Source organism: Neobacillus cucumis (assembly GCF_002860255.1).
In the GTDB taxonomy this organism is placed as follows: Bacteria; Bacillota; Bacilli; order Bacillales; family Cytobacillaceae; genus Neobacillus; species Neobacillus cucumis_A.
Map to the genome: position 1 here is coordinate 1 of NZ_PGVE01000102.1, position 115343 is coordinate 115343.

Genomic DNA, 115343 nt, shown 5'->3' on the forward strand with positions numbered 1-115343 from the left:
AGCCCCGACAAGCATAAGACGAGTCGACCGAAAGGTTGCACTTTAACCTTTTGGACGGCTTGTCTGTAGACCATCGATGGGCTAGGCGCTGGAGCTGGATAATTCTCAAAGTCGAAAATTTTTTATACTTTCTTATCACGAAGCAAAGAACCGTGTCATTTTTGACCGGTTCTTTGCTTTTTATTAATTTTATACAAACTGAAAAGGATCTGTATTTACTTCCGATGGAAAAATGTCTACTTGGTAACCTGAATCTTGACACAACCTTTGCAAGACTTTAGTAACCCCTTTTTTCATCACTTTTTCAACATTATGTCCTGGGTCAATCATATTTAACCCCTGCATCATCGCATCATGGGCTGTGTGATAATAGATATCCCCTGTAACATACACGTCTGCACCTTTAAACTTAGCATTCATGAAGTATTTATTTCCGTCTCCGCCCAATACTGCAACCTTTTTAACCATAGAGGTTAAATCCCCTATAACCCGAACATTAGACACCTCTAATGAAGTTTTCACTTTCTCCGCAAATTCGGCTAATGTCATTTCATTGACTTTCCCGATTCGTCCAAGGCCAAGAATGTCACTTTTATTCTCTACAGGATACACATCATAGGCAACCTCTTCATATGGATGTGCTTTTATCATTGCTGTAATGGTTTTCTTTAGAATAGGTTCGGGGACAATGGTTTCCACTCTTACTTCGTCGACCTCTTCTAGCTTACCTGGCTTTCCAATATACGGAGTAGAATGTTCTCCCGGTAAAAACCTTCCCGTCCCATTGGAAGAAAAAGAACAATGACTATATTCACCAATAGATCCGGCCCCAGCATTACCCAATGCTTGTCTCATTTCCTCTGCATGGCTAGAAGGAACATAGACAACTAATTTTTTAAGCTTTATATCGTATGTAGGAACCAATATTTCTGCATCCTCAAGGCCTAATGCCTCCGCCAAAAGATCATTTACCCCGCCTTTGGCTACATCTAAATTTGTATGGGCTGCATAAACAGCAATATCGTGTTTTAATAATTTTTCAATCATTTTCCCTTGAGTAGTATCGGTTAACAAGTTTTTTAGAGGACGATAGATCATTGGATGATGCGCAATAATAAGCTGTACATCTTTTTCTATCGCCTCATCAATGACATTCTCAAGAACATCAAGAGCAATCATTACCCGTTCAACCCTTTTGTTTAATCGCCCGATTTGTAAGCCAATTTTATCCCCCTCCATGGCCAATCCCTTTGGAGAAAATTGTTCGAAAAGTTGGATGATTTCATGACCGTTCGGTTTCTTCACTATTCAGGACCTCCCCTACTTGTCTTATTTTATCGAGCAGCTCTTTCCTTTTTTCAATTGTTTCAGCCGTCTCGGAGGCTCCTTCAAGAGCCTGGTAAATCCGCTGCCAGTTTTTCTTTTCCAATGTCCACTTCTTTTTAAAAGTTTCATTCTTTTGCTTCAGAAGAAATGGTCCTAATAAAAGCCCCTCTTCTTTCTTTTCCATGTACGGCTTAGCAGGGTCTCCCTTTTCTGCTACTAAAATCTCGTAGATCTTTGAGTCTTCCTCAATAATTTCTTCTGCAATTAACTCCCAGTTGTTTGCTAAAAGCCATGTTCGAATCGAGATTGCACTAATATTGGGTTGTAATACTAGCCGCTTAACTGAATCCAGCTTATCTCTGCCACTGTCCAAGATACTGGAGATAAGGGCTCCACCCATTCCAGCAATCGTAATACAATCGACCTCACCAGGCTGAATAACCTCCAGCCCATCGCCCATACGAACAACAATTTTATCAGACAGTCCTTCTGCCAATACATTTTTCTCTGCGGATTGAAATGGTCCTTGAGCAACTTCCCCTGCGATTGCAAATGAAATTTTTAAATTTTTTGCTAAATAACAAGGTAAATACGCATGATCTGACCCAATATCCGCCATTCTTGCCCCTTCTGGCACATAGTTTGCAACTTTTGTTAAACGGACTGATAACTTATCTGTATTCAAAATTCCACCACATTTATTTATGTATTTTTAATTTAGTATAAAAAAAGTCCTTCACTGATGCAAAGGACCTTTTTTATTATTTGATTTTAGATACCCATTCTGCCATTGCTTCTGCTTGTTCTTGAGGAACAAGACCAGATGGCATGTTGCCTTTTCCTTTTGTGATGATGTTGACAATTTCTTCTTTAGAATACTTTTTGCCAACACCCTTTAATGTAGGACCTACTACCCCTTGATACTGATCCCCGTGACAGGCCACACAAGTTTGCTTATAAATATCCTCTGGCTTTGTTGCTGCAACCTCTGTTGTCTCGCTGCCTTTTCCTTCCCCATTATCCTTGGCCATTTCTTTCATGTCTCCCAGGCCTTTGAAGGAAAGAATAAACACTAATACAATCCCAAAAACCATGACAAGAATGTAAGGAATTACCGGATTCCGTTTCATGATCTTACCTCCCTTATGTACGAACGCTTGTTAAAAATAAATAGTCTACAAACAACTACTATTTTACTTGAAAAATAACAGAAGGAAAAGCCCTAAACTTATTTTATCACTATAATCTATATAAAATAGAAAAAACAGGCAGAAAAAAATAAATAATTATTTTTTCTGCCTCTTGAGCATTCTGTATTCATAATTAACAGCCAATGAGGCGAGAGATAACTATTCTTTGTACTTCCGATGTCCCTTCTCCAATTTCGAGCAGCTTGGCATCACGCATCATTCTTTCCACCTGATATTCCTTCATATAACCATATCCCCCATGTATTTGAACGGCTTGATCGGTGACTTCCATGCAGATTTCAGATGCGTATAACTTACACATTGCTGCTTCTTTTGAAAACGGCCTGCCTTGGTCTTTCAACCATGCAGCTTTATAAACCATGTTTCGTGCTAACTCAATTTTCATCGCCATATCGGCAAGCTTAAATTGAACAGCTTGAAAAGAAGAAATAGATTTACCAAATTGCTTTCTTTCCTTGGCATATGCTAAAGCCCTCTCGTATGCACCCTGAGCGATACCTACAGCCATTGCACCAATTCCGATACGTCCACCATCTAAAGTGATTAAAAACTGTCTAAAGCCCTCTCCACGCTTCCCTAGAAGATTATCAACAGGAACTTTTACATCCTCTAACACCAACTCCGTTGTATTGGAGGCATTCAATCCCATCTTTTCATAATTATCAATAACGGTAAAACCCTCCGCCCTTGTGGGAACAATAATCGCACTAATCTCCTTTATTCCATCCTTTCCACCTGTCACAGCGGTTAATGCTAAATGTTGTGCATAACTGGCATTCGTAATGAAACACTTATTTCCATTTATAATAAAATGACCATTTTCCTCTTTGGCAAAGGTTTTTGTGCCTCCAGCATCCGATCCGGCATTAGGTTCAGTTAAACCAAAAGCTCCTAATGATTCTCCGGTACAAATCGGAGTTAAATAATTATGCTTTTGCTCCTCAGTACCAAACATATTAAGTGGTGCACCGCCTAAGGAAATATGTGCAGAGTAGGTTATTCCTGTAGAACCACAGCCCCTGCTTAGTTCTTCGACGACGATGGCAAAACTAATTGTATCTGCTCCGCCGCCGCCATATTCTTCAGGAAAAGGAAGACCCATCATCCCCATATCACTTAGCTTTTTAAAAATCTCTATAGGAAACCGTTTTGTTCGATCACGATCTACAGCACCTGGTGCCACTTCTTCCTCTACAAATTGCCGCATCGTTTGTTTGATCATTTGTTGTTCAGATGTTAAGTCAAAATTCATCTCCATCCCCCTAAAACAACATTGTATACGCTTTCTTTTTTATTATATGGTATTTTTGAATAATTCCCAACAATTTAAAAATAAAAAATATATTATGTTATCCAAATATAAGTGTCAATTCCATGAACAAGGATGGGAAAGAAATTTTTTTCCGATATAAAGTACGGTTAAACTATTGGCAGTGCCCCTTTTTTCTTTTGTAAAAAAGTAAAATAGTCAAAAATTCAGGAAAGATTCACAAAAGCCTATTTGCAAAATGAGAGACAATTCAGTAAAATAACAAATACAGAAAGTGCTTTCATTGGAAAATGGTTTCCGTTTTTATCAAAAAAAATAGTTCACTTCAATTAAGAAGTAAACTATAAGTATGCACAACATTCAGTTATTCTAAGAAATCCTTTAAACGTTTGCTCCGGCTTGGATGGCGTAACTTCCGCAATGCTTTGGCTTCAATTTGGCGGATACGTTCACGAGTAACACCAAAGACTTTCCCAACCTCTTCAAGAGTACGAGTTCGTCCATCATCCAATCCAAAACGAAGTCTAAGAACATTTTCTTCTCGATCTGTTAAAGTATCAAGAACATCTTCTAATTGTTCTTTTAATAATTCATATGCTGCATGCTCAGAAGGTGATGTCGCATCTTGGTCTTCAATAAAATCACCTAAGTGTGAATCGTCTTCTTCACCAATAGGTGTTTCAAGTGAGACTGGTTCTTGGGCGATTTTCAAGATTTCACGAACTTTATCAGGAGTTAAATCCATATCTTCACCAATTTCTTCAGGTGTTGGTTCGCGGCCAAGATCCTGAAGTAGCTGACGTTGAACTCGGATTAGCTTATTGATTGTTTCCACCATATGAACAGGAATACGAATCGTTCTTGCTTGGTCAGCAATTGCGCGCGTAATCGCTTGTCGAATCCACCAAGTAGCATAAGTACTAAATTTAAAGCCTTTACGATAATCAAATTTCTCAACGGCTTTAATTAGACCCATATTTCCTTCCTGGATTAAATCAAGGAACAACATTCCTCGGCCAACATACCGTTTTGCAATACTTACAACAAGTCTTAGGTTCGCTTCGGCAAGACGACGTTTTGCTTCTTCGTCTCCTTCCTCAATTCGGTTTGCAAGCTTTATTTCTTCTTCGGCAGAAAGCAGATCAACACGGCCAATTTCTTTTAAATACATACGTACAGGGTCGTTAATTTTAACTCCCGGAGGAACGCTAAGATCATTTAGATCGAATTCTTCATCGTCTTCTTTAGCCAATTTCTTAATATCTGGATCTTCTTCATCACTTTCGCCTACTAATTCAATTCCTTGCTCAGTTAAGGATTCATAAAATTCATCCATTTGGTCAGAATCTAAATCAAAATTAGCCATCTTTTCAGCAATATCATCATAGGCAAGGACACCGATTTTTTTACCCAGCTCAGTTAACTGGTCTTTTACTTGTTCAAGGGTTAATTCATTTTCAACCTCTTTTGAACGGGCTGATTTTTCTGCAGCCATATGTCCCCCTCCTTCCAAAATCAAAGACAATAAAATGAGATTTATAACAATTTACGCAAGTGATTAATCTCTAGGGCAATCTCTGCGGCCTTACTAAAGTTTTTTTCTCGTTCTGCTTCTTTTAGCTCTACTTCTTTTTCTTTTATCTTTAACATTTTTTGATAATTCAACACCTGTTTGATATAATCAGTTAATTCTTGATTTGTCAGCTCATCATTTATTGACATCATTTCGATGTCAGCAACTGATCTTCTAAGATTATCATCTTGAATATAGGTCAAAAATGCGCTGGTATTAGGTTCTAAGTGATCTTCAAAAAATGCTAACAGATATGTTATTATTGCCTGATGTTCATCTTTATTAAACGTCTGTCCTGCAAGTAATTCCTGAACCTTATACGCTACATCACGATTTTTTAGCATATGGGCTATTAAACGCCTCTCAGCCGTTATATATGCCGGTTTCAGTTCTTCAGCAGGCTTTACAATTAACAAAGGCTTAGCAGGTACTTCTTTGTTACCATTTGTTTTTCTTTTTTCGGCAAAATAGATTTGTTTTTGTTGTTGTTTTAATGCCTCCAAAGAAAGAGAAAACTCTGCAGCCAACTGCCTTAGGTAATGATCCCGTTCAACAGCATTATCAAGTTTGCTGATTTCCTTTATAATCTGTTCGATGTAAGCGAGCTGTTCTCCTTCAAGCTGAAGGTTTTTTCCACGGCGGAAGTAGAGAAATTTAAAGGCCATCCAGGTTAAACTCGCGCCAATTACTTCATTGCGGAACTTATCTTCACCATTCTTTTGAATATATTCATCAGGATCCAGCCCATCTGTCATCATGGCTACTTTTATTTGAAAACCAGCTTCGTGAAGATGGTTTCCTGCCCGGTAAGCAGCCTCGATACCCGCTTTATCGGAATCATAACAAATAGTAATTGTTTGAACATTTTGCCTAAGTAGAGTGATATGCTCATCTGTTAAAGCTGTGCCCATCGTGGCAATACCATTTTCTACGCCAGCCCGGTCTGCAGCAATTACATCGGCAAATCCCTCAAATAAGACAGCATACTGCATTTTTTTTATACTTGGCTTAGCCAAGTGATAATTATATAAAATTTTACTTTTATTAAAGATTGCTGTCTCGGGACTATTTAGATATTTTGGCTCATCGGCCCCAAGTGATCTCCCTGAAAAAGCAATCGTATTACCGTGACGGTCAAAAATGGGAAACATGATCCGATCTCTAAACCGATCAAAATATGTCCCATCTCGTTCTCGTTTGATAATTAAACCGGCCTTTTCCATCCATTCAGGTAAAAAATCCCTTTTTGTAAGAAATTTATAAACAAAGTCCCATGAATTTAATGAATACCCGATTTGAAACTTATCAATCGATTCTTGAGTAAAACCTCTGTTCAATAAATACTCCAAGGCATGCTGACCTTCTTTTGTATTTACCAAGAGATGGTGGTAAAATTTCCTTAATAGCTCATGGGCGTCCATCATCGCTTGAAGCTCTTTGGAAACTTTCTTGCCGCCTCTTTCTTGCGGCATGTTAATTCCTAAATCAATATTTACCTTCGCTGCTAGTTTAATGGCTGCCTCTTGAAATGATACTCCTTCCAGCTCCATTAAAAAAGAGAATGCATTTCCTCCCGCTCCACAACCAAAACAATGGAAGATTTGTTTGTCAGGTGATACTGAAAATGATGGGGTGCTCTCTCCATGGAATGGACATAATCCGAAGTAATTTCGCCCCTGTTTTTTCAGTTGAACATAGTCGCTGATTATCTCGACAATATCAACAGACTGACGAATTTGGTCAATCTTTTCTTCGGCAATAAGGTCTGCCATGAAAACAACTCCATTTGTACTACAGGTATTCGGCAGGCAATTGTTAAATTCCTGCAAATTTCGACAAAATTTTTGTTAATTTCATCACAAATCTTGCTCGATCCTCAGATTGATAAGGTTTTGATCCTTTTCCAGATTCTCCTCTTCTAATAACCTGCATGGTTAAACATATACAGGCCGCAGCTTCCTTACCTGAATCAATATAATTGCAGGTGGCATATGTAATTTTTTTCTCTCACATGATGATCAAAGGAAGCAACAAAATAAACGTCTACGGAAAATTCGGATGCGATTTCGACAATTTCCTCTTTGACCGGGCAAGAATCTGCATCGACAAAATAGCCGGTTTGCCTTTTCCATAAGTATAAATTCTACATCACTCCGCATATTCCTTCTTAAAGAGATAACTTTTATAAAAAGGATTTATGTCGAATTTTTTTTAGGAAGCTGCCTTGACATCTAACAATAAATAGTTTATTCGTTCCAATGCAACTCTAAACCTAAAAAGATATATTTTTATCACAATTTTTTATTATAGTATATTCATTATCATTTTACCATAACTTTTTTTCATTTTTTCTTCTTGAAAAAACACATAATCGATTGATTATGTGTTAAGATCTCCCCTTTTGAATATAATTTAAAATGACATTAGCGGTCTCTTCCACCGCCTTATTCGTCACATCAATCACTGGGCACTTAATTTTCTTAACGATTTTCTCAAAAAAAGTTAATTCTTCTTTTATACGTTCGATATTAGCATAGCTCGCTTGATCGTTTAATCCAAGTGAAAGCAATCGTTCTCTTCTAATATTATTTAATTTTTCTGGGCTGATTTTCAATCCAAAGCATCGATCGATTGGAACCTTATATAATTCTTCCGGCGGATCGACTTCCGGAACCAATGGAACATTTGCCACCTTTAACCGTTTATGCGCCAAATACTGAGATAACGGTGTTTTGGAGGTTCTAGATACCCCAATCAAAACGATATCTGCCTTTAGAAGCCCTCTAGGGTCTCGTCCATCATCATATTTTACTGCGAATTCGATAGCTTCTACCTTTTTAAAATAGTCCTCATCTAGTTTCCTTACCAAACCAGGCTCACATAAAGGCTTTTTGCCGCTAAAAATTTGTATTTGATCAATGATAGGACCGATTAAATCAACTGCTTGTATCCCCTCTTCATCGGCCCGTTCCCTCAAATATGTACGCATATCGGGTTTAACAAGTGTGTAGGCAACCATGCCCTTATCATGGGAAACCAGTGATAATACCTCATCTATATGTTCTTTATCCTCAACATAGGGAAATCTTTTTAATGTCAAACCAGAACCATTGAACTGGCTAATCGCAGCTTTCGTAACTAATTCAGCTGTCTCTCCAACTGAATCAGAAACCACATAAATGATTGGAGTACTCATTCTCTCTTGTCAGCTCCATTTCCTATTATCTTTCCTCATCACCTAACGCCAAAAAGGCTTTTGTAATATTCGTTTTTGTCACTCTGCCTATAACCTCATAACCCTTATCAGATTTTTTAACCACAGGCAAAGCATCAATTTGTTTTTCGATTAGTTTCCTTGCAACATCGATTAATAAATCCTCACGTTCACACATGGTTATATTTGGCATCCTTGTCATAATAATATTAACAGGGATACTTGTAAGTTCTTGTTTCCCAATGCTTGCCCTCAGAAGATCTTTCCTTGATAGCACACCTACTAAGCTGGAATTTTGATCTACTACAAATAAAGTGCCAACATCTTCAAGGAACATAGTACAGATTGCATCGTAAACTGAAACACTTTCACTTATTACGACAGGAATCGATTGGTAATCAGATACAAAGATTTTCTGAAGGTTCTCTGTCAATAACTGAGCCCCTGACTTGCCTGTATAAAAATAGCCAACTCTCGGGCGCGCATCTAAATATCCTGCCATGGTTAGAATGGCCAAATCCGGCCTTAATGTGGCACGGGTCAAACTCAATTGGTCAGCAATTTGTTCACCAGTAATAGGGCCATTATCTTTAACGATTTGTAATATATGCTCCTGGCGTTTAGTCAGTTCGATTGTCCTCACCACCTAAAAAGATACAATAACTTTTTGCCACATATTTATTAAGAAATATTATATACTACATACTCTGAATTTTAAATAATTATGAGACTATAGATAAAAGGTGCGGAGATCCGCACCTTTATTCTAGAAAACCATCTTTTCTTGTAAAAAGCCTGCCAATTCTGAGATAGGAAGTCTTGTTTGTTCCATTGTATCCCTGTCACGAACTGTAACCATGTTGTCTTCTTTTGAGTCAAAGTCATAGGTAATGCAGAATGGCGTTCCAATTTCATCATGACGACGGTAACGTTTACCGATAGAACCAGCTTCATCATAATCCACCGTAAAGTGTTTTGATAATTCAGCAAATACCTCTCTAGCTTCTTCTGAAAGTTTTTTCGATAACGGCAGGACTGCTGCTTTATACGGTGCTAAGGCAGGGTGAAAATGCATCACTGTTCTAGAAGTACCGTCTTCAAGCTGTTCCTCCTCATAGGCATCGATTAAGAAAGCAAGAGTTACCCTGTCGGCTCCAAGGGATGGCTCAATACAATACGGTACATATTTTTCATTCGTTTCAGGATCGAGATAATGGAAGTCTTCACCTGAGAACTCCATATGCTGCTTTAAATCATAATCTGTTCTTGATGCAACGCCCCATAATTCTCCCCAGCCAAACGGGAACTTAAATTCAAAATCTGTAGTTGCATTACTGTAATGAGAAAGTTCATCCTCTGAATGATCACGAAGTCTGATATTTTCCTTTGTAAGCCCCAAAGATAATAACCAGTTTTCCGCAAAATTCTTCCAATAGTTAAACCATTTAAGCTCCTCACCAGGTTGACAGAAAAATTCAAGCTCCATTTGTTCAAACTCTCTAGTACGGAATGTAAAATTACCTGGGGTAATTTCATTACGGAAGCTTTTTCCAATTTGAGCTATACCAAACGGTATTTTCTTTCTCATTGTACGTTGTACATTTTTAAAATTAACAAAAATACCCTGAGCGGTTTCTGGACGTAAAAATATTTCATTTGAACTAGTTTCTGTTACGCCTTGGAATGTTTTAAACATTAAATTAAACTGCCTGATACCTGTAAAATCATGACTGCCGCAGTCAGGACACGCAATATTATGTTCCTTAATCAATTCTTCCATTTTTTCAAATGGAAGACCGTCAACCACTAATTCAATTCCTTTTTCATCAAGTGCATTTTCAATTAGTTTATCCGCACGGTGGCGGGCTTTACAGTTTTTACAGTCAATCATAGGGTCATTAAAGTTTCCAATATGACCAGATGCTTCCCAAGTTCTTGGATTCATCAGAATACTTGCATCTAAACCGACATTATAGGCAGACTCTTGAACAAATTTTTTCCACCAAGCCTGTTTAATATTATTTTTAAATTCAACACCTAATGGACCATAATCCCAAGTATTAGCTAGACCTCCATAAATTTCTGAGCCTGGAAAAATAAATCCTCTGTGTTTCGCGTGTGAAACGATTTGTTCCATTGTTACACCCATTGTTAATCTCTCCTTCTAAAAAGAATTAAAAGTGGAAGTTTGAAGGCTAAAATAAAAAACTCCCGTCTCTATGCTTTTACTAAGCATAGGGACGAGAGTTACCCGCGGTTCCACCCTATTTGCTGCTGATGAGCAGCCTCCTTGTTTACGATTGCTCAGGAACGCCTTCATTAGTGCTCTATACCCTAGCTCACACCGCCCTAGGTTCGCTTTTATAGAGAGATCTAATTACTACTTTCCGTCACAGCAAATATTTTATTATAGAAATAGTATCGAAAACTTTTAACATTGTCAACAAGGCAATTATAACAGATTGCGAAAATGATCCATCGAATTAAGAAACTTTTTAGATTTGAGATGAAGACCAGAATACTCATCATAGTAAGCAGTAATAATTTTTTTTAATTCAGCCTTTGTTTCTTCTTTAACTGAAATATTTCCTAATCTTGAAAGATCAAAATAATAAAATAGACGTAATAATTTAACAGTTGCTGGCAATAATGGAAAATGGTATGGATCTTTTCCAAGACAGCGATGACAGATAAAACCGCCTTCCCTAATCGAAAATGAAAAATGTCCATCCGTGCTTCCGCAAACAGAGCATTTATCTAGGATTGGGTATAGCCCCAATACATTTAACATTTTCATCTCGTATATATTCATAAGAATATCAGGGTCAAAGCCTTCATTCATATAATTTAAAGTCTGATAAAGCAACTCAAAATGAAAAGGGTTTGTTTTTTTATCTTCCGTACATCTATCTGTCAGTTCAACAATATAACTGGCATAGGCTGTTAAAAAGATATCTTCTGCTATGGAGCGGAAAGAAGTATTGATTTCTCCTTGCTGGAGGCTCCCTAAACCAGAACCTGTTTGCAAGAGAAAATACCCATGAGTAAACAGCTGAGAAATAGAGGAAAGGCGGCTATTTGGCTTTTTGGCTCCTCTAGCCATAACACCAATCTTACCACCTTCCCTAGTATATATCGTTACTATTTTATTGGTTTCACCATAATCTGTCGTTCTAATGACAATGCCTTCATATTTCTTAAGCATTTTTGTCACCTTCTAACATACAAGCGAAAACAAACTTATGAAACGGGAAAATCAATTTGTGCTAGATCTTCATTCTGATTTCCGGGTATTTCTTGGTTTTCCTTCTCAAGTTCCTTGAAGAGAAGATATGTGTCAATATTACCTGTCTGTAGGAATACTTTCCACGTAAAATCCATCATCGAAAACCCCACCTTTCATTATTTAGACTAGCTTAATGTTAAATCCCAAACCTTATAATTATCATAGCCTGCCTTTGCCAAAATATAAGACGAAATAATTGTTAATGTTGTCCATGCATAATCTTGATTAAAAGTTAATATTTTAATTAGGGTTTAGATTAGTATTCATCTTCATTGAAGCCATAATCACGGAGTTGGGACATTCTATTTCGCCAATCTTTTTGAACTTTTACCCAAAGCTCCAAAAATACTTTGGAGCCAAGGAGATTTTCAATATCGACACGAGCGCGTTTTCCTATTTCCTTAAGCATGCTCCCTTGTTTACCGATAATTATTCCCTTTTGGGAATCTCGTTCAACAATGACTGTTGCCATGACATGTATAATATCCTTATTTGGCTGCCGTTCCATTTTATCAAGGACAACTGCTAAAGAATGGGGAATTTCTTCCCGAGTTAAATGCAGCGCTTTTTCCCTTATTAGCTCTGTAATAATAAATCTCTCCGGATGATCGGTTACTTGATCAGCTGGATAATATTGCGGGCCTTCTGGTAGGAATACTTTGATTTGATCTAATAATCTTTCGACATTGTTTCCTTCCAATGCGGAAATAGGAACAATTTCTTTAAAGTCGTATTTTTCTTTATATGATTCAATAATAGGCAGCAATTCATCAGGATGAATTTGGTCAATTTTATTAATTACGAGAAAGATAGGGGTATTTACAGATTGGAATTTTTCCAATATAAACTCTTCCCCACGTCCAAATCCTTCTTCGGCATTTACCATAAATAAAATTAAATCAACTTCTTTTAGCGTATTTTGTGCTACTTTCATCATAAAGTCGCCCAATTTGTGTTTTGGTTTATGGATACCTGGAGTATCAATAAATATCATTTGGGCATCAGGAAGAGACAATACACCTTGTATTTTGTTTCTCGTGGTTTGCGGTTTATCACTCATAATAGCAATTTTTTGACCAATAACCCGATTTAGGAAGGTCGATTTCCCCACATTCGGCCGACCAATAATTGATATAAAACCTGATTTGTATCCGTTTTCATTCCCTTTATTTTGCATGTAAATCCTCCGGAGAAAAGGCACCCGGCAGCAATTCAGCTACTGTGATCTCTTGAACATCGCCTTTTAGGTTAGTTAAAATTACCTTCATGTCACTTGGGCATAGTTCAGATATTACCTGCCTGCATGCACCACATGGTGAACAAGGGCGCTCTGTATCAGCAACAACGGCCATCATTTGAAAATCTCTGTCACCTTCAGAATAAGCTTTAAAAAGGGCTGTACGTTCTGCGCAATTGCACATACTGTATGCGGCATTTTCTATATTACAGCCATGATATACTTTTCCATCTGTTGTTAATAATGCTGCTCCCACTCCAAACTTTGAGTAGGGAACATAAGCTTTCTCTCTTGCTTTTTTTGCTTCTTCCATTAGTTGTTCAATGTTCACAAAAAACGTCTTCCCTTCCAGCAAGTTTCTGCTGTTTCTTTATTTTACCTCAAAAAGATGAGAAAATCATTACTTGTAGCGAAAAAGTAATATAAAATTTTAAAAAATTTGAATTTTCTCATAATGTAACTTGTCTGCTCAAAACAAATTATTTTAGTTATTTTACCGAAAATAATTTCTCTTTTCAAATTTATTAAAGTAAGATAACTTTTTCTTTATTGGAACGGCTTTAATACATAAGGCATAAAGATTAAAATGCCCGCAATGGCAGATAGTATTGCATAAATGAAAACTGCTCCAGCAGCAATATCTTTCGCTTGTTTAGCAAAAGGATGATACTCCGTTGTTACTAGATCAACTACCCTTTCAATGGCTGTATTAATTAATTCCAAAGCAAACATTCCCCCGATCGCAAATAGTATAAAGAGCCACTCGATTTTGGTAATTGAAAAATAAATGGACAAACCTATTGCGATAAGGGAACTTATCAGATGGAATCGCATATTTCTTTCTGCTTTAATAGCCGTCAAGATTCCAATAACAGCATACGAAAAGGAACTCAATATTGGATTCTTTTTACCTTTATCGAGTGAGTCCATATTCGTTTAAAATTTCCTTTTGCAATGTAAACATTTCCTTTTCATCCTCTTCTGTCATGTGGTCAAAACCTAAGAGATGAAGGAAACCATGAACAGCTAAAAAACCCAATTCACGTTCAAATGAATGGCCGTATTCCTCAGCCTGCTCTTTTGCTCTCGGAATAGATATAATAATATCGCCTAAAACACGAGGCATATCAACCTCCCCAGTTAATTCTACCTCTCCCTCTCCAAGCTCTTCCATTGCAAAAGAAATAACGTCAGTGGCGGTGTCTTTATCGCGATACTCGCGGTTAATTTCTTGAATCTTTTCATTCGAAACAAAAGTTACCGATACCTCACTATGTTCTTCAATCCCCTGTTTTTTGGCAGCAAAATTTATTAATCTTTCAATATCGAGCATTTGCTGCTCTGTTAATTCATTCGTTTCATCCACACTATCTATAAGTAATGTCATGCTTGCTTCACCTGCTTTGTTTTTGTTAATTCTGGATACTCTATCCTTGAATGAAAAATCCCTTTTAAAGTCTCACATAATGTATGGGAGACAATTTCAATTTCTTTCATGGTGATATCACATTCATTTAATTGCCCATCCTCAAGACGGTCAGCCACGATTTTCTTAACGAGAGACTCAATTAATTCTGGGGTAGGCTGGGATAAGGAACGTACAGCAGCCTCAACGCTGTCAGCAATTCCCACAATTGCTGACTCCTTAGTCTGTGCTTTCGGGCCCGGATAGCGAAAGTCCGTTTCTTTACTATCCGAGTCATCTTGAAGTGCTTTATGATAAAAGAACTTTAGCAAAGTTGTCCCATGGTGCTGCTCTGCAATGTCAATTATTTCTTTCGGCATATGGTATTTCCTTAAAATGGCCGCACCATCTACTACATGCGCAATGATAATAGGGGCACTTTTTTCAGGAGGCAGCCTGTCATGAGGATTATCATGATGTATTTGATTTTCAATAAAGAAGTTCGGTCTTTTGGTTTTCCCAATATCATGGTAATAACTTCCCACCCTTGCCAAAAGTCCATTTGCCCCAATCGCTTCACAGGCAGATTCAGCTAAATTAGCGACCATCACGCTATGATGATAGGTTCCCGGAGCCTCCATTAAAATTTTTCTAAGAAGTGGATGGTTCGGGTTCGACAGCTCAATCAGTCTAATGGATGAAAGGATTCCAAAGCTTGCTTCAAAGAAAGGTAATAATCCAAGAGTTAAGACAGCAGAACTAATTCCAGACACAAGAGCAGTAATAAGATAATAGCCGTACTCAATCCCAGAGTACTGTCCATTAGGCAGCATCATGAAAGCACCAATCGTCAACACATTGATAATGGCGGCAAAAGTACCGGCTTGAAGAATTTTTGATCGGCGATTCTGACTGTTTAAGAACAGAATTGCTGAAATGCTGCTGAAAAGAATATAAATACCTATTGAAAAATTTAGTGTTCCTGTAATTCCTTCATTAAAAAGAATACTTCCACAAACGGCCATAAGGATGGACATGAAAATAGCAAGCTTTTCATCGATAAGTATTTTAATTAGCATTCCCCCCAATGCAGCGGGGAAAATATAGCCGATTCCTTCAAAATTAAAAACTTGCAGCAGACTAATAATTTTCATAATAAAAGTGGAGAGCATGAAAATAAGCCCGAACAATAATAGGTAGGTTTGCCGCTTTTCAGGAAGTGATTTCATTTGATAAAAATAGTAATAGATGCCTGAAAGTATGATAGTGATAAGAACTACCAAACCAATAAACGGCTTATAGGAATGATCATTGTTTATAAGACCGACTAACTTTAATTGTCGATAGATATCCTGATTAATTAATTCCCCTTCTTCCGCAATGATTTGCCCCTGCAGGATTTTTACAGGCTCAACACTTTCTGCTGCCTGCTGTCTAAGTTCTTCGGTTGCATTTGGATCATAGAACTCATTTTGGATAACAGCATATCGGCCTAAGTCAATTGCAGCTAATTTTAAATCATCATGTAAGGTAGTATACTTTAATTCTTCCTCTACCCTTTTCTTAGCATTTTCTACTTCATCTGCAGAAATTCTTTTGGTCATGACATTATTTATGGCCGTAACCGTTAAATCTTTCGCAATGGCCAAATCATCATTGTTAGCATGAATTAAGGCTGTAAAAACTTGATTAGAAAGTTCTTTTGAAACACTAGGGGTTAGTTTAGCTTTTAATTGTGACTCTTTTTCTGAATCACTTGGTTCATCTGAAGTTGTATTTTCCTTTCCTGCTTCTTCTTGTTTTTTTACCTCTTCTTTAATTTCATTATTGAGCTCTATAGCTGCTTGAAATATGGATGTAATTAAATCCACTCGATTTTGGGTATATTCATTTTTCAAAGAATATACAGGCTGCACCTGGTTAATGGCATCTCTACGTTTATTTTCGGTACTTTCCTTATCCTCTACTGTTGCGGGTGAACGTATTGTTTTTTCAGCTACTGAGAACAAGCTTAACTCAAGTTTTTCAGGTTTCACATTGTTGTACATTGCACCAACCAATACAATTCCTAGTACGATAAAAAATAAAACACGAAAAAAAGTTATATCAAGTAATTTACGTATCCGTATGAAGTTCTGCTGTATTTTATCCAACGAAATCCCCCCAAACACGGCCCATCCAACATTGTTATAGGAAAAGAATAACATAATACGACCTTTAAATGCACTTTATGTAAAATCATATCAGTTTATAAGAAAAATTTCACGCTCTTAAAAAGAAGTTTTTGTTTAATTATGGAAAAAGGGATAAACCGATAAGGTTTACCCCCATTTTCTAATTTTGATTTCCCTTTTTTTCGTAGGCTTCAATAATTCTGCCGACGAGCGGATGTCGAACCACATCACCTTGTTCTAAAAAGATAAATGAAATCCCTCGTACATGCTGCAAAATTTCTTCTGCAACAATTAATCCTGATTTAGCACCTTTTGGTAAATCAATTTGTGTTTGGTCACCTGTAATGACCATTTTCGAACCAAATCCGAGCCTAGTTAAGAACATTTTCATTTGTGCATGAGTAGTATTTTGTGCTTCATCTAAAATAACAAAGGCATCATCCAATGTACGGCCCCTCATATAGGCAAGGGGAGCGATTTCGATGGTACCACGTTCAATTAATCTTTGAGTATGCTCTGCCCCTAAAACATCATTTAAAGCATCATAAAGGGGTCTTAAATATGGGTCAACCTTTTCTTTCAAGTCCCCTGGTAAAAAACCGAGGCTTTCACCAGCTTCTACTGCGGGTCTGGTTAATATAATTCTATTCACTTGTCCTGTTTTTAGAGCGTTAACAGCCATGACGACTGCAAGATAGGTTTTACCTGTGCCGGCTGGCCCAATTCCAAAAACAAGATCATTTTTCTTAATCGCAGTCACATAGTGCCTCTGCCCAAGCGTCTTAATTCGAATAGTTTTACCCTTAACATTCTTGCCGATTTCTTCATCATATAAATTCACAAAATAATCAAGAGTGCCTTTTTGAGCCATTTGAATGGCATAAAGTACGTCCCGTTGACTTATATTTATGCCTTTTCGTATTACAAAGATTAATCTGTCTATTATTTCTCCTGCCATAATAACTTTATCTTCATCACCAGATAAGCTGACAGATTCTCCTCTGGTTATAATTGAGACTTTAAGTTCTTCTTCAATTATTTTTAGGTTCTGATCAGAATTTCCCAGCAGCGTAATAGCTTCGGCTGGATTTTCTAACTGTACATTAATCGTTGTTAATTTCTCTGTCATCAGGTATCTCCTTGGAAATCGGTTGTCCGACTGCAATGTTTTCAATTATCTTAAAATGGATATCCAGTTTAACTTTACCATTTTCCATTGCCTTGTGTAAAATTTTTTCATCTTTTATCATAGCATCTTCATCTAAGGTGCTTTTTATTTGTTTTTTTGCAAGTTCTAATGCCATTTTTTCAGCTTCACTATTTGAATAAGTCCGTTGGTACACTTCCCTTTCACGTATCGTTTTATTTATATAAGAAATAGGCAAATCCCATTTTAAAAATCGAACTTTATGCACATTCTTCTCAATCTCATAATGCTTAAATTCGGGTTTACCAAAGCCCCATATAGGCACCTCCAGGTTTCCTATTAAGAGCGAATGTTTTTGCTCCTCCTTGCCATTATACACGTTAAATTTGGTCACCAATGGAAGCTCAACATGGCTTTTATACCAAGTTTCTCCCCATACTTCACCTTTAGCAGCGGTTACTTCGGGATTTTCTTCTTGACCAAACGCTCCTGAAACCAGTAATTGTCCTTTTTCAACATGGTCATTAATATCAACAACCTTTTGACCGCTTTCCACAAACATTTTTACAATGATCGCCTTCTTTTTAGCAATGAGATTCTGCGGTGATAAATGTTCCGGTTTTTTTGGCTCATTTTTTTCAACCACTTGCAGGTGGTAGGTTGTCCCCTTTAACTCCACACCAACCCAGGTTAATGCCCCAATATTATTGGTCAATTGTCTTTGAATGCCTTCAACGTTTTCAACAAAGAATTGCACTTTTCCGATTTTCACTCCCATCTTGTCCAATTCTTTGCGAATTTGATACTCAGTGGCTGGTTTAGCCCCCTTAATTTCTATCCCCCAAACCATGTTAGACAGGAGCAGAATAATAAATAAAAAGGCGGCGGCTCCTAGCATAAAGCCGCTGTTTTTCCACAACCTTTTTAACAAAAATGGCAACCCGCTCCTCTGTAAGAAAGAGATTTTGCAATCACTCTTTCTGGCAAATCTTCTTATTTTGAGGGCATCCTGGACACGCATTTTAAAAGTGATCGTCTCAGTCCCATGGCGTTTAACATTCCAAATATGTAAACCGTTCTTTGTTAAAGCATTTAAAAACCGTTCAAGACCTTTGCCGGATACTCTAACTGTAACTCTGCCATATAGGAATTCAATCCACTGGTTCTTCATTTTGTTCCTCCTACATCATTTATATAAATGACCTGATCTATTTTTCCTTCCAATAAAATTTCTTCGGGTAAGATGGTCTTAATTACAAAACCCTTACCTTTAATTAATAATTGGCCCTGTTTTAACAACAAACGGAGTTCTTTATCAGTAAATGAAAGCAGGCCGCGGTGATTTTCCACATAAATATGGATTTGTCCAATCATTGTTATTCGAGGAAGATCCATCATGACATCTTGAGGAAGATCCATTTTATTAGCCATCCAATTTCGAACACGCTGGCCCCATTTTTTTGCCATAAAAAAGAACCCCCTTTCATCTCATATTTATGAGATGAAAGGGGGTTCTAGCACATCTTTTTCTACTCGTTTTCAATTCAATTAGATCGCTTTTTCACCCTATAAGACTTTTTTGCACGGGGTTCGCCTAGTATTTCTGACCAGATTACTCCATTAATAACTGTTTGAGCTTCTAGAGTGTCCGTTATATATGGTTTGTTTTCTTCCTGATTTGGAATGGCTTCCCTTCGTTCCGTTTGTTTTCTCGCTGCTGCCATTCCCATCCTGCCCGTTTCCGACTCTTGCCTTACTTGAAGATATTCCGTTTCAAGCTTATTCATGTTACTCGTCTTTTCCTCTGCAGTAAATAGAGTAGTATCTTTCGAAAGACTGTCAGAGAAATCCTTAAACCTAGTTTGTATCTGTTCCAGGCGGCGTGGAAAAGGATTCCTTCCTTGGTACCCCTGATTATTTTTTGTTTTGCCAAATATCATGGAGATAACTCCAACAACAATCATGATTAAAATGGTTTCCAAACCCTTAACCCTCCTTTATTCACAAAGTGGGTTTTACTGATCATTCTTCTTCTCACCCGTCATCTTTCCAATTGAGCCTCTCATATCCGTATCAGCGGATATATTTTTAAAATTCATATAGTCCATAACACCAATATTACCTGATTTAAGAGCTTCAGCCATGGCTAGCGGTACTTCTGCTTCCGCTTCCACCACTTTCGCTCTCATTTCCTGTACTTTCGCCTTCATTTCCTGCTCTTGAGCAACAGCCATTGCCCTGCGTTCCTCCGCTTTTGCTTGAGCGATTTTCTTATCTGCTTCTGCTTGTTCTGTCTGTAATTCCGCACCGATATTTTTACCAATATCCACATCTGCAATATCAATCGAAAGAATTTCAAAGGCAGTACCAGCGTCTAAGCCCTTTGACAAAACGGTTTGAGAAATTAAATCAGGGTTTTCAAGAACTTTACTGTGACTATCAGATGAACCAATAGTCGATACGACCCCTTCTCCAACCCGTGCAACCACTGTTTCTTCACCCGCACCGCCGACCAGACGCTCTATATTTGCCCGGACGGTAATTCGCGCTTTCGCTTTTACTTCTATCCCATTCATAGCCACACCTGCGATAAAAGGAGTTTCAATAACCTTTGGATTTACACTCATTTGCACAGCCTCTAGAACGTCACGTCCCGCGAGATCAATAGCAGCACATCGTTCAAATGATAATTCAATATTGGCCCGGTGTGCAGCGATTAACGCATTAACGACACGATCCACATTTCCTCCAGCAAGATAGTGGCTTTCAAGCTGGTTGGTTGTGACATTTAAACCAGCTTTATGCGCTTTAATAAGGGGATTCACAACCCTGCTCGGGGTTACACGCCTAAGCCTCATACCAACCAGCGTAAAAATACTAATCCGGACTCCAGCGGCTAATGCCGATATCCACAGCATGATCGGTACAAAAGATAATAAAATCCCTAAAAAAATGAGGGCAATGATTACTACAGCAATAATAAAAATAGTTCCGCCTGATATTACATCCATATTCCGTACCTCCTAACATTTATTAAATTTCTCTGACAACAATCCTGGCCCCTTCAACCTTTATCACTTTCACACTAGCATTTTTCCCAATGAACCCCCCTTCACTAACTGCATCTACGCGTTCATTGTTAATAATTATCGTGCCAGCCGGGCGTAAGATAGTTAAAGTCCGGCCTTCCAGCCCTAGAAGATCTAAACGGTTAATATTTGAGACATACCCATCCTCTTTTCTAGCTGTTTCAGATAGTACCATCTTATTAAATAAAACCAGTTTCTTTCCAAACGTCTTAATCATCAAAAAGAATACAAAAATAGAGACAGCAATGGCAATTAGAATAGAAACTCCCATTTGTAAGGCATTTTGACCAGCTAAAAAAAGACTTAAAATTAAGGCTGCCACGCCAAGCGTACCTGATATAGCACCAGGTAAAAAGAATTCCAAAAAAATAAGCAGAGTTCCGGCAGCAAATAGAAATAATGTTCCAAATCCTGCTAGTCCTGCTTGAAAGTGACCATAGAAGAAAATGATTAGGGCAAATATCCCTATAAAACCCGCAATTCCGAATTTGGCTGAAAAAAGCTCCAACACAATTCCAACTCCTGCAATCGTTAAAAGAACGGTTACAACAACTGGGTTTGTTAAAATTTCAATCATACCCTGCCCCCCTTTCATCCATTCTTCCCTTCTCTATCTTTTACGACTAAAGACATAAAAAGTTTCAAATTATATAAAAAGACTGCAGGCATTAAAACCTGCAGTCTTTATGTCAGAATACTTATGAAAGGTGTTGTTGTACAAATTTATTAACGAGCGAACCATCTGCTTTACCTTTAACTTTAGGCATAATAGCAGCCATCACTTTTCCCATTTCCGCTTTTGATGTTGCGCCGACTTCAGCGATCGTTTCTTTGACAATCTCTGACAGTTCCTCTTCAGAAAGCTGTTTCGGTAAATACAGGTCGAGAATCTCAAGCTCTGTACGCAATTTATCAACTAGGTCTTGACGACCAGCCTTATCAAATTCATGGAGGGAGTCTTTGCGTTGTTTTACTTCGCGAGAAAGGACTGTTAACTCTGCATCTTCGGATAGCTCTTGTGTACTGAGCTTAATCGCTTCATTTTGTATCGAAGCTTTAACCATCCGAATAACTGAGAGTTTGTCTTTTTCCTTGTTTTTCATCGCTTGTTTCATATCATTGTTCAAACGCTCGAGAAGACTCATATATTACACCCTCTCTTAAAACTTACGTTTTCTTGCTGCTTCAGACTTTTTCTTACGTTTTACACTTGGTTTTTCATAAAATTCGCGCTTTCTTGCCTCTTGCAAAGTACCAGTTTTTGATACTGTACGTTTGAAGCGACGAAGAGCATCTTCAAGCGATTCGTTTTTACGAACGACGGTTTTAGACATTCTCTTTCCCTCCCTCCGAAACACAACACACTTACATTCAATCCATGTACCTTGCAATTATAATATAACCTTGAAACAAGGTCAACTTAATTTCACATGATATCTTTAACTTCCTTACAACTTGTCTAAAAAAATGGCATGTCCCTTCAGATACCGCCATAGAATTTGAAGAGAGGGGGCCATTATTTATGTTTTACATACTCTTATTTGTACTTTGTATATTATTATTTATTTTTGGAATGACGATTATAAGATTCGGATTATTTAATTTATCTGCCAATAAATTAAAAACTTGGTTAATTAAACTGACACGCACACCATTGAAAGGAATGTTAACAGGAACATTTATCACAGCTTTATTGCAGAGCAGCTCAGCAGTAATGGTTATTACAATCGGTTTAATTTCAGCAAGAATTATGACCTTTCCACAATCAATCGGTATTATTCTCGGCACCAACATAGGGACGACCTTCAAGACAGAACTAATTACATTTGATATTGATAAAATCCTCGTTCCATTAGCTGTATGTGGTGCAGGGCTTATTTTGTTTAAAAATAAAAAAGCTAGAAGTATTGGGATGCTTCTTTTTGGGATTGCCTCTGTATTCACCTCGATGAAAGGCTTCGAGCTATTGGCCCAGCCATTAACAGGCATGCCGTTTATCAATAAATTTATTTTATCAATAAATGACAATATCACTTTAAGCCTGCTGACAGGTACAGTTATCACCTCTATTATCCAATCCAGTACAGCGATGACCGGGATTGCGATGGGATTTTTAACTGCCGGCCTGCTCCAGCTTGATGCAGGAATTGCGATTGTCCTTGGGGCAAACATTGGTACATGTATAACAGCAGTGATAGCATCAATTGGAGGAGGGAAAGAATCACGATTAGCAGCTTTTGCCCACGTTTGGCTCAATGTATTTGGAGTATTACTTTTTATCCCGCTCATACCTTTTTTAACGGAAAATGCCACACTTCTTGCAAGTCAAAAAGATGTTCAACTAGCGCATATCAGTGTAATATTTAATGTTGCTACGTCGTTAATTGTCTTACCATTTGCAACAAAGTTCGGCGAGATGATTCTCTTTTTACATGACCGGTCGTCCAAAAAAACGATTACCTAAGAAAAGCGCAAGCGCCTTGACAGCCCCGACAAGCATAAGACGAGCCGGCCGAAAGGTTGCTTTTTAACCTTTTGGACGGATTGGCTGTAGACCATCGAGGGGCTAGGCGCTGGAACTGGACAATTCTCAAAGTCGAATATTTGTATACTTTCTTATCTCATAAAAAAAGGACCTAATTTGGTCCTTTTTTGCTATATTGCAGCTTCTTCTTTGTTAAATACTTCTTCTTTTATAAACGCCGAATCTTCCACAACTTTAACAAATTGTCCTTCATTGTATGGATAACCGGCTTTTGTAATTTTGACTTTTACAATTTTTCCAATCATATCTTCTGTTGCTGGAAATACGACTTTTAAGTAATTGTCCGAGTACCCAACATATAGTCCAGTATTAGCTTCTTCCTTGTATTCTTCTTCTGGAATGACCTCTAATACTTCCCCTTCAAAAAGGGATGCATATTCCTTTGCAAGTTGATCAGAAAGTGAAATTAAGCGGTGAACGCGTTCATTTTTAACTTCCTCATCTATCTGATCCTCCATCCTAGCTGCAGGGGTACCTGTCCGTTTAGAATATGGGAATACATGAAGCTCAGAGAATTTATGCTCTTTAATAAAATTATAGGTCTCCATAAACTCTTCCTCTGTTTCTCCAGGGAAACCGACAATAACATCAGAAGTCACCGCAAGTCCTGGAAGAACTTCCTTGAGCCTGTCTAAGCGTTCCGCAAAGAATTCCATTGTATATTTACGGCGCATACGCTTTAAGACAGTATTGGAACCAGATTGCAGTGGAATATGAAGGTGACGTACGATAATATTAGAATGTTTAATCACTTCAATTACTTCATCGCTAATTTGACTCGCTTCAATGGATGAAATTCGAAGTCTTTCTAAACCTTTTACACCTGCTTCTAGATCACGAAGCAAGGCAGCAAGATTATAATCTTTCATGTCTTCGCCATAACCGCCAGTGTGAATTCCTGTTAACACAATTTCTCTATAACCGGCATTAACAAGCTGCTGGGCTTGATGAATGACTTCTTTAGGGTCACGAGACCTCATCAAGCCACGTGCCCAAGGAATAATACAGAAGGTACAAAAATTATTACAGCCTTCTTGAATTTTCAACGAAGCACGTGTTCTGTCTGTAAAGGCAGGAACATCCAGTTCTTCATAAACTCGATTTTTCATGATATTACCAACGCCATTAATCGGCTGTCGTTCTTTTTTAAATTGTTCAATATAATCCAGCATTTTTACACGGTCCTGGGTTCCTACAACAATATCTACGCCAGGAATCGCCATGATTTCTGCAGGAGAAGTTTGAGCATAGCATCCGGTTACACAAATAACAGCATCTGGATTCTTACGAACCGCACGCCTTATTACTTGGCGACTTTTCTTATCTCCCGTATTTGTTACGGTACAAGTATTGATAATATATACATCGGAAATTGATTCAAAATCAACCCGTTCATAACCTTCTTGTTTAAACAACTGCCAGATGGCCTCTGTTTCATAATGGTTTACCTTACACCCAAGTGTATGAAACGCAACTGTTGCCATTGGATTCTCACCTCAATAGTTCAAAATGATAGGAAATAGCCGCAAGTGAATATAAAGGTGCGGTTTCCGTTCTTAAGATTCGCGGACCTAATCCGCAAAGTTCAAACCCATTTTCCTTTAATTGCTGTACTTCTTCTTCTGCCAAACCGCCTTCTGGTCCAAAAACTAAAAGGAGGGTTTCGCCTTTTTTCATACTTTTTAAGGTTGAAGAAAGGACAGAGCTCTCACCTTGTCTGCTTTCTTCCTCATATGCAGCTAATTTATAATCGAAGTCTTTGCTCTTTTTCAGCAAATCTTTAAAGGTCATAGGATGAATAATGTTAGGTAAAACAGTACGGTGGGATTGTTCTGCAGCTTCTTTTGCAATCTTTTCCCATCTCTCAATTTTTTTTGCTGCTTTTTTTTGATCCCATTTTACCACGGAACGAGCAGCGGAAAAGGGCAGAAACTGATGGGCACCTAATTCCGTGCCTTTCTGAATAATCCACTCCAGCTTGTCCCCTTTCGGTAACCCACTTGCAATTGTAATTGAAATAGGAAGCTCGGGACTCTCATCTATCCATTGTACAACGTCTGCAACGACACTTGAATTGGTAATTTCTGAAAGACTGCAAACTGCTTGTTTACCATCTGGGTCAACACATATGATTTGGTCACCGATTTGCATTCTCATGACTTTTACAATATGATGACGGTCCTCTTCATCTATGAAAAAGTGATCATCCTTTACTTGTTGTTGAACAAAGTAGCGTTGCATACATTGCACCTCTCTAAAAACAAATTACTCTTTATTTTACTACTTTAAGGGTATAAAGAAAATAAAAAGGGGTTCTATCCACCCCTTTTTTAGTCATTATTTCCTTTTTGCAATAATCGCAACCCAATCTTCCATTAGAATGGTTTCAACAATTTCAAAACCAGAATCAATTAGAGCATCTTTCACTAAATCTTTTTTAGGCTGGATAATTCCAGACGCTATAAAAGAGCCTCCCGGTTTTACCACACGAGCAACATCATCAGTGAATCGTAAAATAACTTCCGCTAATATGTTTGCAACAATTACATCAGCTGAATTTTCTTCTACACCGTCTAAAAGATTGTTTTGTGCAACAACAACGCACTCATTGACCTTATTTAGTTTAATATTAAGTTTGGCAGATGCAACTGCTACTTCATCAAGATCATAGGCCCTAACGTCTTCCGCACCTAGCATAGCAGCTGCGATAGTAAGCACTCCTGAGCCTGTCCCTACGTCAATTACCCGGTCACCAGGACGTACGGTCTTTTCTAATGCTTGAATACACATAACTGTTGTTGGATGTGTTCCTGTGCCAAAGGCCATTCCTGGATCCAATTCGATGATTAATTCATCACTGCTAACAGGTTCATAAATCTCCCATGTTGGCACAATCGTGAATTTTTCAGATATTTTCACTGGATTATAATATTTTTTCCAAGCTGTAGCCCATTCTTCTTCATTTACTTCACTGATGGTTACTTGGTTTAACCCTAAATCGATATCATGAAGAATAAGATTGTTAATCGATTCTTTGATTGCCTCGACCGTTTCCCCCAGAAAACTGTTAACAGGTAAATAGGCTTTAATAATGACGCCTTCTTCGGGATAATCATCTGGATTAAGTTGGTAGATTTCTCCGAATTGATCTTCCCTTTCCTTCGTCAAATCAAATGGATCTTCTATGACTACACCGCTCGCCCCGGCTTCATGCAAAATATTAGAAATAGGTTCGATCGCCTCGTTTGTTGTGTGGATACTTATTTCTGACCACTTCATCTCTACCAACTCCATCCTTACTCGCTTTTAAAAGCTCTTTTTACTTTTGAGAAAAAACTTTCTTCATGATCACCTATTGGTGATGAACCACTTAAATCCGCAAAATCTTTGAGAAGCTGTTTTTGTTTATCTGTCAGCTTCGTTGGAGTAAGAATACGGACGATTATATACTGATCCCCAACACCATATCCACGAACATTTGGAATACCTTTTCCTTTTAAGCGGAACTTCTTGCCTGTTTGTGTGCCTGCTGGGATTTTCAGCTTTACTTTGCCTTTTAGAGCAGGAACTTCGATTTCATCCCCTAAAGCAGCTTGAACAAATGTAATTGGCATTTCACAATAAATATCATCGCCATCTCGTTCAAAAAACTCATGTGGTCGAACATGAAATACTACATAAAGATCGCCGGCTGGACCACCGTTTGTTCCAGCTTCCCCTTGACCTGCCATACGCAGCTGCTGGCCATCATCAATTCCTGCAGGAATTTTGATATGGATTTTTTTACGTTTTTGAACTTTTCCATTTCCGCCGCAGGTTGAACATTTATGCTTAATTTCTTTTCCCGTACCATTACAATGATGACATGTACGACGGTTCACAATTCTTCCGAAAGGAGTATTTTGTTCTACATTGATTTGTCCAGTTCCATGACAATGCTGACAAGTTTCTGGATTTGTTCCAGGCTTAGCACCTGAACCATGACATGTGTCACAAGTTTCTTCTCTTGGAATTTCTATATCGGTTTCTTTTCCAAACGCCGCTTCTTCAAAAGACACCGTCATCGTATATTGTAAATCAGCACCCTGTCTAGGGGCATTTGGATCACGTCTTCTAGATCCGCCGCCGCCAAAGAAGGTATTAAAAATATCCTCAAATCCTCCAAAACCGCCGCCGCCAAAGTCAGCGCCGCCAAAACCACCGAAACCTTGGTTAGGATCAGTATGTCCGAATTGATCATAATGGGCCTTCTTTTGGTCATCACTCAATACTTCATATGCTTCCGCAATTTCTTTAAATTTATCAGCAGCATCTGGCTCTTTGTTGATATCCGGATGATACTGTTTAGATAGTTTACGATAGGCTTTTTTTATTTCATCCTTAGAAGCACTTTTACTTACACCCAGTACTTCATAGTAATCCCGTTTACTCATGATTACCCACTCCCGAATCTGTCACATAAAGATTATTCTAACACCCTTTGGAAGGGTATTGCAATAAAAAAGCCAAAGCCTGTAACTCTGACTTTGACTTTTTTGTAAGAATAAAAATTACTTAAGACTTAATTACTGTCTAGCTGCAGCGCCTAGAGGCTTCTGCTTTTCTATTTTATTTGTCGTCTTTTACTTCTTCGAACTCAGCATCTACTACATTGTCATCTTTAGGACCAGCAGCGCTTGGATCTTGAGCACCTTGTTGAGCTTGTGCGGCTTGTTCATAAAGTTTAACAGTTAATGCTTGAACAATTTCCTGCAAAGCATCTTTTTTCGCACGGATCTCATTTAAGTCGTTTTTCTCAATGGCTTGTTTTAAGGCATCTTTTGCATCGTTTGCTTTTGCAACTTCTGCAGCATCTACCTTACCTTCTAGGTCTTTTAACGTTTTTTCTGTTGTAAAGACTAGCTGATCAGCCTCATTGCGAAGCTCCACTTCTTCCTTACGCTGTTTGTCTGCTTCCGCATTTTCTTCGGCTTCTCTAACCATATTTTGAATTTCTTCATCTGAAAGGCCAGTTGAAGACTTAATCGTAATTTGTTGTTCTTTATTTGTGCCAAGGTCTTTTGCACGAACGTTTACAATACCGTTTTTATCGATATCAAATGTAACTTCGATTTGTGGGATTCCACGTGGTGCTGGTGGAATATCTGATAATTGAAAGCGTCCTAAAGTTTTGTTATTTGCCGCCATTGGACGTTCCCCTTGTAAAACATGAATATCAACAGCTGTTTGATTGTCAGCAGCAGTTGAGAATACTTGTGATTTAGATGTTGGGATTGTTGTGTTACGGTCGATTAGCTTAGTGAACACGCCGCCCATTGTTTCAATACCAAGAGATAATGGAGTTACGTCTAGTAACACAACATCCTTAACGTCCCCAGTGATAACTCCGCCTTGAATGGCTGCTCCCATAGCAACTACTTCATCAGGATTTACACCGCGGTGTGGTTCTTGACCAGTAGCTTTCTTAATAGCTTCTTGAACAGCAGGAATTCTAGTAGAACCACCAACAAGAATAACTTTATCAATTTGTGAAGGTGTTAATCCTGCATCGCTAAGCGCCTGACGAACTGGACCCATTGTACGTTCAACGAGGTGAGCAGATATTTCATCAAACTTCGCTCTAGTCATTGAAACCTCAAGATGTAACGGACCTGCAGCACCAGCTGTAATAAACGGTAAGGAAATTTGAGTAGTGCTTACACCTGATAAATCTTTCTTGGCTTTTTCTGCTGCATCTTTAAGACGTTGTAAAGCCATTTTATCTTGCGCGAGATCAATTCCATTCTCTTTTTTAAATTGCTCTACTAAGTAGTCAATAATTACTTGGTCAAAATCGTCTCCACCAAGACGGTTGTCCCCTGCTGTTGCCTTAACTTCGAATACACCGTCACCTAATTCAAGGATAGATACGTCAAACGTACCACCTCCAAGGTCATAAACGAGGATGGTTTGATCTTGATCCGTTTTATCCAAACCATAAGCAAGCGCAGCTGCTGTTGGTTCATTGATAATACGCTCTACTTCAAGTCCTGCGATTTTGCCGGCATCCTTTGTTGCTTGGCGTTCTGCATCGTTAAAGTAGGCAGGTACAGTAATAACAGCTTTAGTAACAGGTTCTCCTAGATAATCTTCAGCGTATGATTTTAAATATTGAAGAATAATAGCTGAAAGCTCTTGTGGAGTATAATCTTTCCCCTCAATATTTTCTTTGTAATTAGTACCCATGTGGCGTTTAATAGAAATAATCGTATTTGGATTAGTAATAGCTTGGCGCTTAGCTACTTCTCCAACTTGACGTTCGCCATTCTTAAATGCAATAACAGATGGAGTTGTACGGTTTCCTTCTGGATTCGGAATTACTTTTGGTTCTCCGCCTTCTAGAACGGATACACAAGAGTTAGTTGTTCCTAAGTCAATACCAATTATTTTACTCATTGCCTTTTCCTCCTAATAAATATGTAGAATTATTGATTTACTTTAACCATTGAAGGGCGAATCACTCGATCCTTTAATAGATACCCTTTTTGGAATTCATCAGTAACAATGTTTGAACCAAAATTATCATCTTCTCCCTGCATAACAGCTTGATGCAGGTGTGGGTCAAACTCTTTGCCTACAGCCTCAATTGGTTCAACGCCTTCTTTTTTCAGTGCCTCAACCATACTGCGGTAAACCATATCCATTCCTTGTAGTAAGGATTTGGTTTGATCATTGTCGGCTTCCAATTTCATAGCTCTTTCAAAGTTATCTAATGCTGGAAGTAAATCTGTAATCAATTTTTGAGCTCTATATTTTTCGCCCGCTTCTTGATCTAATCTAGTACGGCGGCGGAAATTATCAAAATCAGCCTGAAGTCTCAAGATTCGATTGTCTGCTTCTTCCAGCTTCTCCTTAAGCTGCTGGATTTCTTGCAGATATTGGTCAACAGAATTTACTTCTGTATCTTCTGTTTTTGCCTCATCACTTACAAAAGCTTCACCTGTATTTCCTTCAGTAAGTTCAACTTGTTCAGTACTTTCGATTTCTACTTCTTCATTAATTGTGTTTTTCTCATTCGTCAACTTACTCACCTCCCTTAAAGGATTCATTAACTATTATCGCAACTAATATATTACAAGTTACAAGGAAAAGGGGTGAAATGTAAAAGGCATTTCACCCTTACTCAATATTACCAGCACTAATTACTTTGATACAATTTTGTTAACACATTGGTCAAGTCTCTGCTTAAAAATTGAAGCAGACTAATTACGCGTGAATATTCCATTCTTGTAGGTCCTAATATCGCAATCGTTCCTAATTTCTCAACACCTACAGAATAAGAAGCAGTAATTAAGCTGCAATTATCCATTGCGCTAATATTATTTTCCCTGCCAATCTTAACATGGATTCCAGCTGCTTCGTTTCGAATTAAATTGCTAATCCAATCTTCTTGATCAATCATCATCAATAAACTGCGAACCTTCGTAATATCATGAAATTCTGGCTGGCTTAACATATTTGTTTTTCCACCGAAGAATAATTTTTCTGTTAGCGGCATTTTAAATGACTCAGCGATCGTCTGAAGCATAAAATCGTAATTATGAATATGCTGCCGTAAAAGCATGGCTACTTCTTTGTAAATCTTGTCATTTAACTCTTCCAGCGGGACTCCGGATAAACGCTCATTAAGGATATTAACTGTTTTTTCAATGTCACTGGCATCCACCATATCTGGTAACGAAAAAGTTCTGTTTTCCACATGGCCCGTATCCGTTACAAAAATTGCTACAGCTGTCTCCTTATTTAAAGGAATGATTTGTATTTTCTTTAACTTATTAATACTAACCGCTGGTCCTAAGACAATAGATGTATAATTAGTTAACTCCGATAAAATTTTTGCGGATTTTTGAATGATGGTTTCAAATTCAAAAATTCTTTCCGCAAAAATGGATTGAATGATTGAGATATCCTGCTGATTTAACGCTTGAGGCGCGAGTAAATGATCCACATAATACCGGTATCCTTTTTCAGAAGGCACACGTCCTGAAGAGGTATGTGTCTTTTCGATATATCCTAACTCTTCTAGGTCGGCCATTTCATTTCGAATGGTAGCGGAACTAAAGGAAATTTCCTCTTTTTTCGACAAGCTTCTCGAGCCGACTGGTTGGGCAGATCGAATAAAGTCATCAACAATAACCTGAAGAATCAACAATTGACGATCTGTTAGCAACGTTCATCACCTCTGTTAGCACTCCTCGTTAACGAGTGCTAATTATATTAATAAATTATCAAAAAAAGTGGGATGGTGTCAATCAAAAAGAACCATAAAAAGACATGTTGTCATAAAGTGTTTACCCTAGATTACACCTAAGAAGGCTTGGAATACTTCGTTACCTAATAAACGACCCTTTTTAGTTAAATATATTTTGTCATCCTGCACTTCTATCCATTGTTTCAAAATTAAATCATCCAGTTCCTTTTCAAATAATTTTATAGGGTCTTTCCCAAATTTTTTTGTAAAGTGAGCAATCGAGACTCCGTCCGTTTTTCGAAGGCCAAGGAACATTTCTTCCTCCATCTGCTCTTCCATTGTGACCTGATGGTCTTCGAAAATTGGCAGGGCATTCCTGTTAAGTTGATCAATATATCTTTTTAACGGCCCAGTATTGGAGCGTCTCGTTCCGTTTACATAACTATGGGCTCCGGCACCAAATCCATAATAATATTCATTATTCCAATAAGTTAAATTATGTTTACTTTCATATCCAGGTCTTGAGAAATTACTAATTTCATATTGATGAAAACCTTGTTTTTCCATTTCTTCCATTAACATTTCATACATACTTGCTTCTACATCTTCCCCAGGAGTTGGCAGCCTGCCCTTTTTTAATAAATTATAAAAAACCGTTTTAGGCTCAATAATTAACGAATAAGCAGAAAAGTGAGGAATATTAAGCGAAAAAGCCTGATCTAACGATTCTTTAAATTCTTGGACAGTTTGATTGGGTAAGCTGAAGATCAAATCAATACTGATATTTTGAAATCCTATTTGTTTGGCATTATCAATCGTCTCATAAACATCCTTCGCCCGGTGGACACGGCCGATTTTTTTTAACAGTTCCTCATTAAAGGTTTGTACCCCAAGACTGATTCGGTTCACGCCAGCATCTTTTAATATTTGTAATTTCCCCTTTGTTAAATCACCGGGATTGGCTTCAAAGGTAAATTCAAGGTTTTCGCTTTTGGGCAAATTTCTATTAATGCTTTCACAAAATGTATAAAGCTGTTGTTCATTTAGGGAGGTTGGTGTACCTCCGCCAACAAAAATAGTATCTAATGAATCGGTTGGGAACTCGGCAAGGGTCAATTTCATCTCCAGGTCAAGCGCCTTTAAATAATCTTCCACAGGCTGTCCTTTTAAAAACACTTTATTAAAATCACAATAGTGGCAAATATGCTCACAAAAAGGGATATGAAGATATGCTGCTTTTATCATGTTTGTTCCTCTATTCTGTAACAAAAAGAGGCTAGGAGAACCTGCCTTAGGCAATCCCTAACCTCTCTTAAGTTTTATTTTTTAGTATTGTTGTCGTCCATCTTTAATACAGCCATAAACGCTTCTTGCGGTACTTCAACGGATCCTACTTGTTTCATCCGTTTCTTACCTTCTTTTTGCTTCTCTAATAATTTGCGTTTACGTGAGATATCCCCACCATAACATTTTGCCAACACATTTTTACGCATGGCTTTAATGGTTGAACGTGCAACAATTTTTTGCCCAATTGCTGCTTGAACAGGCACTTCGAACTGCTGTCTTGGAATCAGTTCTTTCAGTTTCTCAACAATTACCTTGCCTCGTTCATAAGCAAAATCTTTATGGACAATAAAGCTTAAGGCATCTACTTTTTCAGCATTTAGTAATATATCCATTTTAACCAGACTTGAAGGTTTATAACCAATCAACTCATAGTCAAAAGAAGCATAGCCGCGTGTACTAGATTTCAATTGATCAAAGAAATCATAAACAATTTCCGCTAATGGAATTTCATAAACAATGCTAACCCGGTTTTCACCTTGGTATTGCATATCAATAAAAATTCCCCGCTTTAATTGGCAAAGCTCCATGATCGCACCAACATAATCGTTTGGGGCCATCATCGTTGCTTTCACATATGGCTCTTCCACACGATCCATTTTTTGAGGGTCTGGCATATCAGATGGGTTGTCAACATTTAATTGGGATCCATCTGTTAAATGGACATGATAGATAACACTTGGTGCAGTTGTAATTAAATCAATTTTAAATTCACGTTCAATTCTTTCTTGAATGATTTCCATATGAAGAAGTCCGAGGAATCCACAACGGAAACCAAATCCGAGCGCTTGAGAAGTCTCTGGCTCAAATTGAAGCGCAGAATCATTTAACTGCAGTTTTTCCAAAGCCTCTCGTAGATCATTAAATCTTGCTGTATCAATAGGATATAGTCCGCAATATACCATTGGATTTAATTTACGATAACCAGGGAGTGGTTCAATCGCACCGTTTTTAGCGTTAGTGATTGTATCACCGACACGTGTGTCCCCGACATTTTTAATGGATGCTGTCAAGAAACCAACATCACCCACCGACAGTTCGTCCCTCATTACCGCCTTAGGTGTGAATACACCGACTTCGTTTACTTCAAATTCAGCTCCAGTAGCCATCATCTTAATTTTATCACCGACTTTGACCGTACCTTCGACGACACGAATATAGGCAACAACACCGCGATAGGCATCATACAAGGAGTCAAAAATCAAGGCTTTTAATGGAGCTTCAGGATCTCCTGCTGGAGCAGGAACCTTTTCTACAACTTGTTCGAGAATTTCTTCTATCCCTATACCCGCTTTGGCAGATGCAAGAACTGCTTCAGAGGCATCCAAGCCGATTACTTCTTCAATTTCACCACGGACTCTTTCTGGTTCCGCACTTGGCAAGTCAATTTTATTAATAACAGGTAAGATTTCAAGGTCATTATCCAGGGCTAAGTATACGTTTGCTAGTGTTTGTGCTTCAATTCCCTGCGCAGCGTCCACGACTAAAACAGCCCCTTCACAGGCTGCAAGACTTCTTGAAACTTCATACGTAAAATCGACGTGTCCCGGTGTATCTATTAAATGGAAAATATACTCTTCTCCATCCTTAGCTTTGTATTTAAGTTGTACGGCATTTAACTTAATTGTAATCCCGCGTTCTCTTTCTAAATCCATTGAATCCAAAAGCTGGTCTTTCATTTCACGAGATGTTAATGCATTCGTCTTTTCCAAAATCCGATCAGCTAATGTTGATTTACCATGGTCAATATGGGCAATAATGGAAAAATTTCTGATTTTTGATTGTCTTCTGAGTCTTTCTTCTCTGTTCATGGTCTTCCACTCCTACTATACTCGCACATGTACACTATTTTTGATTATATCAGCAGGGCTAATAAGATTCAATATAGAATAGCTTCCTGCTTTATTAGTAAAAAGTCTGGAGAACTTAAAAAAACAAAAATATAAGACAAATACCATTTCCCATAAACAAAAGACGGCAAAATAATGCCGTCTATACTTTAATCAGCAATAAGGTGAATTAATTTTTCTGAAGCACCTGAGATTCCATCCGACATTTTCTTCCCCATGGAGGAAAAGAAATTAAATGCACTTATTTCCTCTAATTTTTTCTTTTTTGCTGCAATATCGTGGCTTGAAATATCATTACCAAGGATCGTTGCCCTTACTTGACTGCCTTTTTCATGGAAACTAACAGCCGTTTCAAGGTTCGGATCATCGTACCCTTTCATTTTTTGGATCCCATTATTCGCTAATTGCATACCCGTCAATACCGCAATTAACAAGAGCGCAGTTAGACATAAGCTTTTTAACATAAATATTTTCATAAAAATACTCCTAACTACTACTGTTTTTTAGCAGGTTGTTCTGTATCCTGATTTACCTTTTCTGCCTGCCAATAAAAATCACTAAATACATCGGCTAAGGCGTCAGCTGAGCGGTTAAGTTCGTCAAAAGTATTATCAACCCCGCCAAATTCAATCAATATCGCATTTTCCGATAGATTTTGGTTATAAATACTATTTGACCCGGCTGCATTTTTGATAATGACTCCCCTGCTTAACCCCTTATATTTTTTCTGAAGCCGGTTATGAAGTTCAGTCGCAAATTTTGCGTTCTTCTCGTAATTTGGATTTTTCCCACCGATAATAAATGCTACCTTCGCATAGGATTTCCCATTAATAGTTACAGTGGTTTTATCTTTTCGTTGAGAATCCCGGTGGATATCAATAAAATAATGCAAATCATGATTATTGGCCATAGCTGTTTGAACAACGGAACGAGATTCATCATAAGATTTCGGAAACTTCCAGCCCTTTTCATTTAAGCTTGCTTGAATGTCGGTTTTATCTATAAAACTCCCAATCCCCCGATCAGCAAGGCTTCGTTTTAATTGATCACCAATCTTGGTCACATTTATTTGAGAATGATAAGCTAAGTCCGGGTCAGTTACTCCTTTAAGATATGGTAAATAGGATTCCCGGTTATGGGTGAAATAAACATAGACCACTTCCCTTCCTCCGGTGGTTTGACCAGGAGCAGGGGCAGAATTTTCATCTGTAGGCTTGTCCAAACCCTCAAGATTTTGTAATGCAGCTTCTCGTTCTTCTTTCATTATCTCTATCGGCGGTGCTGACTCTACTGGCATATTCGTATAGTTTGTACCTTCCCCAGCCACGAGGATTTTTCCATCAAATTGATAGAATCCCGGAAGCTCTCTGCCTAGAAGACTTCTTGGATCATTAAGGTTAATATTGCTTGATAGCTTAAAAACCAAGTTGGTCAGTTTCGGAGTGGTTACCCAGCTATTTTCAACCTTTAAAAAGTGATGATTTTCCCAGCCCATCAATTGATAGAGTAATTCACCGTTGACATTAGTGGCAGCTTGATTGACAGATGCGGACATCAATCTATACTGCGGCTTTAAAGATGTTAACAGACCGCTAATGGAGAAAATCAATATAATAAATAGGGAAAGTGCAGCAATTATTTTCAGTAGGCTTGTCCCTTGCACAATTAAAAATGCACCTGATGTTCTAGTATTTTTCATAGTTCCACCCCGCTTAAACGATTCTAGTAAATTCTATGTCCTTACTAGAATTGATAGAACTATGATTTATCGTATTAATTAATAAAGGAGTCCAGATAACTAGACCCCCTTTCATTCACTTATCTCGTATTAAAGCCTGCATTTTCTTGGTCAATGGCAGAATGCAGCGAAGCATTTAATCCATTCGCTATCAGATTGGCCATATCCTCTATAAACACGTCTACCTCTTTTGGTGTAACCATTAAATTATGTCCTATTGGCGAAAGGACCTCATAAATTAGTTTTCTTTTTTCATCCTCGGGTAAGGTTCCAATCATACCTAAAAAAGTTTGACGATGTTTTTCCTCCGGCAAATCTTCATCGGTTAGTTTTCTTTTTTCACCAAAAGTCATACCTGCTGGTGCAAGTGCTCGAGAAGGGCGATTTCCTTCCCTCAGTTCTTTTCCAAAGTGTTTTAATATGAAATCAATCGTATCGCTTGTTATGGAAACAGCATCCACGACGGTCGGAACCCCAATGGCGATTACCGGAATCCCCAGTGTCTCCTTACTAAGTTCCTTTCTTTTGTTTCCTACCCCTGAACCAGGGTGGATGCCGGTATCAGATATCTGAATGGTTGAATTGACCCTTTCTATGGAACGAGACGCTAATGCATCTATCGCAATGACAAAATCGGGTTTAGTTTTTTCAACAACCCCAAAAATGATGTCACTTGTTTCAATCCCAGTTAGACCCATTACTCCCGGTGATAAAGCACTAACAGAGCGGTAACCTTCCTCGACATGTTCCGGCTGAAGCTGGAAAAGATGACGAGTGACCAAAAGATTTTCACACACCATTGGTCCAAGTGCATCAGGAGTTACATTCCAATTCCCTAAACCTACCACCAGGCAAGAATCTGTTTTTTTAATTCCAGACCCTGCTAAGAAATGAGCAAATTCCCGCGCAAAAATTTCTTGGACCTTTTGCTGAACCTCGGAGTCTTGCTGTCTGATCCCCTGTACCTCTAAGGTTAAATATCTGCCAGCTTTTTTGCCAAGCTGTTCCTCCCCTTGTTTTGTTACTTCCACAAGGGAGATTTTTATATCATCAACATCTTTTTCTTTAATAATGACACCTTCAATTTTCGAAAGGTTCTCTTCTTCCCCGACAGATTTCCCGGCAAGCACCATTTCTCTTGCTTCAATTGCTAAATCTGTTCGTACAGAGTACTTACTTAAATCAATTGACTCATTCATAAAATCCACCCCTAATAGAGAATCCTAAAATAGAAACTATTTCCTATTTTTGCCCTATACCATATAAAACATGCACTTTAAATTTTCTGACCTTTGAATTGTGTATTGCAATCTAGTCTTCTGTTTGATAAAATACTTCTTGTTCTGAATTATTATGGATGAATGTAAAGTCGAGTTCATATAAGTCTCGATTCTTTGTAGGAGGTGAATGTAATGCCTAACATTAAATCTGCTATTAAGCGTGTTAAAACAACTGAAGCTCGTAATGCTCAAAATACAACTGCTAAATCTGCAATGCGTACGGCTGTTAAAAAAGTAGAAGCTGCTGTTACTCTTAACGATGCTGCTGCTGCAAAAGAAGCATTAGTTACTGCTGCTAGTAAATTAGACAAAGCTGCTGCAAAAGGTCTTATCCACAAGAACGCTGCTGCTCGTAAAAAATCACGTCTAATGAAAAAATCTAACGCGCTTTAATTAAAGCGTAAAAAAAACGATTCCGATTCGGAATCGTTTTTTTATTATCTTATCTTTTCAACCGGAACAAAAGCATTTCTATTAGTAATGATTTATTCATTCCACCGGTTTTCATCTGGTAATCAGCTTCTGCTAACAGCCCCATTAAATGAGCTAATTCTTCATCAGTAAAACTTCCCGCCTGACCAAGGGCAAGTTTAACCCGAAATGGATGGATTCTTAAATAGCCGGCAATTTGCTGTTGTCCATAGCCACGTCTTGAGAGTTCCTTCACCTGATAGATTAAACGAAATTGGCCAGAGAGTAATGCTAATATCTTAATGGGTTCTTCATTTTGTTTTAATAGATCATAATATATTCGTAATGCCTCATCCAATCTTCTTTGGACCACTCTTTCAATTAGGGTAAATATATTTTGCTCCAGGGTCCTAGCCACTAATTTTTCAACCAGAGAACTGTCAATTCGCTTTTGCTGAGCAGCATACAGAGACAGTTTATCAACCTCACTTGCAAGCATAAACATATTAGTTCCGGAAAGGGCAAGTAATTGCTCAATGGCATCTGCGTCAAACTCCAGTCCATTATTTTTTGCCCTTTCTTTTACCCAGTTCTTTAAATCGTGTTCACCAAGTTTTTTGGCTTCAACCAATTCAGCATTTCGTTTTAACTCCTTGGTAATTTTTTTACGTTCGTCCAATTTTTCATAAGGAGCTGAAATGACCATCACCGTATATGGAGCTGGTTCTTTCAAATATGCTTCTAATTTTGCCAGATTATGTTCTACCTTTTCCTTTGATTTTTCTGCTGTTAAAAAGACGGGATTATGTAAAAAGACAACCTTTTTCTCACCTAAAAAAGGAAAAGTTTCAGCATCCTCAAGTGCCAGATCAACCGAAGTCTCTTCAAGATCATAGGCTGAAAAGTTAAAATCCTTTTCTTCTTCCTCTAATATATGATCCAGAAGCAATTGCTTTGTTTCATTAATTAAAAAAGCTTCCGTTCCATATAATAAATAAATAGGAGCTATTTCCTTTTTTTTAATTTTTCTCCATACCTCTAATACCATTTTGTCCAGCGCTCCCTTAAATTTTCACTCATATCTTATCGTAATGAAGCTTGGACCTTTTGACAAGTATTAAAAGGGAATTAGCATATGTTTTCCATAAAATGCCAATTCCCGATCTATTTGAACGCCAGTAATATTTGCCCTAGGATCAACTATTGACTGGCGGAGTTCCTTTATACAAATATTTTGCCCTTGCCCGAGTCAAACTATTTTGACAACTCTTGTCAATGCAGGAAAGAAGCAAAAGGCAGGCTGGATTTTTTATGACAAATAGCTTATACTATACTTGAAAATAGGAGGGGTATAGCGTGAATCATTTTGAAAAAGACGTGCAAAACAAGCGTAATGATGCGATTGATTCTGGGGTAGGTTTTGGAGTTTCTTTCGGTTTTTTTGCTATAGTGTTTATTATTGCAACAGTCATCAAGTTAATTGGTTCCTAATGAATGCTACATAACGTATGAAAGAGGCTGCAATGAAGCAGTCTTTTTTTATTGAAGATACTATAACTTATGGCAAATAGGCTGAAAAGGTTCCTTTCCCTCGATAAAAATGATAGGTAATTGCCCCCTGTTGGTCGGTACGATATATTTTAGTTTGAGCTGCTTCCAAACGCTCGAGAACCTCTTGATGCGGGTGTCCAAAGCGATTATGTTCACCGGCTGAGATGAGAGCCACCTTTGGCTTTATTTGTTTAATAAAGTCCTCTGCACTAGATGTTTTACTTCCGTGGTGTCCCGTTTTTAATACATCAACGCTCAAATGTGGGTTCTTCTTTATAATTCGCTCTTCTCCTTCTTGGTCAAGATCTCCGCCAAAAAACCATCTGAGCCCCCCTATCTCTGCCACCAGTGCAATGGAACCTCTATTTCTTTCCCCGCTAAAGTTTTTTTCCGGAGAGAGAATAAAAAAATCACTTTCATTCTGCCGCCAATGATCACCAGAAGAAACTTTTATAATCGGAATGCCTTGTTTCTCAGCATCTTTGATTATAAGTTGTTCTGTCTCTGACATTTCGGTAACAGAGGGCATTAAAATTTGTTTCACTTCAAGAGCTGAAAGAATAGAAATAGCTCCTCCAATATGATCCATATCCCCATGTGTTAAGATTAATTTATCAATTACAGTAATACCTTTCCCTTTTAAAAACGGGACCACAGTATCCCTGCCCACTTCAAAGGGCTTGGCCTGTCTTTTCCACTCTTCTTCTAAAAAGTTCATTGAACCACCTGTATCAATAAGATAGTTGCCTTGTCCATGTGGAAGGTGGATTAAAAGACTATCACCTTGTCCAACATCAATCATGGTTACTTCACCATAGGGATTTATCCATTTCCAGCATGGTTGGATGGAGATCAGTGTAACCCCTAGAACAAGCAAGTAAATTTTACTGTATTTATACGGGCTTCTTTCCCAAGCATAAAAGAATGCAGCAATCAGCAGGATGTAAAGAATGATAATTAAATTTGGCGGCCTTCCGGGAATAAAATTAGTAAAAGATAAATTTGCTAATACACCAATAAGTTTATTGGATAGTTCAATGATCTTTTGCAGGAGAGTGATTAATATCTTAGGGGTGCTTCCAAACAATATTTGGATAACAAATAATACATACACACCAGGAAGATAGACAAAGGAAAACAAGGGAATAAACAACAAGTTTGCAGCAATCCCGATCAGGGAAAGTTCAAAGTAATGGTAAAGCAAAAGCGGCATTGCGGAGAGCTGGGCTGTGACAGAGGTGGCGATCATTTTTGCTCCATTCCCTTCATACCTTTTAAGTATTTTTGGAGCAGCTAAAATAATGGCAAAGCTGACTAAAAAAGAAAGCTGGAAGCCAATATCAAAAATGATCAGCGGAGAAATAAATATATAAAGCATAAAGGCTGCACTTAGAGCATCAATGGTTTTAATCTGTAACTGGTACTTCCACTTATCAGCGACTAAAATAAGAGAGATCATTAACGCTGAACGTACGACGGATGGAGAACTTCCAGTCATCAAAACATAAACAGGTAAAAGGCCTAAAAGGAAGTTTGTCATAACCTGCCTAGTTAGACCGCTCCGAATTCCTATTAAAAAAATCATTCCGATGAATAGGGAAACATGTAGACCAGATATAGCCAGTAAATGCACAATTCCAGTGCGTTGATAGTCGCTTAGTAAATCAGGGTCAAGGGTATGTGTGTCACCAAAAATCAAAGCAGCCGACAATCCCGCTATTTCCGGAGGAAAATTTTTTTCAAGATATTTAATACCTGCATAGCGAAGCTGTTTAATTTTGGTCGATGGGATGGCTTTCATTGGTGTGCAATTTTGAAGGGGGTTTTGTTGAAGGTCAATGATCCAAAAGATTTCTTTTGCAGCTAAATACCCCCGATAATCAAATCCGTTTGGGTTTTTAGCTGTCTGAGGTTTCTTTAACGTACCAGAAACTTTGCATAGACAGCCATAAAAGCTTTGCTTCTGCAACGCATATTTTTCAACCTCTGATCGAATCCGATAGCGAAGAATGACTTTTTCGTTAAATTGACTTTCCAAACCTTGGATTTTAAAGAGGTCTCCATCAATTATAGGATCCTCAGTATATACAATGTAAAAAATCGCTTTGGAATCCGGCATCTTCGATTGATTAACTGCTTCAGCCCACTCCCCTTTAAGAAAAAAGAGGAAGCCTATAAAAATGATTAATAATATCTGATCTTGTTTGTATTTTTTCATTCTAAGTAATATAAAAACATAGATGATCACGATGATCAACAAGATAAGAAAAGGGAAAAGTTTAACAATGGCTGACAAAACACCCAAGAATGCAGCTAGAGCAACATAAATATATTTTCCGCTCATTATTTTTCTCCATAATTATATTAAAAAATTGAGGAATAGTTTTTATCGTAGATGACGCCGGCATTTGACCGGCGCCTATAAATGGGAAATAGTTTCATTATTTACTTAATTGAATCATTGGTTCTTTTAATTCCACTTTTTCAACCATAACATTTGCCTGTTCAAACAGCTCAATTGCGTATGGATGGTTTTTATAATCCTCCGCATAATAAACGGTCTTAATCCCAGCCTGAATAATCGCTTTGCAGCATTGAAGACAAGGAAAATGAGTAACATAAATTTCAGCATCAGCTGTTGGAACACCAAACTTAGCGCACTGCAGCAGTGCATTCATTTCTGCATGAATCGTTCTTACACAATGATGGTCAATAACATAGCACCCTTTATCAATGCAATGATCACCGCCGGCAATGGAACCGTTATAACCACCAGCAATTATTCGTTTATCTCTAACGATTGTGGCCCCTACAGTTAGTCTTGTACAAGTACTTCTTAATGCAAGCAAATGGCTTTGTGCCATAAAATATTGATCCCAAGAAATTCGTTCCACAATTCCCACTCCCAAAAATTCTTTTCTTATAAGTTTACTGGTACAGGTCTATTAAGGTCAATGGAAGTTTTATTTCACAACAATTAAATCCTTTAGTTTCTCAAAGGTCTTATCACCAATGCCGCTAATGTTTTTTAAGTCTTCAATGGTTTTAAACGGTCCGCTTGTGGTTCGAAACTCTATTATAGCTGCGGCTTTTGCCGGACCAATTCCCGGGAGATTTTGCAGTTCCTGTTCATCGGCATTATTAATATTAATCTTCCCCATATTTTGTCCCGTCCCACTTGAAACAGCTCCGCTTCCCCCTGTTGGCAGAGGTAAATTACTTCCCTCCTCCCCTTTACCGGGTATATAAATCACCATTTCATCCTCTACATGCTGCGCAAAGTTCACTTGTGTTTGATCAGCCTGATCGGTTAATCCGCCGGCATGTTCAATTACGTCGATTACCCTCTCGCCAGCATTAGATTCATAAACACCAGGGCTTGTTACTTGCCCTTTTACATCCACCATGATTTTCTCTGGCTCAGTTGGTTCTGCTGCCGCTGGCTTTTCTGGTCCCATTTCCACGCTCTTCTGAATAGGGACATTTTCTTGACTGATGGAATTCAACGGGGCAGGCTCCTTGGACCCTTGAACATAAAAATAATAAAAACCACCAAGTACAAGTATTAAAACCATTCCAATATGAATCTTGTGTTCAATCAACCAGTCTTTCAAGAATATCCATCCTTTCTAAAGGTATATTTCACATTTCAAATTCATAAGGTTATAAAAGAAACAGGATGCGAAGGAGGGTCGAATAATGAATATTGGCATTATCGGTACCGGTAATATGGGGAGAATCATAGTGGAGGCTTTAATTGACGGAAAGGCCGCTTTCCCTTCTTCCATAATGATAACAAATAGAACAAAATCCAAAGCCATGCTGCTTAAAGATAAATATAAGGACCTTTTGATTGGGGCAAATCCGGAAGAAGTTGCTGCACAATCCGATTTAATGTTTATTTGTGTTAAGCCAATAGACATTCCTAATATCCTTAATCAAATCAATCCACATTTGACAGATGATAAATGTTTGATATCAATAACCAGTCCTGTAAGTACAAGCCAAATTGAGAACAAGGTATCTTGTTCAACCGTTCGAGTCATCCCTAGTATTACGAATAGAGCATTAGCAGGAGTATCACTTGTTACGTATGGTGAACATTGCAGTGAACATTGGAAAACAAAGGTAGAAAAGTTAATTTCGAAGATATCTGTACCAGTATGTATTGATGAAGGAGTTACGAGGGTTGCCTCTGATATCGTGAGCTGCGGACCTGCTTTCTTTAGCTACCTTCTTCAAAAATTCATTGAAGCAGCTGTAAAAGAAACCGAAATCGATACAGAAACAGCAACTATTTTTGCAAGTGAAATGATTGTGGGACTTGGAGAATTAATTAAACAAGGACATTACACATTACCATCATTACAAGAAAAGGTTTGCGTGAAAGGCGGTATTACAGGAGAAGGGATTAAAGTATTAGATAACGAGCTTGGATTGGTTTTTGAGCATATATTTCAAGCAACCCATGCAAAGTTCAAAGAGGAACTCGAAAAAGTAGAAGTACAATTCTCTAAACAATAATTCGATATAAAAATACAAATTCCTTTAAATAAATGATAAAAAAGCCATCTTTTTTAGTGAAAAAAAGATGGCTTTTTTTATTTTTTCTTCGCAACAAAGAAAATTCGTTCAGAATATGGGGTTGGTTCAGCATGTTCAAAATCGGCACTGATCTCAACTAATTGAAAGCCAGCTGCTTCTAACCAGTTAGAATATTGCTCGATAGGGTACGTGCGCTGAAAATGTAATTCATCAATCCGATCGTATTTCCCTGACCTATCTTCTAGAACAAAAAAAGTTAATTCATGTTCAACGCTATTAGGATATTCTCCGGGGAAACTATTCCAAATATAAGATACATCCTCTTCATTCAAGGCAAAGGTTTGATTGATAAAAACGTCCGTAATTTTATGGATAGAATGTACATCAAAAATAAACACCCCATGATCTTGCAAATGTTGATGCACATTTTTAAAAGTTGATTTTACCTCTTCTTCTGTTTGCAAATAATTTAATGAATCACAGAAGACTCCAATGACATCAAATTGTCCCTGACCATCCAAATCAGCCATGTTTTGCTGAAAAAATGGAATCTTTATCCCGTTTACCTCGGACTTCGCTTGGGCAACAGACAGCATATCTTCCGATAAATCCACTCCTGTAACATCAAAACCGTGTTTAGCGAATCGAACTGACAGTTCTCCTGTCCCACAGGCTAAATCCAAGAGGCTCTTTGCTTTTACATCATATTTGACAAGGCACTCTTTAACAAACGAAACCCACTGGTCATAAGGAGCATCCTTCATTAGCTCATCATACAAGTAGGCAAACTGTTCATAACTCATGAGTTTAGCTCGCTGAGGATATCCACCTGCGGCGCATCTCCCCATAAACGTTCTAAATTGTAATAGCTGCGTTCGTCACGGTGGAACACATGAGCTACAACATCGCCTAAATCAATTAAAACCCAGGTAGCTTCATCAAAACCTTCCATTCTTTTTACATCATGACCATTTTCAGCTGCTTTTTCTTTAATTTCTCGCGCAATGGCTTGTACCTGTTTATCAGAATTACCATGACAAATAATAAAATAATCAGCAATCAACGAGATGCCTTTCATATCTAAAGCCAATATATCCTCAGCTCGTTTATCGTCTGCCGCCTTTACAGCTATCTTTAATAATTCTTGATTATCCATTCATCAGTCCTCCAGTTTTTGAATTAAGTCATTATAGGTATAAAATGTTTCAGGATAGATCATTTGGTTTTTCTTCATTAAAAACAAAATCGTATTTTGAACGGCTTTAACAAGCGCCTTATCCAAATTCTCCTTCGCCATCTCTCTTACTTCTTCTACGCCTGGAAAATGTCTTCCAGGTTCAATATAATCCGCCAAGTATATTATTTTTTCCAGCAATGTCATATTGGATCTTCCTGAAGTATGATAGCGGATCGCATCAAGTACTTCTCGATCAGATATACCTGCTTCTGTTTCTACCAAGTAGGCACCAACGGGAGCATGCCATAATTCTGAATTAAATATCAGTAAATCTTGCGGCATACCTTTGGATGCAATGATTTCTTTCATTTCACCCTTTGGACGAAACTTGGCATAATCATGAAAAATCGCTGCTATTTCCGCTTTTTTAACATCTGCCCCATATTTTTCTGCTAAGGTAATAGCAGTCTCCATTACTCCTAACGTATGCTGATAACGATGTTCTGTTAGTTGAACTTTGACCAAGTCTAATGCTTTTTCACGTTCCATATAAATGTTTCTCCTCAATATAATCAATAACGGGGTCCGGCAATAAATACCGAACAGATTTACCATTCTTAACTCTATCCCTTATCATACTTGATGACACATCAATTGCCGGAACATCGATATAAAGAACAGGGTAGTTTGTTTGATGGCTATAGGTTGGCCGATCTACCCCGACAAATTGAACCAAGTTAACTAGTATATCAATATCATGCCACTTCGGTAAATACTCAATCATATCGGCACCAATAATAAAGAAAAACTGATGGTCAGGATACTCAATGTTAAGTATTTTCATTGTATCAACCGTATAAGATGGTCCATTACGTTCTAGTTCAATTGGTTGAATGGAGAATTTATTGTTCCCTGCAATTGCAAGTTCAAGCATATGAAGACGGTCCTCGTCCTTTACCGACTCCGGTTTTTTCTTATGCGGGGGTTCATGATTTGGCATAAACCAAATTTTATCCAGCTTAAGTGTCGTTAAAACTTCATTAGCAATCAAAAGATGTCCAAAATGGGGCGGGTCAAACGTGCCGCCCAATATTCCCACTTTCTTCATGCGTCCGCCATCCTTTACCTTGTCCATGGTCAATTTTATGGAAGAACGATTGTTTTCTTTTCAGCCGATTCTTTGTATAGCACAATTGTGTTTCCTATAAGTTGAACGATTTCTGCACCTGTTCCGTTGGCCAGCTGCTCAGCTACTTCCGTTTTATCTTCCTCACAATTCTGCAAAACGCTTATTTTGAAAAGCTCTCTTGCTTCAAGAGCATCGGCGATTTGTTTAACCATATTTTCATTGACCCCGCCCTTCCCGACTTGAAAAATTGGGTCTAAATGATGTGCCTTAGCACGTAAAAATCTCTTTTGTTTACCTGTTAACATTATTTTCCTCCTAATTGTCCCAAAACATTTTCTTTCATTCTTTGTATATCCGGAGATATTCCAGTCCATTTTTCAAAAGCAAGCGCCCCCTGATAAACAAACATATCAATTCCGTTCTGTACCTTTGCCCCTCTTTCTCTTGCCTCACGTAAAAGGCTTGTTTCAAGCGGGTTATAAATAATATCACAAATAACAGAATGAGGGTTTAAGTTTTTAAGGCTTAAGGGCTGTTCAGTGATTTTTGGAGCCATACCGATCATCGTTGTTTGAATAACCAAATCATAATGTCCTAAATTGCTGCCTGCTTCCTCTATAGTAAGCGCCTTTGAGGAAATAGAGTATGGACATTCCTCAATAAGACGAGCAGCCTTCTCCACCGTACGATTGGCTATATCCATTTGAATTGGACTTTCTTTTGCTAACGTAAAGAAAATGGCCCTTGCAGCACCACCGGCTCCAATAACCAAGATCCTTTTCCCTTCAATTTTAGGCACAATTTCATTTAGCCCTTTCAAAAAACCAAGTCCATCGGTATTGAAACCAATTAATTTTCCATCTCTATTCACAACGGTATTTACAGCCCCAATACTCGCGGCAAGTTCATCCACTTCATCAAGGAAAGGGATAATTTTACTTTTGTGCGGCACAGTGACATTAAAACCACCTGCCCCTATGGCTCTTAATCCAATTACTGCATCACTTAAGTCTTCTTCCTTTACCTGAAATGGAAGATAGATGGCATTAATGTCATACAGCGAAAACAAATCATTATGCATAACCGGAGACATGGAGTGTCCAATTGGGTTCCCCAATACACCAAATAACTTTTTCATAAGTTCCTCACCCTGTTAACATTTTCTCTTTTACCTTTAGATTAATGACCTTCGCATTAAAGATTGGACACCCTTTGGAACATAAGCAGCCACTTTTGCACCAGGCTCATTTATGGTAATCCATCCTAGTCCTGAAAATACAATATCGGTTTTTGCTTCCTTGATTGTAAATTCTTGTTTGACCAGCTCCGGAAATAATTCTAATTCTTCCGGTCCTGGTGGTGTAAGCATTTCGCCCACATGCTTTTCATAAAGACTGTCCGCATTTTCCATTTTTGTTCGATGAATATTCACTTCATTGGATACATAACAAACAAACGATCTTCTGCCGCCGCTTATATAATCAAATCGGGCCAATCCACCAAAAAATAATGTTTGACCTTCATTTAATTGAAATACCTTTGGCTTTATTTCCTTCTTAGGAGTAATAATTTTTAAATCGTTTTTATTAATAAAATGCGCCATTTGATGGTGATTAATAATTCCCGGTGAATCAATTAAAGCTTTTTCATCATCTAAAGGAATTTTTATTATATCTAATGTGGTTCCAGGAAAATGAGAAGTTGTGATAACGTCCCCCTCACCGGTTACTTCCTTAATAATCCGATTAATAAAGGTTGATTTTCCAACATTAGTACATCCGACCACATAAACATCTTTTCCATCACGTAAAACATCAATAGCTGCTGCCGTTTCTTTGATATTTAATCCTTTTGCTGCACTAACCAAATACACTTCTTCGGGTCTTAACCCCAGTTCTCTGGACTCTTGTTTCATCCACTGAATTAACTTATTATGTTTTACTGATTTAGGTAACAAATCGACTTTGTTCCCTACAAGTACTACCTTATTATTACCAACGAAACGGTGTAAGCCTGGCAGCCAGCTTCCGTTAAAGTCAAAGATATCTACAATCATTACAATGAGAGCATCTGACTTTCCAATTTCGTTTAGAATTTTTAAAAAGTCATCATCAGTTAAATTAACATCTTGAACCTCATTATAGTGTTTTAATCGGAAACATCTTTGGCAAATGATGGTTTCCTTTTCCAAAGCAGAAGAAGGCGCGTAGCCAATTTCTTCTGGGTTTTCGGTTTGGACTTTTACACCACAGCCCATACAAATATATTCTTGATTACTCACTGATTAATCCTCCCATTGAAGCATCCCTTTTTTACGGAACCAATTTAATATTCTTCGTTCCGCTAATCGATTAAATTTAGTCCAAAAACCATCCGTTTGGGCTACAGGGACAACTAGAATCGTATGGAAACCGCTGCGGTTTCCACCGAGGACATCAGTCAATAATTGGTCACCAATTACTACTGCCTCTTCCCTTTTAATTCCCATTTGTTTTATGGCGCGGTGAAATGCCGGCCCCATTGGTTTGCGTGCCCTAAATATAAAGGGAATATTTAACGGATCTGAAAAAAACTTGACCCTTTCTTCATTATTATTAGATACAATGGTTACCTTAATATTGTGTTTTTTTATTTCATCAAACCATTTTATTAATTGTGGTGTGGCACTAGGACGGTCCCATTCCACAAGTGTATTATCCAAATCGGTTATAATCCCCTTAACTCCTCTTGCTTTTAATGCTTCTGGAGAAATGTCAAGAATGCTCTTCACATGTTCATTCGGTAAAAATTGTTTTAGCACTAAGCGTACACCTCATTAAATTGTAAATAAAATGTTGGATCCACATCCACCATTTTCTTTTCTTGTACCATCATAACCAATTTCCCCTCTCGTTTCAAAAGAAAAGTGAAAGGGTTCCTAAAACTCATTAAAACACTTTATATCTTATTATCCTTCAAAAATCGACATTACATGAAATTGAATTACGATAACTTTCCTTTTAAAATAAAGGGGTTTAATCAATTTATAAAATTTTAAATAAAAATTTTTCGACAAAATCCTACAGCTTGCAACTCTGTGGATAACCTTATTAACATTATACCCATTGATTCCTTTAGTTTTCGATACATTATAAACAAATTAATCACAAGTTATCCACGTGATTCTGTGGATAACGAGAACGATTGTTCTAAAGGGATAAATTTGGTAGATTTAGGTTACAGCAATTGAACTTACCATTTTATGTTTTGCACCCATAAATTAGAACAATAAATTTACTCGGAGGTGGATTCTGACATGCGGAAACTGTCAGACGAATTATTAATTGAATCATACTTTAAAGCAAGAGAATTAAATTTAAGCCCAGAATTTATTAATCTCATTGAGTCTGAAATTCACAGACGTTCTCTATACAGTAAAATCAAAAAGTCTTCATAATACTTAACAACATGCCCATTTCAGGGCTTTTCTTTTTGTTTAGAGGCAAAATAACAACGGCGCTAAAAGCACCGTTGTTTTTACTTGATCAGGATCCCTAATCTTTCCCCCATCTTAAGATCATGGGGTGTATGAATTGTTTTGTCCATTTGGAAGATATCTTTTTCAAAAAGAAGAACTACAGTGGATCCAAAACTAAAATAAGCAATCTCCCCACCTTTTACTAACTCACTGCCCTTATGTGTGGTCTCAATAGAATTAACGAACATCGCACCGACCTTAACAATGGCTACATGTCCATAATTTGTTTTCACTTCCGTTATCACCCTATAGTTTTTGGAAAGGGTTCTGCGGCCGTATTTTAATCCCCATTTATTTACTGGATAAGACTTCGAACCAAGTTGCCATTGTTTTGTGACCGTTCCATTAACCGGACTATGTATTCGATGGTAATGACTAGGACTCAAATAAAGTATCATATATGTACCATTAAGATACTTGGACAAAATATCTTCATCTCCGAGCATTTCTCCGATTGAATAGGTCTTTTCTTTAACAAGGATTTCACTTGTTTCCTTAATGGGCCCAACATCTTCTAAAACGGCATCAACAGGGCTGACTACGGTATCAGCATTCAGGTCAATTTTCCTTGCATCCTTTTTTAACGTTCTAACAAATAAATCATGTAAGGTCGGGTACTCGGCTAATTCTTTTTCCATTTCTTTTTGATTTAATTGGTAGATACGTGCAAAGGATGGAATGACAAAACGACTGACTGGAGAACGGGCAAACCTCTTTAAAAGTCCTGAAGACCAACGCCCATTCGTCAATTCTATCAACAGTCTATATAAACCTTGTATCATTGATAATACCCCCAAATAGTGTAAAAATACTCTTTACGGAATGACATAAAACCCTTAGAATTAAATATTATAGAATAACCTGGCAAAATATAAGTCCCTTCTGTTTTTTAAAAAAGGAGTGGTGTGGAGAATGTTTTTATTGGACGTATTGGATCACACAATTAAAAAAATAAAATCGCAAACAGCAAATGTAATTACCATAACGAACCTTTCTCTTGGAGGTTTTGCGATTGTGCTTGGCTTACATGGAAATTTACGGCTAAGCTTACTGCTCATTTTTATTGCTGCACTAGCAGATCGATTCGATGGTATGATTGCCAGAAAATTTCATATCGAATCCGAACTAGGCAAACAATTGGATTCCATGAGTGATATTATATCATTTGGAGTAGCACCAGCACTATTACTATACCAAGGAATTTTATATGAATTTGGCGGTCCTGGTTCATTTTTTACTGTATTTTATATTAGCTGCGCTGCTTTTCGATTAGCCCGGTTTAATATTTCAGAAAGTAACGGTTATTTCACAGGGTTACCAATTACAGCAGCAGGCTGTCTTGCAACCTTAAGTTATCTGGCCATTCCATACCTGCCTTCCCAAACGTTCTTATTTATTATGATTATTTTATCATTCCTAATGGTAAGTTCCTTTAAACTGAAAAAAGTATAGTATTAGTCTCTCCTTAACCATTCATGACCTTTTTAGTACCGCTAAATAGGTCATTTTTATTTTTTGTAAATAAAATTTTCAGGACAGACACAATTTCGTGTTTTCTTCATAGGAATTAATAAAAGGGCTAGAGTCCAATAAAGCACGGGGGTGGATGTAGATGACTGGAATCTTAACAGCTCTCGGTTATTTAATGAAAGAATTTTTATTTCTTGTTTCTTATGTAAAAAATAATGCCTTTCCCCAACCCCTATCTGCTGCTGAAGAAAGAAAATACCTACGGTTGATGGCAGAAGGGGATGCGCACGCACGTAATATGTTAATCGAGCACAATTTACGTCTTGTCGCCCATATTGTCAAGAAGTTTGAAAATACTGGCGAGGATTCAGAAGATTTAATTTCGATTGGAACGATTGGTTTAATAAAAGCCATTGAGAGCTATTCAGAAGGAAAAGGAACAAAGCTTGCAACCTATGCCGCACGATGTATTGAAAACGAGATTTTAATGCACCTAAGAGCACTAAAGAAGACGAAAAAGGATGTTTCCCTGCATGATCCGATTGGCCAGGATAAAGAGGGCAATGAAATCTCATTAATTGATGTGTTGAAATCAGAATCCGAAGATGTGGTTGATACGATTCAGCTTAATATGGAACTTGAAAAAATCAAAAAATATATCGAAGTCCTCGATGATAGGGAAAAGGAAGTAATTATCGGGCGCTTCGGTCTGGACTTAAAAAAAGAAAAAACTCAGAGGGAAATTGCCAAGGAGTTAGGAATCTCGAGAAGCTACGTATCTAGGATCGAAAAACGAGCATTGATGAAAATGTTCCATGAATTTTACCGTGCAGAGAAAGAACGTAAGAAGAGATAACAAAATAAAGAAAATGGTTTAAAAAATAGGTAGAGCAGGAGTACTTCTCCTGCTCTTTTTGTTTATTTACCTTCCGTTAGTATATTGTTCCACGTTTTCCCGCCATCAGTGGTTTCATATAAATCATTTTTATAAGTGGTAAAGGACATCTGGTTAGTATTCTTCGGATTAACTGCCAAATAAGTAATCGGGTTATCATAGTCTAAAAATGGAATGATTATATTTGATTGTTTACCGGTTAGAGGGGATAAAGTTTTTAATAGGATCTTCTCATTTTCAACACTAGAAAATAGAATCGAATTCCCATTGAAGGTTAAGGCTGTTACCATGAAAGGTTCTGTTACCCGCTTCATCGTGTTGCCATTATCAGTGGAGTAATAAATCCCCGATCGAGTTGACATGGCCATAATATTTCCATTCGTAGGGTGTACGGCCATCATTCCCATTGAATCCGAGTCAAAATTTTTAAAAGCACTCCTTTTCCAAGTTTTCCCGTTATCGAGAGAATAGTTAACACCTAAACTAATATTCTCACTCTGCTTCTCACCAATAACATAAAGACCCTTTCCTGAGTAACTTGCAGCAGTAAAATGAAAGTTAGCTTGATCATAAAAGGCCAGCTTTTGAAATGTTTTACCCTTATCGCCACTCTTAATTAACCCAAGTGGATCTTTAAAGCTCGTCCCTTTTTGCGGATGGCCGCTGGCAATAAACCCAGACTCAACCGCTTGAAACCCGATATAATCATGTTGATTCGTTGTAGTTTTGTACCACCTATTTTCTTTATAAAGTTTTAATCCATCATTACCGGCAACATATAAGCCATTATCGTTCCCAGGATATCCAATTCCCCGGATATTTTTCAGTTTAAAAGAACTTGCATCCACAATTTTAAAGGCGGTTTTGTTGTTGCTTACACTCGTTTCTTTTTGTTTCTCATTTTTATTAGAGCAGCCCGACATGATCAAAAGCACGGAAATAAGAAACGTAAAAAACATTTTAATTTTAAAATTCATGTTTTCCTCCTATAAGACTTCTTATAAAACTATGAGTTAGTAGTTTTGGATTCCTTATCCATCCACTTATACCCCACTCCCCATACGGTTGTCAAATATTCATCCACAGCAAAACCAGCCTTACGTAATTTATCACGTAAATTTCTTACATGGGAGTCAATGGTTCTATCTTCCGTCATAGCAGCGTAGCCCCATATGGTCGTTAAAAGATGCTCACGAGTAAATACCTTATTCCGATTTTTTAATAAAAGGGCCAGCAAGGAAAATTCCTTTGGAGTGACGGACACTTGCTGTTGTTTATATGTCACCTGAAAGGATTCTTCATTTAGACTAAGTCCATTAAAGGAGAGTAAACCATTTGGAATGCGGTTCCGTCTTAAAACCGCTTCAATCCTTGCAATCAATTCTTCTTCATCAAATGGCTTTGAAATATAATCATCTGCCCCCATATTTAATCCTTTAATAATATCGACTTTTTCACTACGGGCCGTTAACATAATAATTGGAATATCCCACTTTTTTCTGATCTCTTCACATGCTTCCCATCCGTTCATTTCTGGCATCATAACATCTAATAAAAGGAGATCTGCCCTTTCCTTCAGCAAGTATTGAATCGCATCTCTTGCTGAGGTCCTTTTTATACACAGATATCCCCTCGGTGTGAGATAAAGGGAGAGTAAATCGAGCATTCTTGATTCATCATCAACAAGTAAAATCTTTGCCACCTGTTTTTCACTCCTGCCTTTTCAATCTTGTTAAAATTATACTACAAATAAGACAAATTTTATTTGTATTTATGAGGACATACCCTACATAAGCCATTTTTATTACAAGCACAAAGTAAGAGAATTTTTTATAAAAACGATTATAATGAAAAGGTACATATTTAGAGGAGGACAAACATGACCGCAACTACATATTCAGAAGTCTGGAACCTTGATGTTTTTTTCCCTGGGGGAAGCCTTTCCGAGGAGCTGGAAAAGTTCCTGGTTGAAACGGAGGAAAGTATCCAAGGATTTGAAGTAAAGGTAAATAATTGGGTACCGATGAATTCAACTGCTGACGCTCAATATCTTCAGGAACTCCTTAGTGATTTAGAGGAAGCAGCAAAGAAATTAACTCATGCAGGGGCATTCATTGGCTGTTTATTAGCACAAAACACGAAAGATAAAAAGGCTTATTCACTTGATGCAAAAATAACTAGTATGGGGGCTGTATTCCAAACAGCATTAGGTTCGCTCGATCATCATTTAACAACTATTGATAATGCTGTCTGGGAGCAAATAGTTGCTTCTGAGCCATTAAAAGAACTTAGTTTCGTATTATCGGAGAGCCGAGAAAAGGCTAAAGACAAACTATCAAAAGAGGAAGAGGCTCTAATCAGCACACTTGAAGTGGACGGATATCATAGTTGGGGACAATTGTATGATTTAATTGTAAGTAAAATAAAAATCCCCTTTGAGGAAAATGAGGAGGAAGTACAGCTTTCCGTTGGACAAGCCTTTAACAAATTCTCGAATCCTGACCGTGAAGTTCGGGCTTCGGTTTTTAAAAATTGGGAACAAGCTTGGGAAAACCAAGCCGACATTCTTGCAAAAACCTTGAACCATTTGGCAGGTTTCCGGTTAAGCGTCTATCAAAAACGCGGTTGGGAGAATGTCTTAAAAGAACCGCTCAGCATCAACCGGATGCAAAAAGTGACGTTGGAAACCATGTGGGCAGTTATTTCCGAACATAAACAAAAGCTCGTTGATTATTTAGAGAGAAAGGCTAAACTGTTAGGTCTTGAGAAGTTAAGCTGGTTTGACTTGGATGCCCCATACGGAAATACAGAATCAAAAGTAAGCTACCAAGAGGGAGCCCAATTTATTGAACAGAACTTTGGCCTTTTTGGTGAGAAGCTGGCAACATTTACACAGCATGCTTTTTGTAACCGGTGGATTGAAGCAGAAGATCGTCCTGGAAAAGCACCGGGTGGTTTTTGTACCTATCTTCCTGAGAACGAACAATCGCGGATTTTTATGACGTACTCTGGTACACCTTCAAATGTTTCTACATTAGCGCATGAGCTCGGACATGCTTTTCATTCCTATGCGATGAAAGACGTCCCATTTCTTAATTGTAATTATGCCATGAATGTAGCGGAAACTGCCTCTACCTTTGCCGAAATGATCGTTGCGGATGCTGCGGTTAAAAACGCAAAGAATGAAGAAGAAAAGCTTGTTCTATTGGATGATAAAATTCAGCGCACTGTCGCCCTGCTCATGAATATTCATGCCCGCTTCTTATTTGAAACTAGTTTTTATGAGGAGAGGAAACTTGGAACGGTTTCAACTGATCGCATCAATGAATTGATGTTAGTTGCACAAAAAGAGGCTTATGCTAATGCATTAGAAGAATATCATCCTCTATTCTGGGCTTCGAAACTGCACTTTTTTATCACGGATGTACCTTTTTATAACTTCCCTTATACATTTGGCTATCTATTCTCATTAGGCATTTATGCTCAGGCACTTGAAGAAGGGAAAGGGTATGAAGAAAAATATATGGCCCTATTAAGGGACACAGCTTCTATGACCGTAGAAGATTTAGCCCAGAAACATTTACAGGTGGATTTGACTCAAAAAGACTTCTGGGAGAAAGCAGTCGGGATTTGCCTTACTGACATTGATGAGTTTTTAGAACTTACTGAAAGTAAATAATTTTCAGCTAATAAAATAAGCATTGGCTTGAATCAGCCAATGCTCCTTCATTTTATTCCACACTAATTTCAGCTGAAATTACGCATCCGATTGCCCCCGCTATCACGAGCACCATAACAACCATAAACATCATGTTCTCCACCCCTTAGAGATCTGTTAGTTTCTAATTTGAATTTATCATATTTTCACAGTATCAATCGAAAGGAATAGTGAACATTTTGTTAACTCTGTCAGCTTACTTTTTGGCCATTCGTTTAAAAATTAATGATAAAAATAAAGTGTGCAACGGCATAGTCGTTTTTACCTCCCCAATCTCACATGTTAACTAGGTGGAATCCTTCATACCCCATAAGCTTGCCCTGCGTCCTTGAATTAGATAAAACATCATTTGTAAAACCACCTTTCTTTTTGTTTTTTGATTACAAACCCATTACATGATCCGGTACATAGATATTTGCCGGTCTTTGTTTTGTTCATAAAGCTTTTCAACTATCTCTTGATGTTCAGCTTCTTGGCTGCTTATTTTGCGTTTATGGATGGTTATTGTTAAAAATAGGATATTTAGTGTCATTTTGTTTCACATCCTTTATAAAGCAAACTTTACATATAATGATACATAGATATTTGCCGGTCTTTGCTGTCTTCGTAAAGCTTTTCGATTAATTCCTGGCTGGTTACTTCTTCGAAACTTACATTTCGTTTTTTGATGGTTATCGAGAAAAATAAAATATTCAGGGTCATATAAACACCTCCTTATAATCAATTTTCTAGGAAACTCCCTAAACTACAGATAAACTGGTACTGCTCCAATGCCTGCAGTTTTACCTTATGCAATACATATCCAAATGGCTCGTAAAAAGGGCACAAAAAGGCCGCAGAAAGAAATCCCCTGCGGCCAGCCCCTCATTTTGGGCACAAAAATACCGCAAGGCACCATTCTCCCTGCGGCATGGATATGTATTATCACTTTACACTATAGGAAGTGCTAAGCAATCCATTCCAATCTGGTCGAATGCGTGATATTTAGATCTAAAGGTTTCATGTTGTTTCCCGGTAGTACGGCTGGTGTATAAGTTGCTCTAACTAACATCATTTTCATCGACCTCCTTTGGAATATTTCACTTCATATGGTAATTATATCCACGCTAACTAACTTTGTAAACCTTTTTTACAAAGATTTCTAAAAATAAGTAAAGTGCCCTTTTTTAGGATTAATAAAAAAGCGCCCCGAAAAAATTCGGGACGCTTGCAGTTTAGTTATATAAATCTTGATTATCATCCATTTCCAACAGCTTCATTTGGCATTGCTTATATTGAATAAAAAACAAAATTGACAAAGCGATAAAGGATGTGGAAGAAAGAACCATCGTATTTACGGCAAGTTCGTTTTTTGCATCAACAGGAATAATAACACCTAAATAGAAAAAGATCCCAACAGCCAATAAGACAGTTCCGAAACGTTTACAATCAATCATTTTCTCATTCAAAACCTTCATTTGCTGCTTCACTACTTATCACCTGTCTTTCTTAAAATCTACTAACCTACTTTACCATAGAAAAAGCGACTAAACAGTATGTAAATATTAGAAAAGGTGACAGGCACCATGTGAAAATTTCACATGGTGCCTGTCACCTTTTGTTGTTTTGTGATTATTGTAATGCTTGTGATAGGTCTTCGATTAGGTCTTCGACGTCTTCGATGCCGACAGAGATTCGGACTAGGCCTTCTGTGATGCCTAGTTCAGCTCTTCGTTCTGCAGGGATCGAAGCATGGGTCATTCGTGCAGGTACGGAGATAAGGCTTTCCACTGCTCCAAGGCTTTCTGCCAATGTAAAATACTTGATTCTACTGAGGATTTGATCGGCATTTTTTCCGCTGCCCACGTCAAAGGAAACCATGCCGCCGAACCCTCTTGCCTGTCTTTTAGCAATCTCATGATTAGGATGTGATTCAAGTCCTGGGTAGAATACTTTATTGACCTTCGGATGGTTCTGTAGAAACTCAACAATCGCCTTAGTATTGGCTTCCGTTTCTTCCATACGAATTCCTAATGTTTTTATTCCACGGATCAATAGCCATGAATCCTGAGGACCTAATACCCCGCCAGTGGAGTTCTGAACGAAGTGCAAATCTTCAGCCAGCTTATCACTATTTACCACAACTAAACCTGCAACTACATCACTGTGACCGCCGATATATTTTGTGGCACTATGAAGAACAATATCAGCACCAAGCTCAAGTGGGTTTTGCCAATAAGGAGTTGAAAAGGTATTATCAACGATGGTCAACAAATGATGCTTCTTGGCTAGTTTAGCTGCAGCTTCGATATCGGTAATCTTTAAAAGAGGATTGGTCGGTGATTCAATATATATAGCCTTTGTATTTGGCCTTATTTCACGTTGGATATTTTCTAAATTGCTGGTGTCTACAAACGTTGAATCAATTCCAACACGATTTAGGACCTTCGTCATGACACGGAACGTCCCGCCATAAACATCGTCTGTTAAGATGACATGATCCCCGCTGTTAAACAGCATAAATACAGCTGTAATGGCCGCCATTCCGGAGCCAAAGGCAAAACCGGCTGTTCCGCCTTCAATATCCTTTATAAGCTCTTCAAGTGCATGTCTGGTTGGATTTCCAGTCCGTGAATATTCAAATCCCTTATGTCCTCCAACCCCCTCCTGCTTATACGTACTTACTTGATAGATAGGGAAAGAAACGGCACCTGTTGCTGGGTCTTCACTGATTCCTCCGTGAATTAATCTGGTTTTCGGTTTCAAGCTAAATCCCTCCTTCAAAAATCTTCTTACTTAAATAACGTTCACTACCGTCCGGAAAAATAACCACGATATTGGTTCCTTCTTTTGCAGCTTTTGCTTCCTCTAAAGCTGCAAAAAAGGCTGCCCCTGAAGAACTTCCGCAAAGAAGTCCCTCCTTCAATGCTAATTCTTGCACGAGACGAAAGGCATTAGTATCTGAAACGGTATGAATGGCATCGAAATAAAAAGGATCCATATAGCCCGGTAAAAATTCCATCCCAATCCCTTCGGTCTTATGGGGGCCTGAGTCGCCTCCATTTAAAATCGATCCTTCCGGTTCTACGATAACCGTCTTAACCTTTTGATTCTGATCTTTTAAATATCTAGCAGTTCCCATAAAGGTTCCACCTGTCCCCGCTCCTGCGACGAAGACATGGATATTTCCATCCATCTGCATCCAAATTTCAGGACCCAGCGTTTTATAATAGGTTTCAGGATTAGCCGGATTTCCAAATTGCTTCGGGCAATATGAACCCGGGATTTCTTTTAAAAGCGCCTCTGCTTTAGCAATCGCTCCCTTCATTCCTTGCTCTGTTGGGGTATGAACTACTTTAGCTCCAAGTGCCTTCATCAATTCCTGCTTTTCCATACTAAATTTTTCTGGTACACACAAAATGACCTGTACTCCTTTATTAATTGCTGCTAGAGCCAGGCCAATCCCGGTATTACCAGCAGTGGGTTCAATGACGGTACCGCCGCTTTTTAGTTTTCCACTCGAAAACGCTTCTTTTATTAATTCTATTCCCAGACGGTCCTTGACACTTCCCCCAGGGTTCATGAATTCAAGCTTTGCAAAGATACGAACGCCTTTAGGCAATGTAAACTGTGTGATTTCAACCATTGGTGTATGCCCAATTAACTCGTGGACGTTTTTGTAAAACTGCATTGCTTCACCCCTAGTACTATTTTAATGCAGCTACCATTTTCATAACCAAAGTAGCAGAATTAGTTGCTGCTTTGTCAATAAATTGATCAAAAGAGATTTCAGACTCTTTACCGGCAATATCAGAAAGTGAACGAATAATGACAAATGGTACTCCGAAACGGTGAGCCACTTGAGCAATGGCTGCAGCCTCCATTTCAACTGCCTGTAAATCATGGAATTTAGACCGGACAAACTCCACTCGCGCTGGATCTTCCATAAAAGAATCACCTGTTACGATTAACCCCTTACCTATTTGAAAATTATCAAGGTCTTTTGCAGCTGATTCAGCAGCAGCTATTAATTTGTCATCTGCTAAAAAGGCAGCAGGCAGCTGTGGCACCTGGCCATATTCATATCCAAAGGCAGTAACGTCAACATCATGATGGCGGACTTCCGTGGAAATAACCGCATCTCCAACATTTAAAGTAGGGTTAAAGCCTCCGGCCGAACCCGTGTTGATAATACAATCAGGCTTATATTTTTCAAGCAGAATGGTAGTGGACATGGCTGCATTAACTTTCCCTATTCCCGACCGAAGCAAAATAACTTTTGCACCATGCATGCTGCCAAATGTAAACTCACAGCCTGCAATGGTTTCTTGCGTTTGGTCTTTAATATTATCTCTTAATAAAGTGACTTCTTCTTCCATTGCTCCAATGATTGCAATCTTCATAAATGTACCTCTTTCTTCTTTTCAGCCTGCAATTAACCGGACAGACAACAAATTTACTTTAGAATGGGATTGTTTTATTGTATTCATATATGTTTGGTCAGGTTAGTAAGGCATTGGTTTTTATTTTTACGATTTTACGATTATAATCTTCCTCTGATTCCTGCATCGTATCCGCAAACCCTATTCTATCACAGCATTTGTACACGGCCATAAAATTTACTAAAATGAACATAGGAAAGGGGAAATTTAAATGAATTTTCAACTCGATTTTATTGAGGATAAAGTGGAGTTCTTCGAAGCGAGTAATTTAAAGACATTACAGAAAAAGATTGAGTCACAAATTGATGAGAATCGTGCCATTATGCTCTCCGTCCACTCCGTTTCCCATCAAATGCATGTGAATGAAAACGGACAGACCTATTTTACAGCAGTGGTGCATTTTAAAAAGAAATAGGATGATGCCCTTAGGGCACCATCCTATCTTTATCATTGAATGGATGATAATTCTTCAACCTTTGTAGGCACATAGCCTTGTCCATCAACCCATTTTATATAAACCTTATATTTCTTTGACTTATCTTTAGAAGCCACTGTCCCAACGGCTGCGTTGGTAGTAGACTTATCACTGCCAAGCCAATATACTGTCATATTGCTTTGGTCAAGACCTGTTGCATTGGAAATGGCATTTATCATCGCCTGCCAATCTTCTCCCTCAAATGTCATTTTATGATCACCAGTTTGTGACGTAGAAGAACTTCCTTCATCAGTAACAACGGCCTGTGTATCATCTGGCTGTTCCGGAGCGGTTGTTTCTTCACTTTCTTGATCATCTGCCGTTGCATCGGCTGAAGATTGATCATCAGTAGAAACAGCTTCTTCTTCTTTTTTCTTTGTATCTGTAGACTTTTTAGTCTCTGTTGTTTGTTTTTGTTCAGTTTTAGTACTTTCCTTCTTTGGTGAAGAAGAGGCATTGTCATTTCCTGAAGCAAAAATATTATAGGCAACAAAGATTATTAATAGCAGGACAACGACAATCAAAGTATTCAAGACGATATTTGTTTTTTTTCGTTTCGCTCGATAACCCGAACGCGATGAATTGAAATCATTACTCAAGATAATCCCTCCAAAAAATAAGGCTCTCAATATTCTAACATGATTTCACGAGAACTTGAAGGGAAAACCTATCCAATTCTTTATTCATGATCATTCTCATAGAGCATTTGAACCATGTCCGCAAACAACAAATTTACCCCGCCCTCATAATCTGCCACATCTAAATTAACAGCCACAAGTGCATATTTTGGAGTTTTGTAAGGAAAATATCCCGCAAACCATTTATTATGAAGCTGCTTTCCATTCACATATTTTCCTGTTTCGGCTGTCCCTGATTTCCCCGCTACTTCATAAGGTAAATCTTTAAACCATCTTCCCGTACCATTTGGATTCGTTACAACTTCACGAAGCAGTTTTTGAAGCCTCATACTAGTATAAGGGGAGATCGTTTCTCCCTTCAGCTCCTTAACAGGAAAATCCACCATTGTCGTCCCATTTTTATACTCTATTTTGGATACTGCTCGGACCATCTTTTTCTTTCCTCCCCTTGCTATCGTTGCCATCATATTTGCAACAGCTAGAGGGGTGGCACGGACTTCATTCTGCCCAATCCCAGACATGGCTGCCATATTAGCATCCTTTCTAGCCTCATCGGAAACAAATACTCGGCCATTATCTTCGTCAGGAAGCTGTTTGAAATCACTTGTATGATACACATCTCCCTGCCAGCCGACCAAGCTTGTTAATGATAATTTTTCAGCATAGTCTTCTAAAGAAAAGGGGTCCTTTTTTTGTAATTCCTTTGCGAGTTCACCAAATGTCCGATTACAGCTTCTTGCAAAGCTATTGGAGAAATCCAGCATACCATAATTATATTTAACCTCTGGCTTTCCGTTAATTTTTTTACTGCAATCAAATTGACGCATGGGAGTATCAAGGTTATGGTCAATGGCCGCTGCTGCGACAACCGTTTTAAACACCGAGCCCATAATCTGTTGTTTTAACATCTTATTGGTTATCCCTGCCGTGCCATAGGGATCTTTTTTATTAACAGCAGGACGAGAGACCATGGCAAGGATGCTATTATCTTCAATATTTATGAGAACAAGGCCCCCCTTTTTTATTTGGTGCTTGTCCACTAATTCTTCTGCTTTTTGCTGGATATTCTTATCTAAGGTAGTGCGCACATTCACAGGATAGAAGGGGTTAGCTGGGTCAACATACTTTACGTTGATGCCAAATAAAGGGCCGCCAGAGCCATCAACATGGTATACAAGCTTTGATTTCCCCTCAGGAAGCAGAAATTCATCAAAGCTTTCCTCAAGCCCCGATACGCCTAGCAAGGTTTTCTCCGATAACTCTTTATCAGGATAACGTTTTTTCACTTCCTCTGGGTTTTCACCAGTTAACCCAATCAATTGTTCAGCAGGTATTTGGGAGCGTTCAAACTTTTTTTCAATCGCAAAAACACCAGGGATATTTAATTGATTAATTTGTTCCATTTGAGCAGTGGTTAACTCCACTGGTTGGGGATCCCCATAGGCAAACGGCTTCTTCGCACCCTCAACAGCCATTTTTAGTATATTTTCCGGAACTCCAGTAATTTCAGAAACCTTTTTAGCATCCCAGTCGATTTTTTTTAAAAAAGGAAAAAGGACAAGGACGGATACCTTTTTATGAGTAAGCATGACACCATTCCGGTCAAGAAAATTCCCTCTGCCATTATCAATCACTAACTCTTGAGTTCTCTGCTTAACACTTTCCTCAAGTAAATTAATATTATGTTTAGAAAATGTTTCTGTTTCCATTAATTGAATTTGTATGAGTCTGACTAAAAGAAGTGTAAGACCTGTGATACAAATAAGAAGCCATCCAAGAGCCCGTCTTTTCCACATAAAAAACACCTCGTCAAAAGTCTTGACGAGGTTAACGTTTTTCAAACTATGGTCATTGATTATTTAATGGAAATAATTCGTACGTTCATTTCTCCGCCTGGAGTTTGAACCGTTACTTGGTCTCCAACTTTTTTCCCTAATAGGCTTTTAGCAATTGGTGAATCGTTTGAGATTTTTCCTTCAAATGGATCAGCCTCTGCGCTTCCTACAATAGAATATGTTTCTTCTTCGCCATCTGGAAGCTCAATAAAGGTAACAGAACTTCCTAAAGAAACAGAGTCTCCTGCCATTTCACTTTCAGCAATAATCTTGGCATTACGGATCATATTTTCAAGGGTTGTGATACGACCCTCAACAAAAGCTTGTTCTTCTTTCGCTGAATCGTACTCGGAGTTTTCAGATAAATCGCCGAAACTTCTTGCAATTTTAATCCTTTCTACCACTTCTTTACGTTTAACTGATTTTAAGTATTCAAGTTCTTGTACAAGCTTTTCTTTACCCGCTTGTGTCATTGGAAATACTTTCTCTGTAGCCAATACCCTCACTCCTTCTAGTTTTCACAATCCCCCATTAGAATTGTGTATGTAATATATGTAGGTATAATACCATACGGTAAATACATAGCAGCGCGTCCTTTAAAAAAGGGCGCGCACTATAACTATTTATTTACGTCTATTCTTTTGCTATTGTGTCATAAAATTGCTTTTTGTTCAAGAATTGTTTGAATTTTTGTGACCATCAAATCAATAGCAACATGATTTTGACCGCCTTCTGGAATAATAACATCCGCATAACGCTTCGTTGGCTCGATAAACTGATTATGCATTGGACGGACAACATTTAGATATTGTTCAATAACTGAATCAAAAGTACGTCCACGCTCTCTAATATCACGTGTTAACCGGCGGATGATTCTTAAATCAGGATCCGTATCCACATACAATTTAATATCCATTAAATTACGAAGACGCTCATCCTCAAGCACCAGAATTCCTTCTAGGATGATGACATCCTTTGGTTCTACTGGAATCACCTTTTCAGAACGTGTATGGATGGAATAATCATATACAGGTTTATCAATGGCTTCATAGCGTAGAAGCGCCTCAATATGTTCAATCAGTAAGTCATTATCAAAAGCAAGTGGATGGTCATAATTAGTTTTCAAACGCTCTTCAAATGGTAAATCATGCTGATCCTTATAATAATAATCCTGTTCAAGCACTAAAATAGAATGGTCTTTCAAGCTCTCATAAATGGCTTTTGTTACACTGGTTTTTCCGGAGCCGGAGCCGCCGGTTACACCAATAACAACCGGTTTGCGCATTATGCGTTCTCCTTTCGCATCATGTTGTTAGGGTACACCGGTTTGTCCAATTTAAATTGCACAATTTGAAGAGGATGTCTAGCTGCATCCAATTCATTCCCTTTTTCATCCCAAATTTTATCAATAACATGTGTAAAGTTTTCAATTTCCGGACCGAAGAATTCCACTTCATCTCCTGGTTTAAAATGATTTCGCTGCTGCAAAGTAAGCATTTGAGTTTCCTTGTTATAATCTAACACAAGTCCAACAAACTCAAACTTTGTCTTCTTGCTATGATTACCAAACATTTGCTCTTTATACCCTGGAATGCCTTCAAAGAATGCAGGAGCTGTCTCGCGGTTAGCACATTTATCAAGCTCTTCTAACCATTCTCTTTCAATAACAAAGTTATCAGGATCAGCACAATAGGCATCAATTACTTTCCGATATACACTAACAACCGTAGCGATGTAATGGATAGATTTCATACGGCCTTCGATTTTCAAGCTGTCGATGCCCAGCTCAATCATATTTGGAATAGCTTGAATTAAATTCAGGTCTTTTGGGCTCATCGCAAATGGTGCGTCCCCTTCACCAAACAACGCTGTCTCTTGATCACTGCCCTCAACTCTATAAAGGTCATAATCCCAACGGCAAGATTGACAGCAGCCACCACGGTTAGAATCTCTAGCTGTCATGTGATTACTTAATGTACAACGGCCCGAATAAGCAATACACATGGCACCATGAATAAAGGTTTCTATCTCAACATCAACCTTTTCCTTCATTTCTCTAATTTCATCAGCCCCAACCTCACGAGCTAAAACGACACGCTCTGCACCTGCTTCTTTCCAGAACTGAGCAGCCTTCCAGTTTGATAGTGATTGCTGGGTACTAATATGAATCTCTATTTCAGGTGCTAAGCGGCGGCAAGTTTCAATGATTAGCGGATCAGCTACGATAATCCCTGCGATCCCCGTTTCCTTAAGCCCTAAAATATATTCCTCTAAACCATCAATATTTTCGTTGTGAGCAAAGATGTTTGTTGTTACATAGATTTTTGCTCCGTATTTCTTTGCGAACTCTACCCCTTCTTTCATTTCTTCAAAGGTAAAGTTATCAGCATTTGAACGAAGTCCATATTCCTGACCGCCGATAAAGACGGCATCCGCACCATAATGAACAGCAATTTTTAATTTCTCAAGATTGCCTGCGGGAGCAAGGAGTTCCGGCTTCTTTACAATGACGCGCTTTCCGTTTATCATTTCAGAAATTTTGTCTCTAACTGTATTCACGATTGAACCCCTCCCATAAATATTTTAATGTTTTACACGAGGCAAATTCTTGCCTCAAACTTTTTTAATAAACTGTTTCTTTGAAAAAGAATCCTGTATCTAATGAACGATTAGCTGGTTGAATTTCCTCTATTGCCTCTAAAAGCTCGTCCTTTTTATCATCATACGCATCTGGGTCTTCAGCACATAAGTCAATGGCTTCACGATAAGCCTTTGTAACAGCCAGGATATACTCAGGGCTTTTTAAAATCCCATCAATTTTAAAAGAATCTACTCCAGCCTCAATCATTTCTTGAAGCTCATCAATGATACAAATATCATTTGGACTCATAATATGAGTTCCATTTTCATCTTCAAAAATCGGGTATTTATTCTCGCGCTCTTTATCGTGCAGGAACATATTTTCTTCCTTTTTGCGGTTTTCAACTTCCATAACCTTGCCTTGATATTCATAATAGTTTCCAAGCAAGGAACGTTTGGATTGGAACATACAGCTCATACCATGAACTTGGACTTCGATTTCCACTTCCGCGTTTTCTTTTATTTCAACAATGGCATCCATGTTAATCTCACGAGCAAGAACGGACCGTTTGGCTCCTTTTGAACCCCAATAATTACAAGTAAACCAGTTTGTCCCGGTTGTTTCTGTGTTCCAATGCAGCTTCATTTCAGGAGCCACTTCCTTTGCAGTCATCAGAACCGCTGGATCACCAAAAATAATAGCATCTGCATTGGCTTCTTTAGTAAATTGGATATATTCACCGAGTTCATCGATTTTTTCATTATGAAAAATGGCATTCATAGCCACATAAACTTTTTTACCCTTGCTATGTGCTAATTCAATAGCCTTTTTAACATCCTCACGGTTGAATTCACCTGCAAGGCGGAGACCATAACGCTGTTCACCAACAACAAATGCATCGGCACCCGCTTCTGCTAATGGCAAAATATCGTCCACTCTTAATGGAGTCACAAGTAATTCAGGTTTTTTCATAACACTCACCTCTTCTTTTTGCTTATCGCAATTCCATCTCCAACTGGTAAAATAACAGAATCATAATCGGAGTGGTTCATAAGCCACTGATTAAAGTCAGCTATCTTTCTCACCATATTACGGATTCTTTTTGTTTCAATCTCTGCTTCCGCAACAAGGCCTTTAAACAGGACGTTATCTGTAATAATCAACCCTCCAGGGCTTAAATACTTGGAATAGATCTCAAAGAACTTTTGGTATTGTCCTTTAGCCGCATCAATAAAAATGGCATCAAATCGACCATGTTCACGAACAACCTCTTCTACTTCAAGGGCATCTCCCTCTATTAAGATGATTTGCTCAGCCTTCCCCGAACGGTTGATATATTCCTTTGCCTTGTGGATCCTCTCGATGTCCCGTTCAATCGTAACTATTTTCACATCAGGAAGGGCTGTAGCCATTCTTAACGCCGAATAACCAATTGCCGTTCCAACCTCAAGTATTTTATTGGATTTATGGATTCTCAAGAATTGAAGCATTGTTTCGATTCCGGCAAGCTCCATTATGGGAACGTGTTGTTGGCTTGCATAGTTCTCCATTTCAATCAACAAGCTATTCCTATCAGGAATAAGACTTTCTATATAAGATTGCAGCTTCTCATTTATCAAGCTGCCCTCACCTCTATCCTCGTAAAGAAAACCGGCAGCGCTAAGCACTAAAATCCGGAGATTCTTAAATTAAATGCTTTTATTATTGCCATTAAAATATTCTTTAGACATGAAAAAATAGCGTTCACAGATTTGGTTCAAACAAGCTGAAAATAATAGCTTGAGTGCTGTTTGGGGGTATTACGACCGCCAAATCCTCTTCCTGTGAGTTACGCTATAAAGTAGATATTAAAACACCTGAATCATTTTATCATAAAAAAAGGAGGAATGCTAATCTTTCCTCCAAGTACTCATCATTTTTTATTGGAAATATACTCAGTCTTTTTCTGATTATGCTCGGCTAATGTCCTCGTAAAGATAACATCCCCACTATCTGTAGCCAAGAAATAGTAATAATCGGTTTGTTTTGGCTCAAGTGCTGCCTCTATGGAAACTCTTCCGGAATTCGCTATAGGCCCCGGAGGAAGTCCTGTATGTTTATAAGTATTATAAGGTGAATCTACTTCTAAATCCTTATAATAAACCTTTTCTTTATGTCTTCCTTGTGCATATAAAACCGTTGGGTCTGTTTGCAGAGGCATTCCTTTTTTCATACGATTATAAAATACACTAGCAATCGTTTTACGATCGGCCTTACCGGTTGCCTCCTCCTCAACAAGAGAGGCCATTGTTAATAACTGATGAATGGACAGCTTCTTTTCTTTACTTTCGGCTGTGTAATCAGATAAAACCGTTCTTGTTTTATCAAGCATGGCAGTAACCATTTCTTCCACCGTTGGATTTGGCTTATAAAATGGATAGGTTGCTGGGTATAGATATCCTTCGAGAGGATACTTTACGGTCGAATGCAAGATTTCATCAGTTAATATATCAGGATATTTTAACATAAGCGATTTAATATATTCTTTATCATTTAGTTTATTAAACACATCTGCTTCGTTTTGATGGGTAGCTTTTGCCATAATCCCCGCAATTTCCTTCAGCTGTTTCCCTTCAGGAATGGTTATTTTAAAGGAGGCTTCAGCCAGCACCTTTCCCGTTTTTAATCGACTTACAATCTCTGGAACATCCATGGAAGGACTTAGCTGGTATTTCCCTGCCATAAATCCGCCTTCGTTTTTCAGCTTGACATAGTACTTAAAAACCTTTGAATTTTTAATGATGCCATTTTTCTCTAATCTTTCTCCAATCCCCGTTACAGATGATCCAATAGGGATATCTACTGTTTTCTTGATCTTACTACTAGAATCAACAGGTCTTAGAGCAGATTGTATATAGAAATAACCACCACCGCCAATTAATACTATGAATAATAGCAGGATGATAGAAATAATTAAAACGATCTTGCGGACGATTCTGGCTTCATGATGTTGTTCTAGCATTTTTTGTCGAATGACTTCTTTTTTATTTCCTTTTTCATCGGTTGTCATTCTGTTCCCCCTTCCCTAGGCTACTGATACATTATCTCTTATTTAGAAAAACTACTAAAAATAGATATCAATATTAATTTGAGCATACAGCAAGAAAAATGTCAATTTAACAATGATAATGTCAAAAAAACTGCAACAAAAAAACCGGCTATCATAGCCGGTCTAAAAATTTTATTCTTCTTGTTCCTCGTTAAAAGTATTAAATACTTCTTCTACCATATCCCATTCTTCTTCTGTTTCGATTTCCATTAATTCCCCGAAACCGCCGTCTTCCGTAGGGATGTATGCATAAGTAAGGATATCAATTTCATCCTCTTCGTCTTCATTTGCACCTACTGGATAAAAGAATACATAGGACTTTTCGTACTCATCTGAATCAAATGTAAAAAGTATTTCAAATAGTTGTTCATCGCCATTTTCATCGACGAGTGTAATATAACGATCTTCTTCGTGATTGTGTTCGTGTGCCATTTTTTCACCTCATTAATTTTTGCTATCAAGAAAACCTTGCAGTATCATAACTGCTGCCATTTTATCAATGACCTTTTTACGCTTTTTTCGGCTGACGTCTGCTTCTAGCAAAACACGCTCAGCAGCCATTGTGGTTAACCGCTCGTCCCACAAAACGGTTGGAACTGAAAACCTGCTCTCTATTTCAGCGGCAAACTGCTGACTAGCCTCACCACGCGGTCCGATTGTTCCATTCATGTTTTTAGGTAATCCGATTACGACAGTATCTACTTGATACTCCTTTATTAATTGCCCAATTTCCTCAAAACCAAACTCTTGTTTTTCTTCGTTAATTTTAAGGGTCTTTAAGCCCTGCGCCGTCCAGCCTAATTCATCACTTAAGGCAACACCGACGGTCTTTGAGCCTACATCTAATCCCATTGCGCGCATTCATTAACCCTCTCGCTGTTGTTTTAGATAGGATTTTACCAGTTCCTCAATAATTTCATCCCGTTCTAGCTTACGGATAATATTACGAGCGTCACGATGACGAGGAATATAGGCAGGGTCCCCTGATAATAAATATCCAACTATTTGATTAATTGGGTTATATCCTTTTTCCTGTAAGGCCTCATATACTTGGAAAAGAACATCGTTTACATCATGTTCAAACGGATCTTCCGGAAAATTAAACCGCATCGTTTTATCAAATGAGCTCATTTCATGCACCTCGCTTACAAATTGACGAGAATCGTATTGTCTCAGCGCCTAGGCGCTTCCGCATTTCAAGTTACCTATATTTTACACTACTTTGTCCCATTATCAAATGGATTTTACCCATTCATCAACGAATTGAAGTGCTGGATCCAATTTTTCTGGGTCCTTACCACCAGCTTGAGCCATATCTGGGCGGCCGCCTCCGCCGCCTCCGCACCTTGCAGCTACCTCTTTAATCAGTTTACCAGCATGATAGCCTTTTTCAATAAGGTCCTTTGTAACGGCTGCAATCAAATTCACTTTACCATCATGTGCACTTCCAAGGACAATCACTGCTGAACCTAATTTTTGTTTTAAATCATCGGCCATATTTCGCAGGTTATTCATATCTGCAGCTTGTACCTTCGCAGATAAAACTGTTACACCATCAATTTCTTTAGCCTTTGTAACAAGGTTTCCAGCTTCAATATTTCCAAGCTTAGCAGCAAGTGATTCATTCTCACGCTGCAGCTGCTTAATTTCAGCCATTAGCCCCTCAATCCGGCTGCCAATATCTTTTGGATTGGTTTTTAATTTTTCAGCCGCATCCTTTAATAACCCAACTTGCTCATTTAGTAATTTATAAGCTGATTCTCCTGTTACAGCCTCAATTCTTCTTGTTCCAGCCCCAATTCCGCCTTCTGAAACAATTTTGAAGAGTCCAATAACAGAGGTATTCGGTACGTGACATCCACCGCAAAGCTCTAAGCTGTAATCGCCGACTCTAACCACTCGGACAATATCTCCATATTTCTCGCCAAAGAGTGCCATAGCTCCCATCGATTTTGCTTCTGCAATTGGTTTTAAACTAATATCTACTTCAATATTGCGCCAGATTTTCTCGTTAACAATCCGTTCCACTTGTTCCAATTCTTCCGGTTTAATTTGACCAAAGTGAGAAAAGTCAAAACGAAGACGTTCTGGTTCAACAAGTGAGCCGGCTTGGTTAACATGCTCACCAAGCACATCTTTTAGGGCGCGATGCAGTAAATGTGTTGCCGTATGATTTTTAATAATTTTGACACGATTTTCAGGGTCAACTGTAGCCGTTACCTGTTGATTTGTTTTTAACTGTCCGTTTTGTACAACAACCTTGTGCAGGTTTTGACCATTTGGTGCTTTTTGAACATCTCTTACTGCAACCGTTACTCCGTCACCTTCAAGTAATCCGCGGTCAGCAATTTGACCTCCGCTTTCTGCATAAAAAGGAGTGACATCAAGAATAACTTGTACTTCTTCACCTGTTCCAGCCTGATCGATAAGTTCACCGTCTTTAATAATAGCAGTCACTGTGGATTGAGTTGTTAGCTCATCATATCCGACAAATTTACTTTCAAGTTTAACATCTCGAAGAACACCGCCTTGAACTTGCATCGAGTCGACGTCCTGACGGGCTGCACGTGCACGCTCACGCTGCTGTTCCATTTCTTCCTCGAAGCCTGCATGATCTACTTTCATGCCTTCTTCTTCTGCATATTCTTCCGTTAATTCAACTGGGAAACCATAAGTGTCATATAGACGGAAAACGTCCGCACCAGAGATGATATCACTGCCTTTTTCTTTTTCCTTGCTGATTACGCTGGATAAAATGGTTAAGCCTTCATGAAGGGTTTCGTGGAAACGCTCTTCCTCATTTTTTATAACCTTTTGAATAAATTCTGTCTTATCCTTTACTTCTGGATAGTAGTCCTGCATAATCTCGCCAACTACTGGTACAAGCTCAAACATAAATGGACGGTTAATATTAATCTGCTTAGCGTAGCGAACAGCACGGCGCAGCAATCGACGCAATACATAGCCGCGTCCTTCGTTGGATGGCAATGCTCCATCACCAACAGCAAAGGCAACTGTACGAATATGGTCAGCAATTACTTTAAAAGCAACATCCGATTCCTTGTCCACGCCATAACTTACGCCAGAAATTTCTTCTGCAGCCCGGATAATTGGGATAAATAAATCTGTATCAAAGTTGGTTGGAACATTCTGAACAACAGATGCCATTCGCTCAAGTCCCATTCCAGTATCAATATTTTTCTTAGGCAGCGGTGTATATGTACCATCAGGGTTATGGTTAAATTGAGAAAATACAAGATTCCAAACCTCTAAATAACGTTCGTTTTCACCGCCCGGATATAATTCAGGGTCGTTTGGATCGTCTCCATATTCTGGACCACGGTCGTAGAAGATTTCGGTATTAGGTCCACTAGGTCCTTCACCAATATCCCAGAAGTTTCCTTCTAAGCGGATAATACGCTCCTCAGGAATGCCAATCATTTTATTCCAAATGTCATAGGCTTCATGGTCTTCAGGATGGACCGTAACACTAAGAAGTTCTGGGTCAAAGCCAATCCATTTATCTGAAGTTAAAAACTCCCATGCCCACTCAATCGCTTCTTCCTTGAAGTAATCTCCAATCGAAAAATTCCCAAGCATCTCAAAAAATGTATGGTGACGGGCTGTTTTACCCACATTTTCAATATCATTTGTACGAATAGACTTTTGTGCATTCGTAATTCTTGGATTTTCTGGAACCACGCGGCCATCAAAGTATTTCTTTAAAGTCGCAACTCCGCTGTTAATCCACAATAATGATGGATCATCATGCGGAACAAGTGAAGCACTTGGTTCAATGTTGTGCCCTTTTTCTTCGTTAAAAAACTGAAGAAACATGGAACGAATTTGAGCTCCTGTTAATTTTTTCATAATAATAGACCTCCTTTATTTTAAAAAAAGCATACAAAAAAGCCCTCATCCCAAAACAGGGACGAGAGCTTATCTCGCGGTACCACCCTGATTATAGATACAATAGTATGTATCCATCTCTCAACAATTGCCTTAACGCGGCAGTTACGGCAGGGATTAGCTGCACTCCGGATTAGCTTTCTGTTGTCCTTCATCTAGAGCTCTTTCAGCCTAAGAAGCTCCTCTCTTCTACGCTATCAGCGTTACAAATGGTCTACAACATACTTGATCCTTCTACATTTTAAAAACAAATATACTATATGACGAATTATAGCCACCAATAAAACGTTTGTCAATTTGATTCCTTAATCAGGTGATTTTTTGCATGGATGATGCCTACTTTTAGGATTGCAAGGATAGGGACGGCAAGGATTAATCCTAAAATACCCCCTATTTCACCACCTGTTGTTAAAGCAGCCATAATTAACAATGGGTGCATATGCAGGCTTTTTCCGACTATATAAGGCGATAAAATATTTCCTTCGAGAAATTGAAGTCCAAAGACGATGACAATCGTTATTAAGACTAATTTCATTGATACGGTGGCAGCGATAATAACGGCTGGAACGGCTCCGATAATTGGACCAAAATAAGGTATTACGTTTGTCGCTCCAACAATCAACCCTAAAAGCAGCGGATAATTTAGATGAAACATCCAAAATAGCAGAGAAGATATACCGCCGATGATCACACAAACCAACAGCTGCCCTCTAATATAACCGCCGAGTGAATGATCTACATCCTTAAGAAATAACGTTCCTTTCCTGCGCCACTTCTTAGGCGTGAGATACCATACGGTCTTTTTTAATAATGGATAATCTTTCAACATATAAAAAGTGATAAAAGGGATAATCATCATCAAAAGGGCTGAATTTAGAATGTTCACAAGGATATTAACAATGATCGTTAATAAGGAGTCAAGTTTATTTTCAAACGCATCGATCCCTTCATCCACCCTTGCCTGCAAACCATCGGGCCACTCTCTCGTATGCTTTTGCAGGAGAGAAATCCATTCCCGATACTGCTCTGCAAAAGCGGGAGCACTTTCTGATAAATCTTTTATCTGATCAATAATCACAGGAATGCCCTTATATAAGGAGAAGCCAATACCCCCAAAGAAGATAACATAAATAAGAATAATTGCAAGACCGCGATGTAATCCCTTTTCATGTAATTTCTCTACAATTGGATGAAGTAGATACGTAATAAATCCAGCAATGACAAAAGGAAAAATAATAATACCAATCATTCGAACAATTGGCATCCATAAGGAACTAATCTTTAAAAAAACAAAGATGGCGATTAATAAAAGGAGCAAAAAACCAATTCGATAATACCATTTCACTCGAATATCCACGTCTAAGCCCTCCTGCGGTTAGTTTTGGAGACTGATGGTGGAAATATGCAGGTTATGCTAAAATCCCCCTCAAAAACTTTGAGGGGGAATGGACTTAAAAAATCGCGCGTTTTACCTTTTTTTGAATTTTTTTCATATTGCGGGCTGACATCATGTTATTTCTTTGGGCAATATTGTAAGCTGCCATCCCTGCACCAAAAACAAGCATGGTCGTCATCGTTTTATTCATTCGTCTCACCTCTTTGACAGATTGGCCAGACTAAAAACCTCAAAAATATCGGTTTTAAATCGTATAACGACGCTCTTCTTCTTCAAACAAATCATCCAATGAACTGAGTGACCCATCTTCTTCGACCTGATGAGTGTTGATGATACCCTTGTTAACAGAGAGTTCGATAAAGCAGTTCCAGCAGTAATATTGGTTGATACCAATTTTGCCTATATCTTTGCTTTGACAATTGGGACACTTAAACATGAAAAGACACCTCACGTATTATCTACATCTACGATAATGGCATCCTTTCCGATCGCTACGGGCTTCCCGGATTGAATGACTTGTTTGCCTTCCGTGATCTCCGAAAAGAAGCCATCCGTAATTTCATACCCTACGATTGTGCCCAATTCTTCCTGAAAATATACATCCTTTAACATTCCAAGCGAATCACCGCTTTTAGAAAGCATCATCATGCCATCTAAGGAACGTTGATGATTTAATGTGTAATCAGGACTCTCTTTTAGTTTTTCTAGATACCCGGTATCTTCAATCATTATCCCATCCCAGCCAAAGGAGGCCACTTTTTTAATATCCAAGAAATAGGTTTGCTTGAAGAATACACCTTTTTTCACCAAAAGGCCTTCAACGATTCCGGTGCTAGATATACATAGATCTGTAATTTCACCTATTTTTGTTCCGCTTTTTGTTTCAAAAACAGGCTGCCCTTTTAATAAAGAAAATGTCCGCAAAGAGTTTCCACCCCCCGAACATTTCTTAGTTTCCGTCACTTGGCAGAAAATCATAAGGTGTAAGGTTTTCCATTCCAACCATTGGATTTACTTTCATTAACTCTTCTTCATAAGATAATCCACTACTTGATTCTTCATGAAGTTGGTTTATTATTACAATTGATTCCTGTAGTTTTTGGCATAGTGTTGTCTGCCTTTGAAGTTCATCCGCCCGTTCAATCCCCATTCTAAGAGCATCTTCCTCTCCGCAAATAATGAGGGATTGCTTACTTCTTGTGATTGCCGTATAGATTAAATTTCTTTGCAGCATTCTGTAATAGCTTCTTGTAATCGGCATAATAACAATGGGAAATTCACTGCCCTGTGATTTATGCACTGAGCAGCAATAGGCATGAGTAATTTGATTTAAGTCCTGTCTCGTATATTCCACTTCATTTCCTTCAAAGGAAATATAAATCATATCTTGTTTTTCTGTGTTTTCTTTGGCATAAATGATTGAGATAATTTCCCCGATGTCCCCATTAAACACATTACTTTCCGGCTGGTTGACAAGTTGCAGTACCTTGTCTCCAATTCGGTATTTTACATCCCCAAAAGCGATTTCCTTTCGTTTACCATCAGGGTTAGGATTAAATATCTCCTGCAGTAAAACATTTAAACGGTCAATACCCGCCGGTCCCCGGTACATCGGTGCAAGGACCTGAATATCCTTTGAAGTGTAACCTTTATTTTTAGCATTTAGTGCAACCTTCTCAACCACTTGGGCCACTTGAGCCGTTGAACATTTAATAAATGAACGGTCTGCTTGTTTAGCTGTAACGTTTGGCGGGAGATACCCTTTTTTTATATCATGCGCTAATTCAATGATGGAAGAACCCTCGGCTTGACGGTAAATATCCGTTAGCCGGACAGTAGCAATACGTTCTGATTGCAGCAGGTCCTTCAACACTTGACCAGGTCCGACTGACGGAAGCTGATCTTCGTCACCTACCATAATAACCTGGATATGTTCCGGAAGCGCCTTAAATAATTGATTGGCCAGCCATATATCCAGCATCGAAGTTTCATCGACAATCAATATTTTTCCTTCTAATGGGCTGGCCTCATCACGATCAAAGCCCTCAGTTCCATTAAAGCCAAGCAGGCGGTGAATAGTCACGGCAGGCAAACCTGTCGATTCGGTCATTCGTTTCGCTGCTCGTCCTGTCGGGGCCGCTAATAAAATCGGAAACGGTTCATCTTTTTTAAAATAATCCTTTGGTTCAAGTGAACAACCATGAAGTTCCCCGTATAGTTCAACAATACCTTTAATAACCGTTGTTTTACCGGTTCCGGGTCCACCCGTTAAGATAAGCATGGGGGACATGAGCGCGGTTTGAATCGCTTCTCTTTGGGAAGGGGCATATTGAACACCCAAACGCTCCTCTAAACCGCCTAATGCCAGAAGGAACTCTGACTCAGGGAATTGGTCACTGTATTCCGTTTGCTTTAGAATTCGATTAATACTTGTTACAAGGCCTTTTTCAGCGAAAAATAAGGACGGAAGATAAATTCGTTTTTCTTCACCAATTATTTTCCCCTCTTCTTCTAGCTTAATTAGCTCGTTAGAAATATCCGTATAATCAATGTGATCACGCTGATTATCTTCCAGCAGTGTCTTTACCTGTTCAAGTAAATTTTCCGCATGTAAAAAGACATGCCCCGTTTGCATACTTTCATTTTCCAGTGTGTAAAGGCAAGCAGCTTTGATCCGATCAGGATGATTGCCGGAGATCCCTAGCTGGTAGCCAAGCTCGTCGGCACGGCCAAAACCAATCCCTTCAATGTCTTCCACAAGCTGATAAGGATTTTTTTGAATAATTGAAAGTGTTTCTTCTTTATAGGCTTGATAAATCCGCATGGAAATTTGCGGTCCAAAACCGTATTGATTTAATGCCACCATTACTTGCTCAAGCCCCTGATGCTCCATCAAGGTATCATAAAGTGTCTTTGCTTTTTCAGGAGGAAGCTTTGGAATGGTATCAAGTAAGGAAGGCTGATTAAGAATTTTTGTGATTGCATTTTCACCAAGTGTCTCAACAATATTCTCGGCCGTCTTCTTACCGATGCCTTTAAACATTTCACCTGATAAATAAGCTATTACTCCTTGTTTTGACTGAGGCATGTCCTTTCGAAAATGATTGGTATGAAACTGAAGCCCAAACTTTGGATGTTCTTTAAACTCCCCGAAAAATATATACGTTTCTTGTTCGTGTATTTTCGGAAAATACCCAGTAATCACGGCTTCTTTGTCATCATATTGATCATTGGTTTCATCGACGCGGATTCTAAGGACGGTATAGAGGTTTTGTTCGTTATGGAAGATGGTTACGATTGGTCTTCCTTTAACAAACTTTCCTTGTTCAGCAAATAAATCAAGGGTGTCTTGTTTTTCCATTGTGCTCCCTCCTTCCGGTTCAATTTGGGCGGAATTAGCTAGTTTCACTAATCTTTTTAAGTATTGATTTTGCCTGTTTGGCCATCAAATGGTCAGGGTGTAAAGCAAGTGCTTTTTCTAAGATTGAATATGCTCTCTCCATGTCACCTTTATGTGCTAACACTAATCCAAGGAAATAGTAGGCATCAGAATAATTTGAATCCTGCTTTATACATTCTTCAAATTGTAAACTTGCTTCATCAATAAGTTCTTGTTGAAGAAGACATAATGCATATTCAAATCGCGCTTCTGTATCCTTCTCATTAAGTTCTACACTTCTTTGCAAATAGGGCAGAGCAAGTTTTCCATGTCCAAGTTTATTTAGTGAGGTTCCAAGTAAAAAGAAGTTATCACTTGTTTGCAGGCCTTTTTTCATCGCTTGTTCAAACATATTTTTTGCAAGGTCGTATTGTTCATTTTTATAGTAAAGGTTTCCGATGCTATAATAAGCAGTCGCACTGTTTTCGTCAATTTCGATGGCTTTTTGATAAAATTTAAGGGCTTTTTCATCGTCACCCACGGCTGAAAGGACGTTCCCGAAATTGATATAGGATACTGGGTCTTTGGGGTTTTGCTCGATTGCCTCGTTAAAGGCCTTGGCTGCCTCTTCCCAGTTTCCTTCTTGCATGTATTTTACACCTAATTGGTTATTATCCATTTTTCCAACTCCAATCCTAAATGAAAGTATAACATATTTTAGTTGGAAATTACTCTTTGTATTATAAGGGGGTTGAAGTTTTACTGAGGTCGTTTTTATAATTGAATTCCGCGTGATTTCGGATTTTTTCCGCGAACTTCTTCTTTAATTCCGCGCGTTTTTGGATTAATTCCGCAGACGTCATTGCTATTCCCGTACATTTCCCAGTAAATTCAGCTTAACAGCAAAAAAGACCCGATTCCTCCAAAGGAATCAAGGTCTCCAATTAGCCAACATATGTTAAACGTTCACCATTTTTATAAACTTTGTCAATTGTTCCCCCGCCTAGGCATTCATCACCATTATAGAACACTACTGCCTGTCCAGGAGTAATGGCACGAATTGGTTCGTGGAAAAGAACCTGTGCTTTTTCCCCTTCTAACTGACGTACCGTTACCTTATGGTCTTCCTGACGATAACGGAATTTGGCTGTACATTCAAATTCCGCTGGCTTCTCACGGTCTGAAACCCAGCTTACATTAACAGCAGTAAGCGCATCTGAATAAAGTTTTTCATGATGGAATCCTTGTCCAACATAAAGGATGTTTCTTTTTAAATCCTTGCCGATTGCAAACCATGGTTCACCAGATCCGCCAATCCCAAGTCCATGACGCTGGCCGATTGTATGATACATCAGCCCCTCATGTCTGCCTTTTACTTCGCCAGCAAAGGTCTCCATATTTCCAGGCTGGGCTGGAAGGTATTGGCCTAGGAACTCTTTAAAATTACGTTCTCCAATAAAGCAGATACCTGTGCTGTCTTTTTTCGTCGCAGTAGCCAAGTTTGCTTCCTTGGCAATTTCTCGAACCCTGGATTTTTCAAGATTACCAATCGGGAACATAACTTTACTTAACTGCTCCTGGGTTAATTGATTTAAGAAATAGGTTTGATCCTTATTTTCATCAAGACCACGAAGCATTTTATATTCTCCATCACGGAACTCTACGCGTGCATAATGACCTGTAGCAAGATAATCCGCACCAAGGTTCATGGCATGCTCTAGAAATGCTTTAAATTTAATCTCTTTATTACACATCACATCGGGATTTGGCGTCCTGCCTGCTTTATATTCATCAAGGAAATAGGTAAACACCTTGTCCCAATATTGTTTTTCAAAGTTTACCGCATAGTAGGGAATTCCAATTTGATTGCAGACACGGATAACGTCCTCATAGTCTTCTGTGGCGGTACAAACACCATTTTCATCGGTATCATCCCAGTTCTTCATAAAGATTCCAATGACGTCATAGCCCTGCTGCTTTAATAAAAGCGCTGCAACGGAAGAATCTACCCCCCCTGACATCCCAACCACTACACGTGTATCTTTAGGATCTTTTCTTTCCATGTTTTCACCTCTCTCTTTTATCAAGTTTACAAAACTCTATTTTTTCAGGCGCATAACAATTTTCGCAAGCTCCTCTGCAGCTTTAGTCACATCTTCTTTCGATGTAGTAAAGCCGAAGCTGAAGCGGATCGAATTTGTGAGACGCTCTGATTGTTTACCAAACATGGCAACAAGAACATGGGAAGGCTCAATAGACCCCGCCGTACATGCCGAGCCGCTTGACACAGCAATACCTGCTAAATCAAGATTGACCAGCATCGCCTCCACACTAGTTCCAGGAAAGCTTAAGTTTAATACATGTGGCAGTGAATATTCAAGCGATCCGTTTATATTAAATTCAATCTTTGCTTCTTGGAGTTTCTCTATGATTGTTTCCTTTAATGTAACAAACTTCTCTCGTTTAGCCAGCCGATTTTCATTCATTATTAAAACAGCTTCATGAAAACCTACTATGGAGGCAACATTTTCTGTCCCTGCCCGGCGTTTTCTTTCTTGGTCTCCGCCAAAAAGACGTGGAGTGATCTTGACAGTGGATCTTGCAAAGAGAAAGCCAATCCCTTTTGGGCCATTAATTTTATGAGCAGAAACCGACAATAAATCAATTTTGCTTTTATTCACGTCGATGTCTTCCATTCCGTAAGCCTGGACTGCATCTGTATGAAAAACAGCCTGGTGCCCTTCTAGGAGCTGCCCAATTTCGTTAATTGGCTGCAGGGTTCCTACTTCGTTATTGCCGTACATAACCGATACTAGAATCGTATCATCCCTTAATGCCGCTTGAAGATCGGAAATCGAAATTCGCCCATTTTGATCGACAGGCAGATAGGTAACTTCAAAACCCATTTTTTCCAACCTTTGACAGGCATGGAGAACGGCGTGATGTTCAACCTGGGTGGTAATGATATGCTTGCCTTTGGTTTGGTAACTTTCAGCCACACCAAATAACGCCATATTGTCTGCTTCTGTTCCGCCGCCTGTAAAAATAATCTCGGTTTCTTGCGCACCAATGCTGCGGGCAAGTGCAGCCCGGGCTAAATCAATATAATGGCGCGCTTCCCTGCCATAAGAATGAATGCTGGAAGGATTCCCGAAAGTAGCATTCATGATGGTTACCATCTTGTCAATTACCTTAGGGTGAATTGGACTTGTTGCGGCATGGTCGAGATAGATTCGTTCCATAATTACACCTTCAATCAAATAATTCTCTAGTTAAAATATTATTTTTTCCTTAAATATAAAACATATAACCTTCTGGCTCATGATCCTCACTATGGCTGGCCAAATCTTCTAACGTCGTGTTGTCGAGCACATCTTTGATCGCATCGCGAATTCTGATCCAAAGCTCTCGCTTTGCTGGTTCTTCATCTTCTATTCCTTCAACAGGTGTTATTGGGCCTTCTAACACCCGAATAACATCACCTGCAGTAATTTGCGTTGGCGCACTTGTCAATTCATATCCGCCGTAAGCCCCTCTAATACTTTTTACTAACCCGGCATTCCGTAATGGAGCAATTAATTGCTCTAAGTAATGCTCGGATAGTTCATTTGCCTGAGCGATTGTTTTTAAAGAGGTAGGACCTTCACCATGTTTTTTAGCCAGTTCAATCATAATTGTTAGACCATATCGGCCTTTAGTAGAAATCTTCATTTCGCGCACCCCTATTCGTTAATATATCTATTATTAAATATAATCTCAGTTAATTGATAGGCATTAAAATTATATCATATTCTTCTTTAATATGCTTTTTCAAGGGAAAATGGTAAAGTTAAAGACGGAAGCTTTTGTTATTAGATGTCAAGTTAAGTATATCCATTAACATAGTACGGAATTTTTGATGCTAGAAAGTAAGTTCATTTTTTTGGAGAGATGATTATGCAGCAAAAACCATTAGCATTCCGGATGCGCCCACGAACGATCGAGGAAGTAGTAGGACAACAGCATCTAGTTGGGGATGGAAAAATTATTGCAAGAATGGTGAAAGCTAAGCAGCTGACATCCATGATTTTATACGGGCCGCCAGGGATTGGAAAGACCTCAATTGCCAGCGCCATCGCCGGAAGTACCAAATATGCGTTTCGGACACTGAACGCCGTTACCAATAACAAAAAAGATATGGAAATTGTCGCTGCGGAAGCAAAGATGTCCGGTAAAGTCATTTTGCTTCTTGATGAGGTGCACCGTTTAGATAAAGCCAAACAAGATTTCCTTCTTCCCTATTTAGAAAACGGAATGATTGTTTTAATTGGGGCAACCACAAGTAATCCTTATCATGCAATCAACCCGGCGATTCGCAGCCGCTGTCAAATTTTTGAACTTAAGCCTTTATCGCCTGATGAAGTCGAGCAAGCCTTATTGCGGGCTTTACAAGACGAGGAACGCGGGTATGGAAAAGAACGAGTAGCGATATCTGAAGATGCATTATCGCATTTTGCTCAAGGATCAAACGGTGATGTTCGAAGCTCCTTGAACGCCCTAGAGCTTGCCATTTTATCAACAGACAAAGATGATGACGGTGTCATCCATATTGATGTCGAGACAGCCGAGGAATGCTTGCAAAAGAAAAGTTTGGTTGCGGATAAAGATGGTGATGGTCATTATGATGTCCTCTCAGCCTTTCAAAAATCTATTCGGGGAAGCGATGTGGACGCCGCACTGCACTATCTCGGCCGCTTAATAGAAGCGGGCGACCTGCCGAGCATCAGCCGCCGATTAATTGTCATTGCTTACGAGGATATAGGGCTGGCTAACCCCCAAGCAGGAGCAAGGACGTTAGCAGCCATTGAAACCGCTGAGAGAATTGGATTTCCTGAGGCCAGGATTCCGCTCGCAAATGCGGTAATCGAACTCTGTCTTTCACCGAAATCCAACTCTGCCGTTCTTGCCATTCAAGCGGCCCTTGATGATATACAAAAGGGAATTGTCGGTGAAGTACCGGATCATCTTAAGGATGCCCATTATAAAGGAGCAAAAGACCTTGGAAGAGGAATTGGATACTTATATCCACACGACTATGAAAACGGCTGGGTTCCACAGCAGTATTTACCAAATAGGCTAAAAAACAAAAAATACTATCAGCCAAAGAAAACCGGAAAATTCGAACAAGCACTAGCCGCAGTCTACGAAAAATTAACCAGATCCAAATAGTACAAACGGTGACAGGCACCATGTGAATTCTTCACATGGTGCCTGTCACCGTTTATTTGTCACCGTTTATTGTGTTTTTCTAGTGTTTATATGTTTATGTTTTTAAGCTGCTACGTCTCGTTTTTTGAAGACATAGAAAGCGAGGAACTGAAATAGTGCGAAGTAGAGGAACAGCATGATGATGGAGAAAGTCATGGTCATGCCTTCTACCATTGGGGTTCCTTCGTAATATTGTGTTAAATCTGTGTTGGCAAATAAAAGGTATTTTGCCCAGTCAAACTTCATCGCAAGCAAGGCCGTAAATTGACTGCCGGTAAACAGCAAAAACAAGGAGAGACCGATCGCGAGTGAGCTGTTTCTAAACACGGAAGAGATCATGAACGCCATGGTAACTAGCATAATCATATCGATAGAACTTAGACCGTAAGAGATGAGCAAATGGACGACTATATTTTGTTCTGAGACATGGCCATTACTATAATTTAAATAAGATACTGCCTTGTCAGGCATGCCAAACAAAACAGCCCCCAGTATACTGGAGAAAATAAATAAAATTGCAAGCATGAGCAAAGCAAATAATAGCACCGTTACATACTTCGCTAGTAAAATTTTAGTTCGATTTATAGGACGGATCAATAATAGTTTGATTGTCCCCCAGTTAAACTCACTGGCCACAATGCCGGCGGAGACGATAATAATAAAAACACCTGCCAACACGATCAGCTGTGATGAATCCTTAACAAAAGACCAAACCGTATACTTCTCTTTTGGAGGGATCTTATGCTTGATTCTGTAATCGTTAATGGCAATTTCTTTTTGGAAATACTTCTTTTCCATTTCGGTCTGGCTTTTTGCCATCTGCTGCTTTAACGCATCATTTTCTTCCTTTAGGATTTGCTGCCAGTTTTTATCCTGCTGAGTATCCATATTATTTTGCTGGGACTTAATGATAATTCCAACTAAGGCTAAGGATAAAACCAAAATAGCAATCATGACAATGGTTCCAGGCCGTCTAAAAATTTTCATCCATTCATTTTTTACCAGATTAGCCACGAACCGCCGCCTCCTTTTCAGATGTCACTTCAAGAAAGCGATCTTCTAATGTTTTAGCTGTTTCTTTTATCCCAAATATAGAGATACCTTCAGCGACAAATAATTTAACCAGGTTTGGAATTTCCTCTTTGCTCAGTTCCACCGATAAACCATTTCTTGAACGGTTTGCCTTCACATTTGGATAATTTGCCGCCACAACAGTTAATGCTTTCTCACTCGGTACTACTTCTAGTTCATAGGTTACTTCCGCACCATGAACAAATTCCTGAACCAATTGAACATCTATTAACCTGCCATCTTGGATAATTCCGATTCGGTCACACATCATTTCCATTTCAGAAAGCAAATGACTGGAGACAATCACTGCCATATTTTTTTCTCTCGCGAGCAGACGGACGTAATCACGAATTTCTCTGATTCCGGCAGGATCTAATCCATTGGTAGGCTCATCTAGAATAAGCACCTCAGGGTCATGTAAAAGGCATTGGGCAAGCCCTAAACGCTGCCTCATACCAAGTGAATAGGTTTTGACCTTATCGTGGATTCGCGCTGTTAATCCTACCAATTCTACCGTTTCGGCTATTTTTTCCTTTGTAATACCTTTAGACATTCGCGCATAATGAACCAAATTCTGATAACCTGTCAAAAATTTATACATTTCAGGATTTTCAACAATGGCTCCAATTTGCCCAACTGCATCTTCGAATTGAGATTTAATACTATACCCGCCAATAGTGATGTCTCCCGAGGTAATTCCCATTAAACCGACAATCATCCGGATCGTAGTTGTTTTCCCTGCACCATTCGGTCCTAAAAAACCAAAGACTTCCCCTTTATTAACCTGGAAGCTTATTTGGTCTATAATGGTCCTTCCTTTAATGACTTTAGTAACATCTTTTAATTCTACAATCGTTTTCAAAACTCTCTCTCCTCTCAAACAACTTCCCCCTCATCCAAGTTTACCTGAGTCTAGTAAAAATTTCCTTCTCTATTCAAAAAAATTATATTAAAGTGAACGTTCGTTTTAAAACGGCCTCAGATGGATTGTTACCTAAGACTCCAGCCCTAATAAAAACAAAAACCCCAAACTTCTCAGTTTAGGGTTAATCACTTATTTTTCGTCAGCAACACGCTGAATCTTAATGTCTTTTAGTAATTGTCTAACAACATAGCTTGCCATTATAAGACCGGCCGCAGAAGGTACAAATGCATTAGACGCTGGAGGCATTTGTGCTTTGCGAATCGGAGCATTCTCATTACCAACCTCTTTTTTGATATCCTCCCGAATCACAATCGGACTTTCATCAGAAAAGACGACAGGAATACCTTTATGAATTCGTTCTTTTCGAAGCTTAGTACGGATTACTTTTGCAATTGGATCCGTATGTGTTTTCGAAATATCCGCAATTTGGAAACGAGTCGGATCCATTTTGTTTGCTGCACCCATGCTCGAAATAATCGGTATATTTCTTTTTAGACATTCTTTCATTAGGTGGATTTTATAAACAATAGTATCAGAAGCATCCACAACAAAATCCAAATTATGACTGAAAATTTCTTCATACGTCTCTTCTGTATAAAATATTTTTAACGGAATGACTTCACAATCAGGATTGATGTCTTTAATTCGCTCCTGCATGATTTCTACCTTTGGTCTGCCTACCGTTGATAAAAGGGCAATTAGCTGACGGTTGATATTGGTAATATCCACATCATCTTTATCAATTAAAATTAATTTACCTACACCTGAACGGGCTAATGCTTCAGCGGCAAATGAACCGACACCGCCGATTCCTAGAACAGCGACCGTACTGTTTTTCATTATATTTAATCCTTCTTTGCCAATCGCAAGCTCGTTTCGAGAAAATTGATGCAGCATGGTATTCACTCCAAATTTATAATCACTTATATATATTTTTACATTCATAAGGATATCTCATACTCACTTATAAAAACAAGTGAATTAGTAGGAATTATTTATAAAAAAAACCTTTCGCCTAAACGAAAGGTGATTTTCTACAAAAATAAAGAGTCCCAATGGTGCCGTCGCTCTTGATCCTTCGTTTTGATCCCGCTACTAGCAGGTGGGTGTCCTGTTCCAGGTATTGTAAGTCCCTTTACCGTATAGGTGGGGCATTTACGCAATCCGAAAACGCTAGACTCCCGAATCTTAAATGTTCGGTCAAAACTTCAGGTAACACAACGTACATTTCAGGACTCTTCTTAATTACCTTTATCATACCACAGTTTGAAAGGGTCTTCAAGGCATCATGAAAGCGAATTCCTGTTATTTATTGACATTTAATGACAAATTTAGTTCTTTCAATTGAGCTTCAGAAACTTCACCCGGCGCATCCGTTAACAAGCAGCTTGCACTTGCTGTTTTCGGGAAAGCAATGGTGTCACGCAGGTTGGAGCTGCCAGCTAAAAGCATAACCAAACGGTCAAGACCAATGGCGATACCACCATGTGGAGGTGTTCCATATTCAAAAGCATTTAAAAGGAATCCAAACTGTTCCTTTGCCTCTTCTGGAGAAAATCCTAGAACGCTGAACATTTTTTCTTGAACCGAACGTTCGAATATCCGAAGTGAGCCACCGCCAAGTTCATATCCATTTAAAACAATATCATACGCCTGAGCGCGAACCTTTGAAGGGTCAGAATCCAAAAGTTCGAGGTCTTCTCTAAACGGCATAGTAAATGGATGGTGAGCTGCGTAATAACGGCCTTCTTCCTCAGCGTATTCCAACAGCGGCCAGTCAGTGACCCAAAGGAAGTTATACTGGCTAGGGTCAATAAGGCCCAATTCTTTACCAAGTTTTAGTCTTAAGGCACCAAGTGCGTCTGCCACAACACTCTTCTTATCAGCAACAAACAATAGTAAATCTCCTTCAGACGCTTCAAGAGTAGCTTTAATTGCCTGTGCATCCTCTTCAGAAAAGAATTTTGCGATTGGTCCTTTTAAGCCATCAGCTTCAACCTTTAACCAAGCAAGACCTTTTGCCCCATAAACAGCAACAAACTCTGTTAAGGCATCAATATCTTTACGGGAATATTTATCTGCCGCTCCCTTTACATTAATCGCTTTTACTTGGCCGCCATTTGCAACAGCTGCAGCAAATACTTTAAATCCGGAATCCTTTACAATTTCAGAAAGGTCAACAAGCTCTAGGCCAAAACGTGTATCCGGTTTATCTGATCCAAAACGGCTCATCGCTTCTGCATAGGTCATGCGCGGGAAACTTGTTGGGACTTCTACCCCTTTAACTTCCTTCATCAACCCAGACAGCATTGTTTCCATCATGGAAATAATGTCTTCTTGGCTTAAAAAGCTTGTCTCTATATCGACTTGAGTAAATTCCGGCTGACGGTCTGCACGCAAGTCTTCATCACGGAAACAGCGGGCAATTTGATAATACCGTTCTACTCCGCCGACCATAAGCAATTGTTTAAACAACTGCGGTGATTGGGGTAATGCATAGAACTCTCCAGGATGAACACGGCTTGGCACTAAATAGTCACGTGCCCCCTCTGGGGTACTTTTTGTTAGAATAGGCGTTTCAATATCTAAGAAGCCTTCGCTGTCCAGATAGTTTCGAATATATCTAGTTACTTGATGACGCATTTTCAATGTTTCAAACATTACCGGACGGCGGAAATCTAAATAACGATACTTCAAACGAACATCTTCTGAAGCATCTGTCCGATCAGAAATCTGAAATGGCGGTGTTTTCGCTTCGTTAATAATCGTTACTTCTTCAGCCTGTACTTCAATCGTTCCTGTAGAAATATTTTCATTGATTGTTCCTTGTTCACGGCTAACCACTGTGCCGACCACATTTAGCACATATTCGTTTCGGATGGTTTCTGCTGTTTCGAGTGCTTCCTTCGAAGTATCTGGATTAAATACTACCTGGACAATCCCAGAACGGTCCCGCAGGTCAATAAAGATTAACCCGCCAAGGTCACGACGCTTTTGAACCCATCCTTTTAATGTTACTTTTTCCCCCACTGCTGACTCTGGAACTTCTCCACAAAAATACGATCTGCCAAACATGATGATCCCCCTTTTAAGCTTTCAATTCCTGGAATTGTTTTATGAATGTGTTTAAGTCTAATTCTACTTGTTCACCTGTAGCCATATTTTTAACATTAATTTTATTATTTTTAAGCTCATCGTCTCCGAGTATCGCAACATATTTTGCCTTTAAACGGTCAGCCGCTTTAAACTGAGCCTTGAATTTCCGGTCTAGGTAATCTCTTTCTGCAGAAAATCCAGCCATGCGCAGCTGTTGCAAAAGTCCTACTGTATAATCTTTAGCAGCTTCCCCAAGTGCCGCTAAATAGCAGTCGATTCCTTGATTGATTTCAAGCTCAATGCCTTCTGCGTTAAGGGCAGCAATAAACCGTTCAATACTTAAGGCAAAGCCAATACCAGGTGTTTCAGGACCGCCGATTTCTTCCGCGAGTCCGTTATAGCGTCCGCCTCCGCAAAGCGTGGTAATAGCTCCAAAGCCCTCCGCATTACTCATAATTTCAAATGCCGTGTGATTGTAATAATCTAACCCGCGAACTAAGTTAGGATCGACTTCAAACGGAATATCTAGCATGGTTAAATAGTGCTGCAATTTTTCAAAATAGTTCTTTGAAAAATCATTTAAGTAATCTAGTATCGATGGTGCTGTTTTCATTAATTCGTGGTCACGGTCCTGCTTGCAATCAAGGATTCTTAGCGGATTTTTTTCCAGACGATTTTGACAATCATGACAAAATTCTCCGATCCGCGGTTTGAAATGATTCACAAGTGCTTCGCGGTGTGCCGTTCGGCTTTCTTTATCTCCCAAGCTGTTGATAATGAGCTTTAACTTTTGAAGTCCCATTTCTTTATAAAGATTCATTGCTAGAGAAATTACTTCTGCATCAATGGCTGGATCATTACTGCCTAAAGCTTCAACTCCAAATTGTACAAATTGGCGGAAGCGGCCAGCCTGTGGGCGTTCATAGCGGAACATTGGCCCCATATAGTATAGCTTTACTGGCTGGTTGGCAAGTCCAAACATTTTCTTCTCTACAAAGGAACGTACAACAGCAGCCGTTCCCTCTGGCCTTAGTGTAATACTGCGTTTTCCTCTATCTTCAAAGGTGTACATTTCTTTTTGGACAATATCGGTGCTGTCCCCGACACCTCTAGAAAAGAGGTCCGTATGTTCAAAAATTGGTGTACGGATCTCTTGGTATTGGTATTTTTCACAAAGTTCTCTTGCTTTCGCTTCAATTAGCTGCCATTTTTCTACTTCACCTGGCAGTATGTCTTGCGTGCCTCTCGGGATGCTAATAGACATGGTGGTTACCTCCTTTATAAACCTAAAGCTTATGTAAATATTGTTAATTGGACGGACTGTTTATTTTTGGAAAACAAAAAAACTCCCATCCCTTGTAATATTACAAGGGACGAGAGTTTTTAATCCCGCGGTGCCACCCTAGTTGAAGAACATAAAAATGTTCCTCCTCTTAAACAGTTAACGCCTGCTACGTTCATCTCCTACTAAAGCAGCTGCTTTTTCAGAGAGAAGCCTACGGAGTGTTCTTTCACTAAGGTACATGTAGAAATGCTTTCAGCCTAAGGCATTCCCTCTCTTTTCATGAATAATCTTAATTACTGTGCTCCATCATTGGTTATTCCGAATATGACTCATATTTATATAATAATACGGAGCAACAATGGTAATGTCAAGAGACATTTAAGACCTTCCTAAATGTTTTTTTAACTTTCTGACATCACCCATTGTTAGTCCAAATTCTGATCCAAGCTCAAATGAATTTGTATGACCCTCTTTTTGAATAAAGTCATGAAAATCCACCCCAAAAACACGGCCTTCCATGGACTGTATGTTCATTCCCTTTTCACTAAACCTCATACCCAATCACCTCAGTCTTTTTTTCTAGTATCTCCACTTAATACAAAAATTTTGCATGTTGATGATAAATAATCAAGTGTTTATCGAGAAAATACTGCTTAAGACTTGTTTGATGAGTGGGCGAGGTATTTTAAAAAAACTTGTTGAAGGCAAATAAAAAGCTTTGGCACGAATGCCAAGGCTATTTACTTACTTTCTACGATCATTGTGACAGGACCATCATTGACTAATTCTACATCCATCATGGCGCCAAAAACGCCAGTTTCTACGGTGATTCCTTTATCACGAAGCATCTGGTTAAAGGCATCATATAATACTACGGCCTGTTCAGGTCTAGCCGCTTCCATAAAATTTGGTCTGCGGCCTTTCCGACAGTCCCCATACAGCGTGAATTGAGATACAGAAAGGATTTCTCCACCAACATCCAATAAAGAAAGATTCATTTTCCCATCTTGATCTTCAAAAACCCGAAGATTAGCGATTTTATCTGCTAGATAGGCAGCATCCTCTTCTTTATCTTCATGTGTTACCCCAACCAGCAGGACAAAGCCCTGTTTAATCTGTCCGGTAATTTCACCATCAACAGTTACCTTTGCCCCTTTGCTGCGTTGAACAACTATTCTCATTGCTAGAACTCCTTAATTCATAATTCGGCGTACCGAATAAATATCTGGGATTTGTTTAATGCGTTCGACAACCTTTTGTAGATGGGTAACATTATGGATCGCAATGGACATAATAATCGTCGCCATTTTATTACGATCCGATTTTCCAGAAACTGCAGAGATATTTGTTTTTGTTTCACTAACAGCCTGAAGAACTTCATTAAGCAGCCCTTGACGATCATACCCGCTGATTTCGATATCAACGTTATATTCCTTACGATCATTTAAGGACGATTCCCACTCAACCTGAATTAATCTGGATTGAGCGTCATTGGAATCAATATTCGGGCAATCCGAACGGTGAACAGAAACACCGCGCCCTTTTGTAATGAACCCGACGATTTCATCTCCAGGGACAGGGTTACAGCATTTTGACAAGCGGATTAACAGGTTATCAATCCCTTGAACCCGGACACCTGATTCCCTTTTTTTCGTGGAAGGAAAGGCCTTTAAATCGGTAATAGCATTCGCAATGGTTGCCGATTGTTCCATATCCCGTTTTTTACGCCACTTCTCGGTTAAACGGTTGGCAACCTGCAAGGCAGTAACGCCGTTATAACCAACTGCCGCATACATATCTTCTTCATTCAAAAAATTAAATTTTTCAGCGACTTTTTTCAGATTATCTGGTGTTAAGATTTCCTTCATATCAAATTCCATATTACGGATTTCTTTTTCAACCAGTTCTTTTCCTTTAATGACATTTTCATCGCGGCGCTGCTTCTTAAAGAACGCACGAATCTTGTTTTTAGCTTGTGAGGTTTGTGCCAGTTTCAGCCAATCCTGACTTGGTCCATAGGAATGTTTGGAGGTCAGAATCTCAATGATATCCCCAGTCCTTAGTTTATAATCGAGCGTCACCATTTTTCCGTTCACTTTTGCGCCTATTGTCTTATTGCCGATTTCAGAGTGAATTCGATAGGCAAAATCGATAGGAACAGAACCAGAGGGCAGCTCAATGACATCTCCCTTTGGTGTAAAGACGAACACCATATCAGAAAACAAATCAATTTTTAATGATTCCATAAACTCTTCCGCATTGGCCGTATCATTTTGGAACTCTAGGATTTCCCTAAACCAAGTAAGCTTTTGTTCAAATGTAGAACTGTCACTAATGGTTTTTCCTTCTTTATACGCCCAATGGGCAGCAACCCCGAATTCCGCAATTCGGTGCATTTCGTTGGTTCGAATTTGCACTTCAAGCGGATCTCCCTTTGGTCCAATCACCGTTGTATGCAAGGACTGATACATATTCGGCTTTGGCATCGCAATATAGTCCTTGAAACGGCCGGGCATTGGTTTCCAGCAGGTGTGGATAATGCCCAAAACAGCATAGCAATCCTTAATGCTGTTTACGACAATTCGAACAGCAAGCAAATCATAAATCTCACTAAACTGTTTATTTTGCAGAGCCATTTTTCTATAAATGCTATAGATATGTTTGGGACGTCCTGAAAGGTCCGCTTTAATGGATACTTCACTTAAGCGGCTCTTTACTTCATCAATGACATCATCTAAATACTGTTCCCGTTCGGCTCGTTTCTTTTTCATTAAGTTCACAATCCGGTAATACTGCTGCGGATTTAAATATCTTAAGGCGGTATCTTCCAACTCCCATTTAATCTTAGAAATACCAAGACGATGAGCTAAAGGTGCAAAAATTTCAAGTGTCTCATTTGAAATCCGGCGCTGTTTCTCTGCAGGAAGATGTTTAAGTGTCCTCATATTATGCAAGCGGTCAGCAAGCTTAATTAGGATCACCCGGATATCTTGTGCCATTGCAACAAACATCTTCCGGTGATTTTCCGCCTGCTGCTCCTCATGTGACTTATATTTAATTTTTCCTAGCTTTGTAACACCATCAACAAGCATTGCCACTTCGCCGTTAAAAGCCTCTTCAATATCCCGTAAGGTTACCGCGGTATCTTCTACAACGTCATGAAGAAAACCAGCAGCCACCGTTGCAGGATCCATTTCAAGATCCGCTAAAATGCCGGCTACCTGAATTGGATGAATAATGTATGGCTCTCCCGATTTTCTATATTGTTCACGATGAGCATTTTTGGCATACTCATATGCTTTTTTTACTAGTTCTACATGCTCATCGTTTAAATATTTTCTAGTCTTGTCGATGACTTGGTCGGCCGTTAACACTTGATCGTTCGCCATGAAATCACCTTTATTTTCATCTCATTTTTTTATATTAAAGTATATATAACTCTACCTTTGGAAAGATTCAAAATGTACTCTATATATAAAATCATTCTAAAAAAATTGTTACTAAATTAGAATGATTGTTACTATTATCGAAAAAAATAACGAAGTTGTAAAGAGATTGGGCAGTTTTTTTACTAAATTACGAAATTTTTGTCGCTTTTAGCGACTTTTCAGCTAATTTAACCTTCTGAAACATGTTATAAAATTATATAAAGAGAGCACTCGTACTTGAGTGCCCTCATCCATTCATTTAATAGTGCAATAAAGTAAGAACATCATAACCGTCTAGCTTGCTGCGGCCTTCTAAATAGCTTAATTCCACCAAGAAAGCGATCCCTGCTACAACTCCGCCAAGCTGTTCCACCAATTTAATGGTAGCGTCAATGGTGCCTCCAGTTGCTAACAGGTCATCCGTAATTAACACACGTTGACCAGGTTGAATGGCATCCTTGTGAATAGTTAGTACATCTTTACCATATTCCAATCCATAGCTTACCTTAACTGTCTCTCTTGGAAGCTTCCCTTCTTTGCGGACTGGTGCAAACCCAACTCCAAGAGAATAAGCTACGGGACAACCAATAATGAATCCGCGTGCTTCCGGTCCCACAATCAGGTCCACATTTTTTTCTTTAGCATAAGCAACAATTTGGTCTGTTGCATATTTATAGGCTTCTCCATTATTCATTAATGGGGTAATGTCTTTGAATTTTATACCTGGTTTTGGCCAGTCAGGTACAATTGTAATATATTCTCTTAAATCCATTCTTAAATTGCCTCCTCAGATTCAACCGATTCTTGAATGACTTGATCGAACCAGCCTTTTAATTCTTGAAAAGAGGAAAACAATAATTCTCTTTCAAGAGCATAATGGGCCTGTTTAGTTTGATAAGTTTTGGAATCAGCTAGGTCGCGCTTTTGCGCTCCAGTTTTTAAAGTAATAAATCCATTGTTTATTGTAACAAAATCCAGTTCAGAAAACACCTTTGACATAAACTTTATCGTTTCCTGTGACCACCCTCGATGTTTAGCTATCGTCTCACCATGAAGTTTTAAGTCTATTGGGCCTTTTTTCATTAAAAACGCATAAAACCATTTAAAATGATCCCGTGTTGGTATAGTAGAAAAATAATCGCTTGCTTCCTTATAAAAATAAGCATAAATCCTGGCAGGTTCTTTGCCCGATAATAATTCTCTTAAATGGCCCTTTGACGGCGGGAAATCAAATAAAGCAATATTTGCTCCGTAACCATTAAAGGCTTTTGCTTCAGTAATATCTTGAATAAGTATCGTTTCGGACCGTAACTCTGGGCTGATTTTCCCAAGACTCTCTTGGTTAAAAATGATAATTTTCCTGTTTTCAGAAGGTACTGTGTTCTGCAGGTGATGGGCTCTCTTTTGCCCCCGTAAATCAAATAACTGCCATGAATGGACGGCCATATCATGAATAAAAATTTGTGGTTTACGTATATTATTCCATTCATTAATAGATAATTCTCCAATTAATGAAATTTTTGAAGCAGGCGATATTTGGTCCACTAAAGGACCCAAACCAAAGCCAACACCATCAAGACTTGCGTTGTCTTCATTTACTAAAACTTTAAGATGATTTTGCTCACTGCCAATTTTTCTCATACTTGAAATAGCCACATCATTGATTAACACTTTTGGCTTCGGGTTGTCCATACCAAAAGGCGCCAGCAGACTTAGTTCATCTAGTGACGACAAGCTAATATCTTCAAGACGAATTTCCTCATCGAGCTGAGTGATTGGAATTAAATCGTCATCTGTCAACTGCTCGTCAGCAAGAAGGTTTAGCCTCTCTCGAAGCTCAGCCACGTCTTCAAGCTTTAATGTCATCCCTGCTGCCATTGGATGTCCGCCAAAATGCGGAAGTAGTTCCCTGCAAGTGGATAGATTTTTAAACAAGTCATAGCCAATGATACTTCTTGCTGAACCCTTTGCAACTCCCTTTTCCGGGTCAAAATTTAACACAATCGTTGGACGATAGAATTTTTCAACAAGTCTGGATGCTACAATTCCAATGACGCCGGCATTCCAGCCTTCCTTGCCAATAACAAGAACTTTATTTGTCTCAATTGGAAAGTTTTTTTCAACCTCTTCTATGGCTTCGGCAGTAATGGTATTTACAATCTCCTGCCTTGTTTTATTTAATGCATCCATTTCTTCTGCTAGAGCTTGCGCTTCTTCCGGGTCCTCTGTCAGTAACAATTGAACGGCTAAGTCAGCATCTTCTAATCTGCCGACTGCATTAATTCTAGGTGCAAGTGTAAATCCAATTGTTTCTTCATTAATTGACATGAGATCCACACCAGCAACTTTTAAAATAGCTCTTAAACCAATCTTTTTAGTTGTTTTCAGTTTTTCAAGGCCTTTTTTAGCAATTATGCGATTTTCATCTTTTAAGGACACTAGATCAGCAATCGTACCGATGACAGCAATTTCTAATAAGTGCTCAGGAACTCTGCCGTATAATGCATGGGCAAGTTTAAAGGCAACCCCTACACCGGCCAGTTCGCGAAAAGGATAGGTGCTATCAGGCAGCTTAGGATGAATGATGGCTAATGCTTCGGGTAAAACTGGCCCAGGTTCATGGTGATCAGTAATAATTAGATCTAGTCCAAGCTCTTTTGCCACAGCCGCTTCATGAACCGCTGCGATTCCTGTATCTACAGTAATTAACAATTTTATTCCATTTTCCGCCGCATGGCGGAATGCAGGTTCGTTTGGTCCGTATCCTTCTGAAAAACGATTAGGTATATAAAATTGGACATTTGCACCTAAATCACGAAGTGTAATCATTAACACCGTGGTGCTGCTTACACCATCTGCATCATAATCTCCGAAAATAAGAATAGGTTCCTGTTTATCAATAGCCTCTCGAATACGATTAACCGCCGTTTCCATCCCTTTAAGTAAGTAAGGGTCATGAAACTCATCTTTTCCAAATAAAAAATACCGAGCAGAATCTACGGTATTGAGTCCACGATTTACAAGCAGTGATGCAACAAGAGGTGTTATTTTCAATTCATTTACAAGCATTTGAGCGAGATTGTGATCAGAATTGCGAACAATCCATTTTGTTTTTGATTTTAACACTGGTACGTTCACCCCTCAGACTTTCTAATTATACAGGAGCAGAGATGAGCTTTCAATCAAAAGAAAAAACTGCAAAAGATTTGCAGTTTTTTCTAAACATATTAGACCTGAGGCTGATCGGAGTATTTTCTCTTTTCTTTAACCGTTCTAATTACACCCTTCTTTTTCAGTTCCTTACACTTCATCACATACCATAAAGAGCCTGCTACAAAGACTGATGAATAAACACCGACAATTAAACCGACAAACAATGCTATCGAGAAGTTTCGAATAGACGGACTTCCAAAAATCATTAAGCATGCTGTGGTAACAAGTACCGTTAGAACAGTGTTAATGGAACGAGTTAATGTTTGACGAATACTTACGTTTACCACTTCAGCAATATCCTGGACTGTTTTAAGGCGCTTTTTCTTCTGCATATTCTCACGTACCCGGTCAAACGTGACAATCGTATCATGGTTTGAATAACCAATAATGGTCAAGATCGCTGCAATGTAGTTTAAATCTACTTCCAGTCTTGTGATGCTGAAAATGGCAATCATAAAGAATGCATCATGAAGGATGGCAGCAATAGCTGCGATCGCCATATAGGCTTCAAATCGGATAGAAACATAGAGAATAATACCGATTGATGCCAACAAGACAGAAATAAAAGCATTTTTTGCCAGTTCTTTTCCGACCGTTGGAGAAACGGTGCTGACGTTTGGCTCATACCCATATTCCTTTTTAAAATCTGCTTTTAATGAAGCAATCTCATCTTTAGACAATACACCAATCATTCGAACGGCACCAATTTGATTATTATTACCTGAGATAACAACATCATCCGGTTTTAGACCGCGTTCAGTAAAAGCACTTTTCACTTCTTCAGTGGTTAATGGTGTTTTTGATTGTACCTCTATACGAGTACCACTTGAAAAATCAATCCCCAGATTCAAGCGGAAAATAGCAAGAACAACAATACCTGCGACAATAAGAGTACCTGATAAAATAAATACTTTTTTCCTTAATCCAATAAAGTCAATCTTGTCAAAACGAGTTGGAAGATCTACTGTATCAATGTTATCTGTAAGATTTTTAATTTGTGATGGACGTACGGCAAACCAACCAGGTTTTTTATTAAAGATACCACTCTTAACCCACAATCCTAATAGTAACCTTGAACCGTAAACATTGGTCAAAAAGCTCATTAGAACACTCACTATTAACATGGTGGCAAAGCCTTTTACTGCACTTGTCCCATAGAAAAATAACACACAGGCTGTAAGTATAGTTGTTAAGTTGGCGTCAAATATAGCTGTAAACGCATGTTTCTCGCCAGCTTCGAACGCTGATTTCAGGCTGCGGCCTATCTTTAACTCTTCTCGAATTCGTTCATAGGTGATGATATTAGCATCAACCGCCATACCTACCCCGAGGATGATTGCAGCGATCCCCGGCAGGGTCAGGACCCCATTCATCCAATCAAATATTAAAAGCACCAGATACGTAAAAATCGTTAATGTAATCGTAGCAATAAACCCTGGAAAACGATAATAGAAAATCATAAATAAATAGATGATTGCTATACCAATGATTCCAGCAAACACCGTTTCATTTAAGGCCTGTTCCCCGAACTTAGCCCCAACAGATGTGGAGTACACTTCTTTCAGCTTAACTGGCAGGGAACCTGCATTTAATAGGGAAGCCAAGGTTTGCGCTTCTTTTGCTGTAAAACTGCCCACAATCGAAACGGAATCCTGGTTAAAGACTTCCTTTACTGTCGGAGCAGATAAGAATTTGGGCTTCGCTTTATTTACTTCTGTTTTGAAGGAATCTTTTCCTTCTTCATAATCAAGCCAAATAACAAGGTAATTATTAGGTGCCTCATTCAGAATTTCTTGAGAAACTTTACGGAATTTATCGGCACTTTTTAATGTTAAAGTAACACTAGGTGCACCATTTTGGTCAAAGGTTTGCTTGGCACCGCCTTGTTTCAAATCAGATCCGTCCATCATCAGTTTGTCATTGGCATCACGGAACGTAAGATTTGCTTGAGTGGACAAGATTTCCCTTGCTTTGTTTTGGTCTTTAACCCCAGCAAGCTGCACACGGATACGGTTCGTTCCTTCAATTTGAATACTCGGTTCACTTACTCCGAGGACGTTAATCCGCTTATCAAGGGCTTCGGCAGTACTAGCCAGGACTTTCTTGTCAATTTTTTGACCCTTCTTTGCAGGCTGTACCTCGTACAAGACTTCAAATCCACCCTGAAGGTCAAGTCCAAGCTTCATATTGTTTAAGATATTCTTTGTGGTTGCTCCAATTGTGCTTCCAATTATAAGAATCACAAGAAAGAAAGCAATAATTCTACTACGCTTTACCATTATGTAATGTTCCTCCTTAGTGCATGTGCCATAGCACTGTACGTCCATCCCTATTTAAGAATAATGAAAAAGTCACTGCTTTCATTATGAAATAACTTGAACAAGCTGTCAATTTAACATTTTTTTCATTTTAAAAGTTCCTTAAGCTCTTCTTCATTCTCCAAGGAGAATTCCGAAGATTTATAGGATTCAATGGTGATAAAGTTTAAATAATCACTGGCCTTTACAGAGAGAATTTCCTGAATCATTTCATATAGCCTCATCTCATGTTTTACCTTTTTCCATTTTTTCTTCACTAAAAATCCCCAAAGTTCTTGTTCTGAAACCGACTCCATTCCCAGCAGACGAAACTCTTCTAATTTGCTCTTTAATGCCGGCTGTACTTCGGTACGAAATTCTCCATTCATGTGGCCATTATTCATACTCTCTGCCTCCCCGGAACTCATTTCTGAATTCACTTATCATAAAACCAATCAAAAAGCTTTACTACTTGTCATGCTTTGTCCACCTATAGGCATATAGATAATTGTATATGAATTCTTCTTTTTTGAGAAGGTGGGAACCTAAATGTCAAAGTTTTTAAAGGGGACTTTTATCCTGTTAGCTGCAGGCTTTATCACAAGAGTCCTTGGCTTTATTTATCGCATTGTTCTAGCAAGAAGTATTGGGGAAGAAGGCGTAGGTTTATATATGATGGCATATCCTACGTTTATCCTTGTGGTAACGATTATCCAGTTAGGACTTCCGGTTGCCATTTCTAAGAATATTGCTGAGGCAGAAGCAAAGAAAGACTATGCCGAAATCAAAAAAATTCTCGTTGTTTCCTTGGCAATCACCGTTGGCTTATCGATTATTCTTACACCGGCATTAATCTTACTGGCCCCCCTCCTATCGAGGACACTCTTTACAGATCCTAGAACTTACTATCCACTTATGGCGATTTCACCGGCTATACCAATCATTGCCATCGCTTCTGTGTTGAGAGGTTATTTCCAAGGGCGTCAAAATATGCGGCCGTCAGCCCTTTCTCAAATACTGGAACAATTTGTTCGCATCACACTAATCGCAACAGCCACAAAGACGTTTCTTCCCTATGGAGTGGAATATGCGGCTGCTGCGGCAATGGCAGCCTCTGTTTTAGGGGAATTACTTTCTTTGATTTACTTACTGACAACCTTTAAACTAAAAAAGCGGTTTAAGCTGAGAAAAAACTTCTTTCAATTTGTTCATAAAGGAAAGCAAACCTTTAAAGATTTAATGGAGATTGCTCTTCCTACAATGGGGAGCAGAATGATTGGCTCGATATCCTGGTTCTTTGAACCGATTGTGGTTGCCCATAGTCTTGCGCTTGCAGGTGTACTGGCTGTCAATGCGACCAAACAATATGGGGCCCTTACAGGCTATGCCATGCCGTTGTTAATGCTTCCTTCATTTGTTACCTTTTCACTGGCAACCTCCCTTGTCCCAGCCATAAGTGAGGCGAATTCGAAGAATCAGCACAAATTAATTGAATATCGTCTGCAGCAGGCATTGCGGTTTGTTTTTTTAACAGGAGGACTTGCCGTCATTCTCCTATATGTATTGGCTGACCCGCTGATGGAGCTAATGTACGGTTCAACAAAGGGCTCCTATTTTATCCGCCTTATGGCTCCCTTTATGTTGGTATACTACTATCAAGGTCCATTGCAGGCCGTCTTACAGGCCTTAAATCTCGCACGTGCCGCGATGATAAACAGCCTTGTTGGTTCTGTTGTTAAAACAGCCGTGATTTTCTTATTGGCGTCACAGGCAACATTCGGTATTACCGGTGCTGCTTTAGGCATAGTCGTTGGTTTTGTCTTAGTAACCGGACTTCATTTTGCCACCGTTTTAAAAAAGGTTCCCTTTTCTTTCTATATAAGAGACTATCTAAAGGGATTTCTGGTGATGGGGCTTTCTGGCTGGCTGGGCTATTGGCTTTTTGAACATTTTCTATTACAGGGAAATTTAATTATCCGGGTCACTACGTCCGCTCTTGCTATGATGCTTTCCTATATAGTGATGCTTGTTGTCTTCGGTCTAATTAAAAAAGAGGAAATGAAACGAATTCCTTGGATCGGAAATTTAATTCCGTCTTAATTCAATATACAAAAGAAGACATGCCATGCAGGCGTGTCTTTTTAATCGTTATTCTTTATATCAATAAAAAAATTTCCGTTTTCATAGCTGCAAAAAGAAATATCTTTAACATCTCGATATCCCTTTTTCTTTAATTCCTGCCGCAGCCATAAATTAGTTTTATTAATCCGCCTAAGATTTTCTTCGTCTATTTGTCCATCCATGATTAAGGGAATGGTGATATCGCCCTGTTTCATGGGGTCTTCCGCATTTTTTAGTTTTTCAATAACAGATAAACTTCCAGAGGGCTCCAAAATAGCAAATTCCACATCAGCAATACTTCGAATGTCCTTTTCTCTTAATTGCACCATTAAATCATCAAAATTATAGCGCTGCTTACGCATGGCCTGCTCATCAATTTTCCCTCTGTTAATAATAATAATCGGTTTCCCATCAATTAAATCACGAAACCTTTTACTCTTTAAGGAAAAAAAGGCCATGGTAATTTGTATCACCATTAATACGAGCATAGGAATCATGGTATGTAATAATGGTGATTGGTTTCTCTCAATGGCAACCACCGCCATCTCACCAATCATAATAAATACAACAAGGTCCAGAATACTTAGTTCACCAATTTCCCGTTTGCCCATCATCCGAAAAATAAATAGGATTAGAGCATAAAACACGATGGTCCGAAACACGATGGATACATAATCTGCCACTATTGGTCTCCCCTTTTTTTATATCAAACTATAGTTTTTGTTTTTCATAAGTATTTATGAAAGGAATTTAGTTCCAAAAAATAGTCCAAAGAATGTAAATTGTCTATTCTACTTTTTGTTTAGTCTGAATACGCTTGTACTAGGAAGAATAACGGTCTAGGCCTTGGCCGGCTATAAAAAAGAGGAAGGTAAGGCCTTGAAGACGAAGGGGGAGAGTTAAAATCGAATCGAAAAGCTTTGGGCTATCCATCATGTATGGATTGATTTTTATTTTTGGCTTTGCCATGATTTGCAGTCTTATTTTTGCGTTTATCCTTCGGTTTACATCCACACAAGAAGGATCACTGCAATATGTAATAACAGCACTGTCCTTTATCGGGCTATTTGGGGGCGGTTTTCTCTCAGGGGGAAAACGAAAAGAAAAAGGCTGGCTGATTGGCGGGTTAACAGGGCTGATTTACTCATTTGTTGTCTTTTTATTTCAATACCTCGGCTATGACCGCCTATTTAATGCAGAACAGGTGATTTATCACACCTGCTATACACTTATTGCGATGATGGGTGGAATCTTAGGAGTAAACATTGCCACCAACAATTCCAAGAGGTCAGCATAGTAAGAAAAGCGTAAGCGCCTTGATCAGCCCCGACAAGCATAAGACGAGCCGGCCGAAAGGTTGCTCTTTAACCTTTTGGACGGTTTGGCTTAAGACCTCGAGGGGCTAGGCGCTGGAGCTGGACAATTCTAAAAGTCGAAAATTTTTATACAATCTTATCCATAAAAAAGGAAGCCAAGTTAAATGGCTTCCTTTTTAGGTCATTACTTAGTAAGGTTTACGCTTCCTTCACCCGCTGCGGATTCAGTTACCTCGCGGATGGCATTGCGGTCATATGTAAGACGGCTGCCGTCACCACATTTAATGACTACTTTATTTTCATCAATTGAGTCAATAAAGCCATGTAAACCACCAATCGTGACGATTTTATCCCCTTTTTTCAATGCGCTTTGCATGTTCGCAACTGACTTTTGGCGTTTTTGTTGCGGACGGATTAATAGGAAATAAAATAACACAAACATTAAAATTAATGGAATGATTGTACCAATACCTTGCATTTTGTTTCCCTCCTTTCAAAAAAGTTCTATTAGAAATTTTTCGCGTTAGGCTTATTAAAGCCATAACGTTCAAAAAACTCTTCACGGAAATCTCCAAGCCTGTCTTCCATAATGGCTTGTCTGACCTTCTCCATTAATCTTAACAGAAAATAAAGATTATGGTAAGACGTTAAACGAATTCCAAAGGTTTCATCACATTTAATTAAGTGACGAATGTATGCTCTCGAGTAGTTTCGGCATGTGTAGCAATCACACTCTGGATCAAGCGGCCCAAAATCACGGGCAAATTGAGCATTTTTCACTACAAGGCGGCCGGTGCTCGTCATTAACGTTCCATTTCTGGCAATTCGCGTTGGCAGTACACAATCGAACATATCTATTCCGCGAATGGCTCCGTCAATTAGAGAATCAGGTGAGCCTACACCCATTAAATAGCGCGGTTTATTGGACGGTAACATTGGTGTTGTAAATTCAAGGACACGATTCATGACATCCTTTGGCTCCCCAACTGATAATCCGCCTACCGCGTAGCCAGGGAAGTCAAGAGAGACTAGATCGTTCGCACTTTGTCTGCGGAGCTCTTCATATTCTCCGCCTTGAACGATTCCAAATAAACCTTGGTCTTCTGGACGCTGATGGGCGTTTAGACAGCGCTCCGCCCATCTTGAAGTTCTTTCAACAGATTTCTTCATATACTCAAAAGTTGCAGGATATGGCGGACACTCATCAAAGGCCATCATAATATCGGAACCAAGGGCATTCTGAATTTCCATTGCTTTTTCTGGTGATAAAAATAATTTCTCACCACTCATATGGTTGCGGAAATGAACTCCTTCTTCTTCAATTTTACGGAATTCACTTAAACTGAATACTTGGAACCCGCCTGAATCTGTTAAAATAGCCCGGTCCCAATTCATAAATTTATGAAGACCGCCAGCCTCTCTTATGATTTCATGCCCAGGTCTAAGCCATAAGTGATAGGTATTACTTAAAATAATGCCTGCACCCATTTCTTTTAAATCTTCAGGTGACATCGTTTTTACAGTTGCAAGTGTTCCAACAGGCATAAAAGCAGGCGTGTCAAAGGATCCATGTGGTGTGTGAACCCTGCCAAGTCTGGCTCCTGTTTGTTTACATGTTTTTATTAATTCGTAGCGAATTGCAGTCAAATTATTGTCTCCTTCCTAAAGGCGGTGTGAGCAGAGCTATGTTAAATCTTTATAAAGTGAAGACTTTATATTAGACAGAAATTATTGTTTGCACTGATATATATTTGCGGCGCTCCGCCCCTTTACCACTAGATGATGAACATCGCATCACCAAAGCTGAAAAAACGGTAACGTTCAGCTACGGCCGTATTGTAGGCATGCAAAACATTCTCTCTTCCGGCTAAAGCACTAACAAGCATAATCAGAGTGGATTTAGGCAAGTGGAAATTAGTAATCATTCCGTCTATTGCTTTAAATTCATAACCTGGATAGATAAAAATACTTGTCCAGCCGCTTCCGGCAGTAAATACTCCGTTGTTAGCAGATGCAATGGTCTCCAAAGTTCTGGTAGATGTTGTTCCTACAGTGATAATTCTGCCTCCATTCTGCCTCACATCATTTAGCAATTGGGCAGTACCTTCTGTAACCGTGTAAAATTCAGCGTGCATATCGTGCTCCAATACATCGTCCACACTGACAGGTCGGAAAGTGCCAAGACCTACATGGAGTGTGATAAATGCAATATGTACCCCTTTGGCTTTAATTTCTTCTAGAAGTGATTCTGTGAAATGAAGGCCTGCTGTGGGTGCAGCGGCAGATCCCGGTTCGCGGGCATATACCGTCTGATAACGGTCACGATCTTCAAGCTGCTCTTTGATATATGGAGGCAGCGGCATCTCACCCAGCTGATCAAGCACCTCATAGAATATTCCAGTATATTTAAACTCTAAAACTCTGCCTCCATGCTCTGATTCCTCGATGCAAACCGCGGTAAGCAATCCATCGCCAAAGACAATTTCAGTTCCTATTTTCACTCGTTTGGCAGGTTTTACAAGTGTTTCCCACTGATCACCTTCCTGTTGTTTTAACAGCAGGACTTCAATTTTCGCACCAGTATCACTTTTTACACCAAAAAGGCGTGCAGGCAATACCTTGGTATCATTTAAGACCAGGCAGTCCCCTTCACGCAAATATTCGGTGATATTTTTAAATACTTCGTGGTTTATTTCACCTGTTTGTTTATTTAATACCATCAATCGGCTGTCTGTCCTTGTTTTTAACGGCACCTGAGCAATTAGCTCTTCAGGTAAATGAAAATCAAATAAATCTACTTTCATAGTTAACACACCTTACTTATTTGAATATATTTTGGGCGGGAGAGGTCATTCCATTGGCACCTCCATGCCAAAATGGTGATAGACGGCTCCGGTTACTACCCTTCCACGGGGGGTTCGCTGCAAAAAGCCGATTTGTAGAAGGTACGGTTCATAGACATCTTCAATCGTTTCTGCTTCCTCTCCAATCGAAGCCGCAATCGTATCAAGTCCCACGGGACCTCCGCGGAATTTTTCAATAATTCCTCTTAACAGCTTATGATCAATATGATCTAATCCTAGACGGTCAACCTGCAGTAATTCCAAAGCCTCTTTCGCAAGAGATAGGTCAATTGTACCATTCCCCTTAACCTGTGCAAAATCCCTTACACGGCGGAGAAGACGGTTGGCAATTCTAGGGGTGCCCCTTGCCCTTCTAGCGATTTCAGCTGCAGAAGGTTCATCTATTTCAGTTTCAAACAAATCGGCTGTTCTTAAAACAATATCCTTTAACTGGTCTTCCTTATAATACTCGAGCCTGCACAAAACTCCAAATCGATCGCGTAATGGTGCGGATAAAGAGCCTGCCCGGGTGGTGGCACCGACAAGTGTGAAAGGTGGAAGGTCAAGCCGGACCGACCTCGCACTTGGCCCCTTTCCAATAACAATATCCAGACAAAAGTCTTCCATTGCTGGATAAAGTACTTCTTCAATCGTGCGTGGCAGCCTGTGTATTTCATCAATAAACAACACATCACCCGGTTCGAGAGATGTTAAAATAGCCGCTAAATCCCCGGGCCGTTCAATGGCCGGTCCTGAGGTTGTCCGAATGTTTACCCCCATTTCATTGGCAATAATGACAGCAAGTGTAGTCTTCCCTAATCCTGGTGGACCGTAGAGGAGAACATGATCAAGGGTCTCCTTACGCATCTTTGCCGCCTTAATAAAAATCTCAAGATTTTCTTTGACTTGAGTCTGTCCAATATATTGCTTAAGGGTTTGCGGACGCAGGCTTTGCTCCATACTGATTTCACTTTCATTTACTTCACTAGATATGATCCGCTCTTCCATGAATTATCACCTATTTTAAAAGCCGCTGGAGGGCTTTTTTAATATATTGATCGGTTGAAAGCTGCTCTTTTTGTAATTCGGGTGAAATCTTTTTAATTTCTTTATCGGAATAGCCTAGGGCTTTCAAGGCAAGGACGGCTTCTTCGAAGGCCGAGTTGACTGCTTGCTGAGGAAGTGGGAATGTATCGGCGTTGAAAAGGTTAGGGAAGTAATCCGGAACGATATCCTGCAATTTCCCTTTAAGGTCAAGGATCATTTGCCGGGCTGTTTTTTTACCGACGCCAGGGAATTTTACAAGAAAGCTTTCGTCTTCATTTTCAATTGCATTTACCACTTGCTGGACTTCTCCAGAAGCAAGAATAGCCAGCGCTCCTTTAGGACCAATCCCCGAGACATTTAATAGTTTGGTAAAGAGCCTTTTTTCCTCTCTCGTTTCAAAACCGTACAAGGCGATCACATCTTCGCGGACATAATGATAGGTATATACGGTTACCATTGTTTCCATTTTACCAGCGAAAATAAACGGATTGGGTGTAGAGATTTGGTAGCCGATCCCATTATTTTCGATGACGATATATTCAGGGCCAACAAATTCGACCATCCCTTTTATAAATTCATACAATCGTATTCTCTCCCTAGTTAAACTCAAAATAGCTGTCTTTCATTGTAACATAAGTCCAGACGGTTATTGAAGAAAATCGCTTTTTGACAAAAAGTCTAAAAATTAAAACTAAAGAGAGGCGCCTTGAATAGGCGCTGGAGCTGGACGTGTCTAAACTCCCTAAGACATAAAAAAACAGGCTGATTTGACTCAATCAGTCTGAATTTATCAAAATTTATTCTTTTTTTACGGAATAAGGTTCAAACGTCTCTAAAACCTCAACATAATGGTCTTTTGTTTTTATCGGGATTCCTTGAAACAGTTCTTCTTGTTTTTTACTCTCAAGCTTCTTGATATCTATTTGAAAGAAGGACTGAATGATGCGCGATTGTCCTGGCCGGCCATTAAAAATGGTTAAAACCCCATCATCTGTCACTCCAAAAAAACCGTTTGCTTTTAGTAGTGGGGAGATATCATCAACTTGTTTTCGGAAAACATAGGTTGATTCGTTGATGTCGGTAAGCTGCCATTGGTCATATTTAGCCCAAAAGTTCTCCATTTTCCAACATGTCTCGTGCACCAATTCCTGACTTACTTCTCCATCAAGATAGACTCTTTCTAAGATAACCGTCAAGTTAAGCGGCTCTGCCTTCTCTATTTGGTTATCTTGTTGTGCCGCCGAGCTTGTTGTTATTAACCCAGGAACTCTACCGATAAACATGAAGAGAATAACAGCAAATACGGCTAATGTGTACCGATACATTGCTATCCAAATGACCCTCATGTTACTCACCTCTTACGTTTTATAATTGAATATACCTTACAGTACTAGTTTAGCCTTTATTTGCCTTTTTATCCTGCAGAAATAAATCAGCTTATATAATAAAAGAAAGAGGCAAGCCCAGAAGGCCTGCCTCTTCTTTTGGAGGGGTTTAGCTTCCGCCTTTCTCCCTCTGGGAATCATTATGGATATTGCGGTCACGGCCCATTGTGCCTTCATCAATTAAAACCTGAACTGTTTTCCCCTTTGTGTAAGGCTTCACGGCATTCTTGATGGCCCGTTTGGTTTCGGTGGCCCTGTCATGGTCATGCACGGAAACGGAGACAATGACATTATTACCATAGGCAACCGACCTTACATTTCGTACATTATCAATATTTTCCACTTTGTTTCTAATTTTAGCCGTAATACGATCTTGGAAATCAGGGTTTGTCACGACTCCAGCGTTACCATTTTTAGCACTCAAATGACCATGATAGTTTAAATCACTTGTGCTAAAACGGTTATCTCGCTGAAAGAAATTCCGATCGGTTTTAGCTCTAGGGACGGTCGGGTTTTGGGGATTCCCATTTTCGTCTCTAATTTGCATTTGCCGTCTGGTTTTTTCATTTATGGTCTGATCTTCCACTCCAAGATTATGGTCCATGATTTCTGTCATGGCACCATCATTATCCCTTAATAACCCATAATCATTTTTGGCGTGATTTTCATTGGAATAATAACCCATCGGCCGAGTCAAATTATTTCCATTCCCACCCGCACGATTATTGTCATTTGTACATCCAGTTAAACCTACTAATAAAGAGAAGGAAAGAGGAATCATCCACTGCTTTTTGTTCAAGCGATAAACCCCCTAGAGTACAATCTGAGCATGAAATCATGCTCATTTATAGAGTGTTATCTTCAGTGGAAATTCATTCTGATAAAATCATTTCACTTTTTCCAGTAATTGACTAGTGAATTTTTTTCTTAAATGGAATTGATTTATGGTTAAATCCATAACTTGCCTTATTTTTGCTTGGTCAGTATATGATTTTTCTCGGATTAGCCGGTTCCATTCACGGAAGATATCAGCCGGGAAAGCTAAGGCATACAAAAAGGCTTCTTCCTCTAAATATTTTCCTATTGGCTTTAAAGTTGCCAATTTTCCCAATGACCAATCCAAATTAGGAAGAATTCGATTTGCATATTGCAAATAATCAAATGATGGCGGGCCAATACTAATTAAGTCAAAATCAATTAAGTGCAGCAGTCCATTTTGGTCGCGCAAAAAATTATGATGGGCCACATCTCCATGCAGAATCACAGCAGGTTCCATTTGAAAAAAGCGGCGATTTTTTATCATTCCTGCCAAGGACCAATTAGCCGAATGGATCAGTTCTGAAATCACGTTATCATCAAGAAAATATTTAATAAAAGGAAGATTACCGGAAAATATTTGAAGTCTTTCTGTCCATTTTTCAATTAACGCACCCTTGGGAAGAAGTGTTCGGTATCGACTTTCAAACGTTGCTGTGGTTTGATGAAATAGTTTTAACAATTCCAGCCCTTCTTGGCGGCTGCGCTGGGTATGGAAGGTAAAGACTGTTTTATGCGGGGGAATATATTCAATACATCCATAGTAGGTTCCCTCAAAGAAAAGCTGCTCTTTCATAGGGTCAGATAAAAATAAATAGGTTTTTAAAAATCCTTCGGTTCGTAATGTGGCTGTAAAAGCCTCTTGAAGTTTAAGTCTATTATTGGAACGATATCCTTTTATAATATACGTATGATTGACGGTTTTTAATAAATAAACGGACTTTCGGAGCGGAGTCAGCTGAATAATTTTTTCATAAAATTGTGATTGAAAATAAGAGAGGAGACGATTTAAATAACCATCGTCTCCTTTAAGGCTGCCTGGTGAATTAATTGCTCTCATCACGGTAACCTGGCATACCGTAAGGATTTGTTCCAGCTGGACCCACACCGTATGGATTCATATAAGGCGGCTGAGCAGCATTAACCGGTCCTGTATACGGGGCACTGTAAATTGGCGGTGTTGGAGGTACAAAGCTTGTTGGCGCTGGAGGAACCATCCCCGCAGGCGGCATTCCCCCTCCACAGCCACAGTCACCCAAAGTACCGGTTCCTACTGGCATGGTCGGTATTGGAGCTGTCGGCATATATGGCATATGTCCCCCGGCAGCCATTAAATCAGAGGATTCGAAATCATGCACACCCATTCCTTGAGGTACAGGTCCTCCCATTTGCGGATACCCATAGGGTGTGGTTCCCATCCCGTAAGGACCGGCCATTCCTGGGTTCCCATACATCGCATCAGGTCTTGGTGTGGCTTGAGTCATTCCGCCTTGATAGGGAGCTTGATAACCTGGAGTACCCGTCATGGAGTCGCCAGGATTTCCGGCCGGCATTCCTCCATACCCCATTGGCATCTGGCCGTATCCAGCTGGCACCCCTCCATAGCCCATTGGATTTTGACCGTACCCTGCCGGCACTCCTCCGTAGCCCATTGGATTTTGACCGTAACTTCCTGGTACCTCTCCATAGCCCATTGGGTTTTGACCGTAACCTGCTGGTACCTCTCCATACCCCGGTGCTGGTTGCATTGGAGCTACTCCCCCTGGCACTCCGCCATATTCCATTGGCATTTGGGCTGGCCCTGTTGGTATGCCGCTATAACCCATGGACGTTGGCATGGAACCTGCTGGCATTCCGCCATAGCCCATTGGCATTTGTCCATAAGCAGCAGGATCCATTGCTGGTGTGCCCATTCCAGTTCCAGGGCCATAGGCTGGATTCACGACAGGCATTTGCGGCATAAAGGAAGAGGACTCATCATGGAAAAATTGTCCCGGCATCACGTAACCACCGGCAACAGGTGGATTCATCCCTGGTGTCCCATGAACCATTTCAGAATGTGGTACAAATCCTGCTCCCTGAACTGCCGGATATGGCATTGCAGGCGGCATCATTGGCATTCCTCCAAATGGAGGAGGACAGAAACCTGGCCCAGGCATGACAGGTGTGATTGGCACACAATAATCCTGCGGCGGCGGTGTCTCAATCGGCATTTCCTTTGGTGGTGCTGGAGGCGGAACTGGCATTTCCTTTTTCACTTCTTCTTTGACCTCAGGAAGAATATTGGCGGGTTTTGGCGGAAGCTGTGGCTGGACGGTCATATTTGTCATGTTGGTCATATAATAATTGTTAATATCGATTTCTGGGATGACTTGTAGAGGCATTTTTGGAGTAAATGGTGCTTTCGGTGCTTCTTTAATAATCGGCTGCTCTTTAATCGGTTGTTCCTTTACAATTGGCTTTTCTTTTACAATCGGTTGTTCCTTTGCAATTGGTGCTTCCTTGATTGGAATTGGTTTCTCCTTGGCAAACGGATGCTCAGCAATTGGCATTTCTTTTTTGATCGACGTTTCCGGTTTGGTCCCCATTGGTGCTTCTTTTTTTATGGATCCACCTGTAGTTGGTACCTTTATTTTCATACCGGGCATTATCATATCAGGGTTGCTGAGCTGTGAATTCATCTTTTTCAGCTCTTCAAAATTCACGCCGTACTTCTTGGCGATCTTCCAAAGAGTATCCCCTTTCTGTACGATATGGATCTTCACTCTGATTTCCCTCCTATGGCATAAGTCCATATAGTGTATGTGAAAATGGGCAAAGTGCTAACATTCTTCAAAAAAATCTATGTTTGGTTTCAAAAAAATATGAATCACTTTGATAATAAATCCTATTAGACTAGCTTGTTGATTTCGGCTACAGGCGCTCGCTTTCCGCTACAATCAACAAAGTAATAAACCAAGAAACGAGCTTTAACTTTGCCTCAAATAAAAAGTGATGCAGTCATCACGCTCTGCATCACTTTCACCTTTTATGAATTTATTAACATTCTTTCTAAAGCAAGCTTCGCCTTTTCCGCAATTTCAGGACTTACTTTAATAATATTGTTTGTTTCTTCGAGTGTTTCAAGACTCCAAACTAAATGGGGCAAATCGATTCTGTTCATGGTCAAGCAAGGACACATATGCGGATTTAAGGATATAATGTGTTTATCCGGATGTTCTTGGATAATGCGGTTGACTAGGTTCATCTCGGTTCCAATCGCCCAGGCTGAACCAGGATCAGCCTTTTCAATCGCATGGATAATATAACTTGTAGAGCCCGCCATATCCGCTAATTCCACAACTTCCCTGCGGCATTCCGGATGGACAATAATTTTCATTTCAGGATATTGCGCGCGCGTATCAGCTACGTTTTGAACCGTAAAGTTTTCATGAACAGAGCAATGCCCTTTCCAAAGAATCACTCTTACTTTTGAAACATCTCCAACATATTCAAGCGCGTTTGTCATTGGATTCCAAATCGCCATTTCATCTAATCCAATTCCTAGATCCGCGGCCGTATTCCGCCCTAAATGCTGGTCAGGCAAAAATAAAATCCGCTCTTTAATACCCAATGCCCACTTAACCATTGTTTCTGCATTAGAGGAAGTAACGGTCGCTCCTCCATTAGCTCCTACAAAAGCTTTAATAGCGGCTGTTGAATTGACATATGTCAATGGAAGAATGGTATCACCAAAAAGTTCCTGCAGTTTTTCCCACGCTGTTTCGGTTTGCTGAATATCCGCCATGTCGGCCATTGAACAGCCTGCACGCATATCGGGCAGGAATACCTTTTGATTGTCACTTGTTAATATATCGGCTGTCTCTGCCATAAAATGAACACCGCAAAAAACAATAAACTCGGCTTCCGTGTTTTCTGCTGACAATTGAGCTAATTTTAAAGAATCACCGGTTGCGTCGGCAAACTGAATGACTTCGTCTTTTTGATAATGATGGCCTGGAATGAATAAGCGTGAGCCAAGCTGTTTCTTTATCTCGATTACACGGTTTTCAAGTTCTTCCCTTGTCATTTGCTTGTATTTATCAGGAATCATGCCATTTTTTTGTAAGGTCTCCAAGAAGTTCATTCTACTCATCTCCTTTATTCCATAGCACTTTTACACTTATATCTAACGCTTTATAAGAATGGGTCAAATAGCCAAGGGAAATATAATCAACCCCTGTATCCCGATATTCAGCGATGTTAGATAATTGAATTCCGCCAGAAGCCTCGGTAATAATGCCCGCGGGAACTAGTTTAATCAACTCCTTAATCTCTTCAGGAGTTCGGTTATCGAACATAATCACATCTGCACCAGCATGAACTGCTTCCATCACTTGCTCCTTTGTTTCTACCTCGATTTCAACTTTAACCATATGGCCAGCTTTATTTCGTATCGCTTCTACAGCCTTTGAAATGGAGCCGGCAAACGAAATATGGTTATCTTTAATCATGACTGCATCATATAAACCAAAACGATGATTAAAGCCTCCCCCACAGCGGACCGCATATTTTTCAAACATTCTTAATCCTGGAGTCGTTTTTCGGGTATCACAAACTCTAGTATGGCCGCTGTCAAGAGTGTGGACGGTCTTTTGTGTCAAGGTGGCGATTCCACTCATTCTTTGAATAAGATTAAGAACCACCCGTTCTCCTTTAAGTAAATCAGCAATTTTTCCTGAGACATGGGCTAGTTCCTGTCCTTTCACGATTGCTTGACCATCCTTCACAAAAACCTGGACGGTAATGTCATGATTTAAAAGATGAAAACCCGTTTTAATAATTTCCTCACCACAAAAAACGCCCTCATCCTTTGAAAGAAAAACGATTTTCCCCATTGTATCTTCCGAAAAAATTAAATCGGTGGTTACATCTTGTTCTCCAATATCTTCAATAAAAAATTTCTCAAGTTGCGAGCGCAGTTTTAATGAGTTCATGGTTTTTCTCCATTTCCTGATTCTTTTTATGAGTAATTGATTTTCGTAACCAATTTTGATTGTCTTCTAATGGATAATCATTCCGATAGTGACCGCCGCGGCTTTCTGTCCTTTGTAAGGCCGAATCGGTAATAAGACTTGCCGTAATCACCATAAAAATCTTAGACAATTCCGTTTCAGAACATGTATCTAAATGGGGTTGTTCAGCATTAAATTGAGACAGCCAGGCTTTCTGCTGTTTCAAACTAGTTTCGTTCCTGACAATACCAACCCGTTCCATCATTGAATCTTTTATCAGCTGAATATCCGGTAAAGCTACCTTCTTAGAAAGGGCAGTCTTTAGAGGTTCACTAGCTTCCATTTCTTGATACTCTGTTCGGCAGCCATTAATCCATTTTGATAATTGCTCCCCTTGATAAAGTCCCTCTAATAAAGAGTTGCTCGCCAGACGATTGGCACCATGTAATCCGGTACATGCCGCTTCTCCGATGGCATATAAACCATTGATAGAAGAACGGCCTATTAAATCCGTTTTAATTCCACCCATTAAAAAGTGGCTGCCCGGCGCTACAGGGATTTTCCCATCCGCTAAACAAATTCCATTTTCTTCGCAAATAGCCGTAATCGACGGAAATCTTTTGCTAAATTCTTTAATTTTACGAATATCTAAAAATACTGGTTTTCCTTTTTTTAGATATTCATAGATTCTCTGTGAAACCACATGTCTTGGACCAAGGTCCTTCATCGGGTGGATTCCCTCCATGATTGGAGTTCCATCCTCCGTCACAAGGATGGCTCCTTCCCCTCTGACTGCTTCGGAAATTAATCCTTTTGTTTGACCGTCTATATACAAAAGAGTCGGATGAAATTGTATAAATTCCATATCGACGATTTCTGCTCCTGCTAAATAGGCCATTGCGATTCCATCACCACATACTGTTTCAGCGTTAGATGTATAGGTGAATAACTGGCCGCAGCCCCCGGAAGCAATAATGATGTGACTTCCATAAAATTTTTGTATCTTTTGATCCGCTGTTTTTGCTTTGACACCGATACAACGGGTTTTTTCCGAGTTTAGGAGTAATTCGTAAGCAAAGACCTCTTCTACGATCATTACATTTTCCTTGAGTCTGCTGATTAAATGCTCCACCACATTCTTGCCTGTGGCATCACCGCCGCCATGCACGATTCTCTTTTCGCTATGAGCTCCTTCCATGCCTAAAAATAATTCTCCATTTTGGTCCTTATCAAAAACATCGTCCTGTAAAGACATATTTTTAATTAGCGATGGTGCTGCGGTAATAATTTTCCGGACAGTATCCAGGTTATTATGAAATCTTCCCGCTTCTAGCGTATCAGCAATATGCTTGGATGGGTGGTCATTTGCCCCAATGGCGGCAGCAATTCCTCCTTGGGCAAGATAAGAGTTTGCTGTTCTTATTTTCCCCTTTGTGAGTATTCTCACATTCAAATGATTATTTAATTGAACAGCCAGCTGTAATGCTGCTATCCCGCTACCAATAATTACTACATCATCTTTTGTCATGAATGACCCTCCTGACATTAACAGGTGTCTTGACATATATATTTACACAGAATTAAACTAAAAACAAGTACTAAAAAAATAGATTATTGGAGAAATATTATGATATATTTTGATTTTGCTGCGACAACTCCATTAGACCATGAGGCTGCAGAGGTTTATGTGAAAGTGGCAACGGATTACTTCGGAAACACTCAGAGCCTTCATGATTTAGGCGGTCAAGCTCAAAGCTTACTGGAAAATTGCCGGGGAGAATTGGCAAATATTTTGGGCGTTGAAAAGAAAGGTCTATATTTTACAAGCGGCGGGTCTGAAGGGAATTTTTTAGCAATTGAGGCCCTTTTATCTGCTCCACTAAAGGATGGAAAACATATTATTGCCGGAATGGCGGAACACACATCTGTTCATGGCGTTTTAAATCGGCTCAAAAAAGATGGATATGAAGTCACACTCATTCCCTTTGATGCGAATGGATTAATTAACGTAGAATTACTCCAGCAGTCCATTAGACCTGATACAATCTTAATCACCCTGCAGCATGTGAACTCTGAGATTGGGACCATTCAGCCGATCGGTGAGATTTCAAAAATAGCTAAAGCATCTCAAATTCACTTACACAGCGACTTTGTCCAGTCTTTTGGAAAAATAAATAGTCAAACGATTGCTCCCTTGGTCAGCAG

General features: G+C 39.0%; 116 protein-coding genes, 1 other RNA gene, 1 pseudogene and 1 other annotated feature (1 of these 119 running past the window's edge). Of the genes and pseudogenes, 13 read left to right on the plus strand and 105 right to left on the minus strand.

Annotation, left to right across the window (positions count from 1 at the left end; translation table 11 throughout):
- Positions 1–189: 189 nt before the first annotated feature.
- From CVD27_RS25710 to rpsU, 24 genes are all read right to left on the minus strand, one after another.
- Complete coding sequence (locus CVD27_RS25710) at positions 190–1305, minus strand: Nif3-like dinuclear metal center hexameric protein (RefSeq protein ID WP_101651825.1); 1116 nt, start codon at positions 1303–1305, stop codon at positions 190–192.
- The gene (locus CVD27_RS25715; RefSeq protein ID WP_101651827.1) at positions 1283–2011 is read right to left on the minus strand and encodes a tRNA (adenine(22)-N(1))-methyltransferase; all 729 of its coding nucleotides are present in this window, start codon (positions 2009–2011) and stop codon (positions 1283–1285) included. Before CVD27_RS25715 ends, CVD27_RS25710 begins: the two co-directional genes overlap by 23 nt.
- A 76-nt stretch (positions 2012–2087) precedes the next feature.
- Complete coding sequence (cccA, locus tag CVD27_RS25720; RefSeq protein WP_101651829.1) at positions 2088–2456, minus strand: cytochrome c550; 369 nt, start codon at positions 2454–2456, stop codon at positions 2088–2090.
- Between the two features lie 193 nt (positions 2457–2649).
- A complete protein-coding gene (locus tag CVD27_RS25725) occupies positions 2650–3789 on the minus strand; it encodes an acyl-CoA dehydrogenase family protein (RefSeq protein ID WP_101651831.1) in 1140 nt (379 codons plus the stop codon).
- A 382-nt stretch (positions 3790–4171) separates the two neighbouring features.
- Positions 4172–5302, minus strand: coding sequence for an RNA polymerase sigma factor RpoD (rpoD, locus tag CVD27_RS25730; protein WP_101651832.1), 1131 nt, complete (start codon positions 5300–5302; stop codon positions 4172–4174).
- Between the two features lie 41 nt (positions 5303–5343).
- Complete coding sequence (gene dnaG, locus CVD27_RS25735) at positions 5344–7152, minus strand: DNA primase (RefSeq protein ID WP_101651833.1); 1809 nt, start codon at positions 7150–7152, stop codon at positions 5344–5346.
- Positions 7153–7766: 614 nt separating this feature from the next.
- Positions 7767–8576, minus strand: coding sequence for a pyruvate, water dikinase regulatory protein (locus CVD27_RS25745; protein ID WP_101651834.1), 810 nt, complete (start codon positions 8574–8576; stop codon positions 7767–7769).
- A 25-nt stretch (positions 8577–8601) separates the two neighbouring features.
- On the minus strand, positions 8602–9240 hold the full coding sequence (locus tag CVD27_RS25750; RefSeq protein ID WP_101651835.1) for a helix-turn-helix transcriptional regulator: 639 nt from the start codon (positions 9238–9240) through the stop codon (positions 8602–8604).
- A gap of 120 nt (positions 9241–9360) precedes the next feature.
- Positions 9361–10743, minus strand: coding sequence for a glycine--tRNA ligase (locus CVD27_RS25755; protein WP_101651836.1), 1383 nt, complete (start codon positions 10741–10743; stop codon positions 9361–9363).
- Between the two features lie 303 nt (positions 10744–11046).
- Positions 11047–11799 (minus strand): DNA repair protein RecO, encoded by a 753-nt coding sequence (gene recO, locus CVD27_RS25760; protein WP_101651837.1) that lies wholly within the window; start codon positions 11797–11799, stop codon positions 11047–11049.
- Between the two features lie 35 nt (positions 11800–11834).
- Positions 11835–11978, minus strand: coding sequence for a YqzL family protein (locus CVD27_RS25765; RefSeq protein WP_098529956.1), 144 nt, complete (start codon positions 11976–11978; stop codon positions 11835–11837).
- Between the two features lie 158 nt (positions 11979–12136).
- Positions 12137–13057, minus strand: a complete 921-nt coding sequence (gene era, locus CVD27_RS25770; RefSeq protein ID WP_101651838.1) for a GTPase Era — start codon at positions 13055–13057, stop codon at positions 12137–12139.
- Positions 13047–13430, minus strand: a complete 384-nt coding sequence (locus tag CVD27_RS25775; protein ID WP_374703109.1) for a cytidine deaminase — start codon at positions 13428–13430, stop codon at positions 13047–13049. Before CVD27_RS25775 ends, era begins: the two co-directional genes overlap by 11 nt.
- Positions 13431–13663: 233 nt before the next feature.
- Complete coding sequence (locus CVD27_RS25780) at positions 13664–14047, minus strand: diacylglycerol kinase family protein (RefSeq protein ID WP_101651840.1); 384 nt, start codon at positions 14045–14047, stop codon at positions 13664–13666.
- Positions 14031–14504, minus strand: a complete 474-nt coding sequence (gene ybeY, locus CVD27_RS25785; protein ID WP_101651841.1) for an rRNA maturation RNase YbeY — start codon at positions 14502–14504, stop codon at positions 14031–14033. Before ybeY ends, CVD27_RS25780 begins: the two co-directional genes overlap by 17 nt.
- Positions 14501–16675, minus strand: a complete 2175-nt coding sequence (locus CVD27_RS25790) for an HD family phosphohydrolase (RefSeq protein WP_101651842.1) — start codon at positions 16673–16675, stop codon at positions 14501–14503. Before CVD27_RS25790 ends, ybeY begins: the two co-directional genes overlap by 4 nt.
- 181 nt (positions 16676–16856) lie before the next feature.
- Positions 16857–17825, minus strand: a complete 969-nt coding sequence (locus CVD27_RS25795; RefSeq protein ID WP_101651844.1) for a PhoH family protein — start codon at positions 17823–17825, stop codon at positions 16857–16859.
- On the minus strand, positions 17800–19014 hold the full coding sequence (gene yqfD / locus CVD27_RS25800) for a sporulation protein YqfD (protein WP_101651845.1): 1215 nt from the start codon (positions 19012–19014) through the stop codon (positions 17800–17802). Before yqfD ends, CVD27_RS25795 begins: the two co-directional genes overlap by 26 nt.
- Positions 19011–19310 carry a sporulation protein YqfC gene (yqfC, locus tag CVD27_RS25805; RefSeq protein WP_101651847.1) on the minus strand — a complete coding sequence of 100 codons (300 nt, stop codon included), beginning with the start codon at positions 19308–19310 and terminating at the stop codon, positions 19011–19013. Before yqfC ends, yqfD begins: the two co-directional genes overlap by 4 nt.
- A 77-nt stretch (positions 19311–19387) precedes the next feature.
- A complete protein-coding gene (locus tag CVD27_RS25810) occupies positions 19388–19825 on the minus strand; it encodes a hypothetical protein (RefSeq protein WP_101651848.1) in 438 nt (145 codons plus the stop codon).
- Positions 19826–19858: 33 nt separating this feature from the next.
- Positions 19859–20854: a flotillin-like protein FloA gene (gene floA, locus CVD27_RS25815; protein ID WP_101651850.1), complete on the minus strand. Its 996-nt coding sequence runs from the start codon at positions 20852–20854 to the stop codon at positions 19859–19861.
- Positions 20855–20876: 22 nt separating this feature from the next.
- Positions 20877–21509 carry an NfeD family protein gene (locus tag CVD27_RS25820; RefSeq protein ID WP_101651852.1) on the minus strand — a complete coding sequence of 211 codons (633 nt, stop codon included), beginning with the start codon at positions 21507–21509 and terminating at the stop codon, positions 20877–20879.
- Positions 21510–21630: 121 nt separating this feature from the next.
- On the minus strand, positions 21631–22077 hold the full coding sequence (locus CVD27_RS25825; protein WP_101651854.1) for a GatB/YqeY domain-containing protein: 447 nt from the start codon (positions 22075–22077) through the stop codon (positions 21631–21633).
- 15 nt (positions 22078–22092) lie between these two features.
- Positions 22093–22266, minus strand: a complete 174-nt coding sequence (gene rpsU, locus CVD27_RS25830) for a 30S ribosomal protein S21 (RefSeq protein WP_007087607.1) — start codon at positions 22264–22266, stop codon at positions 22093–22095.
- Positions 22267–22454: 188 nt separating this feature from the next.
- Here rpsU and CVD27_RS25835 point away from each other — a divergent pair, with 188 nt between their 5' ends.
- Positions 22455–23396 carry a Na/Pi symporter gene (locus CVD27_RS25835; protein WP_101651856.1) on the plus strand — a complete coding sequence of 314 codons (942 nt, stop codon included), beginning with the start codon at positions 22455–22457 and terminating at the stop codon, positions 23394–23396.
- Positions 23397–23587: 191 nt separating this feature from the next.
- Here CVD27_RS25835 and mtaB read toward each other — a convergent pair whose 3' ends face one another.
- From mtaB to gpr, 12 genes are all read right to left on the minus strand, one after another.
- Positions 23588–24961, minus strand: a complete 1374-nt coding sequence (gene mtaB, locus CVD27_RS25840; protein WP_101651858.1) for a tRNA (N(6)-L-threonylcarbamoyladenosine(37)-C(2))-methylthiotransferase MtaB — start codon at positions 24959–24961, stop codon at positions 23588–23590.
- Positions 24962–24968: 7 nt separating this feature from the next.
- Entirely contained in the window at positions 24969–25718 is a 750-nt protein-coding gene (locus CVD27_RS25845; RefSeq protein WP_101651860.1) for a 16S rRNA (uracil(1498)-N(3))-methyltransferase, read from the minus strand.
- Between the two features lie 96 nt (positions 25719–25814).
- Complete coding sequence (gene prmA / locus CVD27_RS25850) at positions 25815–26756, minus strand: 50S ribosomal protein L11 methyltransferase (protein WP_101651862.1); 942 nt, start codon at positions 26754–26756, stop codon at positions 25815–25817.
- Positions 26757–26773: 17 nt separating this feature from the next.
- Positions 26774–27910, minus strand: coding sequence for a molecular chaperone DnaJ (gene dnaJ / locus CVD27_RS25855; protein ID WP_101651864.1), 1137 nt, complete (start codon positions 27908–27910; stop codon positions 26774–26776).
- A gap of 175 nt (positions 27911–28085) precedes the next feature.
- Positions 28086–29912: a molecular chaperone DnaK gene (dnaK, locus tag CVD27_RS25860; protein WP_101651865.1), complete on the minus strand. Its 1827-nt coding sequence runs from the start codon at positions 29910–29912 to the stop codon at positions 28086–28088.
- A 29-nt stretch (positions 29913–29941) separates the two neighbouring features.
- Positions 29942–30538, minus strand: a complete 597-nt coding sequence (grpE, locus tag CVD27_RS25865) for a nucleotide exchange factor GrpE (protein WP_257984494.1) — start codon at positions 30536–30538, stop codon at positions 29942–29944.
- A 116-nt stretch (positions 30539–30654) separates the two neighbouring features.
- On the minus strand, positions 30655–31686 hold the full coding sequence (gene hrcA / locus CVD27_RS25870; protein WP_101651867.1) for a heat-inducible transcriptional repressor HrcA: 1032 nt from the start codon (positions 31684–31686) through the stop codon (positions 30655–30657).
- 126 nt (positions 31687–31812) lie between these two features.
- Positions 31813–32952 carry a radical SAM family heme chaperone HemW gene (gene hemW, locus CVD27_RS25875; RefSeq protein WP_101651868.1) on the minus strand — a complete coding sequence of 380 codons (1140 nt, stop codon included), beginning with the start codon at positions 32950–32952 and terminating at the stop codon, positions 31813–31815.
- Positions 32953–33026: 74 nt separating this feature from the next.
- A complete protein-coding gene (gene lepA, locus CVD27_RS25880) occupies positions 33027–34862 on the minus strand; it encodes a translation elongation factor 4 (protein WP_101651869.1) in 1836 nt (611 codons plus the stop codon).
- A 188-nt stretch (positions 34863–35050) separates the two neighbouring features.
- A complete protein-coding gene (locus CVD27_RS25885; protein ID WP_101651870.1) occupies positions 35051–35377 on the minus strand; it encodes a DUF3679 domain-containing protein in 327 nt (108 codons plus the stop codon).
- Between the two features lie 17 nt (positions 35378–35394).
- Positions 35395–36600, minus strand: coding sequence for a stage II sporulation protein P (gene spoIIP / locus CVD27_RS25890; protein ID WP_101651871.1), 1206 nt, complete (start codon positions 36598–36600; stop codon positions 35395–35397).
- A gap of 119 nt (positions 36601–36719) precedes the next feature.
- Complete coding sequence (gpr, locus tag CVD27_RS25895) at positions 36720–37838, minus strand: GPR endopeptidase (protein WP_101651872.1); 1119 nt, start codon at positions 37836–37838, stop codon at positions 36720–36722.
- 213 nt (positions 37839–38051) lie between these two features.
- Here gpr and rpsT point away from each other — a divergent pair, with 213 nt between their 5' ends.
- Positions 38052–38312 (plus strand): 30S ribosomal protein S20, encoded by a 261-nt coding sequence (gene rpsT / locus CVD27_RS25900; RefSeq protein WP_101651873.1) that lies wholly within the window; start codon positions 38052–38054, stop codon positions 38310–38312.
- A 49-nt stretch (positions 38313–38361) separates the two neighbouring features.
- Here the strand turns inward: rpsT and holA are convergent, their stop codons facing one another.
- Entirely contained in the window at positions 38362–39378 is a 1017-nt protein-coding gene (gene holA, locus CVD27_RS25905; protein WP_101651874.1) for a DNA polymerase III subunit delta, read from the minus strand.
- A 308-nt stretch (positions 39379–39686) separates the two neighbouring features.
- On the opposite strand from holA, the gene CVD27_RS25910 reads away from it, so the two are divergent.
- Entirely contained in the window at positions 39687–39821 is a 135-nt protein-coding gene (locus CVD27_RS25910; RefSeq protein ID WP_101651875.1) for a YqzM family protein, read from the plus strand.
- Positions 39822–39888: 67 nt separating this feature from the next.
- Here the strand turns inward: CVD27_RS25910 and CVD27_RS25915 are convergent, their stop codons facing one another.
- From CVD27_RS25915 to CVD27_RS25925, 3 genes and pseudogenes are all read right to left on the minus strand, one after another.
- Positions 39889–42225: a DNA internalization-related competence protein ComEC/Rec2 gene (locus CVD27_RS25915; protein ID WP_101651876.1), complete on the minus strand. Its 2337-nt coding sequence runs from the start codon at positions 42223–42225 to the stop codon at positions 39889–39891.
- A gap of 106 nt (positions 42226–42331) precedes the next feature.
- Positions 42332–42775 (minus strand): annotated as a pseudogene (locus tag CVD27_RS25920) (ComE operon protein 2); the annotation flags it as partial.
- Between the two features lie 69 nt (positions 42776–42844).
- A complete protein-coding gene (locus tag CVD27_RS25925) occupies positions 42845–43495 on the minus strand; it encodes a helix-hairpin-helix domain-containing protein (RefSeq protein WP_101651878.1) in 651 nt (216 codons plus the stop codon).
- Positions 43496–43580: 85 nt separating this feature from the next.
- On the opposite strand from CVD27_RS25925, the gene comER reads away from it, so the two are divergent.
- A complete protein-coding gene (gene comER / locus CVD27_RS25930; RefSeq protein WP_101651879.1) occupies positions 43581–44405 on the plus strand; it encodes a late competence protein ComER in 825 nt (274 codons plus the stop codon).
- A 77-nt stretch (positions 44406–44482) separates the two neighbouring features.
- Here the strand turns inward: comER and CVD27_RS25935 are convergent, their stop codons facing one another.
- From CVD27_RS25935 to CVD27_RS25970, 8 genes are read right to left on the minus strand one after another with little or no spacing between them, the layout of a single operon-like run.
- The gene (locus tag CVD27_RS25935; RefSeq protein WP_101651880.1) at positions 44483–45229 is read right to left on the minus strand and encodes a class I SAM-dependent DNA methyltransferase; all 747 of its coding nucleotides are present in this window, start codon (positions 45227–45229) and stop codon (positions 44483–44485) included.
- Positions 45226–45582 (minus strand): ribosome silencing factor, encoded by a 357-nt coding sequence (rsfS, locus tag CVD27_RS25940; protein ID WP_101651883.1) that lies wholly within the window; start codon positions 45580–45582, stop codon positions 45226–45228. Before rsfS ends, CVD27_RS25935 begins: the two co-directional genes overlap by 4 nt.
- A 3-nt stretch (positions 45583–45585) precedes the next feature.
- Positions 45586–46152, minus strand: a complete 567-nt coding sequence (yqeK, locus tag CVD27_RS25945; RefSeq protein WP_101651885.1) for a bis(5'-nucleosyl)-tetraphosphatase (symmetrical) YqeK — start codon at positions 46150–46152, stop codon at positions 45586–45588.
- Positions 46142–46711, minus strand: a complete 570-nt coding sequence (locus tag CVD27_RS25950; protein WP_101651887.1) for a nicotinate-nucleotide adenylyltransferase — start codon at positions 46709–46711, stop codon at positions 46142–46144. Before CVD27_RS25950 ends, yqeK begins: the two co-directional genes overlap by 11 nt.
- Before the next feature lie 35 nt (positions 46712–46746).
- Entirely contained in the window at positions 46747–47037 is a 291-nt protein-coding gene (gene yhbY, locus CVD27_RS25955) for a ribosome assembly RNA-binding protein YhbY (RefSeq protein WP_101651889.1), read from the minus strand.
- Positions 47037–47870, minus strand: a complete 834-nt coding sequence (gene aroE / locus CVD27_RS25960) for a shikimate dehydrogenase (RefSeq protein ID WP_101651891.1) — start codon at positions 47868–47870, stop codon at positions 47037–47039. Before aroE ends, yhbY begins: the two co-directional genes overlap by 1 nt.
- Positions 47871–47906: 36 nt before the next feature.
- Positions 47907–49013: a ribosome biogenesis GTPase YqeH gene (gene yqeH / locus CVD27_RS25965; protein ID WP_101651894.1), complete on the minus strand. Its 1107-nt coding sequence runs from the start codon at positions 49011–49013 to the stop codon at positions 47907–47909.
- Between the two features lie 3 nt (positions 49014–49016).
- Positions 49017–49532: a YqeG family HAD IIIA-type phosphatase gene (locus CVD27_RS25970; protein WP_101651896.1), complete on the minus strand. Its 516-nt coding sequence runs from the start codon at positions 49530–49532 to the stop codon at positions 49017–49019.
- 495 nt (positions 49533–50027) lie between these two features.
- On the opposite strand from CVD27_RS25970, the gene CVD27_RS25975 reads away from it, so the two are divergent.
- Positions 50028–50168, plus strand: coding sequence for a sporulation histidine kinase inhibitor Sda (locus tag CVD27_RS25975; protein ID WP_101651898.1), 141 nt, complete (start codon positions 50028–50030; stop codon positions 50166–50168).
- An 80-nt stretch (positions 50169–50248) separates the two neighbouring features.
- Here CVD27_RS25975 and CVD27_RS25980 read toward each other — a convergent pair whose 3' ends face one another.
- Positions 50249–51031 (minus strand): phosphatidylserine decarboxylase, encoded by a 783-nt coding sequence (locus CVD27_RS25980; RefSeq protein ID WP_101651901.1) that lies wholly within the window; start codon positions 51029–51031, stop codon positions 50249–50251.
- 130 nt (positions 51032–51161) lie between these two features.
- Here CVD27_RS25980 and pssA point away from each other — a divergent pair, with 130 nt between their 5' ends.
- Positions 51162–51701 (plus strand): CDP-diacylglycerol--serine O-phosphatidyltransferase, encoded by a 540-nt coding sequence (gene pssA, locus CVD27_RS25985; protein WP_101651906.1) that lies wholly within the window; start codon positions 51162–51164, stop codon positions 51699–51701.
- 160 nt (positions 51702–51861) lie between these two features.
- Complete coding sequence (gene sigK / locus CVD27_RS25990) at positions 51862–52575, plus strand: RNA polymerase sporulation sigma factor SigK (RefSeq protein WP_101651908.1); 714 nt, start codon at positions 51862–51864, stop codon at positions 52573–52575.
- Positions 52576–52637: 62 nt separating this feature from the next.
- Here the strand turns inward: sigK and CVD27_RS25995 are convergent, their stop codons facing one another.
- Complete coding sequence (locus CVD27_RS25995; protein ID WP_101651910.1) at positions 52638–53591, minus strand: F510_1955 family glycosylhydrolase; 954 nt, start codon at positions 53589–53591, stop codon at positions 52638–52640.
- 29 nt (positions 53592–53620) lie between these two features.
- Positions 53621–54316 (minus strand): response regulator transcription factor, encoded by a 696-nt coding sequence (locus CVD27_RS26000; protein ID WP_101651912.1) that lies wholly within the window; start codon positions 54314–54316, stop codon positions 53621–53623.
- A 177-nt stretch (positions 54317–54493) separates the two neighbouring features.
- On the opposite strand from CVD27_RS26000, the gene CVD27_RS26005 reads away from it, so the two are divergent.
- Positions 54494–56293 (plus strand): M3 family oligoendopeptidase, encoded by a 1800-nt coding sequence (locus CVD27_RS26005; protein WP_101651913.1) that lies wholly within the window; start codon positions 54494–54496, stop codon positions 56291–56293.
- A 430-nt stretch (positions 56294–56723) separates the two neighbouring features.
- Here the strand turns inward: CVD27_RS26005 and CVD27_RS26010 are convergent, their stop codons facing one another.
- From CVD27_RS26010 to CVD27_RS28955, 7 genes are all read right to left on the minus strand, one after another.
- On the minus strand, positions 56724–56864 hold the full coding sequence (locus tag CVD27_RS26010; RefSeq protein WP_101651915.1) for a YrzI family small protein: 141 nt from the start codon (positions 56862–56864) through the stop codon (positions 56724–56726).
- 29 nt (positions 56865–56893) lie between these two features.
- Positions 56894–57034 carry a YrzI family small protein gene (locus CVD27_RS26015; protein WP_101651917.1) on the minus strand — a complete coding sequence of 47 codons (141 nt, stop codon included), beginning with the start codon at positions 57032–57034 and terminating at the stop codon, positions 56894–56896.
- A gap of 512 nt (positions 57035–57546) precedes the next feature.
- A complete protein-coding gene (locus CVD27_RS26020; RefSeq protein ID WP_257984496.1) occupies positions 57547–57801 on the minus strand; it encodes a YrhC family protein in 255 nt (84 codons plus the stop codon).
- 142 nt (positions 57802–57943) lie between these two features.
- A complete protein-coding gene (locus tag CVD27_RS26025; RefSeq protein ID WP_101651919.1) occupies positions 57944–59077 on the minus strand; it encodes a bifunctional cystathionine gamma-lyase/homocysteine desulfhydrase in 1134 nt (377 codons plus the stop codon).
- Position 59078: 1 nt separating this feature from the next.
- Positions 59079–60002, minus strand: a complete 924-nt coding sequence (locus CVD27_RS26030; RefSeq protein ID WP_101651920.1) for a PLP-dependent cysteine synthase family protein — start codon at positions 60000–60002, stop codon at positions 59079–59081.
- Positions 60003–60018: 16 nt separating this feature from the next.
- Positions 60019–60714, minus strand: coding sequence for a 5'-methylthioadenosine/S-adenosylhomocysteine nucleosidase (mtnN, locus tag CVD27_RS26035; protein WP_101651922.1), 696 nt, complete (start codon positions 60712–60714; stop codon positions 60019–60021).
- Positions 60715–60811: 97 nt separating this feature from the next.
- Complete coding sequence (locus CVD27_RS28955; protein WP_257984497.1) at positions 60812–60946, minus strand: hypothetical protein; 135 nt, start codon at positions 60944–60946, stop codon at positions 60812–60814.
- Between the two features lie 18 nt (positions 60947–60964).
- On the opposite strand from CVD27_RS28955, the gene CVD27_RS26040 reads away from it, so the two are divergent.
- Positions 60965–61168 (plus strand): DUF2536 family protein, encoded by a 204-nt coding sequence (locus CVD27_RS26040; protein WP_101651924.1) that lies wholly within the window; start codon positions 60965–60967, stop codon positions 61166–61168.
- Between the two features lie 32 nt (positions 61169–61200).
- Here CVD27_RS26040 and CVD27_RS26045 read toward each other — a convergent pair whose 3' ends face one another.
- The 21 genes from CVD27_RS26045 to cymR all read right to left on the minus strand — a co-directional run bounded on the left by CVD27_RS26045 (position 61201) and on the right by cymR (position 81765).
- On the minus strand, positions 61201–61827 hold the full coding sequence (locus tag CVD27_RS26045) for a YrrS family protein (protein WP_180960456.1): 627 nt from the start codon (positions 61825–61827) through the stop codon (positions 61201–61203).
- Positions 61828–61907: 80 nt separating this feature from the next.
- Positions 61908–63662: a peptidoglycan D,D-transpeptidase FtsI family protein gene (locus CVD27_RS26050; RefSeq protein WP_101651928.1), complete on the minus strand. Its 1755-nt coding sequence runs from the start codon at positions 63660–63662 to the stop codon at positions 61908–61910.
- 59 nt (positions 63663–63721) lie between these two features.
- Positions 63722–64198 carry a transcription elongation factor GreA gene (gene greA, locus CVD27_RS26055; protein ID WP_101651930.1) on the minus strand — a complete coding sequence of 159 codons (477 nt, stop codon included), beginning with the start codon at positions 64196–64198 and terminating at the stop codon, positions 63722–63724.
- A 155-nt stretch (positions 64199–64353) separates the two neighbouring features.
- The gene (gene udk, locus CVD27_RS26060) at positions 64354–64989 is read right to left on the minus strand and encodes a uridine kinase (protein ID WP_101651932.1); all 636 of its coding nucleotides are present in this window, start codon (positions 64987–64989) and stop codon (positions 64354–64356) included.
- Positions 64986–66260, minus strand: a complete 1275-nt coding sequence (locus CVD27_RS26065; RefSeq protein WP_101651934.1) for a peptidase U32 family protein — start codon at positions 66258–66260, stop codon at positions 64986–64988. The genes udk and CVD27_RS26065 overlap by 4 nt, the downstream gene beginning before the upstream one ends.
- A 64-nt stretch (positions 66261–66324) precedes the next feature.
- Entirely contained in the window at positions 66325–67254 is a 930-nt protein-coding gene (locus tag CVD27_RS26070) for a peptidase U32 family protein (RefSeq protein ID WP_101651936.1), read from the minus strand.
- 5 nt (positions 67255–67259) lie between these two features.
- Complete coding sequence (locus CVD27_RS26075) at positions 67260–67901, minus strand: O-methyltransferase (RefSeq protein ID WP_101651938.1); 642 nt, start codon at positions 67899–67901, stop codon at positions 67260–67262.
- Between the two features lie 293 nt (positions 67902–68194).
- Positions 68195–69331, minus strand: a complete 1137-nt coding sequence (gene mltG, locus CVD27_RS26080; RefSeq protein ID WP_101651940.1) for an endolytic transglycosylase MltG — start codon at positions 69329–69331, stop codon at positions 68195–68197.
- 171 nt (positions 69332–69502) lie between these two features.
- On the minus strand, positions 69503–69802 hold the full coding sequence (locus tag CVD27_RS26085; RefSeq protein ID WP_101651943.1) for a DUF1292 domain-containing protein: 300 nt from the start codon (positions 69800–69802) through the stop codon (positions 69503–69505).
- Positions 69803–69814: 12 nt separating this feature from the next.
- Complete coding sequence (ruvX, locus tag CVD27_RS26090) at positions 69815–70231, minus strand: Holliday junction resolvase RuvX (protein WP_101651945.1); 417 nt, start codon at positions 70229–70231, stop codon at positions 69815–69817.
- A gap of 3 nt (positions 70232–70234) precedes the next feature.
- Complete coding sequence (locus CVD27_RS26095; RefSeq protein WP_101651947.1) at positions 70235–70501, minus strand: IreB family regulatory phosphoprotein; 267 nt, start codon at positions 70499–70501, stop codon at positions 70235–70237.
- A 102-nt stretch (positions 70502–70603) separates the two neighbouring features.
- A complete protein-coding gene (gene alaS, locus CVD27_RS26100; RefSeq protein WP_101651949.1) occupies positions 70604–73240 on the minus strand; it encodes an alanine--tRNA ligase in 2637 nt (878 codons plus the stop codon).
- 331 nt (positions 73241–73571) lie between these two features.
- Positions 73572–74636: an AI-2E family transporter gene (locus CVD27_RS26105; protein WP_101651951.1), complete on the minus strand. Its 1065-nt coding sequence runs from the start codon at positions 74634–74636 to the stop codon at positions 73572–73574.
- 94 nt (positions 74637–74730) lie between these two features.
- Positions 74731–74865 (minus strand): YrzQ family protein, encoded by a 135-nt coding sequence (locus CVD27_RS26110; protein ID WP_101651952.1) that lies wholly within the window; start codon positions 74863–74865, stop codon positions 74731–74733.
- A gap of 54 nt (positions 74866–74919) precedes the next feature.
- A complete protein-coding gene (locus tag CVD27_RS26115; protein WP_098529891.1) occupies positions 74920–75111 on the minus strand; it encodes a hypothetical protein in 192 nt (63 codons plus the stop codon).
- A gap of 11 nt (positions 75112–75122) precedes the next feature.
- Positions 75123–75599, minus strand: a complete 477-nt coding sequence (locus tag CVD27_RS26120) for a PRC-barrel domain-containing protein (protein ID WP_101651954.1) — start codon at positions 75597–75599, stop codon at positions 75123–75125.
- Between the two features lie 25 nt (positions 75600–75624).
- The gene (gene recD2 / locus CVD27_RS26125) at positions 75625–78036 is read right to left on the minus strand and encodes an SF1B family DNA helicase RecD2 (protein WP_101651956.1); all 2412 of its coding nucleotides are present in this window, start codon (positions 78034–78036) and stop codon (positions 75625–75627) included.
- Between the two features lie 34 nt (positions 78037–78070).
- Positions 78071–78733, minus strand: coding sequence for a tetratricopeptide repeat protein (locus CVD27_RS26130; protein WP_101651958.1), 663 nt, complete (start codon positions 78731–78733; stop codon positions 78071–78073).
- Between the two features lie 265 nt (positions 78734–78998).
- Positions 78999–80117, minus strand: a complete 1119-nt coding sequence (gene mnmA / locus CVD27_RS26135; RefSeq protein ID WP_101651960.1) for a tRNA 2-thiouridine(34) synthase MnmA — start codon at positions 80115–80117, stop codon at positions 78999–79001.
- 36 nt (positions 80118–80153) lie between these two features.
- A complete protein-coding gene (locus tag CVD27_RS26140) occupies positions 80154–81296 on the minus strand; it encodes a cysteine desulfurase family protein (RefSeq protein WP_101651961.1) in 1143 nt (380 codons plus the stop codon).
- Positions 81297–81345: 49 nt separating this feature from the next.
- Complete coding sequence (gene cymR, locus CVD27_RS26145) at positions 81346–81765, minus strand: cysteine metabolism transcriptional regulator CymR (RefSeq protein WP_101651963.1); 420 nt, start codon at positions 81763–81765, stop codon at positions 81346–81348.
- Positions 81766–81990: 225 nt separating this feature from the next.
- On the opposite strand from cymR, the gene CVD27_RS26150 reads away from it, so the two are divergent.
- Complete coding sequence (locus CVD27_RS26150; RefSeq protein ID WP_101651965.1) at positions 81991–83262, plus strand: replication-associated recombination protein A; 1272 nt, start codon at positions 81991–81993, stop codon at positions 83260–83262.
- 102 nt (positions 83263–83364) lie between these two features.
- Here the strand turns inward: CVD27_RS26150 and CVD27_RS26155 are convergent, their stop codons facing one another.
- The 13 genes from CVD27_RS26155 to CVD27_RS26210 form a co-directional block, all read right to left on the minus strand.
- Positions 83365–84315 carry an ABC transporter permease gene (locus CVD27_RS26155; protein ID WP_101651967.1) on the minus strand — a complete coding sequence of 317 codons (951 nt, stop codon included), beginning with the start codon at positions 84313–84315 and terminating at the stop codon, positions 83365–83367.
- Positions 84308–85234 (minus strand): ABC transporter ATP-binding protein, encoded by a 927-nt coding sequence (locus CVD27_RS26160; RefSeq protein WP_101652124.1) that lies wholly within the window; start codon positions 85232–85234, stop codon positions 84308–84310. The genes CVD27_RS26155 and CVD27_RS26160 overlap by 8 nt, the downstream gene beginning before the upstream one ends.
- 192 nt (positions 85235–85426) lie before the next feature.
- The gene (locus CVD27_RS26165; protein ID WP_101651968.1) at positions 85427–86194 is read right to left on the minus strand and encodes a tRNA threonylcarbamoyladenosine dehydratase; all 768 of its coding nucleotides are present in this window, start codon (positions 86192–86194) and stop codon (positions 85427–85429) included.
- 148 nt (positions 86195–86342) lie between these two features.
- A non-coding RNA gene (gene ssrS / locus CVD27_RS26170) (6S RNA) lies at positions 86343–86536 on the minus strand.
- A 66-nt stretch (positions 86537–86602) separates the two neighbouring features.
- Positions 86603–88372, minus strand: coding sequence for an aspartate--tRNA ligase (gene aspS / locus CVD27_RS26175; RefSeq protein WP_101651970.1), 1770 nt, complete (start codon positions 88370–88372; stop codon positions 86603–86605).
- 13 nt (positions 88373–88385) lie between these two features.
- On the minus strand, positions 88386–89657 hold the full coding sequence (gene hisS / locus CVD27_RS26180; RefSeq protein ID WP_101651972.1) for a histidine--tRNA ligase: 1272 nt from the start codon (positions 89655–89657) through the stop codon (positions 88386–88388).
- 102 nt (positions 89658–89759) lie between these two features.
- Positions 89760–89997 (minus strand) — a binding site (T-box leader).
- Between the two features lie 59 nt (positions 89998–90056).
- The gene (locus tag CVD27_RS28425) at positions 90057–90233 is read right to left on the minus strand and encodes a hypothetical protein (protein WP_180960457.1); all 177 of its coding nucleotides are present in this window, start codon (positions 90231–90233) and stop codon (positions 90057–90059) included.
- A gap of 185 nt (positions 90234–90418) precedes the next feature.
- On the minus strand, positions 90419–90859 hold the full coding sequence (gene dtd, locus CVD27_RS26185; protein ID WP_101651974.1) for a D-aminoacyl-tRNA deacylase: 441 nt from the start codon (positions 90857–90859) through the stop codon (positions 90419–90421).
- 12 nt (positions 90860–90871) lie between these two features.
- The gene (locus tag CVD27_RS26190; RefSeq protein ID WP_101651976.1) at positions 90872–93067 is read right to left on the minus strand and encodes a RelA/SpoT family protein; all 2196 of its coding nucleotides are present in this window, start codon (positions 93065–93067) and stop codon (positions 90872–90874) included.
- Positions 93068–93365: 298 nt separating this feature from the next.
- Positions 93366–93878, minus strand: a complete 513-nt coding sequence (locus tag CVD27_RS26195) for an adenine phosphoribosyltransferase (RefSeq protein WP_101651978.1) — start codon at positions 93876–93878, stop codon at positions 93366–93368.
- Positions 93879–93880: 2 nt separating this feature from the next.
- A complete protein-coding gene (gene recJ / locus CVD27_RS26200; RefSeq protein WP_101651980.1) occupies positions 93881–96232 on the minus strand; it encodes a single-stranded-DNA-specific exonuclease RecJ in 2352 nt (783 codons plus the stop codon).
- 101 nt (positions 96233–96333) lie between these two features.
- Positions 96334–98598: a protein translocase subunit SecDF gene (gene secDF / locus CVD27_RS26205; protein WP_101651982.1), complete on the minus strand. Its 2265-nt coding sequence runs from the start codon at positions 98596–98598 to the stop codon at positions 96334–96336.
- A 125-nt stretch (positions 98599–98723) separates the two neighbouring features.
- Positions 98724–99020, minus strand: a complete 297-nt coding sequence (locus CVD27_RS26210) for a post-transcriptional regulator (RefSeq protein ID WP_101651984.1) — start codon at positions 99018–99020, stop codon at positions 98724–98726.
- Positions 99021–99165: 145 nt separating this feature from the next.
- Here CVD27_RS26210 and spoVB point away from each other — a divergent pair, with 145 nt between their 5' ends.
- Positions 99166–100716, plus strand: a complete 1551-nt coding sequence (gene spoVB / locus CVD27_RS26215) for a stage V sporulation protein B (protein WP_101651986.1) — start codon at positions 99166–99168, stop codon at positions 100714–100716.
- 41 nt (positions 100717–100757) lie between these two features.
- Here the strand turns inward: spoVB and CVD27_RS26220 are convergent, their stop codons facing one another.
- Positions 100758–101420, minus strand: a complete 663-nt coding sequence (locus CVD27_RS26220; protein WP_101651988.1) for a DUF421 domain-containing protein — start codon at positions 101418–101420, stop codon at positions 100758–100760.
- A 251-nt stretch (positions 101421–101671) separates the two neighbouring features.
- On the opposite strand from CVD27_RS26220, the gene CVD27_RS26225 reads away from it, so the two are divergent.
- The gene (locus tag CVD27_RS26225) at positions 101672–102034 is read left to right on the plus strand and encodes a TIGR04086 family membrane protein (protein WP_101651991.1); all 363 of its coding nucleotides are present in this window, start codon (positions 101672–101674) and stop codon (positions 102032–102034) included.
- A 203-nt stretch (positions 102035–102237) separates the two neighbouring features.
- Here the strand turns inward: CVD27_RS26225 and yajC are convergent, their stop codons facing one another.
- The 12 genes from yajC to nadB form a co-directional block, all read right to left on the minus strand.
- On the minus strand, positions 102238–102531 hold the full coding sequence (yajC, locus tag CVD27_RS26230) for a preprotein translocase subunit YajC (protein ID WP_101651993.1): 294 nt from the start codon (positions 102529–102531) through the stop codon (positions 102238–102240).
- A 29-nt stretch (positions 102532–102560) separates the two neighbouring features.
- Entirely contained in the window at positions 102561–103700 is a 1140-nt protein-coding gene (gene tgt, locus CVD27_RS26235; RefSeq protein WP_101651995.1) for a tRNA guanosine(34) transglycosylase Tgt, read from the minus strand.
- A gap of 128 nt (positions 103701–103828) precedes the next feature.
- A complete protein-coding gene (gene queA, locus CVD27_RS26240; protein ID WP_101651997.1) occupies positions 103829–104857 on the minus strand; it encodes a tRNA preQ1(34) S-adenosylmethionine ribosyltransferase-isomerase QueA in 1029 nt (342 codons plus the stop codon).
- A gap of 45 nt (positions 104858–104902) precedes the next feature.
- Positions 104903–105904 carry a Holliday junction branch migration DNA helicase RuvB gene (gene ruvB, locus CVD27_RS26245; RefSeq protein ID WP_101651999.1) on the minus strand — a complete coding sequence of 334 codons (1002 nt, stop codon included), beginning with the start codon at positions 105902–105904 and terminating at the stop codon, positions 104903–104905.
- A 10-nt stretch (positions 105905–105914) separates the two neighbouring features.
- A complete protein-coding gene (gene ruvA / locus CVD27_RS26250; RefSeq protein ID WP_101652001.1) occupies positions 105915–106526 on the minus strand; it encodes a Holliday junction branch migration protein RuvA in 612 nt (203 codons plus the stop codon).
- Between the two features lie 214 nt (positions 106527–106740).
- Positions 106741–107289, minus strand: a complete 549-nt coding sequence (locus tag CVD27_RS26255) for an intercompartmental signaling factor BofC (RefSeq protein ID WP_180960458.1) — start codon at positions 107287–107289, stop codon at positions 106741–106743.
- A gap of 148 nt (positions 107290–107437) precedes the next feature.
- Positions 107438–108127 (minus strand): YhcN/YlaJ family sporulation lipoprotein, encoded by a 690-nt coding sequence (locus CVD27_RS26260; protein WP_101652003.1) that lies wholly within the window; start codon positions 108125–108127, stop codon positions 107438–107440.
- Positions 108128–108214: 87 nt separating this feature from the next.
- Positions 108215–109204: a phosphotransferase gene (locus CVD27_RS26265; protein ID WP_101652005.1), complete on the minus strand. Its 990-nt coding sequence runs from the start codon at positions 109202–109204 to the stop codon at positions 108215–108217.
- Entirely contained in the window at positions 109191–110909 is a 1719-nt protein-coding gene (gene safA / locus CVD27_RS29160; protein WP_101652008.1) for a SafA/ExsA family spore coat assembly protein, read from the minus strand. The genes CVD27_RS26265 and safA overlap by 14 nt, the downstream gene beginning before the upstream one ends.
- A gap of 263 nt (positions 110910–111172) precedes the next feature.
- The gene (gene nadA / locus CVD27_RS26275; RefSeq protein WP_101652011.1) at positions 111173–112270 is read right to left on the minus strand and encodes a quinolinate synthase NadA; all 1098 of its coding nucleotides are present in this window, start codon (positions 112268–112270) and stop codon (positions 111173–111175) included.
- A 1-nt stretch (position 112271) separates the two neighbouring features.
- Entirely contained in the window at positions 112272–113120 is an 849-nt protein-coding gene (gene nadC / locus CVD27_RS26280) for a carboxylating nicotinate-nucleotide diphosphorylase (protein WP_101652012.1), read from the minus strand.
- Entirely contained in the window at positions 113089–114666 is a 1578-nt protein-coding gene (gene nadB / locus CVD27_RS26285) for an L-aspartate oxidase (RefSeq protein ID WP_101652014.1), read from the minus strand. Before nadB ends, nadC begins: the two co-directional genes overlap by 32 nt.
- A 99-nt stretch (positions 114667–114765) precedes the next feature.
- On the opposite strand from nadB, the gene CVD27_RS26290 reads away from it, so the two are divergent.
- On the plus strand, positions 114766–115343 hold the 5' portion of the coding sequence (locus CVD27_RS26290; RefSeq protein ID WP_101652016.1) for an IscS subfamily cysteine desulfurase. Its footprint extends 565 nt past the window's final position; 578 of the gene's 1143 nt are visible here — the first part of the coding sequence; its start codon is at positions 114766–114768; its stop codon lies off the right edge, out of view.

Coding starts and splice junctions, on each gene's coding strand:
- cccA (WP_101651829.1), bottom strand. CDS start 2,456: ATGAAACGGAATCCGGTAATTCCTTACATTCTTGTCATGGTTTTTGGG.
- CVD27_RS25725 (WP_101651831.1), bottom strand. CDS start 3,789: ATGAATTTTGACTTAACATCTGAACAACAAATGATCAAACAAACGATG.
- rpoD (WP_101651832.1), bottom strand. CDS start 5,302: ATGGCTGCAGAAAAATCAGCCCGTTCAAAAGAGGTTGAAAATGAATTA.
- dnaG (WP_101651833.1), bottom strand. CDS start 7,152: ATGGCAGACCTTATTGCCGAAGAAAAGATTGACCAAATTCGTCAGTCT.
- CVD27_RS25745 (WP_101651834.1), bottom strand. CDS start 8,576: ATGAGTACTCCAATCATTTATGTGGTTTCTGATTCAGTTGGAGAGACA.
- CVD27_RS25755 (WP_101651836.1), bottom strand. CDS start 10,743: ATGGGTGTAACAATGGAACAAATCGTTTCACACGCGAAACACAGAGGA.
- recO (WP_101651837.1), bottom strand. CDS start 11,799: ATGCTTAAGAAATATGAAGGCATTGTCATTAGAACGACAGATTATGGT.
- CVD27_RS25765 (WP_098529956.1), bottom strand. CDS start 11,978: ATGATGGATTTTACGTGGAAAGTATTCCTACAGACAGGTAATATTGAC.
- era (WP_101651838.1), bottom strand. CDS start 13,057: ATGCAAAATAAAGGGAATGAAAACGGATACAAATCAGGTTTTATATCA.
- CVD27_RS25775 (WP_374703109.1), bottom strand. CDS start 13,430: ATGGAAGAAGCAAAAAAAGCAAGAGAGAAAGCTTATGTTCCCTACTCA.
- CVD27_RS25780 (WP_101651840.1), bottom strand. CDS start 14,047: ATGGACTCACTCGATAAAGGTAAAAAGAATCCAATATTGAGTTCCTTT.
- ybeY (WP_101651841.1), bottom strand. CDS start 14,504: ATGACATTACTTATAGATAGTGTGGATGAAACGAATGAATTAACAGAG.
- CVD27_RS25795 (WP_101651844.1), bottom strand. CDS start 17,825: ATGACAGAGAAATTAACAACGATTAATGTACAGTTAGAAAATCCAGCC.
- yqfD (WP_101651845.1), bottom strand. CDS start 19,014: ATGAAGAACCAGTGGATTGAATTCCTATATGGCAGAGTTACAGTTAGA.
- yqfC (WP_101651847.1), bottom strand. CDS start 19,310: ATGGCAAAAAAATGGGGCCAGCGTGTTCGAAATTGGATGGCTAATAAA.
- floA (WP_101651850.1), bottom strand. CDS start 20,854: ATGGATGTAATATCAGGCGGAACTATTTTTATTATTGCTGTAGTAATC.
- CVD27_RS25820 (WP_101651852.1), bottom strand. CDS start 21,509: ATGATTGAAATTTTAACAAACCCAGTTGTTGTAACCGTTCTTTTAACG.
- CVD27_RS25825 (WP_101651854.1), bottom strand. CDS start 22,077: ATGAGTCTTCTCGAGCGTTTGAACAATGATATGAAACAAGCGATGAAA.
- rpsU (WP_007087607.1), bottom strand. CDS start 22,266: ATGTCTAAAACCGTCGTTCGTAAAAACGAATCGCTTGAAGATGCTCTT.
- CVD27_RS25835 (WP_101651856.1), top strand. CDS start 22,455: ATGTTTTACATACTCTTATTTGTACTTTGTATATTATTATTTATTTTT.
- mtaB (WP_101651858.1), bottom strand. CDS start 24,961: ATGGCAACAGTTGCGTTTCATACACTTGGGTGTAAGGTAAACCATTAT.
- CVD27_RS25845 (WP_101651860.1), bottom strand. CDS start 25,718: ATGCAACGCTACTTTGTTCAACAACAAGTAAAGGATGATCACTTTTTC.
- prmA (WP_101651862.1), bottom strand. CDS start 26,756: ATGAAGTGGTCAGAAATAAGTATCCACACAACAAACGAGGCGATCGAA.
- dnaJ (WP_101651864.1), bottom strand. CDS start 27,910: ATGAGTAAACGGGATTACTATGAAGTACTGGGTGTAAGTAAAAGTGCT.
- dnaK (WP_101651865.1), bottom strand. CDS start 29,912: ATGAGTAAAATAATTGGTATTGACTTAGGAACAACTAACTCTTGTGTA.
- hemW (WP_101651868.1), bottom strand. CDS start 32,952: ATGATAAAAGCAGCATATCTTCATATCCCTTTTTGTGAGCATATTTGC.
- lepA (WP_101651869.1), bottom strand. CDS start 34,862: ATGAACAGAGAAGAAAGACTCAGAAGACAATCAAAAATCAGAAATTTT.
- CVD27_RS25885 (WP_101651870.1), bottom strand. CDS start 35,377: ATGAAAATATTTATGTTAAAAAGCTTATGTCTAACTGCGCTCTTGTTA.
- spoIIP (WP_101651871.1), bottom strand. CDS start 36,600: ATGAAAAATACTAGAACATCAGGTGCATTTTTAATTGTGCAAGGGACA.
- gpr (WP_101651872.1), bottom strand. CDS start 37,838: ATGAATGAGTCAATTGATTTAAGTAAGTACTCTGTACGAACAGATTTA.
- rpsT (WP_101651873.1), top strand. CDS start 38,052: ATGCCTAACATTAAATCTGCTATTAAGCGTGTTAAAACAACTGAAGCT.
- holA (WP_101651874.1), bottom strand. CDS start 39,378: ATGGTATTAGAGGTATGGAGAAAAATTAAAAAAAAGGAAATAGCTCCT.
- CVD27_RS25915 (WP_101651876.1), bottom strand. CDS start 42,225: ATGAGCGGAAAATATATTTATGTTGCTCTAGCTGCATTCTTGGGTGTT.
- comER (WP_101651879.1), top strand. CDS start 43,581: ATGAATATTGGCATTATCGGTACCGGTAATATGGGGAGAATCATAGTG.
- CVD27_RS25935 (WP_101651880.1), bottom strand. CDS start 45,229: ATGAGTTATGAACAGTTTGCCTACTTGTATGATGAGCTAATGAAGGAT.
- rsfS (WP_101651883.1), bottom strand. CDS start 45,582: ATGGATAATCAAGAATTATTAAAGATAGCTGTAAAGGCGGCAGACGAT.
- yqeK (WP_101651885.1), bottom strand. CDS start 46,152: ATGGAACGTGAAAAAGCATTAGACTTGGTCAAAGTTCAACTAACAGAA.
- CVD27_RS25950 (WP_101651887.1), bottom strand. CDS start 46,711: ATGAAGAAAGTGGGAATATTGGGCGGCACGTTTGACCCGCCCCATTTT.
- yhbY (WP_101651889.1), bottom strand. CDS start 47,037: ATGTTAACAGGTAAACAAAAGAGATTTTTACGTGCTAAGGCACATCAT.
- aroE (WP_101651891.1), bottom strand. CDS start 47,870: ATGAAAAAGTTATTTGGTGTATTGGGGAACCCAATTGGACACTCCATG.
- CVD27_RS25975 (WP_101651898.1), top strand. CDS start 50,028: ATGCGGAAACTGTCAGACGAATTATTAATTGAATCATACTTTAAAGCA.
- CVD27_RS25980 (WP_101651901.1), bottom strand. CDS start 51,031: ATGATACAAGGTTTATATAGACTGTTGATAGAATTGACGAATGGGCGT.
- pssA (WP_101651906.1), top strand. CDS start 51,162: ATGTTTTTATTGGACGTATTGGATCACACAATTAAAAAAATAAAATCG.
- sigK (WP_101651908.1), top strand. CDS start 51,862: ATGACTGGAATCTTAACAGCTCTCGGTTATTTAATGAAAGAATTTTTA.
- CVD27_RS25995 (WP_101651910.1), bottom strand. CDS start 53,591: ATGAATTTTAAAATTAAAATGTTTTTTACGTTTCTTATTTCCGTGCTT.
- CVD27_RS26005 (WP_101651913.1), top strand. CDS start 54,494: ATGACCGCAACTACATATTCAGAAGTCTGGAACCTTGATGTTTTTTTC.
- CVD27_RS26010 (WP_101651915.1), bottom strand. CDS start 56,864: ATGACACTAAATATCCTATTTTTAACAATAACCATCCATAAACGCAAA.
- CVD27_RS26015 (WP_101651917.1), bottom strand. CDS start 57,034: ATGACCCTGAATATTTTATTTTTCTCGATAACCATCAAAAAACGAAAT.
- CVD27_RS26030 (WP_101651920.1), bottom strand. CDS start 60,002: ATGCAGTTTTACAAAAACGTCCACGAGTTAATTGGGCATACACCAATG.
- mtnN (WP_101651922.1), bottom strand. CDS start 60,714: ATGAAGATTGCAATCATTGGAGCAATGGAAGAAGAAGTCACTTTATTA.
- CVD27_RS28955 (WP_257984497.1), bottom strand. CDS start 60,946: ATGTTCATTTTAGTAAATTTTATGGCCGTGTACAAATGCTGTGATAGA.
- CVD27_RS26040 (WP_101651924.1), top strand. CDS start 60,965: ATGAATTTTCAACTCGATTTTATTGAGGATAAAGTGGAGTTCTTCGAA.
- CVD27_RS26050 (WP_101651928.1), bottom strand. CDS start 63,662: ATGTGGAAAAGACGGGCTCTTGGATGGCTTCTTATTTGTATCACAGGT.
- CVD27_RS26070 (WP_101651936.1), bottom strand. CDS start 67,254: ATGAAAAAACCTGAATTACTTGTGACTCCATTAAGAGTGGACGATATT.
- mltG (WP_101651940.1), bottom strand. CDS start 69,331: ATGACAACCGATGAAAAAGGAAATAAAAAAGAAGTCATTCGACAAAAA.
- CVD27_RS26085 (WP_101651943.1), bottom strand. CDS start 69,802: ATGGCACACGAACACAATCACGAAGAAGATCGTTATATTACACTCGTC.
- ruvX (WP_101651945.1), bottom strand. CDS start 70,231: ATGCGCGCAATGGGATTAGATGTAGGCTCAAAGACCGTCGGTGTTGCC.
- CVD27_RS26095 (WP_101651947.1), bottom strand. CDS start 70,501: ATGAGCTCATTTGATAAAACGATGCGGTTTAATTTTCCGGAAGATCCG.
- alaS (WP_101651949.1), bottom strand. CDS start 73,240: ATGAAAAAATTAACAGGAGCTCAAATTCGTTCCATGTTTCTTCAGTTT.
- CVD27_RS26110 (WP_101651952.1), bottom strand. CDS start 74,865: ATGAATAAAACGATGACGACCATGCTTGTTTTTGGTGCAGGGATGGCA.
- CVD27_RS26115 (WP_098529891.1), bottom strand. CDS start 75,111: ATGTTTAAGTGTCCCAATTGTCAAAGCAAAGATATAGGCAAAATTGGT.
- recD2 (WP_101651956.1), bottom strand. CDS start 78,036: ATGGAAAAACAAGACACCCTTGATTTATTTGCTGAACAAGGAAAGTTT.
- CVD27_RS26130 (WP_101651958.1), bottom strand. CDS start 78,733: ATGGATAATAACCAATTAGGTGTAAAATACATGCAAGAAGGAAACTGG.
- mnmA (WP_101651960.1), bottom strand. CDS start 80,117: ATGGAAAGAAAAGATCCTAAAGATACACGTGTAGTGGTTGGGATGTCA.
- CVD27_RS26140 (WP_101651961.1), bottom strand. CDS start 81,296: ATGGAACGAATCTATCTCGACCATGCCGCAACAAGTCCAATTCACCCT.
- cymR (WP_101651963.1), bottom strand. CDS start 81,765: ATGAAGATTTCTACTAAAGGCCGATATGGTCTAACAATTATGATTGAA.
- CVD27_RS26150 (WP_101651965.1), top strand. CDS start 81,991: ATGCAGCAAAAACCATTAGCATTCCGGATGCGCCCACGAACGATCGAG.
- CVD27_RS26165 (WP_101651968.1), bottom strand. CDS start 86,194: ATGCTGCATCAATTTTCTCGAAACGAGCTTGCGATTGGCAAAGAAGGA.
- aspS (WP_101651970.1), bottom strand. CDS start 88,372: ATGTTTGGCAGATCGTATTTTTGTGGAGAAGTTCCAGAGTCAGCAGTG.
- hisS (WP_101651972.1), bottom strand. CDS start 89,657: ATGTCTATTAGCATCCCGAGAGGCACGCAAGACATACTGCCAGGTGAA.
- CVD27_RS28425 (WP_180960457.1), bottom strand. CDS start 90,233: ATGAGGTTTAGTGAAAAGGGAATGAACATACAGTCCATGGAAGGCCGT.
- dtd (WP_101651974.1), bottom strand. CDS start 90,859: ATGAGAATAGTTGTTCAACGCAGCAAAGGGGCAAAGGTAACTGTTGAT.
- CVD27_RS26190 (WP_101651976.1), bottom strand. CDS start 93,067: ATGGCGAACGATCAAGTGTTAACGGCCGACCAAGTCATCGACAAGACT.
- CVD27_RS26195 (WP_101651978.1), bottom strand. CDS start 93,878: ATGGATTTAAGAGAATATATTACAATTGTACCTGACTGGCCAAAACCA.
- secDF (WP_101651982.1), bottom strand. CDS start 98,598: ATGGTAAAGCGTAGTAGAATTATTGCTTTCTTTCTTGTGATTCTTATA.
- CVD27_RS26210 (WP_101651984.1), bottom strand. CDS start 99,020: ATGAATAATGGCCACATGAATGGAGAATTTCGTACCGAAGTACAGCCG.
- spoVB (WP_101651986.1), top strand. CDS start 99,166: ATGTCAAAGTTTTTAAAGGGGACTTTTATCCTGTTAGCTGCAGGCTTT.
- CVD27_RS26225 (WP_101651991.1), top strand. CDS start 101,672: ATGTATGGATTGATTTTTATTTTTGGCTTTGCCATGATTTGCAGTCTT.
- yajC (WP_101651993.1), bottom strand. CDS start 102,531: ATGCAAGGTATTGGTACAATCATTCCATTAATTTTAATGTTTGTGTTA.
- queA (WP_101651997.1), bottom strand. CDS start 104,857: ATGAAAGTAGATTTATTTGATTTTCATTTACCTGAAGAGCTAATTGCT.
- ruvB (WP_101651999.1), bottom strand. CDS start 105,904: ATGGAAGAGCGGATCATATCTAGTGAAGTAAATGAAAGTGAAATCAGT.
- CVD27_RS26255 (WP_180960458.1), bottom strand. CDS start 107,289: ATGAGGGTCATTTGGATAGCAATGTATCGGTACACATTAGCCGTATTT.
- CVD27_RS26265 (WP_101652005.1), bottom strand. CDS start 109,204: ATGAGAGCAATTAATTCACCAGGCAGCCTTAAAGGAGACGATGGTTAT.
- nadA (WP_101652011.1), bottom strand. CDS start 112,270: ATGAACTTCTTGGAGACCTTACAAAAAAATGGCATGATTCCTGATAAA.
- nadC (WP_101652012.1), bottom strand. CDS start 113,120: ATGAACTCATTAAAACTGCGCTCGCAACTTGAGAAATTTTTTATTGAA.
- nadB (WP_101652014.1), bottom strand. CDS start 114,666: ATGACAAAAGATGATGTAGTAATTATTGGTAGCGGGATAGCAGCATTA.